99 protein-coding genes and 2 pseudogenes (1 of these 101 cut by a window edge) are annotated in these 114,745 nt (G+C 58.3%); 54 read left to right on the forward strand and 47 right to left on the reverse strand.

The window, feature by feature from the left end; all coding sequences use genetic code 11:
- Positions 1 to 192 precede the first annotated feature (192 nt).
- From AC13Q5_RS31690 to AC13Q5_RS31715, 6 genes are all read right to left on the reverse strand, one after another.
- Positions 193 to 627 (reverse strand): hypothetical protein, encoded by a 435-nt coding sequence (locus AC13Q5_RS31690; protein ID WP_488504349.1) that lies wholly within the window; start codon positions 625 to 627, stop codon positions 193 to 195.
- A 46-nt stretch (positions 628 to 673) separates the two neighbouring features.
- Entirely contained in the window at positions 674 to 1,654 is a 981-nt protein-coding gene (locus AC13Q5_RS31695) for an ABC transporter ATP-binding protein (RefSeq protein ID WP_488504350.1), read from the reverse strand.
- A 3-nt stretch (positions 1,655 to 1,657) separates the two neighbouring features.
- Positions 1,658 to 2,482, reverse strand: a complete 825-nt coding sequence (locus AC13Q5_RS31700) for a carbohydrate ABC transporter permease (protein WP_457882104.1) — start codon at positions 2,480 to 2,482, stop codon at positions 1,658 to 1,660.
- The gene (locus AC13Q5_RS31705; RefSeq protein WP_488504351.1) at positions 2,479 to 3,342 is read right to left on the reverse strand and encodes a carbohydrate ABC transporter permease; all 864 of its coding nucleotides are present in this window, start codon (positions 3,340 to 3,342) and stop codon (positions 2,479 to 2,481) included. Before AC13Q5_RS31705 ends, AC13Q5_RS31700 begins: the two co-directional genes overlap by 4 nt.
- 56 nt (positions 3,343 to 3,398) lie before the next feature.
- Positions 3,399 to 4,670, reverse strand: a complete 1,272-nt coding sequence (locus AC13Q5_RS31710) for an ABC transporter substrate-binding protein (protein WP_488504449.1) — start codon at positions 4,668 to 4,670, stop codon at positions 3,399 to 3,401.
- Between the two features lie 75 nt (positions 4,671 to 4,745).
- Complete coding sequence (locus AC13Q5_RS31715) at positions 4,746 to 7,079, reverse strand: family 78 glycoside hydrolase catalytic domain (RefSeq protein ID WP_488504352.1); 2,334 nt, start codon at positions 7,077 to 7,079, stop codon at positions 4,746 to 4,748.
- 137 nt (positions 7,080 to 7,216) lie between these two features.
- Between AC13Q5_RS31715 and AC13Q5_RS31720 the strand changes: the two genes are divergently transcribed.
- From AC13Q5_RS31720 to AC13Q5_RS31730, 3 genes and pseudogenes are all read left to right on the forward strand, one after another.
- Positions 7,217 to 8,239, forward strand: a complete 1,023-nt coding sequence (locus tag AC13Q5_RS31720) for a LacI family DNA-binding transcriptional regulator (RefSeq protein ID WP_488504353.1) — start codon at positions 7,217 to 7,219, stop codon at positions 8,237 to 8,239.
- Between the two features lie 661 nt (positions 8,240 to 8,900).
- The gene (locus AC13Q5_RS31725; protein ID WP_488504354.1) at positions 8,901 to 9,278 is read left to right on the forward strand and encodes a lysozyme inhibitor LprI family protein; all 378 of its coding nucleotides are present in this window, start codon (positions 8,901 to 8,903) and stop codon (positions 9,276 to 9,278) included.
- Between the two features lie 10 nt (positions 9,279 to 9,288).
- Positions 9,289 to 9,766 (forward strand): annotated as a pseudogene (locus AC13Q5_RS31730) (recombinase family protein); the annotation flags it as partial.
- 67 nt (positions 9,767 to 9,833) lie between these two features.
- Here AC13Q5_RS31730 and AC13Q5_RS31735 read toward each other — a convergent pair.
- From AC13Q5_RS31735 to AC13Q5_RS31745, 3 genes and pseudogenes are all read right to left on the reverse strand, one after another.
- Positions 9,834 to 10,381 (reverse strand): annotated as a pseudogene (locus tag AC13Q5_RS31735) (IS1595 family transposase); the annotation flags it as partial.
- Between the two features lie 96 nt (positions 10,382 to 10,477).
- Positions 10,478 to 11,092 carry an outer membrane protein gene (locus AC13Q5_RS31740; protein ID WP_075854934.1) on the reverse strand — a complete coding sequence of 205 codons (615 nt, stop codon included), beginning with the start codon at positions 11,090 to 11,092 and terminating at the stop codon, positions 10,478 to 10,480.
- Between the two features lie 254 nt (positions 11,093 to 11,346).
- Positions 11,347 to 12,270 carry a LysR family transcriptional regulator gene (locus AC13Q5_RS31745; RefSeq protein ID WP_488504355.1) on the reverse strand — a complete coding sequence of 308 codons (924 nt, stop codon included), beginning with the start codon at positions 12,268 to 12,270 and terminating at the stop codon, positions 11,347 to 11,349.
- Between the two features lie 152 nt (positions 12,271 to 12,422).
- Here AC13Q5_RS31745 and AC13Q5_RS31750 point away from each other — a divergent pair, with 152 nt between their 5' ends.
- The 4 genes from AC13Q5_RS31750 (at position 12,423) to AC13Q5_RS31765 (ending at position 15,141) form a co-directional block, all read left to right on the forward strand.
- Complete coding sequence (locus tag AC13Q5_RS31750; protein WP_488504356.1) at positions 12,423 to 13,271, forward strand: DODA-type extradiol aromatic ring-opening family dioxygenase; 849 nt, start codon at positions 12,423 to 12,425, stop codon at positions 13,269 to 13,271.
- Entirely contained in the window at positions 13,268 to 13,639 is a 372-nt protein-coding gene (locus AC13Q5_RS31755) for a glutathione S-transferase N-terminal domain-containing protein (RefSeq protein ID WP_488504357.1), read from the forward strand. The genes AC13Q5_RS31750 and AC13Q5_RS31755 overlap by 4 nt, the downstream gene beginning before the upstream one ends.
- A gap of 30 nt (positions 13,640 to 13,669) precedes the next feature.
- Positions 13,670 to 14,092, forward strand: a complete 423-nt coding sequence (locus AC13Q5_RS31760; RefSeq protein ID WP_457882112.1) for a DoxX family protein — start codon at positions 13,670 to 13,672, stop codon at positions 14,090 to 14,092.
- A gap of 149 nt (positions 14,093 to 14,241) precedes the next feature.
- The gene (locus tag AC13Q5_RS31765) at positions 14,242 to 15,141 is read left to right on the forward strand and encodes an NADP-dependent oxidoreductase (RefSeq protein ID WP_488504358.1); all 900 of its coding nucleotides are present in this window, start codon (positions 14,242 to 14,244) and stop codon (positions 15,139 to 15,141) included.
- Between the two features lie 43 nt (positions 15,142 to 15,184).
- Here AC13Q5_RS31765 and AC13Q5_RS31770 read toward each other — a convergent pair whose 3' ends face one another.
- From AC13Q5_RS31770 to AC13Q5_RS31800, 7 genes are all read right to left on the reverse strand, one after another.
- The gene (locus AC13Q5_RS31770; protein ID WP_075855113.1) at positions 15,185 to 16,207 is read right to left on the reverse strand and encodes a LacI family DNA-binding transcriptional regulator; all 1,023 of its coding nucleotides are present in this window, start codon (positions 16,205 to 16,207) and stop codon (positions 15,185 to 15,187) included.
- Positions 16,208 to 16,315: 108 nt separating this feature from the next.
- Positions 16,316 to 17,323 (reverse strand): zinc-dependent alcohol dehydrogenase family protein, encoded by a 1,008-nt coding sequence (locus tag AC13Q5_RS31775; protein WP_488504359.1) that lies wholly within the window; start codon positions 17,321 to 17,323, stop codon positions 16,316 to 16,318.
- Positions 17,324 to 17,333: 10 nt separating this feature from the next.
- A complete protein-coding gene (locus AC13Q5_RS31780; RefSeq protein ID WP_457882115.1) occupies positions 17,334 to 18,104 on the reverse strand; it encodes an L-iditol 2-dehydrogenase in 771 nt (256 codons plus the stop codon).
- Between the two features lie 27 nt (positions 18,105 to 18,131).
- Positions 18,132 to 19,244 (reverse strand): ABC transporter ATP-binding protein, encoded by a 1,113-nt coding sequence (locus AC13Q5_RS31785; RefSeq protein WP_488504360.1) that lies wholly within the window; start codon positions 19,242 to 19,244, stop codon positions 18,132 to 18,134.
- Positions 19,245 to 19,253: 9 nt separating this feature from the next.
- On the reverse strand, positions 19,254 to 20,087 hold the full coding sequence (locus AC13Q5_RS31790; RefSeq protein WP_488504361.1) for a carbohydrate ABC transporter permease: 834 nt from the start codon (positions 20,085 to 20,087) through the stop codon (positions 19,254 to 19,256).
- A gap of 12 nt (positions 20,088 to 20,099) precedes the next feature.
- A complete protein-coding gene (locus tag AC13Q5_RS31795; RefSeq protein ID WP_488504362.1) occupies positions 20,100 to 21,008 on the reverse strand; it encodes a carbohydrate ABC transporter permease in 909 nt (302 codons plus the stop codon).
- A gap of 152 nt (positions 21,009 to 21,160) precedes the next feature.
- On the reverse strand, positions 21,161 to 22,474 hold the full coding sequence (locus AC13Q5_RS31800; RefSeq protein ID WP_488504363.1) for an ABC transporter substrate-binding protein: 1,314 nt from the start codon (positions 22,472 to 22,474) through the stop codon (positions 21,161 to 21,163).
- Between the two features lie 284 nt (positions 22,475 to 22,758).
- Between AC13Q5_RS31800 and AC13Q5_RS31805 the strand changes: the two genes are divergently transcribed.
- The gene (locus AC13Q5_RS31805) at positions 22,759 to 23,748 is read left to right on the forward strand and encodes a tagatose kinase (protein WP_488504364.1); all 990 of its coding nucleotides are present in this window, start codon (positions 22,759 to 22,761) and stop codon (positions 23,746 to 23,748) included.
- Positions 23,745 to 25,013, forward strand: a complete 1,269-nt coding sequence (locus tag AC13Q5_RS31810) for a D-tagatose-bisphosphate aldolase, class II, non-catalytic subunit (RefSeq protein ID WP_488504365.1) — start codon at positions 23,745 to 23,747, stop codon at positions 25,011 to 25,013. Before AC13Q5_RS31805 ends, AC13Q5_RS31810 begins: the two co-directional genes overlap by 4 nt.
- Positions 25,014 to 25,216: 203 nt before the next feature.
- Here the strand turns inward: AC13Q5_RS31810 and AC13Q5_RS31815 are convergent, their stop codons facing one another.
- Both AC13Q5_RS31815 and AC13Q5_RS31820 read right to left on the reverse strand, forming a co-directional pair.
- The gene (locus AC13Q5_RS31815) at positions 25,217 to 25,792 is read right to left on the reverse strand and encodes a peroxidase-related enzyme (protein WP_488504366.1); all 576 of its coding nucleotides are present in this window, start codon (positions 25,790 to 25,792) and stop codon (positions 25,217 to 25,219) included.
- On the reverse strand, positions 25,789 to 26,271 hold the full coding sequence (locus AC13Q5_RS31820; RefSeq protein ID WP_075854907.1) for a CMD domain-containing protein: 483 nt from the start codon (positions 26,269 to 26,271) through the stop codon (positions 25,789 to 25,791). Before AC13Q5_RS31820 ends, AC13Q5_RS31815 begins: the two co-directional genes overlap by 4 nt.
- Positions 26,272 to 26,431: 160 nt before the next feature.
- Here AC13Q5_RS31820 and AC13Q5_RS31825 point away from each other — a divergent pair, with 160 nt between their 5' ends.
- The 10 genes from AC13Q5_RS31825 to AC13Q5_RS31870 all read left to right on the forward strand — a co-directional run bounded on the left by AC13Q5_RS31825 (position 26,432) and on the right by AC13Q5_RS31870 (position 36,792).
- Positions 26,432 to 27,430 (forward strand): LysR family transcriptional regulator, encoded by a 999-nt coding sequence (locus tag AC13Q5_RS31825; protein ID WP_075854906.1) that lies wholly within the window; start codon positions 26,432 to 26,434, stop codon positions 27,428 to 27,430.
- Positions 27,427 to 28,902 carry an NAD(P)-binding domain-containing protein gene (locus AC13Q5_RS31830; RefSeq protein WP_488504367.1) on the forward strand — a complete coding sequence of 492 codons (1,476 nt, stop codon included), beginning with the start codon at positions 27,427 to 27,429 and terminating at the stop codon, positions 28,900 to 28,902. Before AC13Q5_RS31825 ends, AC13Q5_RS31830 begins: the two co-directional genes overlap by 4 nt.
- Positions 28,903 to 28,910: 8 nt before the next feature.
- On the forward strand, positions 28,911 to 29,651 hold the full coding sequence (locus AC13Q5_RS31835) for an amino acid ABC transporter ATP-binding protein (RefSeq protein ID WP_488504368.1): 741 nt from the start codon (positions 28,911 to 28,913) through the stop codon (positions 29,649 to 29,651).
- 14 nt (positions 29,652 to 29,665) lie between these two features.
- Positions 29,666 to 30,484, forward strand: coding sequence for an amino acid ABC transporter substrate-binding protein (locus tag AC13Q5_RS31840; protein ID WP_488504369.1), 819 nt, complete (start codon positions 29,666 to 29,668; stop codon positions 30,482 to 30,484).
- 56 nt (positions 30,485 to 30,540) lie between these two features.
- Complete coding sequence (locus AC13Q5_RS31845) at positions 30,541 to 31,248, forward strand: amino acid ABC transporter permease (protein WP_349961838.1); 708 nt, start codon at positions 30,541 to 30,543, stop codon at positions 31,246 to 31,248.
- Positions 31,249 to 31,264: 16 nt separating this feature from the next.
- The gene (locus AC13Q5_RS31850; RefSeq protein ID WP_349961841.1) at positions 31,265 to 31,957 is read left to right on the forward strand and encodes an amino acid ABC transporter permease; all 693 of its coding nucleotides are present in this window, start codon (positions 31,265 to 31,267) and stop codon (positions 31,955 to 31,957) included.
- Between the two features lie 194 nt (positions 31,958 to 32,151).
- On the forward strand, positions 32,152 to 33,165 hold the full coding sequence (locus tag AC13Q5_RS31855; protein ID WP_075854900.1) for a sugar ABC transporter substrate-binding protein: 1,014 nt from the start codon (positions 32,152 to 32,154) through the stop codon (positions 33,163 to 33,165).
- Between the two features lie 63 nt (positions 33,166 to 33,228).
- Positions 33,229 to 34,779: a sugar ABC transporter ATP-binding protein gene (locus tag AC13Q5_RS31860; RefSeq protein ID WP_075854899.1), complete on the forward strand. Its 1,551-nt coding sequence runs from the start codon at positions 33,229 to 33,231 to the stop codon at positions 34,777 to 34,779.
- Complete coding sequence (locus AC13Q5_RS31865) at positions 34,769 to 35,788, forward strand: ABC transporter permease (protein WP_457889585.1); 1,020 nt, start codon at positions 34,769 to 34,771, stop codon at positions 35,786 to 35,788. The genes AC13Q5_RS31860 and AC13Q5_RS31865 overlap by 11 nt, the downstream gene beginning before the upstream one ends.
- Positions 35,789 to 35,790: 2 nt before the next feature.
- On the forward strand, positions 35,791 to 36,792 hold the full coding sequence (locus tag AC13Q5_RS31870) for an ABC transporter permease (protein WP_488504370.1): 1,002 nt from the start codon (positions 35,791 to 35,793) through the stop codon (positions 36,790 to 36,792).
- A gap of 115 nt (positions 36,793 to 36,907) precedes the next feature.
- On the opposite strand, the gene AC13Q5_RS31875 is transcribed toward AC13Q5_RS31870, so the two are convergent.
- The 5 genes from AC13Q5_RS31875 to AC13Q5_RS31895 all read right to left on the reverse strand — a co-directional run bounded on the left by AC13Q5_RS31875 (position 36,908) and on the right by AC13Q5_RS31895 (position 49,826).
- Positions 36,908 to 38,956, reverse strand: coding sequence for an O-linked N-acetylglucosamine transferase, SPINDLY family protein (locus AC13Q5_RS31875; RefSeq protein WP_488504371.1), 2,049 nt, complete (start codon positions 38,954 to 38,956; stop codon positions 36,908 to 36,910).
- Between the two features lie 90 nt (positions 38,957 to 39,046).
- Entirely contained in the window at positions 39,047 to 39,256 is a 210-nt protein-coding gene (locus AC13Q5_RS31880; RefSeq protein WP_488504372.1) for a hypothetical protein, read from the reverse strand.
- A gap of 78 nt (positions 39,257 to 39,334) precedes the next feature.
- Entirely contained in the window at positions 39,335 to 47,227 is a 7,893-nt protein-coding gene (locus tag AC13Q5_RS31885) for a hypothetical protein (protein WP_488504373.1), read from the reverse strand.
- Between the two features lie 291 nt (positions 47,228 to 47,518).
- Positions 47,519 to 48,805, reverse strand: a complete 1,287-nt coding sequence (locus AC13Q5_RS31890) for a flagellar hook protein FlgE (protein WP_075854893.1) — start codon at positions 48,803 to 48,805, stop codon at positions 47,519 to 47,521.
- Between the two features lie 277 nt (positions 48,806 to 49,082).
- A complete protein-coding gene (locus AC13Q5_RS31895) occupies positions 49,083 to 49,826 on the reverse strand; it encodes a GntR family transcriptional regulator (RefSeq protein WP_457878655.1) in 744 nt (247 codons plus the stop codon).
- Positions 49,827 to 49,950: 124 nt separating this feature from the next.
- Between AC13Q5_RS31895 and AC13Q5_RS31900 the strand changes: the two genes are divergently transcribed.
- The 6 genes from AC13Q5_RS31900 (at position 49,951) to AC13Q5_RS31925 (ending at position 57,865) form a co-directional block, all read left to right on the forward strand.
- Positions 49,951 to 51,003 carry an amidohydrolase family protein gene (locus tag AC13Q5_RS31900; RefSeq protein WP_488504374.1) on the forward strand — a complete coding sequence of 351 codons (1,053 nt, stop codon included), beginning with the start codon at positions 49,951 to 49,953 and terminating at the stop codon, positions 51,001 to 51,003.
- 4 nt (positions 51,004 to 51,007) lie between these two features.
- Positions 51,008 to 51,901 (forward strand): VOC family protein, encoded by an 894-nt coding sequence (locus tag AC13Q5_RS31905; RefSeq protein ID WP_488504375.1) that lies wholly within the window; start codon positions 51,008 to 51,010, stop codon positions 51,899 to 51,901.
- A gap of 26 nt (positions 51,902 to 51,927) precedes the next feature.
- Entirely contained in the window at positions 51,928 to 53,511 is a 1,584-nt protein-coding gene (gene mhpA, locus AC13Q5_RS31910) for a bifunctional 3-(3-hydroxy-phenyl)propionate/3-hydroxycinnamic acid hydroxylase MhpA (protein ID WP_488504376.1), read from the forward strand.
- A 47-nt stretch (positions 53,512 to 53,558) separates the two neighbouring features.
- Positions 53,559 to 54,869 (forward strand): MFS transporter, encoded by a 1,311-nt coding sequence (locus tag AC13Q5_RS31915; RefSeq protein WP_488504377.1) that lies wholly within the window; start codon positions 53,559 to 53,561, stop codon positions 54,867 to 54,869.
- A gap of 44 nt (positions 54,870 to 54,913) precedes the next feature.
- Positions 54,914 to 55,762 (forward strand): fumarylacetoacetate hydrolase family protein, encoded by an 849-nt coding sequence (locus AC13Q5_RS31920; protein WP_488504378.1) that lies wholly within the window; start codon positions 54,914 to 54,916, stop codon positions 55,760 to 55,762.
- 135 nt (positions 55,763 to 55,897) lie between these two features.
- The gene (locus AC13Q5_RS31925; RefSeq protein WP_488504379.1) at positions 55,898 to 57,865 is read left to right on the forward strand and encodes a glycoside hydrolase family 3 protein; all 1,968 of its coding nucleotides are present in this window, start codon (positions 55,898 to 55,900) and stop codon (positions 57,863 to 57,865) included.
- A 17-nt stretch (positions 57,866 to 57,882) separates the two neighbouring features.
- Here AC13Q5_RS31925 and AC13Q5_RS31930 read toward each other — a convergent pair whose 3' ends face one another.
- From AC13Q5_RS31930 to AC13Q5_RS31940, 3 genes are all read right to left on the reverse strand, one after another.
- A complete protein-coding gene (locus tag AC13Q5_RS31930; RefSeq protein ID WP_488504380.1) occupies positions 57,883 to 58,431 on the reverse strand; it encodes a phosphatase PAP2 family protein in 549 nt (182 codons plus the stop codon).
- 88 nt (positions 58,432 to 58,519) lie between these two features.
- Complete coding sequence (locus tag AC13Q5_RS31935; protein ID WP_488504381.1) at positions 58,520 to 59,749, reverse strand: MFS transporter; 1,230 nt, start codon at positions 59,747 to 59,749, stop codon at positions 58,520 to 58,522.
- Between the two features lie 5 nt (positions 59,750 to 59,754).
- On the reverse strand, positions 59,755 to 60,297 hold the full coding sequence (locus AC13Q5_RS31940; protein WP_457878664.1) for a Chromate resistance protein ChrB: 543 nt from the start codon (positions 60,295 to 60,297) through the stop codon (positions 59,755 to 59,757).
- 101 nt (positions 60,298 to 60,398) lie between these two features.
- On the opposite strand from AC13Q5_RS31940, the gene AC13Q5_RS31945 reads away from it, so the two are divergent.
- The 3 genes from AC13Q5_RS31945 (at position 60,399) to AC13Q5_RS31955 (ending at position 61,787) form a co-directional block, all read left to right on the forward strand.
- Complete coding sequence (locus AC13Q5_RS31945; protein ID WP_488504382.1) at positions 60,399 to 60,680, forward strand: hypothetical protein; 282 nt, start codon at positions 60,399 to 60,401, stop codon at positions 60,678 to 60,680.
- Positions 60,681 to 61,069: 389 nt separating this feature from the next.
- Entirely contained in the window at positions 61,070 to 61,345 is a 276-nt protein-coding gene (locus AC13Q5_RS31950; RefSeq protein WP_488504383.1) for a metal-sensing transcriptional repressor, read from the forward strand.
- 4 nt (positions 61,346 to 61,349) lie between these two features.
- A complete protein-coding gene (locus AC13Q5_RS31955) occupies positions 61,350 to 61,787 on the forward strand; it encodes a YqaA family protein (protein WP_457879959.1) in 438 nt (145 codons plus the stop codon).
- Between the two features lie 263 nt (positions 61,788 to 62,050).
- On the opposite strand, the gene AC13Q5_RS31960 is transcribed toward AC13Q5_RS31955, so the two are convergent.
- The 5 genes from AC13Q5_RS31960 to AC13Q5_RS31980 form a co-directional block, all read right to left on the reverse strand.
- Positions 62,051 to 62,314 carry a hypothetical protein gene (locus AC13Q5_RS31960; protein WP_488504384.1) on the reverse strand — a complete coding sequence of 88 codons (264 nt, stop codon included), beginning with the start codon at positions 62,312 to 62,314 and terminating at the stop codon, positions 62,051 to 62,053.
- Positions 62,315 to 62,631: 317 nt separating this feature from the next.
- Positions 62,632 to 63,966 (reverse strand): MFS transporter, encoded by a 1,335-nt coding sequence (locus AC13Q5_RS31965; protein WP_488504385.1) that lies wholly within the window; start codon positions 63,964 to 63,966, stop codon positions 62,632 to 62,634.
- A gap of 166 nt (positions 63,967 to 64,132) precedes the next feature.
- Complete coding sequence (locus tag AC13Q5_RS31970; RefSeq protein ID WP_488504386.1) at positions 64,133 to 65,029, reverse strand: dihydrodipicolinate synthase family protein; 897 nt, start codon at positions 65,027 to 65,029, stop codon at positions 64,133 to 64,135.
- Positions 65,030 to 65,169: 140 nt separating this feature from the next.
- Positions 65,170 to 66,864, reverse strand: coding sequence for a dihydroxyacetone kinase family protein (locus tag AC13Q5_RS31975; protein ID WP_488504387.1), 1,695 nt, complete (start codon positions 66,862 to 66,864; stop codon positions 65,170 to 65,172).
- Positions 66,865 to 66,875: 11 nt separating this feature from the next.
- The gene (locus AC13Q5_RS31980) at positions 66,876 to 68,066 is read right to left on the reverse strand and encodes a pyridoxal phosphate-dependent aminotransferase (protein WP_488504388.1); all 1,191 of its coding nucleotides are present in this window, start codon (positions 68,064 to 68,066) and stop codon (positions 66,876 to 66,878) included.
- A 348-nt stretch (positions 68,067 to 68,414) separates the two neighbouring features.
- On the opposite strand from AC13Q5_RS31980, the gene AC13Q5_RS31985 reads away from it, so the two are divergent.
- The 5 genes from AC13Q5_RS31985 to AC13Q5_RS32005 all read left to right on the forward strand — a co-directional run bounded on the left by AC13Q5_RS31985 (position 68,415) and on the right by AC13Q5_RS32005 (position 72,306).
- Complete coding sequence (locus tag AC13Q5_RS31985) at positions 68,415 to 69,323, forward strand: substrate-binding periplasmic protein (protein WP_488504389.1); 909 nt, start codon at positions 68,415 to 68,417, stop codon at positions 69,321 to 69,323.
- 78 nt (positions 69,324 to 69,401) lie between these two features.
- Positions 69,402 to 70,133: an amino acid ABC transporter ATP-binding protein gene (locus AC13Q5_RS31990; protein WP_488504390.1), complete on the forward strand. Its 732-nt coding sequence runs from the start codon at positions 69,402 to 69,404 to the stop codon at positions 70,131 to 70,133.
- Positions 70,134 to 70,144: 11 nt separating this feature from the next.
- On the forward strand, positions 70,145 to 70,816 hold the full coding sequence (locus AC13Q5_RS31995) for an amino acid ABC transporter permease (RefSeq protein ID WP_075854874.1): 672 nt from the start codon (positions 70,145 to 70,147) through the stop codon (positions 70,814 to 70,816).
- Positions 70,817 to 70,819: 3 nt separating this feature from the next.
- Positions 70,820 to 71,485: an amino acid ABC transporter permease gene (locus AC13Q5_RS32000; RefSeq protein ID WP_488504391.1), complete on the forward strand. Its 666-nt coding sequence runs from the start codon at positions 70,820 to 70,822 to the stop codon at positions 71,483 to 71,485.
- 14 nt (positions 71,486 to 71,499) lie between these two features.
- On the forward strand, positions 71,500 to 72,306 hold the full coding sequence (locus AC13Q5_RS32005) for an IclR family transcriptional regulator (RefSeq protein ID WP_488504392.1): 807 nt from the start codon (positions 71,500 to 71,502) through the stop codon (positions 72,304 to 72,306).
- Between the two features lie 106 nt (positions 72,307 to 72,412).
- Here AC13Q5_RS32005 and AC13Q5_RS32010 read toward each other — a convergent pair whose 3' ends face one another.
- The 5 genes from AC13Q5_RS32010 to AC13Q5_RS32030 form a co-directional block, all read right to left on the reverse strand.
- Positions 72,413 to 73,213, reverse strand: a complete 801-nt coding sequence (locus AC13Q5_RS32010) for a bestrophin-like domain (protein ID WP_075854872.1) — start codon at positions 73,211 to 73,213, stop codon at positions 72,413 to 72,415.
- Positions 73,214 to 73,436: 223 nt separating this feature from the next.
- Positions 73,437 to 73,763, reverse strand: a complete 327-nt coding sequence (locus AC13Q5_RS32015; RefSeq protein WP_075854870.1) for a hypothetical protein — start codon at positions 73,761 to 73,763, stop codon at positions 73,437 to 73,439.
- A 226-nt stretch (positions 73,764 to 73,989) separates the two neighbouring features.
- The gene (locus AC13Q5_RS32020) at positions 73,990 to 75,486 is read right to left on the reverse strand and encodes an ArnT family glycosyltransferase (protein WP_488504393.1); all 1,497 of its coding nucleotides are present in this window, start codon (positions 75,484 to 75,486) and stop codon (positions 73,990 to 73,992) included.
- Complete coding sequence (locus AC13Q5_RS32025) at positions 75,477 to 76,559, reverse strand: glycosyltransferase (protein ID WP_488504394.1); 1,083 nt, start codon at positions 76,557 to 76,559, stop codon at positions 75,477 to 75,479. Before AC13Q5_RS32025 ends, AC13Q5_RS32020 begins: the two co-directional genes overlap by 10 nt.
- Positions 76,560 to 77,013: 454 nt before the next feature.
- Entirely contained in the window at positions 77,014 to 77,757 is a 744-nt protein-coding gene (locus AC13Q5_RS32030; protein WP_488504395.1) for an ABC transporter ATP-binding protein, read from the reverse strand.
- 430 nt (positions 77,758 to 78,187) lie between these two features.
- On the opposite strand from AC13Q5_RS32030, the gene AC13Q5_RS32035 reads away from it, so the two are divergent.
- Positions 78,188 to 78,889: a hypothetical protein gene (locus AC13Q5_RS32035; RefSeq protein ID WP_488504396.1), complete on the forward strand. Its 702-nt coding sequence runs from the start codon at positions 78,188 to 78,190 to the stop codon at positions 78,887 to 78,889.
- A 358-nt stretch (positions 78,890 to 79,247) separates the two neighbouring features.
- On the opposite strand, the gene AC13Q5_RS32040 is transcribed toward AC13Q5_RS32035, so the two are convergent.
- The gene (locus AC13Q5_RS32040; RefSeq protein ID WP_488504397.1) at positions 79,248 to 80,282 is read right to left on the reverse strand and encodes a LacI family DNA-binding transcriptional regulator; all 1,035 of its coding nucleotides are present in this window, start codon (positions 80,280 to 80,282) and stop codon (positions 79,248 to 79,250) included.
- Positions 80,283 to 80,446: 164 nt separating this feature from the next.
- Between AC13Q5_RS32040 and AC13Q5_RS32045 the strand changes: the two genes are divergently transcribed.
- From AC13Q5_RS32045 to AC13Q5_RS32070, 6 genes are all read left to right on the forward strand, one after another.
- Positions 80,447 to 82,012: a sugar ABC transporter ATP-binding protein gene (locus AC13Q5_RS32045; protein WP_488504398.1), complete on the forward strand. Its 1,566-nt coding sequence runs from the start codon at positions 80,447 to 80,449 to the stop codon at positions 82,010 to 82,012.
- Positions 82,012 to 83,025, forward strand: coding sequence for an ABC transporter permease (locus AC13Q5_RS32050; protein ID WP_488504399.1), 1,014 nt, complete (start codon positions 82,012 to 82,014; stop codon positions 83,023 to 83,025). The genes AC13Q5_RS32045 and AC13Q5_RS32050 overlap by 1 nt, the downstream gene beginning before the upstream one ends.
- 117 nt (positions 83,026 to 83,142) lie before the next feature.
- Entirely contained in the window at positions 83,143 to 84,066 is a 924-nt protein-coding gene (locus tag AC13Q5_RS32055; protein ID WP_488504400.1) for a sugar ABC transporter substrate-binding protein, read from the forward strand.
- 82 nt (positions 84,067 to 84,148) lie between these two features.
- Positions 84,149 to 85,093, forward strand: a complete 945-nt coding sequence (locus AC13Q5_RS32060; protein WP_488504401.1) for a sugar phosphate isomerase/epimerase family protein — start codon at positions 84,149 to 84,151, stop codon at positions 85,091 to 85,093.
- Between the two features lie 23 nt (positions 85,094 to 85,116).
- On the forward strand, positions 85,117 to 86,148 hold the full coding sequence (gene iolG, locus AC13Q5_RS32065; RefSeq protein ID WP_488504402.1) for a bifunctional inositol 2-dehydrogenase/D-chiro-inositol 1-dehydrogenase: 1,032 nt from the start codon (positions 85,117 to 85,119) through the stop codon (positions 86,146 to 86,148).
- A gap of 23 nt (positions 86,149 to 86,171) precedes the next feature.
- Positions 86,172 to 87,074 (forward strand): sugar phosphate isomerase/epimerase family protein, encoded by a 903-nt coding sequence (locus AC13Q5_RS32070; protein WP_488504403.1) that lies wholly within the window; start codon positions 86,172 to 86,174, stop codon positions 87,072 to 87,074.
- A 560-nt stretch (positions 87,075 to 87,634) separates the two neighbouring features.
- On the opposite strand, the gene AC13Q5_RS32075 is transcribed toward AC13Q5_RS32070, so the two are convergent.
- The gene (locus AC13Q5_RS32075; protein ID WP_488504404.1) at positions 87,635 to 89,272 is read right to left on the reverse strand and encodes a dipeptide ABC transporter ATP-binding protein; all 1,638 of its coding nucleotides are present in this window, start codon (positions 89,270 to 89,272) and stop codon (positions 87,635 to 87,637) included.
- 127 nt (positions 89,273 to 89,399) lie between these two features.
- On the opposite strand from AC13Q5_RS32075, the gene AC13Q5_RS32080 reads away from it, so the two are divergent.
- Genes AC13Q5_RS32080 through AC13Q5_RS32105 form a run of 6 tightly spaced genes read left to right on the forward strand, consistent with a single transcriptional unit; the run spans position 89,400 to position 96,149 of the window.
- Complete coding sequence (locus AC13Q5_RS32080; protein ID WP_488504405.1) at positions 89,400 to 91,037, forward strand: ABC transporter substrate-binding protein; 1,638 nt, start codon at positions 89,400 to 89,402, stop codon at positions 91,035 to 91,037.
- Between the two features lie 51 nt (positions 91,038 to 91,088).
- Positions 91,089 to 92,045: an ABC transporter permease gene (locus tag AC13Q5_RS32085; protein WP_488504406.1), complete on the forward strand. Its 957-nt coding sequence runs from the start codon at positions 91,089 to 91,091 to the stop codon at positions 92,043 to 92,045.
- The gene (locus tag AC13Q5_RS32090) at positions 92,042 to 92,929 is read left to right on the forward strand and encodes an ABC transporter permease (RefSeq protein WP_488504407.1); all 888 of its coding nucleotides are present in this window, start codon (positions 92,042 to 92,044) and stop codon (positions 92,927 to 92,929) included. The genes AC13Q5_RS32085 and AC13Q5_RS32090 overlap by 4 nt, the downstream gene beginning before the upstream one ends.
- A complete protein-coding gene (locus tag AC13Q5_RS32095) occupies positions 92,922 to 93,923 on the forward strand; it encodes a fatty acid desaturase (RefSeq protein WP_488504408.1) in 1,002 nt (333 codons plus the stop codon). Before AC13Q5_RS32090 ends, AC13Q5_RS32095 begins: the two co-directional genes overlap by 8 nt.
- A 10-nt stretch (positions 93,924 to 93,933) precedes the next feature.
- Positions 93,934 to 95,292 carry an LLM class flavin-dependent oxidoreductase gene (locus AC13Q5_RS32100; RefSeq protein WP_488504409.1) on the forward strand — a complete coding sequence of 453 codons (1,359 nt, stop codon included), beginning with the start codon at positions 93,934 to 93,936 and terminating at the stop codon, positions 95,290 to 95,292.
- Positions 95,292 to 96,149: a phosphate/phosphite/phosphonate ABC transporter substrate-binding protein gene (locus AC13Q5_RS32105; RefSeq protein ID WP_488504410.1), complete on the forward strand. Its 858-nt coding sequence runs from the start codon at positions 95,292 to 95,294 to the stop codon at positions 96,147 to 96,149. Before AC13Q5_RS32100 ends, AC13Q5_RS32105 begins: the two co-directional genes overlap by 1 nt.
- Before the next feature lie 281 nt (positions 96,150 to 96,430).
- On the opposite strand, the gene AC13Q5_RS32110 is transcribed toward AC13Q5_RS32105, so the two are convergent.
- Together AC13Q5_RS32110 and AC13Q5_RS32115 are read right to left on the reverse strand one after the other, a co-directional pair.
- Positions 96,431 to 96,862, reverse strand: a complete 432-nt coding sequence (locus AC13Q5_RS32110) for a DMT family transporter (protein ID WP_488504411.1) — start codon at positions 96,860 to 96,862, stop codon at positions 96,431 to 96,433.
- Between the two features lie 3 nt (positions 96,863 to 96,865).
- A complete protein-coding gene (locus AC13Q5_RS32115) occupies positions 96,866 to 97,441 on the reverse strand; it encodes a DMT family transporter (protein ID WP_488504414.1) in 576 nt (191 codons plus the stop codon).
- A gap of 81 nt (positions 97,442 to 97,522) precedes the next feature.
- Between AC13Q5_RS32115 and AC13Q5_RS32120 the strand changes: the two genes are divergently transcribed.
- Positions 97,523 to 98,416, forward strand: a complete 894-nt coding sequence (locus tag AC13Q5_RS32120) for a LysR family transcriptional regulator (RefSeq protein ID WP_488504415.1) — start codon at positions 97,523 to 97,525, stop codon at positions 98,414 to 98,416.
- Positions 98,417 to 98,875: 459 nt separating this feature from the next.
- On the opposite strand, the gene AC13Q5_RS32125 is transcribed toward AC13Q5_RS32120, so the two are convergent.
- Entirely contained in the window at positions 98,876 to 100,216 is a 1,341-nt protein-coding gene (locus AC13Q5_RS32125) for a hypothetical protein (protein ID WP_488504416.1), read from the reverse strand.
- 238 nt (positions 100,217 to 100,454) lie between these two features.
- On the opposite strand from AC13Q5_RS32125, the gene AC13Q5_RS32130 reads away from it, so the two are divergent.
- Complete coding sequence (locus tag AC13Q5_RS32130; protein ID WP_488504450.1) at positions 100,455 to 101,072, forward strand: TetR/AcrR family transcriptional regulator; 618 nt, start codon at positions 100,455 to 100,457, stop codon at positions 101,070 to 101,072.
- A 187-nt stretch (positions 101,073 to 101,259) separates the two neighbouring features.
- On the opposite strand, the gene AC13Q5_RS32135 is transcribed toward AC13Q5_RS32130, so the two are convergent.
- From AC13Q5_RS32135 to AC13Q5_RS32145, 3 genes are read right to left on the reverse strand one after another with little or no spacing between them, the layout of a single operon-like run.
- On the reverse strand, positions 101,260 to 101,997 hold the full coding sequence (locus AC13Q5_RS32135) for an ABC transporter ATP-binding protein (RefSeq protein WP_488504417.1): 738 nt from the start codon (positions 101,995 to 101,997) through the stop codon (positions 101,260 to 101,262).
- A gap of 4 nt (positions 101,998 to 102,001) precedes the next feature.
- Positions 102,002 to 102,844, reverse strand: coding sequence for an ABC transporter permease (locus tag AC13Q5_RS32140; RefSeq protein ID WP_488504419.1), 843 nt, complete (start codon positions 102,842 to 102,844; stop codon positions 102,002 to 102,004).
- A 19-nt stretch (positions 102,845 to 102,863) separates the two neighbouring features.
- Positions 102,864 to 103,832 carry an aliphatic sulfonate ABC transporter substrate-binding protein gene (locus tag AC13Q5_RS32145; RefSeq protein ID WP_488504420.1) on the reverse strand — a complete coding sequence of 323 codons (969 nt, stop codon included), beginning with the start codon at positions 103,830 to 103,832 and terminating at the stop codon, positions 102,864 to 102,866.
- A gap of 581 nt (positions 103,833 to 104,413) precedes the next feature.
- Here AC13Q5_RS32145 and AC13Q5_RS32150 point away from each other — a divergent pair.
- Entirely contained in the window at positions 104,414 to 105,940 is a 1,527-nt protein-coding gene (locus tag AC13Q5_RS32150; protein WP_488504421.1) for an ABC transporter substrate-binding protein, read from the forward strand.
- 74 nt (positions 105,941 to 106,014) lie between these two features.
- Here AC13Q5_RS32150 and AC13Q5_RS32155 read toward each other — a convergent pair whose 3' ends face one another.
- Complete coding sequence (locus AC13Q5_RS32155) at positions 106,015 to 107,109, reverse strand: rhodanese-like domain-containing protein (protein ID WP_488504422.1); 1,095 nt, start codon at positions 107,107 to 107,109, stop codon at positions 106,015 to 106,017.
- Positions 107,110 to 107,356: 247 nt separating this feature from the next.
- Between AC13Q5_RS32155 and AC13Q5_RS32160 the strand changes: the two genes are divergently transcribed.
- From AC13Q5_RS32160 to AC13Q5_RS32175, 4 genes are read left to right on the forward strand one after another with little or no spacing between them, the layout of a single operon-like run.
- Positions 107,357 to 108,370, forward strand: a complete 1,014-nt coding sequence (locus AC13Q5_RS32160) for an ABC transporter substrate-binding protein (protein ID WP_488504423.1) — start codon at positions 107,357 to 107,359, stop codon at positions 108,368 to 108,370.
- Positions 108,370 to 109,254, forward strand: coding sequence for an ABC transporter permease (locus AC13Q5_RS32165; RefSeq protein ID WP_488504424.1), 885 nt, complete (start codon positions 108,370 to 108,372; stop codon positions 109,252 to 109,254). Before AC13Q5_RS32160 ends, AC13Q5_RS32165 begins: the two co-directional genes overlap by 1 nt.
- Positions 109,227 to 110,024, forward strand: coding sequence for an ABC transporter ATP-binding protein (locus AC13Q5_RS32170; RefSeq protein WP_488504425.1), 798 nt, complete (start codon positions 109,227 to 109,229; stop codon positions 110,022 to 110,024). The genes AC13Q5_RS32165 and AC13Q5_RS32170 overlap by 28 nt, the downstream gene beginning before the upstream one ends.
- A gap of 52 nt (positions 110,025 to 110,076) precedes the next feature.
- On the forward strand, positions 110,077 to 111,327 hold the full coding sequence (locus AC13Q5_RS32175; protein ID WP_488504426.1) for an acyl-CoA dehydrogenase family protein: 1,251 nt from the start codon (positions 110,077 to 110,079) through the stop codon (positions 111,325 to 111,327).
- A 363-nt stretch (positions 111,328 to 111,690) separates the two neighbouring features.
- Here AC13Q5_RS32175 and groL read toward each other — a convergent pair whose 3' ends face one another.
- Positions 111,691 to 113,319, reverse strand: coding sequence for a chaperonin GroEL (groL, locus tag AC13Q5_RS32180; RefSeq protein WP_488504428.1), 1,629 nt, complete (start codon positions 113,317 to 113,319; stop codon positions 111,691 to 111,693).
- Between the two features lie 27 nt (positions 113,320 to 113,346).
- Positions 113,347 to 113,634 carry a co-chaperone GroES gene (locus AC13Q5_RS32185; RefSeq protein ID WP_488504429.1) on the reverse strand — a complete coding sequence of 96 codons (288 nt, stop codon included), beginning with the start codon at positions 113,632 to 113,634 and terminating at the stop codon, positions 113,347 to 113,349.
- A 497-nt stretch (positions 113,635 to 114,131) separates the two neighbouring features.
- Between AC13Q5_RS32185 and AC13Q5_RS32190 the strand changes: the two genes are divergently transcribed.
- On the forward strand, positions 114,132 to 114,745 hold the 5' end (the start) of the coding sequence (locus AC13Q5_RS32190; protein WP_488504430.1) for an LLM class flavin-dependent oxidoreductase. The gene runs 808 nt beyond the window's last position; 614 of the gene's 1,422 nt are visible here — the first part of the coding sequence; its start codon is at positions 114,132 to 114,134; its stop codon lies off the right edge, out of view.

Here is a 114,745-nt window from a genome sequence, read left to right on the forward strand (position 1 = left end):
GTTCTGAAGAAATGACATGGCGGCTCATTGATTTTTAGCGAGCTGGCTGCTGCCTACACGACGAAGACCGATATAGGTCGGCGATTGCCTGCTCTGAAGACGGGGAACATTGCAGGCAAGGAGCATTCTGCTCGTCGCATTTGGCGCTGCAATGCTAAAGAAGCCAGACATGTCTAAGAAAATAATTAATGATCACCAGAATTGCATAATTTTAGTTAAATAATTCAAATACTTGGTAAGTAACCAAGAAATTGTATATTTCATGAGTATTTGCAAATCATCAGTAGCCGCTTGGCGGTAATGAAGTGCACCTGCTTGCATTATACCATATAAAACGACAATATTGTCATTGCTATACAATCTGTAATTGTCATAATTGCGTGGAAAGGCCAACAAACTGCAACCGTCGCCTACATTGGCGCGCGTGTCATGGCCGATGAACCAGGCCACCTTGGCGGCGATGACGCACAACAACGCCCACGTGACGGATTTTCCATATCTCAGCCGGCGCGTTTCCTGACCGCCGCGATGAGGTTGCCGTCGCCGCGGATTTACGACCCGGCAGCTGAAAGCCCGAGCATTTTCGTTATCATAGGACGCCCGCCAATCTCTTCCTGCAGCCGTCACGCGAAACCCATAAAGCTCGCCACTTGCAGGATCAAGAGGGTCGCTGCTACGAAAATCTGTGCTCCTTGCCGGTCAGCGGCGTGGCGAACAAAGCCTCGCCAATCTGGATCGGCCGATCGCCGTCGGTGCGTGCAACAAGCGATGTCAGTTCGGCGACGTCCAGATGGACGACCGTGTCCGCGCCGAGCCGTTCGATATGGCGCACACGCCCTTGCCATTTTCCTTCCGTCGCCGAAAGCGTGATATGTTCCGGCCGGATTCCGTAGGTCGTGCATCCTTCCATGGCGGCGACCTCGCCTTCAAACAGGTTCATCTTCGGCGATCCGATGAAGCCCGCGACGAAAGGCGTGGCCGGGTCGTGATAAAGGCTCATCGGCGTTCCGATCTGTTCGATCCGGCCACCGTTGAGCACGACGATCTTGTCTGCCATCGTCATTGCCTCGACCTGATCATGGGTGACATAGATCATCGTGGCTCCAAGTTTGGCATGGAGTTCGGTCAGTTCCATCCGCATCTGCGATCGCAAGGATGCGTCGAGATTGGAGAGAGGTTCGTCAAACAGGAAAACCTTTGGATTGCGAATAATTGCCCGGCCGATCGCGACACGTTGCCGTTGACCGCCGGAGAGCGCCTTCGGCTTCCGATCCAGCAGATGCGAGAGCTGGAGAATATCGGCAGTCTGCCGAACCTTTTCCTGAATCTCAGCCTTCGGGCGCCTGGCGAGCGAAAGGCCGAAGCCGATGTTCTCGCTGACCGTCAGATGCGGATAGAGCGCGTAGGATTGAAAAACCATCGCGATGCCGCGCGCCGAAGGCTCGGCGTCCGTTACGTCCTTGCCGTCGATGGAAATCCTGCCCGAAGTCGAGGTTTCCAATCCCGCGATCATGCGCAGAAGAGTGGACTTTCCACAGCCGGATGGGCCGACGAAGACGCAGAATTCCCCGGCTTCAACGGTCAGATCGACACCATTCATCACAGTCAAACTGCCGAAGTCCTTGCGGATGTTCTGAAGAACGACACTTGCCATGGTTCATCCTTTCACTGCGCCGGCCGTCATGCCCGCCACGATCTGCCTGTTGAAGAACACGAAGACGATGAGCGGCGGGATCGTCACCAATAGAATATTCATGAACAGAAGATTGTACTGCGTCTGAAACTGCCCCTGAAAATTGTAGAGCGTCAGCTGCACCGTTACGTTTTCCCTGCCAGGCAGGTAATAGAGAGGGTTCGTGAAGTCGTTGAAGATGGCGATCGACTGCACAACGATGATGGTCACGGTCACGGGCTTCAGCAATGGCAGCACGACGCGAAAGAAGATCTGCAGCGGTTTTGCTCCATCGATGATTGCTGCTTCGTCAAGATCGCGCGGAATTGTCGCGATGAAGCTACGAAACATGAGGACGGTAAAAGCAAGACCATAGGCAACTTGAATAAGTATCATTCCCGATATGGATTTGAACAGGCCGATCGACTGCAGAACCCAGATGGTCGGTACAACGGCAGGCGGGATCATGAGGCCGGCAAGAACGCAACCATATATAATTCTATTCCAGCCGGATGGGCGGCGTTGCAAAATATAACCGACCATGGCACCAAGCAGAACAAGCAGCGAAACGGCGGCAACAGTGATGATGGTTGAATTGAAATATGCCAACAGAAGCATGTAATTGCGCGTTTGGATAACCTCGATGAAATTCTGCACCAGCTGCCATTCCTGAGGCAGAGTGAAGGTCAATGACGCCGCTTCCTGTTTTGTCTTGGCAGCAGTTATGAAGATGAACAGGAAGGGCAAGACGAATATCAAGCCGCAGGCAGTCAGAGATGCAATGCCGATATAAAGTTGACGGCGGGTCAAAGGTCCACCTCCCTACGGTTAAACCAGGCCGTTATCGGTAGAATGATCGCGCCGATGAGGATGAACAGGATGACATTTCCTGCTGTCGACAGACCGTAGAATCCAGCCTGATACTGCTTGTAGATGACGCTTGCCAGCACATCCGAGGAGAAGCTCGGGCCACCGCGCGTCATCGCCCAGATCAGGTCGAAGCTGCGCAATCCACCGATCAGCGACAGGGTCACGACGGTAATCGTTGCCGGTTTCACCAGCGGAACGGTGACGCGGAAAAACATCTGGCGACGCGTTGCACCATCGATCCTGGCGGCTTCATAATAATCGGGGCTGATCGAGGCGAGACCGGCGATATAGATGACGGTTGCCAGACCGATGCCCTTCCAGAGATCGACAAAGACTATCGAATAGAGCGCCAGTGCCGGGTCTGTCAGCCAGCCGGGTCCGTGGATGCCAATGGCAGCGAGCGTGACGTTGATCAGGCCGCGGGTCGGATGCATGAATACGGAAAACGTGATGCCGACACCGATCGTCGACACCAGAACCGGAAAGAAGATCACGGTGCGCAACAGGCCCTGCGCCCAGATGCCTGAGGTCAAAAGGACTGCCAGCAGCAGACCCAGGATCGTCTTCGTAGCGGAGGTCATCACCGCATAGATGATCGTGTTGACCAGACCCTGGATCAGAAATGGTTCCCGGAAGAACTGGCGATAGTTGTCCAGGCCGATAAACTGGGTGGTCAAGAGATCCCAGCGTGTCAGGCTGAACCAGAAGGAGGCGGCAGTCGGCACCAGAAAGAGAACCGTGAATATCACGGCTGCCGGCAGAACGAACCAATAGGGATAGGGTGATTTGCGTGTGGCCATGGAGCTACCTTGGACCCCCACCCGGACCGATGCCGGGCGGGGGATCGGCTGGGAGGTTACCAGTTGGGCAGCCCAAGTTGCTTGGCCTGCTTTTCGACATCCTGATCATAGAGAGCCGCGGCGTCCTTGGCGGAGCGGATTCCTGTCCCGACCTCGACGGTGATCTGCTCGAGGGCCGGCCCCTTGATCGGCGACAGGAATTCCAATGCCGGAGTTGCGTGCCCTTCCGTCTCGAAATATGGCAGCATGTCGGAGACGACCGGTGGAATGTCCTTCGGCAACTCGCATCCCCTCACGAGATAGGGGCCTGAGGGAACGGCCTTTGCCATCAGCTCGCAGGCCTCCTTGGAGCCGACCCAGTCGACGAATTTCTTGGCCTCTTCGACATGCTCCGATTTCGCGGAGACATAGAGTGCGGCGGGCATCCAGACGGTCAGGCCATTCTTGGCGGCATCTGTTCCAGGAAGCGCAAAGAAACCGAGATCTTTCAGATTGTCGGGAAAGTTCTGCTGTATGTTTCCGATGCCGAAAGTGAGATTTGGATAGTGAGCGGCTTCGCCGGTGGCGACCATGCGCATGCCGTCGTCAAAGCTCGCCGCGCCGAAATCGGCGTTGAAAAATCCGTCCTTGGCGACCTCTTCCAGATGTTCGAACCCTCGCAAGGCAGCGGGTGTATTGGCGTATTTCTGCTTGTTGGCGGTATAGTTGGCGGCAAAATCGGGGATCTCGGCCTGAACGTTGTGAAAATCGGCAAGCACGAAAAGCTGAGATGTCCAGGTCGTGCCGTAGGTCTGGGCGATCGCCACCTTGCCGGCCGCCTTGATCTTCTGATTGTTGGCCATGAATTCTGCCCAGGTCTTGGGTGGCGCAAGGCCGAGCTCGGCATAGATCTTGCGGTTATAGAAGATGCCGCCACCCATGGCCGGGCCGAATGGGATGCCACGAACATGGCCGTCGGGGCTCGTGACGACCTTCTTGAAACTGTCGAGAATTCCAGCTTCCGAAGAAAGATCATTCAGATCAGCCATCGTCTGCTCCGGCTTCAGGGCCTGAAACAGCGATCCGGCATTATATTGAAAAACATCGGCCATTTCGCCTGTCGCAAGACGAGTCTTGATGATGTTGTCGCCTTCCGATCCACCGGCGCGCTGTTCAACATCGAAGCTCACATCCGGATGCTTTTCCATATAGGCCTTGGAGACGGCATCGAATGACGCGATGGATTCGGGGTTGGTGTCAATCAGGACGCTGAGCGTCACGTCGGCATGCGCGACGCCCGTTGCCAGCGACATTGAAATTGCGGCAAGGACGCACTTCATCATTCTCATAGTCATTTCCTCCTCCTGAAGACCGGAATGAATTGAGCTGCCTGCTTGCGGGATAAGGGGCCGCAAGCCTTCGTATCAGATGACAAAGGTGATCGTGTGTTCCCCCTTACCCAGTTTGAGTTCCCTGCCTGGTTCGATCTCGGCGCCATCCACCCTCAGCGACTGTCGATCCTGTCTTGCCTCCAGGCGGGCCGTTATGCCTTCCGGCAGCGACAGACGGCATGCGACGGTTTCTCCCTTCACCGTCCAGCCCGTCTCGATGCGTCCGAACCGTGTGTCATGCCAGGCTGAAACCGGCGACAATGCCGACAGGATGGTCGGATCGAATGAGATTTCTTCGAAGCCCGGAGCTTCCTCCAGCGGCTTGATCCCGGCGACATCCTCGAAAAGCCATTGGCATACGGCGCCATAGGCATAGTGATTGTAGCTGTTCATGTCAGGATCGTAGATCGTGCCGTCTTCAGCAAGCGCATCCCATCGCTCCCATATCGACGTCGCGCCTTGATCAACCTGGTATAGCCAGCCTGGAACCTTGCGATTGAGAAACATCTTTTCGGCAAGGTCATGCATTCCGAGCCGCGTGAGAGCCGGAAGCAGCGCGGGGGTCCCTATGAAACCCGTGCCAATGACGCCGTCGGTTTCTTCGGACACGCGCCGGAAATAGGCGCGGGCGGCCTTCTCATGCTCCGGCGGAACAAGGCCATATAGGAAGGCCAGCGCCCATGATGTCTGATCATTGTGGGCGATGCGGCCGGATGGCGTAAAGAACTCGGTCTTGAAGGCGTCCCGGATCTCCTCTTTCCGGATTTCCAGACGTTCAGCCTCCCGATCTTCGCCGAGAATGCGGGCGATCTTTGCTGCCAGCTGCGTCGAAATGAAATGATAGAGGGTTGCCGCGCAGTCATCAGCCACTGTCGGGCGTGGCTTGCGATTGTCACCAACGGGCTGCAGCCAATCGCCGAAAGTAAAGCCGGGCGCTCCCCAGACGGCTGGCGGGCGGATAATCGGCCCGTTCGAAATGCTCCACAAATAGTCGAGCCAGCGCAGCATGGCCGGGAAGCACTCCTTGAGCACGGCGGCATCGCCATAATGGAGGTAAAGCTGCCAGGGGATGATGACGATGGCATCTCCCCAGCCGGTCGAGCCCGCCCAGTCGCCACGACCGTCGATCGGATGAAGGCGTGTCGGGTCCGGCGAGAAATGCGAGACTGCCCCATCGGCGCGTTGGTCGTGCATGACATCGCGGAGGAATTTCCTGAGGAAGGATTGGCTGTCCGCCAGCCAGCAGGCCGTCCCGGCGAAGACCTGCGCATCACCGGTCCAGCCCAGTCGTTCATCGCGCTGCGGGCAGTCTGTCGGCACCTCGATGAAATTGGAGCGCTGAGACCAGATGGTGTTTTCGACCAGGCGATTGACTGCGGCGACGCCGCAATTGAAACCGCCGGCGCCCACGGGGACGGACGATATCGGAACCATGACGATGCTGACCAGTTCCGCCCGGCCGGTGATGCTCAGACGCGCATATCGGAAGCCCATGAAGGTGAAGAGCGGCGCGTAGACCTCTTCTCCTTCTCCGGCGAGCGTATAGATCAGCTCGGCGCGTGCGCTGCGATAGTTGCGATTGTCGAAAAATCGCCCAGGGCCGAGCACTTCCGAATGTTCGATGCGAAGCTTGGCGCCTTTCTCGCCTTTCACACGGATGCGGATATAGGCGCCGGCATTCTGGCCGAAATCATAGACGTTGCTGCCGCCATCCTCGATCCAGCTGTCGATCGGTGCGTGCTCGGGGAGTTCCATGACGGGGTTCGTCTCGTGCGGAACGAGCAATCCCCTGTTAAAGGCCAAAAGCTCGACGCCATGGCTGTCGCGCGGCGCAATGCAAGCGTCATAATCCTCTCCATAATAAATGCCGTTGCGACTGACCGGCGTGAAACCGCTCTTCCAGCTGTCGTCGGTCTTCAAGAGCAGCCGGTCGTCGCCATTCAGCTCTGCAATCGCCGCCACCCGTTCGCCCCAGCAATTGAAGACCGGGTTAAGCGCCCACATCAGCTGGCTGCGGTACCATCCGTCCCCGAGCCAGATCTCGATGCGGTTCTCGCCAATGCGCAGATGCTCGGTAACGTCATAGGTCTGGTATGCGATCCGATCGTCATAACAGGTCCAGCCCGGCGTGAGCAGATCGTCGCCCACGCGCCTGCCGTTGATGAAGGCACGATAGAGCCCCAGCGCGGAAATGCGCAGCGTCGCTTCGGTTGGCAATTTTTCCAGCGTGAATTGCCGGGAGACGAATGTTCCCGCGGTTCCCTGACCGGCATCGCAAGCGGGCGCGATCATCGATGCAACAAATTGGAACGCGGAATCAACATGGGTCTTGGCCACGGCGGCGCCGTGGTCTGAGCGAATTGTCATTGCATGCCTCCTCAGCCGCCTGTCCTCCGGCGGGATACGATTTTGTGTATCGTTCTATGTATATCATTCTACACAATCGATTGCGGCGCAAGAGTTTTGTGCCTATAATTTGCCTGGATCGGGGATTGAGACAGTTTATGACGAAAAATCAGATCGTTAACGCGACGCAGGAAAGGGTGACCATCCGGCATGTGGCAGAAGATGCCGGCGTGTCTGTAGCGGCGGTGTCGAAGGTCTTGCGCAACGCTTATGGCGTTAGTGACAACCTGAGAGGCAGGGTCGAAGCCTCGATCGAAAAGCTTCACTATCGCCCATCGGTTGCCGCGCGAGCGATGCGTGGACGGACGCAGACCGTTGGTGTTCTGGTGATCGAACTGTCGAACCCGTTCCTTCCGGGCGTTATCGAAGAGGCCAATGCCGCGCTGTCGGAAAATGGCTTCAAGGCATTGATCGGCATTGGCCGCTCGGCAAGCTCGATCGAAGCGTCAATGATCGAATCGATGATCGATAACCGGATGGATGGCGTCGTCATCATTGCCCCGCGCATATCCGGCAAGGTTTTGGAGCGCTATGCTCGGCAGATTCCGATTGTCGTCATCGCGCATCACGAGCCGCATGCCGAGACTTATGACACCGTCAATTCGGACGATCGACGGGGTGGATATCTGGCCGTCGAGGCGGCCCTGCGCGCCGGCTATCAGGATATCGCCATGCTCAGCTACGATCTCTTGGATTCGCCGGCGACTATCGTCGCCGTGCAGCGCGAGGAGGGCTACCTCGACGCCATGAAGCAGGCCGGGCTCAAGGGGCGTATTATCCGGCTACCACCTGTTGCCGTCGACCGCCAGCAGGCGATCCGGAATTTTCTCGATGCGAAGGACCGTCCTCGTGCGGTTTTCGTGTGGTCCGATCTCGATGCCGTACCCTTGATCAATGCAGCGCGGACGAGTGCAATTCGGGTGCCTGAAGATTTTGCGATCATCGGCTATGACAATTCTCCGATGGCCGCCATACCGCTTGTCGGTCTGACGAGCGTCGATCAAAATCAGATGCAGCTCGGGCGGACGGCTGTGGAGGTTCTACTCAGCAGGATTGATGGCCGGCGTGACGCGAGGCATCTGTTGATCGAACCCCACGTGGAATTGCGTGGCAGCACTTGATGCGCGATCCGGACGAATGGGAAGAAGGACGGGCTCTCTCCATGTCCGGCTCTCTTGTTTCAGCGCGGGCACAGCCGGATTTTTGTTCCGACTGGATGGCTAGGTGATGTTTGCAAAGGCAGACCGGCAACATGCCGTACCGGCAATCGAGCCGAAGATTTTCTCTTGAGTCCAATTGCCGGTTTGTCTGACGGTCTTGGCCGGCACCGCTTACTGTTCCTGGCCTTTATCAACCAAAGGCAGCCACGGAGGATTTGATATTGATGCTGCCGTCGTGGCTTCGGCGCATTTGCCGGCCTGACCCCGGAACGATATCGAAGGACGAATGCCGAGTGGACCAATCACGTCCCCGAGCCAAACATGTCAATTTTCTTCTACATCGTTTTTTCGGCTCCTTATTGTCATCCCGTGTTGCCTACACTAATGATTATAGATCGGCAGATATCGGCGATCCCTCCGCTGCATTGCTCTTGGCCGGCAGCTTCTTGCGGACCGCAAACAACAGGAGAAGCTGATATTGGAGCTCTCGTCATTTCAGAGCGATATCTATGCAATGGCACGCCATATCTCGAGACCTCGCAGTCACCCGCACCGTTGGGCACGTCCAGGTCGCCGCACATCACAGGCCCTATACCTATGGGCCCTAATCGTTGCAGCAGGCATGTTGCCTTGTCCCCAAAGCTTTGCCGCCGTCCCTGCTCTTTGCGCCGGGGCGTCGGATCAGACAGCTAAGACCCTCTGCGCCGCCGATAAGCTGAAGACTGCGGAAAGCGCCCTGGATCAGGCCTATGTAGCTCTCGACGCCAGGCTCGAACCACTTGGCAAGCGCAATCTGAAGCTTGCGCAAGAGGCATGGCTCAAATTTCGTGACCTCGAATGCAACCTGGAAACTGGAAGCGATCCGGATCGCCTCGGCCGAGAGGGCACGATCATGTCGATGCTGCTCGGCGAGTGCGCGACCGCACTCACCGAGCAGCGGACCCGCGATCTGACCGAGCAGCTCAAGTGCCCAGGCGGCGATCTGTCCTGTAAACCGTGATCGCGACAGCCGGATCATCACCGAGACGGTTTCGGGCAGCAACGCCTCGGCTTTTCCCGGCTAATGGACAAGCTGGAGTCCGAGGACATTTTGATCGTGACCAAGCTCGGTCGGCTCGGCCGAGACGCCATCGATGTCAGTACAACCGTCAAGGCTCTCGTCGAAACGGGGGTAAGGGTCTACGTCTGGCGCTCGGCGGCGCCGATCTCACCAGCTCGTCCGGCACGATGATCATGCAAGTGCTTAATGCGGTAGCTCAGTTCGAGCGAGATTTGCTGATCGAGCGAAGCCAATCCGGCCTCAGGCGCGCAAAATCAGAAGGTAGGACGCTCGGCCGGCCGTCGAAACTCAGCCAAGAACAGAAACAGGATGTGCGCGATGATCTCGCGAAGGGCATCAACGTTTCTGTGATAGCCAGGAAATTCGCGACCAGTCGACAAACTGTTATGTGGGTCCGAGACGAGAGCTCACGGTCTGCCCCAGCTTAGCGTACGCGGCCTTTATCAACCAAAGACAGCCACGGCGGATTTGATATTGATGCCGCCGTCGTGGCTTCGGCGTCTTTTCCGTATTTGCCTGCCGCTTGCGGCCTCGCCCCCGATGGCGGCCCATCAGGCTGCTTTCTTGGCCTTCCACCAAGATAGAAATGGTCAACTTCCACCGTGCTATCGAGCATGTGCTCGCGCTACCATGAGGCGCAGCGCATGACCGATCCGCCAGGCGGTCGGTTGGCTCACCCCGAGTGTCTCGGCGAGACGGATCGAGGACAAGCCTTTGTCCAATTGCAGCAACAGCCACATCGCCTTAAGCCATGTGCGCAAGGGAAGTTTCGTGGCATGCAGAGGTGTGTGCGTTGTCACCGTGAACTGGAAACGGCAATCACTGCTGGAGCATTGATAGAGACCCGGACGCGCACGGTGCTTGCGTACGTCCCGGCCAGCTATCGCGATCGAGTGTTTGTAACCACAGGCCGGGCAGATCCTACCATTCGGCCACACCATGCCCTCCAGCAAACGACGGCAATGCTCTTCGTCTCGGAATGCAGCAATCATGTCTTCAGCTGTTCGAAGATTGGAAAGCGTTGCCACTATCATTTCAGACATAATCGTCACCTCCGGAGTGGACCGAAGAATCGCACCGAATATCCTATATTAAAAGGAATTTACTGTCTTTGGTTGATAAAGGCCCTGTTCGTTCTTTCAGAACTTATAGCTTGCGCCAACGAGAACCTTGTTCTGAGTGGCGCCGAAGTCCCCGATCGCCGATCCGAAATCCTTGTTTCCGAAATCGGAATAACGGTATTCGCCGCGAACGATCACATTATCCGTGAGGGCGTGCTCGATGCCGCCGCCGGCCGTCCAGCCGATCAGAATATCGTCCTTTTTCCCGACGCCAGAAACGTCAACCTTGCCGCCGGCAGCAGCGACACCGGCTGTCGCGAAGAGCAGCGTCCGGTCCAGGGCGTAACCGACGCGAGCGCGGCCCGACGCGTCCCATTCGAGATCTGCTTCCTTCTTGTCCTTGAAATTGTAGTTGAAGTCGTTTTCGATGCCATAAACGATATTGCCGGATTGGAAATTATATCCGGCATGAACGCCGGCCGTGCCGTTGTCGAGATTGCGGTCGGCGCCCAGAACGGTTCCTTTGTTCCAAACGTAGCCACCCTGCCCACCGAGATAGAAGCCGGACCAGTCATAGGCTGAAGATCCCTGTTCGGCGACCGGCGCGGAATGCTCGTAGGTGAGATCGGCGGCGAGAGCCGGGACGGCCAGGAATGACGCCAGGGCGCCGACGACGAAAAGCTTGATATGCATAATGGCAGTGCCTCATGTGTTTGCACCAACGGAAAGGCGTTCGCGTGTCGCATCGGCCCGGCTCATAGGGTGACTATGCCGTCTGCAAGATTGCTGTGTGTGCTTTCATGTTCAGTTTTGTTGCAGCGGCAAAAAGCACCGCGAGAGTGCCAGGAAGCACAAGATCAGCCGGTTGCGGGATCTGAAAGCGATGCTGTGCGTGGGCCGCGTCCAAAGCCGCAGGATTTCGTAGGAAACGTCCAACCAAAATGGGCTTATGCGGTCCGCGGGTCTTCGGCCGCCTCCAAGCACAGATTTGGCCGCGAAGCGAGGAAGTCGATGAAGGTTCGAACCTTCGCAGAAAGGTATTTCCTGCTGGGATAGACCGCATGCAATGTGGCGTCGAATGTCACGGCTTTCGGCAGCACCATCTCCAATCGGCCGTCGGCGATATCGCTTTGCGTCATCCACATCGGCAGGAAAACCAGCCCCATGCCCTCAAGTGCTGCCAGATGCAGCATGATCTCGTTTTCGCTTTGCATGACGGGACGGAAGTTCACGGTCTGGGTGCCGTCCTGCCCGGCGACGGCTATGCTGCCGTTCGCATTCATGCCGCTATAGGCAAGCAGCGAGTGACCATTGAGATCAGCCAACTCCCTCGGACAGCCTGTGCGTGATAGATAGGCCGGTGATCCGACGAGATGAAAAGCGACGCGCATCAACGGTCGGGCGATGAGATTGGGATCGAGCCGCTCGGGGGAGGTTGCCCGCAGGGCGAGGTCGAAGCCCTCATCAACAAGATTGACGATCCGGCCGCTGAGATCCATGTCGAAGCGCACGTCGGGATAGCGCTGGTGGTATTCGGCAATCACCCGGGCGATGAGCGCATTCGCTGCCCATACCGGAGCACTGAGCCGCAAGGTTCCACGCGGCATGACGGTTACGTTGCTGACGGCCGCCTCCACCTCGTCCAGTCCATCGAGCATCTGCCGGGCCTGATTGAAATAGAGCAGGCCGCTTTCCGTCATGCTGACATGCCGGCTGGTTCGGTTCAGCAGCCTGGTTCCCAGCCGGTTTTCAAGATGCATGACATGTTTGCTTGCCATTGCCGGTGAGAGGCCAAGCCGATCCGCAGCGGCCGTGAAGCTCTTAAATTCCGCCACCGCGCAAAAGACCCGCAAGCTCGTCAACGTATCCATGGATCATCAACTCATAGGAAATGTTTCTTCAATGTAAGCAGCATTGATCAATAAATGAGAAAAGTTAGTTTGGCCAGATCACACGGGCCTAGCTCATCATCCATTCCGGTCTCGAGTTTGATGGTGAGTGCCCCGCTACAAGGATGAAACATGTGAACAAGCATCGTCTTCCGACCTTCTTCATCAGTCACGGCGGCGGCCCCTGGCCTTACATGAGCGGCGAATTCCGCAATAATTTCGACAAGCTCGAACAGTCTCTGATCGAGATGCGTGCGGAACTGGGAAATACGGTCCGCGCGATCCTGGTTGTCTCCGGCCATTGGGAGGAACAGGGTTTTTCCATATCGTCGGGCGCCCATCCCGGAATGGTCTACGACTATCATGGTTTTCCGGAGTATCTCTATCATATCAAATATGGCGCTCCGGGCGAACCCGAGCTTGCCAAGCGGGTACAGGCTCTGCTGCATGCGCGCGGGATCGAGGCGGGGCTCGATCCGACCCGCGGCTTCGACCACGGGACCTTCAGCATTCTGAAGCCGCTTTATCCGGAAGAAAGCATTCCGGTCGTTCAGCTGTCTCTGGATGCCGGCTACGATCCGGCATTGCATCTCGAGGTCGGGCGCGCGCTCGCGCCGCTGCGCGACGAGGGCGTACTGATTATCGGAAGCGGTCTCAGCTACCACAATCTTCCAGCGATGCGCGGGAAGGAGGGCTACGAACCATCCCGCCAGTTCGATGCCTGGCTCCAGCAGACGCTGATCCATTCATCTCCCTACGATCGCGCAAAGCTCTTGCTGGAATGGGAGCAGGCCCCGTCAGCCCGGGCAGCACATCCGCGCGAGGATCATCTCATTCCGCTGATGGTGGCCGTTGGTGCGGCACGAGACGAGCCCGGCGCCGTCACCTACCATCAGACTGACTTCGCCGGTGGGCTCACTGCATCCAGCTTCCGCTTCGGCGACGCACCTGTGCCGGCAGCAGTCGGTGGAGACGCGAAATGAGCGAGCTGACGAAGCCGGCTATCTACGTCAGAAGGAGTTGCCCGTTCTGTCTCAAAGTGAAGCTGTTCTTGCTGGAGGCCGGCTTGATGGACGCGGTTGCAATTCACGAATTCGAGCCGGGATCGCAGCAGGAGGATGACATACGTGCCGAGCTTGCCAAAAAGCTCGACACCGTAAGTTTTCCCGCCGCCCAGCTCGAGCCGGGTCGTTATCTGACCGAATCCGACGCCATCATCGCGCTTCTTGCCGCCAGAGCAGGTCGCGATCCGGCCGACATGCCTGTGCTCGCCAGTTATGTCGAAGGCGCACTCAAGCCAATGATGGCGCTCTGGAAGGAAAATTTCGAACTCAAAGCCACTGCCGCTTGATGATCTCGGCGGCCATTCAGGAGAAATATCATGTTGAATACCACGAAATGGACCCCTCACGTTCTTGCGATCCTGCGGATCGTGACCGCATTGCTTTTCCTCGAACATGCGACCATGAAGTTCTTCCAGTTCCCGGCAGCAATTCCGGGCGTAACCTACCCGCTGCCGGCCATCATGCTTGCCGCCGGCGCAATCGAGATCGTCACCGGATTGTTGATAACCGTTGGCCTCTTCACGCGTATCGCCGCCTTCATCGCCTCCGGCGAAATGGCAGCCGCTTACTGGATGGCGCATGCCCCGCAAGGTTTCTGGCCGGCACTCAACATGGGTGAGGCAGCGATCATGTTCTGCTTCATCTTCCTCTTCATCGCCTTTGCCGGCGCCGGCAGCTGGGCCTTGGATAATGTTCTTCGTCCGTCTTCGAAGCAGATATCGCTGACTGAACGCGCGTAAGGCAAACGCGCTCTCGTCCTGCGACGAGAGCGCGTCGCTTGGGTTGAACCTAACAGCCGGCGCAGCCGTAGCTGCCAACGGGAGTGGGCCTCAGTCCCACAGCAGGGCTGAATCGTGTGACATCAACAGAAAACCTTTGGAGACGACTGATGAAGGCTGCGCTTCTCAAATCCTACGGTGATACGGATCAATTTGAGATCGGGGATATTCCGACGCCGAAGCCGGGTACAGGCGAGGTACTGATCAAGATCGAAGTATCCGCGGTCAATCCATTCGATCTCATCTTGCGTCAGGGTTTCATGGCGCAATACATACCGCTTTCGCTGCCGGCAGTACTGGGTGGAGATGCCGCCGGCACGATATCGGAAATTGGAGAAGGCGTTACAGGTTTTGTGATTGGCGACCGGGTCGTTGCCGATTTCCCGGCAAATGGCAAAGGCGCCCATGCCGAGTTTGGTGTCGTTCCCGCCACTTCGGTTGCCAAGCTGCCGGCCGCACTGAGTTTTGAGGAAGGGGCCGCATTGATAAAGGCCGGTCTGACCGGACGCCAGACAGTGGAGGCCCTCGGGATTGGCGCGGGCGATCGCGTATTGATCTCGGGCGGCTTGGGCTCCGTCGGCCGGGCGGCAATCCAATATATGAAGCAGCTCGGCGCCGAACCGGTGGCGGGTGTTCGGCCGGAGCGACTGGATGAAGCCCGTCAACTTACCGGGGAGACGTTGGATATTACGGTTGCGGCACAGAAGCCCACCTTTCGATACGCCATTAGCGCTGCGGCTCCCGTGGCCGGAAACCTGATCGGACATGTTGTTGACAATGGGCAAGTCGCGAGCATCGTTCCGGTGCCTGATAGCGCCAAGAACAATCGCGTCACCATCCACGAGCTCTACCATCAAACGGATGCTTCCACCCTCGATGCGGTACTCGATGCTGCGGCCCAGGGTTTGCTCGTCATACCCGTATCGCATTCATTCGAGCTGAGGGAGATCGGTGCGGCGCACAGCGTGATCGCTGCCGGTGCCCAAGGCAAAGTCGTATTAAGGCATTGAATGTAATGAACCTCGTCGCTCCGGTTTATCCGGAGCTCGGATACTAGGCCGATTCCCGCAGCATGAGGTCGGCGGATAATAGAAATCGCGCAGTCGAGGTTGCATCGATTTTATCTTCGTTCTCATCGTTGTCGCCGAGCATGCTGAGAAGCATGTCAACAGCCCGCCTGCCGATTTCGCTGACATTCTGCGCGACCGTAGTGATCGGCGGACACGCGTATCTCGACAGGGGATGATCGTCATGTCCGGCAATGCGGATGTCGGACGTCGCGCCATGTCCAACTTTAAGACCCATCTTGTAGGCAGCCGCGATCGCGCCAAACGCAATTCGGTCGTTTGCGCAAAGAATGGTTTTCGTCGGCAATCGTTTCAGGTCGGTGAGCCGCATCATCTCGTCGAAGCCGAATCTTTCGAAATCCCAAGTACGGATTTTTGCCGAAGGCAGGATCCGTGGTGTCAAACCGAACCGCGTCATTGCGTTGACATATGCAGCTTCGCGCGTACGGGCGTTCGTGTTCACGTCGGGCATCCCGAGATAGCTCGGTGGCTCACCCGACCGGCATAGATAATCGACGATCAGCCCAAAGCTTTGCTGGTTATCGGTACCGACAAAAGCGGAAGTGTCATCCAACGGTGAATCCACGTAAACGAGCGGAACGCTTCTGCCATATTCCGCCAGGGTTTGCTGGTGGGATTCCACCCCGAGCGGCGCGATGATCGCGCCGGCCACGTTCAATGATTTGAGGGTGCGGATCGCCCTGTCCTCAAGGTCGGACTGCCCGTCCGTCGACAAGACAAGTGGGAAAAACCCCGCTTCTGTCGCCAGCGCTTCAATCCTTCGGGTGAGCGCCATATAAAACTGGTCGATCGAATTTGGAATGACGATCCCGACGATATTGGTCCGGCGCCGATTGAGGTTGACGGCAAAGAGGTTTGGCCGGAATCCTGATTTCTTGAGCGCAACTTCGATAGTCTCGCGCGTTTTCTTTCGGACTGAACTCGGATCGTTGAAGTATTTGGACACCGTGGGGCGAGAAAGGCCGACGAACTCCGAGAAATCCTCCATTGTCTTGATCGGTTTCGGCACGACTTTGTCTCCAGACTCTATAGAAAAGTCTCTATCCGACTCTTTCTCGAGGGAAAAGAGAGTTCCTCCCCATGGGAGGAACCGAGATTATTCCGCGACAAATTGCACCTTCATCGTGGGCGCGCCGCCTTTTTGGGTGAAGAAGGGCAGTACCTCCTTGAGCGGAAGCCGATGCGAGATCAGGCGGGCCATTGTACCCTTGTCCTTACGAAGCAAATCAAGGGCGGCAGGCAGATTCTGATTCAACGAGTGCGAGCCTGCAATCGTCAACTGACGCCGGAAGATGTCGAAGGGGGATATAGGGACCCGGACGCCAGGAGCGCAGACGCCGAACACCAGGATCGCACCGCCGTCCTGTGCAAATTCCGGCATGCTCTCCACGACTGTCGGAACACCCGTCGCATCGGCAACAAGATCGAAAGATCGTTTACGGCCCTGGAGTTCCGGGGATGCGGGATGCATGGCATCCAATCCCAACTCCCGGGCAAAGCTCAGGCGGCTTTCATCGATATCGGCAACGACGACATCGCTGACGCCCTGCGCCCTGATCGAGAGGGCAAGCAGCAGCCCGATCGGGCCGCCGCCGAATACCAGAGCGTTTTCCGCCCGCCATATCCCGGTCGTCAGGCCGATATTGCCAAGTCCGTTGAGAACACAGGCGAGCGGCTCGGCCAAAGCCGCGACATCGTATGAAAGATCGCCGATATCGTGCAGGTGCGACACCCTGACGATGCTGTATTCGGCAAAGCCACCATCTTGGGTGACGCCATAGGCCTTCAGCTCCTTGCAAAGATTTGTCAGTCCCTTGCGGCACAGATTGCAGGTGCCACAAGGCAGGTTGGGATCGACGGCGACCCTTGCGCCCGGCCGCAAACCGGTCACGTCTTCAGCGACCGCCTCGACCAAACCGGTATATTCATGGCCGGGAACGAGGGGGAAGCGCCCCTCGCCATAGCGGCCATGCAGGACGTCGATATCCGTATGGCAGAGGCCTGCGGCCTTCACGCGGATGAGGGCATGGCCTGGCGCCAGCGCGGGTAACGGCATATCGGCCAGCCCTGAAACGCCCTTTTCAGTGAAACATATCGCTTTCATTTGAGATCACTCAGCTCATCCAGTTGCCGCCATCGACATTGTAGGTCTGCGCGAGAATGTAATCGCTGTCCGAAGACGCCAGGAAGACTGCGAGGCCCTTGATATCGTCAGGCGTTGCGAACCTTCCAATCGGAACGGACTTGGCAACGGCAGCCTTCTTCTCGCCCGGCTTCAAGCCTTCCCATTTGGCGAAGTGGGCATCGACGATATCCCAGTGCTCGCCATCGACCACGCCGGGCGCGATGGCGTTTACGTTGATCCCGTACTTCACCAAGCCCAGAGCCGCCGATTGCGTTGCCGAAATGATGGCTGCCTTGGACGCGCAATAGAGCAGCACGAGTGCTTCCCCACGACGGCCGGCCTGGCTTGCCATGTTGATGATCTTGCCGCCGCGACCGCGGGCAATCATGACGTTGGAAACGGCCTTCATCATGAAGAGGGGACCCTTCAGATTGATCGAAAACACCTTCTCATAGCTGGCTTCGGTGATCTCGTTGATCGGAGCCATGTCGAAGATGGCGGCGTTGTTCACCAGAATATCGATGCCGCCATAGGCCTGGTCGATCTCCTTGACGACAGCGTCGATGGCCGAGAGATCGGTGACATCGAGTTTCATTGCCGTTGCATTCGACCCAAGCTCTCTGGCCGCTTCGGAAGCCCGGTCGATATTGACATCGACGATGATGACTTTCGCGCCTTCCTTGATGAAGGCTTCGGCAAAACCAAGCCCGATGCCGCGCGCGCCGCCGGTGATGAGTGCGATCTTGTCTTTCAGTTTCATGATAGTCCTCGCTGACAGAGGTTGCGCCTAATGCGCAACATTGGTGATGCTACGGTTGGCTTCGAACCTGTGCAGCGCGATGCCGTTTTCATTGAAAAGATGACTGTCTGACGCATTGAATGTCAGAGAGACTGTCTCATGCAGGCGATGGCTGTCGGCTCCATCCGTCTCTACGATGAGCAATCGTCCGGGGGCGATCTGCACATAGACATAGGTATGGCCGCCAAGCCGTTCGACGACCATGATCTCTCCTGAGATAAGCCCCTCGCTAGCGATGCGGAGATGCTCCGGTCTGATGCCGAGCGTCATTGTTGCGCCGGAGCTGATGGCGCCGGAAGTTGGGACCTCCAAATCTGCGCCACCCGGCAATAACACCGAGATGCCGGATGCACTGGCGCCAGATACCGTGACGGGAAGGAAATTCATGGCTGGCGAGCCAATGAAGCTCGCGACGAACTGGTTCACCGGATTATGGTAGAGTTCCATCGGCGCGCCCACCTGCTCGATGCGGCCGTCGCGCAGAACCACGATCTTGTCGGCAAGTGTCATGGCCTCGACCTGATCGTGGGTGACGTAGATCATCGTTGCACCAAGCTGGTCGTGGAGACGTGCCAACTCTATGCGCATCTGCACGCGCAGGGCGGCGTCCAGGTTGGAAAGCGGTTCGTCGAACAGGAAGATGCGCGGCGAACGAACCATCGCGCGCCCGATAGCGACGCGCTGGCGTTGCCCGCCGGAGAGTTGCTTCGGCTTGCGATCCAGCAGATGCCCGAGCTGCAAGAGGCCTGCGACCTCGTTGATCTTGGTATCCCGTTCGCCTTGCGAGACGCCGGCAAGCTTCAGCGCGAACCCCATATTGTCCTTGACTGACATGTGGGGATAAAGCGCATAGGTCTGGAACACCATTGCCAGGCCACGTTGGTCAGGCGGAATGTCGTTGGCATGATCGCCGTCGATGATCAGGTCGCCGCTGCTGATATCCTCGAGCCCGGCGATCATGCGCAGCAGCGTCGATTTCCCGCAGCCCGACGGACCGACAAACACCACGAATTCCCGATCGCTGATATCGAGATCGACGCCTTTGATGACGTTGACCGCGCCAAAGGTCTTTTTCACTTCCTTGAGACTGAGAGTAGCCATATGCGTTTCCTATTTGACGGCGCCGAAGGTCAGACCGCGCACGAGCTGGCGCTGTGTCATCCAGCCGAAGACGAGGATGGGTGTGATGGCGAGCGTCGAAGCCGCCGAGAGCTTCGCCCAGAAAAGTCCCTCGGGCGAAGAAAATGATGCGATGAACGCAGTGAGCGGACCTGCCTTGGAAGCGGTGAGGTTCAGGCTCCAGAAGGCTTCGTTCCAGCACAAAATCGTAGAGAGAAGTGCAGTGGATGCGATCCCTGGAAGCGTCAGGGGAAGGAGCAGGTACCAGATCTGCTCGAAGGTGCTGGCACCATCCATGCGACTGGCTTCGAGGATTTCATGCGGGACATCCTTGAAGAAGGAGTAGAGCATCCAGACCACGATCGGGAGGTTCGACAACGTAAAGACGATAACGATAGCTGTTCGCGTATCCAGAAGTCCGCTGTCGCGACACAATAGATAGATGGGAACCAATACCCCGACGGCGGGAAGCATCTTCGTCGAGAGCATCCACATCAGGAGATCTTTGGTTCTCTTGCCCGGAAAGAAAGCAGCCGCATAGGCAGCAGGAATGCCTATTGCGAGGCATAATATAGTCGAGCCGATACTCTCGACGACACTGTTCAGTGCATATTGGACGTAATTGGCACGGGCATTGACATCGACGAAGTTTTCCAGCGTCGGCGTAAAGAAAATCTTCGGAGGGGTCGCTACCGCATCAATCTCGGTTTTGAATGATGCCATGAGCATCCAGAGGATCGGAAAGAACATCAGCAGCGCTGCAGTCCATCCGCCGATTCCGCACCAGAGCTTCTGAGAATGAATGAGGTTGTTTCGCGTTGCCATTCTCGTCTCTCCTCAATTGTCCAGATTGCGGGCGACGGTGCGGATCAGGAATGCCGCGACGATATTTGCGAGGATGATCGCGAAAACGCCCCCGGCCGATGCAGCTCCGACGTCCCACTGGAGAAGGGCCTTGTTATAGATGAAGTAGGTGAGCGTCGTGGTCGCCGTACCTGGCCCGCCCGTCGTCGTGACCTGGATTTCCGCGAATACTGCGAGCAGAAAGATGGTCTCGATCATGACGACGACGGAGATCGGTCGCAAAAGATGCGGCAGTATGATGTGACGGAACGTCGACCATCCTCTCGAACCGTCAAGCCGGGCGGCTTCCATCTGTTCGCGGTCGAGCGACTGCATGGCGGTCATCAGGATAAGGGTCGCGAACGGTATCCACTGCCAGGCAACGATGATGATGATGGAGGTCATCGGGATCTGCACGAACCAGTCGATCGGAGCCAGGCCGACGAGCTTGGCAAGATAGGCAAAGAGCCCATTGACCGGGTGCATCAGGAGGTTCTTCCAGATCAACGCAGTAACCGTCGGCATGACGAAGAACGGGGCGATGATCAACAGCCGCGCAACCCCGCGACCGGCGAACTCGACATCGAAGAGCAGCGCGAACACCACTCCGAAGCCGATGGATAGGGCAAGGACGGCGAAAAGAATGACGAGGGTCCTGAAGATCGCCGCCATAAGACCGTCGTCGGTCAGCAGATAGGAATAGTTGTCGAGACCGGCGAAACCTGCGCTCAATGGATCAAGCAGATTGTAATACTGCATCGAGAACCAGAGCGTCAGGGCGAGCGGAACGATCATCCAGGCCAGGAGAAGGCTGACTGCAGGCGCAAGAAGCGGGCCAGTCCTGATCGAGCGGCTGGAGTGCTTCTGTGTCCGCCGGATGAATTCACGCGAAATCGTTGTCATCGAAAACCTCTTCGCAGAGCCTCGGCCGCCTGATGGCGGCGATCGGACGGAGCGATTGGGAAGGGAAGCGAACCGGAGTTCCGGCAGCGGGCGCTGCCGGAACCCTCCGGGAGGAAGCCCGCGGTCGCGACACCGCGGGCGAAGCGGTTACCTCACTTGGGGTAGCCGGCTTTCTTCATCTCGCGCTCGACCTGCTTCTGGGCATTGTCGAGGGCTGCATCAACCGTTTGCTGGCCTGCAAGCGCCGACGCGATCTGCTGACCGACGATCGTTCCGATCCCCTGGAATTCCGGGATCGCGACGAACTGGACGCCCGTGTAGGGAACCGGATCCTTGGTCGGATGCGCCGGATCGGCAGAAAGGATGGCCTTCAGCACGGTGCCGGCAAAAGGAGCGGCCTTCTGGTACTCGGGCAGGTCATAGGTTGATTTGCGGGTGCCGGGCGGGACGGCAACCCAGCCCTCCTTCCCGCCGACCATCTTCACATATTGCTTGGAGGTGGCCCACTTGATGAAGGACTTGGCAGCCTCCTCCTTCGTGGAAGAGGTTGGAATTGCGAGGTTCCACGACCACGACCAGCTCGATCCGTTCGGGGTCACATTGACCGGAGCGCGCGTGAAGGCGATCTTGTCGGCCACCTGGCTCTGCTTGGGGTCGTAAACGCGGCCGGCTGCCGAGGTTGCGTCGATCCACATGGCGCAGTGACCGGTCGAGAACAGGGCCTGGTTCTCGTTGAAGCCGTTTGACGTCACGCCGGGAGGGCCGTCCTTCTTCATGAGATCGACGTAGTCGGTGATGGCCTTCTTCCACGGCTGGGAGTTGATCTGCGGTTTCCAGTCCATGTCGAACCAGCGGCCGCCATAGGTGTTGATCATGGTTCCGAGGAAAGCCATGTTCTCGCCCCAACCCGGCTTGCCGCGCAGGCAAAGGCCGTATTGCTCCTTGGACTTGTCGGTGAGCTTGTCCGCAAATTCCTTGATCTGATCGTAGGTCGGCTGGTCGGGCATCTTGAGGCCCGCAGCGTCGAACAGGTCCTTGCGGTAGAGGGTAAACGAGCTTTCGGTGTAGAACGGCACGGCGTAGAGCTTGCCGTCGACGGTCAGGCCGGATTTGATCGGCGCCAGCAGGTCGCCGTAGTCGTAGTCGTCGCCGAGATCGTCGATCGGCTGAAGCCAGCCCTTCTTGCCCCAGATCGGCGCTTCATAGCCGCCGATGGTCATGATGTCGTATTGGCCGCCCTTCGTCGCGATGTCCGTGGTCAGCTTCTGGCGGAGCACGTTTTCTTCGAGAACGACCCAGTTGAGCTTGTTGCCCGTCTCTTTTTCCCATTCGGGGGAAAGCTTTTGCATGATGATCATATCGCCGTTGTTGACGGTGGCGATGGTCAATTCCTCAGCCTGAGCCAAACCTGCAGCCAGTGAGCAGCCGGCGGCCGAAGACAGCATTACAGCAAGAATCCTCTTCATCGTCTCGCTCCTCCTTACGAGCGTTAGCGCACAAAGTTACGTGCGTAAATATTCAATTATTTAGTATGTGATCTATGTCAATCAAAATTTATTGACAAGAGGTGACGCGATCTGGCAGTTATCGGCTATATAATTGAAAATTAACAATATTATTTCTACTCACGTTCGGAGACGTTCATTTGCGATGAAAATATACGCGCCAATCAAAATTTTCATGCGTAAAGTTATTATTGACGCGAGCCTTTGGAAGATCTACCGATCAAGGCAGCAGGGAGGACGAACGCATGATTGCTCATAATGGCCGCATAGCTCCGGAAAGCCTCGGCCCGACGATCACGGTCGGCGAGATACTCGTCGAGATCATGGCGAGCACCACGGGGTTCGGATTCAAGGAGCCTCAGACGCTCATCGGTCCGTTTCCGAGTGGCGCACCCGCGATATTCATCGACCAGGTTGCACGCCTCGGCGGTGCGGCCGGCATCATTGCAACGGTAGGAGCCGACGATTTCGGCGCTGTGAATATAGAGCGTCTCAGGCAGGATGGCGCGGACACGTCGGCCATATCCATCTCGCCTGATCGGCCGACCGGAAGTGCGTTTGTCCGCTATCGTGACGACGGAACGAGAGACTTCATATTCAACATCATGCACTCGGCAGCGGGCGCGATAAGCCTCACACCCCCAGCAGAAACCTTGATTGCGAAGGCCGGACATGTGCATGTGATGGGATCCGCATTTGCAATTCCGGGAGCCGCTGGAGTCATCGATGCCGCCATCCGTTCGGTTCGTTCGCGCGGCGGATCGGTGTCATTCGATCCGAATGTCCGCAAGGAGCTCCTCGGTTCGGGAAATTTCCGGAGCCAGTTCGAAACCATGATCCAGAATGCCGATCTTCTGCTGCCATCCGGCGAAGAGCTCTTCGTGGCCGCGGGAACGGACGGGGAGGCCGAGGCCGTCAAGGCATTAAAGGCTCGCGGTGTCGGCGAAATTGTGTTGAAGCGCGGCAGGCAGGGCGCGACCTTCTTCGGGGCCTCCGGTGCGAGATACGATTTCCATGGGTTCGAAGTTGACGAAGTCGATCCAACCGGTGCAGGAGATGCCTTTGGCGCGACCTATTTGACGTCGCGTCGGCAGGGCCTTGGCCCGGAGGTCTCCCTGGAAAGGGCGGCCGCGGCCGGAGCTTATAACGTGACCCGGCGGGGGCCTATGACCGGTCTGCCCGACACCGTACAACTTGATTTTTTCCTTTCCACAAATCCGCGGAGGGCAGCGTGAACCTTTTCCTCAAAAGCCTTGCAGGCGCTCGCCGCGCGGGCAAGCCGGTCGGAATTACGTCGGTATGCTCGGCGCACCCGCTCGTGCTTGAAGCGACGATGTCGCTGGCTCAACGGGAAGGCGGTCCCGTCCTGATAGAGGCGACCTGTAATCAGGTTAATCAGTTCGGCGGCTATACCGGAAAAACGCCGGCGGACTTTGCCGGAGACGTTCTCGCGCTCGCTGAAGCCAATGGGGTCGGGACTTCCGACATAATCCTCGGTGGTGACCATCTCGGGCCGAATCCCTGGCGACGGGAGACCGCTTCCGAGGCAATGGCCAAAGCCGAGGTCATGGTTGCTGGATATGTGAAAGCGGGCTTTACCAAAATCCATCTCGACGCATCCATGGCATGTGCCGATGACCCATCCGCCCTCGACGATGCGATCGTGGCTCAAAGAGCGGCAAGGCTTGCCAAAGTCGCCGAGCACGCCGCGCGGGAAGCACGCACCAAGCCACTCTATGTGCTGGGGACGGAAGTCCCGGTCCCGGGAGGCGCTGACCATGCGCTCGATGTCGTCGAGCCGACCGGGGCCGAAGCCGCCAGGGCCACCATCGAGATTCATCGCGAGATTTTCGCAAGGGAGGGGCTGTCGGAGGCATTCGAGAGATGCATTGCCTTCGTCGTCCAGCCGGGTGTGGAGTTCGGCAATGAAAACGTGGTCGGCTACAGACCTGAGCTCGCAAGGAAGCTCACCGGTGTGCTCGATGATGAAGTTGGCCTGGTTTTCGAAGCACATTCGACCGACTACCAGTCGGAAGGCGCACTGACCGCACTGGTGCGCGATGGATTTCCAATTCTGAAGGTTGGGCCTGGATTGACGTTCGCGCTGCGAGAAGGCCTCTTCGCGCTCGACCTGATCGCAACGGAACTTGACCCGGACTATGACCGCAACCTCGCCGTCACCATGGAGCGCCTCATGCTGAAACATACCAGCGACTGGGCAGGGCATTACCACGGCAGCGATGAGATTATCCGGCTTCAGCTCCGCTACAGCTATAGTGACAGAATTCGCTACTACTGGGGCTATCCAGAGGCTGTTGCAGCTGTTCAAAAGCTCACCGATACACTTCACGGGCGCGAAATCCCGCCGACGCTGGCAAGCCAGTTCCTCGGGCGGATGGCAGATAGGATCGGCGCGAAGGACAGTGTAAGCAGGATCGTCAAAACGTTCGTCGGCGATGTCCTCGAAACATACGGACGCGCGTGCAGGCAAGTCGGTTGAGCGATCCGGAAACTCGGATCTGCTTCTAACGAAACTGGCAGAGCACCATGCGACAGGCTGGCTTGCCAAGCGGGCTGCAAGAGACGATGGGAGGTCTTGCCGGCAATCTCCGCAGCCGCATGAGCACGGCGCGATGACAGGCGGATCGCCAGAACCGCTGATGCCGCCCTAGGTCCCATAGCCCATGTTTTGGTCCAGCCAACCTAATCGGTCACTGGCTCGCCGAGCGTATGCATCAGGCGGTTCGCCCAGCCGAAGATGGCTGACGACAGGACGAGGTCGAGGGATTCCAATGCAGAGAAGCCGACATCGGCCAATGCCTGCGCATCGGCTTCAGTGGCTTCGGGCGGCGTTGGCGAGAGACGTGCGGAAAAGTCGAAGATTGCCTGCAGGTGCTCGTCTAGTTCCGCATGGAGGCCGTCCGCGAAGATTGCCTCGATCACGTCGGTTCTTTTGGTCTGGCTGATGAACCGGGAGGCGTGAACCGCGGCGCAGTAGACGCAGTGGTTGACGACGGATGCGGCCGTCGCGCCCAGTTCGCGTTCGCTCGAAGCAAGCCCGTCTTTTCCGTACATGATCAGGTTGAACAGGGGGGAGCGGACGGCAAGCGATTCTGGATCGTGCGCAAGTGTCAGAACATAGGGTGAAATGCCCTTGTTGGACGGCGTCACCTGCATGGCTGCGCGCTGCTCCTCGGTCGCAGTCTCCAGGTCGACCGGAACGATATAGGGCTGCCAACGGGGAATTTTGGTGGTGAAGGCGTGGACGACTTCGCTCATTGTCTTGCTCCGATCAGTGTCAATCCCGCGATGACGCGCACCTGATAGTTCACAAAGGCTGCCAGCTCGGAGAGCCGGACGATGTCGGCATCGCTCACGCCCGCCCTGCGCAATGTTTCTATGTGCGCTCGTGTCGCCTCCCTCGGTGCGACGGTCAGCCGGTCGGCGTGACGAACGATCTCGGCGACGCGCACGTCGTCCGCAGTCGTGCCCGGCGCAGAGAGCGAGGCGATTGCGGGTTCGCCCGCCTGTTCCACGAGAGCATCATAGTGGCGCGCGAGCACCTCGTTCTGATTGTGCCGGGCCATGCGGGCGGCAAGCGCTGCCCGAAGTCCATGGGAGAGACCGCCCGGATCACGCGGCAGCAGCACGGCATCATGGGCTGCCTCGCTCAGGCGCAGGATCTCCGCGCGCTTATCCATGGCTTCGGCCAGCGCTGAGCCAGGCTTCACGGAGACTAGGGTTTCGATGAGTGTCAAAACAGGCTCCTCGGTGCGTCTGTGGGGTAGCATCTAGGTAGGCGTGGCGCTTCATTATGTCAAATGATTATGATTGAGCGATATCGATGCGAAATAATTATCTAATTCCGATCGCCAAGTGGGAATTCCTATGCTTTACTCGCATTAAGAGGAGTGTTTCATGTCATTTATGCATTCTAGCTCTTTCGATATTCGGCAACTCGAAGCCTTCGCAGCCGTAATTTCCGCGGGCAGCGTAACCGGGGCGGCGCGCTTGCTGGGCCGATCTCAGCCGGCAGTCACCAGGCTTATCCAGGATCTGGAGGCCGACATCGGCTATGCGCTCCTGCATCGAAGCGGTCCGCGGATCACGCCGACCTCGCGCGGCGTGCTGTTTCATGCCGAGGTCGAGCGCCATCTCGCCAGCCTCACACATATCCGCGAGCGTGCTGAGGCGATTGGTCGTGACGAGCCCCCGACGCTGACGATCGCGGCCACGCCGTCTCTTGCCGCGGGCGTTCTGCCGCAGGCACTTGCGGCTGTTGCCCCGGATCTGATCCCACGTCATCTGCATGTGCAGGCGCTTGCGGCCGAAAACGTCGTTCAGGCAGTGCTCGCCCGTTCGGCGGACTTCGGGATTGCAAGCCTGCCGCTCGAACATCCCGGCCTCGAAATACACTGGATTGCCGAGGCGCCATGTGTCGTCGCCATCGGCGCCAACGATCCGCTTGCCGAGCGTGATGTGGTGCGCCTTGCCGATCTTGCCGACCGCCGCATTATCACCCTGGCCAATCCATATCGCTTGCGGCACCGGGTCGATGAGGCGCTGGAACGGGCGGGGGTCTCGCCGGACCGGATCATCGATGTCAATGCCTCACTGACAGCGCTTTCGCTGGTTCGCGCAGGACTTGGGGTTGGTATCGTCGAGCCGGCGACCGTGGTCGGCGTGCCGCTTGACGGCGTCGCGATGCGCGTCCTCGATCACACCATTCCCTTCCTGTTCGGCGCGATATCGCCAGCCGCGTTGCCGCTTACGTCGACGATCACCGCCGTAATCGAGGCGGCGCGCGCGGTGGCCTTGGCGATGCCAGGCTGCCGCCTGTTCGATTCGAGCGGTGCTGAAGCACTGGCCGACACCGTTTACGGGCAGGCTCCGCGACCCGAGGGAGCGCCGATATGAGCGACCTTTCCAACTTGCCGGACGGCCTTGATGCGCTTGAGGTGCGGCTGCGGCAGGATCTCGCCTGGCTGGAGCTGCCGGCCAAATCCTGGGTGCCTCCGCGCGTGATCGGCGGCCAACCTGTCGTGGATGTTGTCATCATCGGTGCAGGCATGGCTGGGCTCGTGGCCTCCGCAATGCTGAAGAGGCTGGGTGTCGCCAACCACGTCGTCCTCGACAAGGCACCCGCAGGTCGCGAGGGACCCTGGGTCACCTTCGCCCGGATGCGAACGCTGCGCTCTCCGAAGCAACTCACCGGCCCGGCGATGGGATTGCCGGCTCTGACGTTTCGCGCCTACTACGAAGCTCGCTATGGGCGCGAGGCATGGATCGGGCTCGACCGTGCCCCACGCGAAATCTGGATGGAATACCTGGTCTGGTACCGGAAAGTGCTCGAGCTTCCCGTCCGCAACGGTGTGACCGTCGATGCGATCCTGCCGCGCGAGGACGGAATGCTTGATGTCGTCTGCAGTCAGGACGCCCCGGTGGAAACGTTGGTCGCTCGCCATGTGGTGCTCGCGACCGGCCGTGATGGCCTTGGCGGGCCATTCGTGCCCGCAATGGCAGCTGCCATAGACCGGAAATTCTGGGCGCATACCGCTGACGACATCGATTTCGCAGGGCTGCGAGGCAAGCGGATAGGCGTCGTTGGAGCGGGCGCATCGGCGATGGACAATGCAGCAACCGCTCTTGAAGCCGGTGCGGCGCGCCTCGACATGTTCGTGCGCCGCAGAGAACTGCCGCGGATCAACAAGTTCACCGGCATCGGTAGCCAGGGCGTCGTGCACGGATTTGCCGGCCTCCCCGACGAGTGGAAGTGGCGTTTCCTCAACTATGCCATGGGCCAGCAGACACCGCCGCCGCGGCCGAGTGTCCTGCGCGTCAGTTCCTTCCCGCAAGCCCATCTCCATCTTGAGAGCCCGATCAGCGGACTGGAGCAGGAAGGCGATCATGTCGTCATTACGACACCCAAGGGTCGTCACCCAGTCGACTTTCTGATCTTCGGAACGGGTTTCAAGATCGACTTGAGCAATCGGCCGGAACTTGCCGCCTTCGACCCACATATACGCTTGTGGCGCGATCGCTTCCCGGTGCCGGCGGGAATGCCCAACGCCGAACTCGAGGGATCCCCCGATCTCGGAGAAGCGTTCGAGTTCCTCGAAAAGGAGCCTGGCTCGTGCCCGATGCTGGCAAAGGTTCACTGCTTCAATTTTCCGGCGACACTCAGTCACGGCAAGTTAACCGGCGACATCCCCGCAATCAGCGAAGGTGCCGACCGCCTGGCGCGTGGCGTTGTCCGCGCCCTTTTCGTCGCCGACCGCGAGACGCACTTCGAAAACCTTCAGGCTTTCGACACGCCGGAACTCCTCGGTGACGAGTGGGCAGACGACGATACCGAAGAGCCTTCCGAACTATCCTCCGAAAGGACCTGAGACACGAAATGCTTGAGATCAAGAACCTAAAGCTGTCCTACGGAAACACGCAAATTCTGAACGGCGTCGACCTATCGGTGAAACGCGGCGACGTGGTATCAATCATCGGCCCGAGCGGCACCGGCAAGACCACGCTTTTGAAGTGCATCAACCATCTGGCCAAGCCTTCTTCCGGCTCGATCGCGTTCGACGACATCCGCATGGATTACGGCCGCCCCGACAAGGCGGCGGTGCAGGCGATCCGTCTTCGCACCGCGATGGTCTTCCAGCAGTTCAACGTCTTCAAGAACATGACGGTCATCCAGAATGTAATGGACCCGCTGGTGGTCGTTCAGCGCAAGTCGAAGGAAGAAGCCCGCGCGATCGCCCTGCAGGAACTCCAGCGGGTAGGCCTTGCCGACAAGCTCGACAATTATCCCTCCCAGCTCTCCGGCGGTCAGCTCCAGCGGACCGGTATCGCCCGCGCCTTGGCGGTCAAGCCGGACGTGATGCTGTTCGACGAGCCGACATCGTCGCTCGATCCCGAACTGGTGAACGAGGTCCTGAAGGTCATCAAGGACGTGACGTCCTCGGGCATCACCTCTCTTCTCGTCACCCATGAGATGCAGTTTGCGAAGAATGGCTCCAACCGCATCGTCTTCATGGATCGTGGCGTCGTCGCAGCCGACGGAAGCCCTGCCGAAATCTTTGACACACCCTCCAACCCGCGCCTCGCTCAGTTTCTCAATTCCGAACGCGCGATCCAGTAGAAAGGATGCCTGAAATGACTTCCATGAGTTCAATCTCGCGCCGTGGCCTCGGTCTCGCCGTAGCAGGCGTCGCAATCGCCTTCGCAACTGCCTCGTTCGCCGAGGACGTTCGCACGATCAAGATCGCCACCGCGGCGGAATCGAAGCCGCTCTCCTGGGGTGCGATCGGCGTCGAGCCGCAGGGCTACGAACCCGACGTGCTGAAGGCGATCAACGCCAAGCTGCCCCAATACAAGTTCGTCATGGAAGGTGCGGCCGACATCGCGCAGGAAACGGGCCTTGCTACCGGGAAGTACGACATCGCGACGGGCGGCTACTACCGCGCGCCTGTCCGCGAAAAGCAGTTCCTCATTCCTGACGCACCGATCGGCGCGAGCCTGATCAAGATCTACAGCCGCAAGGACAGCGGCATCAACGAGATGAAGGACCTCGTCGGCAAGAAGATCGTACCCGTCACCGCCGGCGGTGGCATCTACAAGTTCGCCACGGCATGGCAGGAGCAGAACCCGACCTACAAGATCGAAATCACTGCCTCGAGCGCCGGCGTTCCCTATCCCGACCGCCTGAAGGAAGTGCAGAACGGCAAGTACGATGCGCTCGTGCTGCCGTCCAACCTTGGCGAGCAGACCGTGATCGACCAGCAGAAGCTCGAAATCAAGACGAGCGAGCCGGTCGCAATCAATCAGACCTTCGTCCTGATCCATCGTTCCGAGGAGAACAAGGCTCTTGCCGAAGGCATCGACAAGGCTCTGAAGGAGCTCAAGGCCGACGGCACGCTCGCCAAACTCTCGCAGAAGTGGTTCGGCGAGGACATCACCACGTACATGAAGTAACGCCGCCCTCCGATCCCGGCGATCAGGCTAACGACTGAAAGAAGGAGTGTTCCGAAGTGGACCTTTCCGTAATGATCCCAGAGCTGCTCTCGGCCCTGCCGCTGACGCTTGCGATCACGTTCACGGCCATGATCGCCGGCTTCGTGCTGGCCTTGATTGCAACGACATTCCGGGTTCGCAGGATCCCGGTGGTCAGCCAACTGGCGGATCTCTACGTCTCCTATGCCCGGAGCGTTCCCGTCGTCCTTCAGTTGTTCGTCGCCTTTTATGGGCTTCCGGTGCTCGTGGGTGTGTTCGGCGTCGCGGACTTCGTGTCTCCGACGATCGCCGCGATGCTGGGCTTAAGCCTCTATCACGGAGGTTATCTGTCCGAAGTCATGCGGCCGGCCTATCTCGCCGTCGAACGTGGCCAGCACGATGCTGCGGACAGTCTTGGTTACACATTCCGCCAGAAGCTCACGCGCGTTCTAGGCCCGCAGGCGGTTCACATCGCACTTCCCGGCTACGGGAACTCGATCATCTACCTGATCCATAATGTTGCGCTCGTCATGTATATCGGGGCGGCTGATGTCATGGCGACGGCACACCTCGTCATGGAGCGCGACTATAATCAGTATCAGTTCGAAACCTACCTCGTACTGGCGGTGCTCTATTCGCTGCTTTGCCTGGTCGCCTGGTCCATCGTTCGTTTCTTCGAGCTTCGTTCTGCAAGGTTCTCTCCCGGCGCGAAACGCGGCGGAACCATGCTGATGGCAAGCGTCTGATCGAGGAAGTTGCTACATGTTCGATATCGACGTTCTTCTTCCCGATCTTTGGGACATCCTCGGCGCAGTACCCCTCACGCTTGCGATGGCACTTGCGATCTTCGTCCTCTCGACGATCATAGGCAGCCTGTTCGCCATGGTCGAATATCGGCGGATCCCTGTCCTCCGCCAGCTTGTCGTCGCTTACAAGGTCGCCTTCAAGGGCGTGCCGATGGTCGTGGTGATCTTCCTCGCCTACTATGGCCTTCCTTCGACCCTGCAATTCCTCGCGTCGCTGTTGGGCGTGGACTACAACGGCCATTCGACACCGAACTGGGTCACGCTCATCGTCGCCCTGACCGCCTGCGTCGCCGCTTTCCAGGCGGAAGTCGTCAAAGGCGCACTGAACTCCTTCGACACTGGCCAGGCCGATGCGGCCTATTCACTCGGCTACAAGAAGAGCCAGCTCTTTCGTCGGGTCATGCTTCCGCAGGTCATCGTCGCAGCGATACCGGATCTTGCCAATTCCTTCATGGTTATCATGAAGGCGCTGTCTCTGGGGTTCGCCATCGAGGTGGTCGACATCTTCGCGCAATCGCAGCTGACTGCCGCGCTGAACTTCTACTATCTCGAGGCCTTCCTGGTCGCGGTCGTGATCTACATGGTGATCGCCTATGCGGTCACCCAGATCGCAGACAGGACGGAGCGGGCACTCAGGGTGCGGACTTAAGCTCGACCCAACGCTTCCGACCCCGAAGCCAAGACGACCTCCATTGGCTGGTTGCTTTTGAAAATCGCAGCCAGGGATGAGCTGCTGTCCTGTCCACTCTTTTCCCTCGAGATCATCTTTTTGGAAATTCATTTCTCCTCATTCTCATTAGTCCACTTAATTTATAGACAAAAGTCAATTTGGAGAGAGTGGCAATGAGCATTGAAAAGTCCGAAAGCGGTCTGGGAAGACGGGATCTGCTGAAACTGTCCGCAGCAGCCGGGGTTGCCGTCGCCGGCGCCTCGCTGATCGGGCAGAAGCCCGTCTTCGCGGCCGATGAAGAACTTTCCCTGAAAGGCAAGCGTATCGCCATCAGCGCGACCGGAACCGACCACTTCTTCGATCTGCAGGCCTACAATGCCCAGATCGAAGAGGTGAAGCGCCTCGGCGGCGAGCCGATCGCCGTCGATGCAGGGCGCAATGACGGCAAACTGGTCTCGCAATTGCAAACGCTGATTGCCCAGAAGCCGGATGCGATCGTTCAGATCCTCGGCACGCTGAGCGTCATCGACCCCTGGCTGAAGAAGGCGCGCGATGCCGGCATTCCGGTTCTGACCGTCGACGTCGGCTCGACCAATTCGATCAACAACACCACCTCCGACAACTGGGGCATCGGCAAGGACCTGGCGCTGCAGCTCGTCTCCGACATCGGCGGTGAAGGCAATATCGTCGTCTTCAACGGCTTCTATGGCGTGACGCCTTGCGCGATCCGCTACGACCAGCTGGTCAATGTCGTCAAATATTTCCCGAAGGTGAAGATCCTCCAGCCGGAATTGCGTGACGTCATCCCGAATACCGTGCAGGACGCTTTCACCCAGATCACTGCAATTTTGAACAAATACCCGGAAAAGGGATCGATCAAGGCGATCTGGTCGGCGTGGGATATTCCGCAGCTTGGTGCGACGCAGGCTCTTGCCGCTGCTGGTCGCACCGAAATCCGCACCTACGGCGTCGATGGCAGCCCTGAAGTGCTGCAGCTCATCGCCGATCCGAAATCGCCGGCCGGCGCCGATGTCGCTCAACAGCCGGCAGAAATCGGCCGCACCGCCATCCGCAACGTTGCCAAGCTCCTTGCCGGCCAGACACTGCCGCGCGAGACCTACGTTCCAGCACTTCTTGCCAACAAGACCAATGTCGGCGAGGTCACCAAGAAACTTGGCATCGGCTGATAATCCGCTTCGGGTGATCCAGCCATGGCAGGATCACCCGGAATATGTCTGCTGGAGACCGACATGACAGCCATTTCCTTCAAACAGCCGGTAACGGCAAAAGACGACATCATCCGCTTCGAAGGTATCGTCAAGCGCTTCGGCGGAGCGCAGGCGCTGGCGGGTGCGTCGCTGAGCGTCAGACGTGGTACCATCCATGGTCTCGTCGGTCAGAACGGTGCCGGCAAATCGACGCTGATCAAGCTGCTTGCCGGTCTCCATCAGCCGGATGACGGGCGGATCGAGATCGAAGGGCAGACTTTCGACAGATTGACACCGCATCTCGTTGAAGATCTCGGTATCCATTTCATTCACCAGGACCGGCTGCTGGTGCCGACCTTTACCGTCGGCGAAGCCCTGTTTCTTGGCCGGGAACCACGCATACCCGGCACGCCATTCCTCGACCGCCGGCTGATGCAGCGCCGCGCGTCCGATATCCTCAACGACTACTTCGGTGTCCGATTGCCGAACACCGCCCTGATCGGCGAATTGTCGACGGCCGAAAAGCAGATCGTCCAGATTACCCGTGCGCTTCTCAACCAGCCCAAGGTGCTTGTCTTCGACGAACCGACGGCCGCATTGGTGCGCCGCGAGGCCGATATCCTCTTCCGACTGATCCGTCGCTTGCGCGACGAAGGCGTGACGATCATTTACATCTCGCATTACTTGAACGAAATCGAAGCACTCTGCGACCACGTCACCGTGTTGCGCAACGGGCTGGACGTCGCTTCGGTGCCGATCGGGGAGACTTCTGCCGCCGCGATTGCGCGGTTGATGGTCGAACGTGACATCAAGGAAATGTTTCCGAAGCCGGAGGTCGCTCCCGGTGACGAAATCCTCAAGGTCGAACAGCTTTCGACACCGGGAAAATATGAGGATGTCAGCTTCACGCTTCGCCGCGGCGAGGTGCTGGGTCTTACCGGCCTGCTCGGCTCCGGCGCGAAGGAACTGGTTCGTGCTCTCTTTGGTCTGGATAGGCCGGCGTCCGGTCGCATCGAAATCAGCGGCAAGGCTGCCCGTTTCGCCAACCCCAGTCGGGCGGCAGGTCAGAAGATTGCATTGGTGCCCGAAGACCGGCGTCGCCACGGCGTCGCGCTCGACCTCAGCGTTGCGGAAAATATAAGCCTTTCCAGCCTCGATCGCTTCACCCGCCTCGGCTTTCTCGACCGCAAAGGCGAACGGCGCGAAATCGATGCTCTGATTGCTCGGCTGCAGGTGAAGACCAGCGGGCGCGATGCCTTGCTGCGCACGCTCTCGGGTGGCAATCAACAAAAGGTGGCGATTGCCAAATGGCTCAGTCGCCATTCCGAGGTCTACCTCCTCGACGAGCCGACGGTCGGCGTCGATATTGGCTCAAAGGTCGAGATCTATACGCTGATCGGTGAACTCGCGGCGCGGGGCGCCGGTGTCATCGTGCTGTCTTCCGACCTGCCCGAACTCCTAGGCATTACCGATCGCGTTCTTGTGCTCTTCCGCGGCCGTGTGGTGCGGGAATTCATATCGTCGGATACCACGGCGGATGCCGTGCTCGCCGAGGCGACCGGATCGTCGGAAGGGCAGCGCCATGTCGGCTGAAGTAGAGTTTGCGCCTTCGGGATTTTCGGCCGCAGAGCGGCCTGACCGACCGACCGGCAATATTGCGGCCGCGGCACTGCGCTTCGGATCGCTCATCGCCTTTGCGGCCATCCTGATCGTCTTTTCGCTGACCGCACCTTATTTCCTCAGCGTCGGCAACATCGGCAATGTGCTCGGCCAATCCGCCATCTCGGGCGTGCTCGCGATCGGACTGACAATCGTTTTGATCGCTGGCGGCTCCAATGTCGTCACCGGCGGCATCGACCTGTCGCTCGCCGCCAATATGGGGCTTAGCGCCGCCGTCTATGCCAGCCTGACGCAACTCGGTTATGGCGACGTCACGGCGATCGCCGCATCGATCCTGACCGGGACCCTGATCGGCGCGGTCAATGCCATCGCGGTCGTCTACGCCGGCATCGTGCCGCTGCTCGCCACGCTTGCCGTCATGAACATCGTTGCCGGCCTGGAACTGGTGCTGACAGGGAACACCGTCCTTCCAGCTTCCACGCCCTTTCTTTCGGCACTTTCGGCCTCCGATCCGTTCGGCATGCCAGTCCTTGCCTATGTGCTTATCGGCTTCACCATAATCGCAACGGCGATCGTCCAATATACGCCGCTTGGCTTGCGCCTCTATGCCGTCGGCGAATTTCCGGATGCTGCGCGTGCTGCCGGCCTGCCGCTTCGCCGCCTGCTTGCCGGTGCATTCGTCGCCAGCGGCCTTTGTGGCGGTATCGCCGGCATACTTTCGGTTTCCTACCTGAGCGGCAGCACGACGGGCTCCGGCGAGATGTTGCTGCCCGTTGTCGTCACCGCTTTGCTGGGCTCGGTCTTTTCGCGCCGGCTGGTTCCGACTGTCACCGGAACGCTGCTCTCAGCCCTGCTGGTTGGCTTCCTCACCAATGGTTTCCAGCTGCTCAACATTTCAAGCACGCTGGTCAGCGGCGTTCAGGGCCTGCTCATTCTCATCGTGGTCTCTGCGACCACGCTACTGCGCCGGCAGGAGGCATGATCATGTCGCTCCACACCTCTTCACCCGCCGCGACTGGCTTGCCGCGCCTCATCATCGGCGGCTTGGTGCGCTACGGGCTGATCCTGGCCCTGATTGCCGTGTTTGCCGTCTTTTCCCTGATCTCGCCGACATTCCTGACGTTCGCCAACCTGCAGAGCATCCTGGTCAACAATTTCACGCTGCTTGCCATCGTCTCCATCGCCATGACCTTTGCCGTCGCCTCGGGCGGCATCGATCTTTCGGTGGGAACGGCAATGGATTTCGCGAGCTTCGCTTTTGTTTCGCTTGTCCTTGCCGGGCAGCCGGTGGCGATTGCAGCATTGGCCGGGTTGGCGGCCGGGATGCTTGTCGGAGCATTCAATGCGCTGTTGATATCAGGGATAGGCGTCTCCCCGTTCCTCGCAACGCTTGGAACATTGTTCATCGGCCGCAGCATCCAGCAACTGCTGACCAATGGCGGCAATCCCGTCTATCTGCCGCCGAACGGCATACCGGAGGCTTTCCGTTTCCTTGGCCACGGCACGATCGAAGGGTTCCCTGTGCCGCTTGCAGCCGCCATCGTCATCATCACAGCCGCTGCGGTTATTTTTGCCCGTACGCGGTTCGGCCGCATCATTCTGTCAATCGGTATCCAGCCGGGCGTCGTACGCTATTCCGGCATTGCGGCTCCCGCCTATATAGCGGCTACCTTCGTACTGGTCGGGTTGATCGCAGCCGTCGCTGGCCTGATTCTGACTGCGACCGTCACCGTCTATATCCCGTCTTCCGGCAATGCATTCCTGCTGAATGCCATCGGTGCAACTTTCATCGGTACGACGCTCAGCCCGCTCGGGCGGCCGAACGTCGCTGGCACCGTCCTGGGCGTGCTCCTGCTCAGTATTGTTGCCAATGGGCTGCTGCTGACCGATTTGAATTTCTATTGGCAGCAAGTCGGTACGGGAACGCTGATCTTCGCCGTGCTCGCCCTGAGTTTCATCAACCGGAAAGCAGCCGGCAGCGCATAGCGCGAGCTGCTGCGAATCATGGAAATCTGGTCTATCCAACCGCTGTATTTGCCAAATTCTTCTCGCTCCGTCCGTTTTCCCAACAAGACATAGGAAAGAAATCCATCAGGAACGACTAGATTGCCGTGCCATTGGGCCAGAGGCGAGCGTCTCGCTGCAATGGAGAATAATCGTGCCATTCGGCCAGCCGCTTTCCGTATTCGCGCCTGTAAGCGCTATCCTCACAATAAGCGATGTTGTCTTGCACCAATCCAACACCAATCTCGTAGTAGACATCGAGGTTGCGCAAGTCTGGCTGAGGAGTTTTTCCTTGCTCCGCTTCCCGTTGCATTTGCCAGAACAGCGTCTCCAGGCGTTGAACGAGAGCCGGAATATCACGCAACACGCTTGTATCCCGTTGTTCCTGCACGGACGCTCTTATTCTTTTCAGGCTTGCGGGATCCTTTGCAAATCCGATCGCCTTTTGAACGTAGTCTTGCGGATTTGAGCAAATCAGCTGCTCGGCGCCAGCGGCTCTAACGATGCTGTGGCAGAAGCGCGCCGCAAAGCTCTTGCCTGGAACGGTGAGGACGGGCAAGCCCATGGTCAGAGCATCGGCTGCCGTCGAATGTGCTCCATAGGGAAATGTGTCGAGGAAGAGATCGGCAAGACCAATCCTGGCGAGGTGTCTGGCGTTTGGTGCCTTGGGTGCAAAGATGAGACGCTCGGGCGCGACGCCTGCATTCGACGCAAGCTGGCGCAGACGCGCGTCGACATCATCACTGCCGCTCAACAGCCACAACACGCTGTCGGACGTTGCCGCGAGAATTTCAATCCACTGCGCAAACGTCTCTTTCGTGATTTTCTGCATGCCATTGAAGCACGCGAAGACGAAGACACCCTCCGGCAGGCCCGCTTCGAGGCGCGTCGGCCTTTCGGCAACCGCTCTTTTGCGATCAATCGGCTGAGTGCAAGGGATCCTCAGTACCCTCTCGGAATAAAAGATCTCATTTTCCGGGGGAATGACGTGTTCGTCCGCGATGATATAGTGATGAAAAGGACTGCCCATCGTGCCCGGATAGCCACAGAAATTGACGATGACGGGGGCCGGTCGATATGCAAAGATTTTTGTTCGTGCATGCTTGGTATAGCCATTGACGTCGATGAGGATATCGATGTCATCGCCGGCGATCTGCCGTGCCGCATCCTGATCGCTGAGCGTAGCGATATCGCGCCAGCAGTCGACGACCGCTTTCATGCGCATTTGCGTGGCGTCCCGCTCCACTGGCTCGCCGCAGTAGTAAGCGTAGATTTCGACGCTTTGCTTGTCGTGCAGCTCCAGCACCTCCCTAAGTGCGAAGCCAACCGCGTGATCCCGCAGATCCGATGATACGTAGCCGACGCGAAGACGCTGCGCGCTTCCGGATTTTTTCTGCGGCACCTTGCGAGGAAATCCGCTTATGTCGGGGCGGCCGACAAAGGACTTGTTGTATTGGTAGGCTCTTGCAAGTTGGAACAGCGGATCGTCGGAATAGCAGGCTAGCGTCAGTGGGGACATGGAATCGAGGAGCTGACGAGTGGAGACATGGTCGGATGTGGCAAGAACAGGCCATTTGCATTGACGCTGGCGCAGGGCGCTCCAATGCTGCCCGGCTTCGCTCTTGTCGGGTCGTAATTCGATAGCCTGCCACAGCGCCGCTTCGGCATCATCCAAAAGCCCCGCATTTTCCATGACACGGCCAATATGCTGAAGTGCCATGAGACGGTGCGCCAGCTTGTCGGGGGTACTTTCAGCCGTTATCTCGACGAAGCTTCGCCATTGCACGATGGCATGCGCCGCAACGCCGCTATCTTCCAATGCCCGTCCGAGATTGATGTGTGCCGGGCCGAATTGCGGATCGTGCTTCAGACAGGCGCGCAGCGCCTGAATGGAGCCGGCTATGTCGCCGAGCTGCCGCAGCGTGACCGAATAGTTGAAATAGACGAGATGCAGGTAAGGATGGCCATCGTTGAATGCGATCCAGACCTTGTAGGCCTCCGCCGCCTCCAGCTTCTGCCCAGCCGCACTTTGCGTTTCGGCAAATTGGAACAGGTCGTTGAAGGAGAGGCGCTGCGAACGTGCCAGGTCCAGGATGCCGGCAAGCGGCAGGACCGGGCTGGTGACTGAAGCATCATTGGTGAGCATGGGCATTCCATTAACTGGCGGCAGGCAACGCAACCATTTCCATAATGGCTGCCGATGCCTCGACTGTGCTTTGTTGCCGTCGGCATGTCATCAGTCCGCCACCGGAATCGGCAATTGCGCGCCGGCAATCAACAGCTTTCGAACGCGCGAAAGCGAATTGCAAACGACCGCGTGGGCCTCAGAGACCATGAGCGCCTGCGATATGCCACGGGCGTTGTCCACAATAGCACGAGCAGTCTCCAAAATCGCCGGTCGCCGGACGCTCCGTTGCGTGATTCGATCCAACAATGCCGCGCGCATGTCGCGATATCCGGGATTTGCGTCCTGCGCCCCAGCCCTCGATCTCGCCTATCGCTGTCGCAAAACCACTGCGCTGTTTCACGTCACATAGCTTGAGATGACCGCTGCGATTTGATCCGAACTCAGATATGCCATCTGCGAACGCATCAATGCGAGCAGCTGCGTGCTGGAAAGGCTTGCAATGTCCTGCGTCGACAGGCCCGCTACGCCATTCGAGCTAAAAGCTGAGATATCCTTGGTCGAGAAGGTCGAGAGCTCCTGTGTCGTCAGGGCCGCGACCTGCGCCGAAGTCAGCTCGCTGACCTGGGATGGCGCAAGAGCCTCGGCCTGCGCTGTCGTCAGCGACGCGATGACCCGTGTGGTCAATCCGGCGACCGCTCCGGAGCTCAATGCGGCAATGTCATCGGTCGTGAAGACGGAAATATCGTCCGTATCCAGTGCCGCGACCTGAAGGGCGTTCAAGGCGCCGATCTGCGATGTCGAAAGAGCAGCGATTTGTGCCGTGCTCAGTGCCGCGATCTGGCCATAGCTCAATGAGGCGATCTGAGAGGTCGTCAGGACGGCGATCTGGTCGCTGGTAAGGGCTGCGACGACAGTGGTGGGCAGTCCCTGGATCGCGTCCGAATTGATCACGGATAGCTCGGCAGTGGAAAGGGTCGTCAGATCCGCCGTGGTCAGTCCCGCCAGGCCGGCTGAACTCAATGCCGCGATCTGGGTGGTCGTAAGTGCTTCGAACTGCTCAATGCTGAGCACCCCGATCTGTGTGCTGCTCAGGCCGGCAATGCTGCCCGTCCCGAGTGCCGCGATCTGGGCGGTGGAGAGGGAGGCGATAAAGTCGGTCGACAGGCCCTGGACCGAGCTGGAACTGATCGCTGCTATATCGGAAGTCGAGAAGGTTGCCAGATCGGCCGAGCTGAGGCCTGCAATGCCGGCGGAACTCAAGGCCGCGATCTGGGCCGTCGAAAATGCTGCGATCTGATCGACGCTCATTGCGGCGACCTGGGTGCTGCTCAAACCTGCCACGCCCGCCGTGCTCAACGCCGCGACCTGGCTTGTCGACAAGGCGGCGATATCGCCGGTGCTAAGGACTGCAATCTGCTTTGAGCCAAGAGCTCCGACTTGCGCCGCCGTCAAAGCCTCGACTTGATCAATGCTGAGAACGGCGATCTGTGCCGTCGTCAATCCGGCAATGCCGCCCGTGCCCAGGGACGTAATCTGGGCCGTCGACAACGCCGCGACAATGGCAGTCGTCAGGCCCGACATGGCGCTCGAGCTGATCGCCGCGATATCCGCGCTTGAGAAGGTCTGAAGATCGTCGGTTCCGAGAGCGGCAATCTGCGCCGAGCTGAGCGCTCCGACCTGGGTAGGCGTTAGAGCCTCGGCCTGCTCCGTGCTGAGCGCCGCCATCTGGCTGGTGGTGAGGCCTGTTATGCCGGCTGTGCTCAACGCGGCAATCTGCGCCGTCGACAAGGCTGCGATTGCGGCGGTTGACAGGGCTGACATCGCAAGCGAGCCGATGGCCGCCATATCCGCAGTTGAGAAGGTCGCGAGATCGTTTGTCCCGAAGGCGGCGATCTGCTTTGAGGTCAAAGTCCCGATCTGGGTCGGCGTCAAAGCCTCGGCCTGGTCGGTGCTGAGCGCTGTAATCTGATCTGTCGTCAGTCCGGCAATCCCGCTTGTGCTCAGCGCCGCGATCTGGTTGGTGGAAAGGGCTTCGATGCCGCTCGTGCCGAGTACCGTGATCTGCTTGGAAGTGAGCGCTGCGACCTGTGCAGTGGTCAAGGCCTCCAATTGCCCGGTATTCAGGGTTGCTATCTGCGATGTTGTCAGGCCTGCAATGCCGGCTGCGCTGAGCGCTGCGACCTGGTCGGTCGAGAATCCGGCGATCGTCGCCGTCGATAGGCCCGATATGGCACTTGAACTGATGGCGGCGATATCGGCGGTGGAAAAGGCGTCCAGATCATCAGTGCTGAGCGCTGCGATCTGGGTCGAGCTCAGCACGCCGATCTGCGCCGTTGTCAGAGCTTCGGCCTGGTCGACGTTGAGAGCCGCCAGCTGTGCCGTTGTCAGGCCGGCGATCCCGGCGGTGCTGAGCGCGGCAATTTGCGCGGTCGACATGGCCGCGATATCGGCTGCCGTCAGCGCCGAAATCTGCTTGGAGCCAAGTGTGCTGATCTGGGCTGTCGTAAGCGCCGCGACCTGGTTGGTGCCGAGAGCCGAAATCTGCAGGGTGGTGAGACCCGCAATGCCGGCGGTACCGATTGCCGCGATCTGGTCCCCAGAAAAGGCAGCGATGGTCGCCGTCGACAGGCCGGCGATGGCGCTCGAACTGATGGCTGCGATATCGGAAGTCGAGAATGTCTGCAGATTGGCAGGGTTCAGCGTCGCAATCTGGCTCGAACTGAGAGCAGCGACTTGAGCCGAGGTCAGGGCCTCGGCCTGGGCAGTATTCAAGACCGCGATCTGGGCACTCGTCAGGCCCGCAATGCCAAGACCGCTCAAAGCAGCAATCTGCGCCGTCGACATTGCGTTTATGTCGGCGGTCGTCAGCGCGGTTACCTGCTTGGAGCCAAGGACGCTGATCTGTGTCGTCGTCAAGGCTTGCACCTGGCCCGTGCTCAAGGCTGCAATCTGCAGGCTCGTCAGTCCGACCGTGCCGGATGAGCTGAGGGCGGCGATCTGCGCCGTCGAAAGCGAGGCTATGTCCGTTGTGCTCAAGGCGGAAACCTGCGCCGAGCTTAGCGCAGCAACCTGCTTGCTGCTCAAGGCATGGACCTGAGCGGTATTCAAGACTGCGATCTGTTTGGTCGACAGACCGCTGATCCCAAGCGTGCTGAGGGCTGCGATCTGATTTGTCGTCAATGCCGCTATCGCGCCCGTGGACAGGCCCGATATGGCGCTCGAGCCGATGGCGGCTATGTCCTGCGTGGAAAATACGGCTATGTCGTCTGTCGTCAGCGCAGAAAGCTGGGTCGAGTTCAGGGCCGCGACCTGTGCTGTCGTCAACGCTTCGGCCTGGCTGGTGCTGAGCGCAGCGATCTGCTTCGTGGTAAGGCCAGCAATGCCTGAGGTACTGAGGGCCGCCACCTGGCTCGTCGACAAAGCGGCGATTGCTGTCGTGGGCACGCCCGATATGGCGGCGGAGGTGAGCGCCGCAATGCTCTTGGTCGATAGGGCAGCTACATCATTTGTCGTCAATACGGAAAGCTGCGCGGAACTCAGTGCAGCGACCTGTGCCGTCGTCAGCGCCTGGAGCTGACCGGTGCTCAAGGCGGCAATCTGCTGGGTGGTCAGCCCGGTAATGCCCGATGTGCTGAGGGCTGCGATCTGGGCCGTCGACAAGGCCGCAATGGCATCCGTCGACAAGCCGGAGATGGCGGCGGAGCCGATCACGGAAATATCTTTGGTCGAGAAGGTTGCGATGTCGGCGGCACCCAGGCTGCCGATCTGCTTGGAACTCAGAGCCGCGACCTGAGCCGATGTCAGGGCCTCCGTCTGGTTGGTGTTGAGAGCCGAGATCTGCGCGGTCGTCAGGCCTGCAATGGCCGAGCTGCCAAGGGCCGCAATCTGCGCCGTTGAAAGGGTCGCGACGATGGCCGGGTCCAAAACCGCTATCTGCGCCGAGCTCAGGGTTGCGATCTGCTTGGTCGACAGCACATCTATCTGGCTGCTGTTTAGGGCACTGATCTGATCGGTAGTTATGCCAAGGATGCCGGTCGGGCTAAGTGCGGCGATCTGCTCGGTCGAGAAGGCCGCCAAGGCTGCCGTGGACAGACCGGAAACGGCACTCGAACCGATGGCGGCGATATCCGCAGTCGAGAGGGCCGCTACGTCGCCCGAGCTAAGGACGCTGAGCTGAGCCGAACTCAAGGCCGCGATCTGCGTCGTTGTCAAGGCGGCAAGCTGCTCACTGCTCAGGACGTTGACCTGATCGGTGCTCAGTCCGGAGATTCCGGCGGTGCTGAGCGCAGCCACCTGGTCGGTCGTGAGCGCAGCGATGCTTCCCGTGCCGAGCGCTGCCACTTGCGACGAGCTCAGCGCGGCAATCCGGGTCGTGGTCAAGACGGCCACCTGTGCCGTGCTCAAAGCAGAGACCTGATCGGTCGTCAGGCCTGCGACGGTGGTCGTGCCGAGCGCTGCGATCTGATCCGTGGACAATGAACCAATGACAGATGTGCTGAGACCCGATACCGCCTTGTTCGAAATCGCTGCGATATCGGCGGTCGAGAAGGTTGCTATGTCATCGGCACTCAGCGCGCCGAGCTGGGTGGAGCTGAGGGCCTTGACCTGCGCGGTGGTCAGTGCCTCGGCCTGTGCCGTGCTCAGTGCGGCCATCTGCCCCGTCGTCAGGCCGGCCACTCCAGAGGTGCTGAGCGCGGCGATTTGAGCGGTGGAGAGAGAGGCGAAGATATCCGCATCTATGGTCGCGATTTGCGATTGGCTGAGGGCCGCGATCTGATTGGTGAGCAGCGCATCGACCTGGCCGGAGCTCAATGCATCGATCTGCGCGGTGCTGAGACCTGCAATGCCTGCGGTGCTCAAGGCGACGATCTGGGCGGTCGTCAGTGCGGCAATCGCATCGGTCGACAGCCCCGACATCGCGGTCGAGCTGATCACGGCGATATCGGCGACGGAAAGGGCGGCAACATCATCAGTCCCGAGTGCGGAGAGCTGAGCGGTCTTCAGAGCCGCGACCTGATTTGTTGTCAGGGCTGAGACTTGCGTGGTGTTCAGCGCATTGACCTGATCGGTCGTCAGGCCGGTAATCCCGGAGGTGCTTATCGCGGCGACCTGTGCGGTGGACAGAGCGGCGATGACATTGGTGTCGAGGGCTGCGATCTGAGTTGCGCTGAGAGCCGTCATCCACGATGCCGGCAGGGCGGCAATCTGCGCCGTATTGAGCGCGGTGATCTGGGTCGTCGTCAAGCCGGCGATCCCGACGGCACTCAAGGAGGCGATTTGCTGCGTTGAGAGCGTCGAGATGACGCCGGTGCTCAACCCTGTTACCGCCTTGCTGGAAAGTGCGGCGATTTCGTCGGTCGTAAAGGTCGCAATGTCGTCCGTTCCGAGAGCGGAGACCTGTGTCGAGCTCAATTTGGCGATCTGGGCCGTCGTCAATGCCTGCGTTTGCGTCGTGCTCAGAGCGGCGATCTGATCCGTCGTAAGACCAGTGATGCCGGATGTGCTGAGGGCGGCAATCTGGCTGGCGGTAAGGGATGTAACGGTGCCCGTGCTGAGGGCTGCAACCTGGTTCGACGTCAGGCTCGCGACCTGTGTCGTGCTCAGCGCCGCGAGCTGCGCAGTGCTCAAGGTTGCGACCTGAGTGGTCGTCAGGCTCGCGAGCGTGCTCGTGGCCAGGGCCGCGATCTGCTCCGTCGAGAGAGCGGCGACGGCACCGGTGCTCAAGCCTGCAATCGCCTTGGTGGCAATCGCGGCCAAGTCGGCCGTCGACAGGGCTGACATGTCGTTTGCCGTCAGCGCCGTCATTTGTGTCGAACTCAATGCCGCAATCTGGCCGGTCGTCAGGCTTGCGAGCTGAGTGGTACCCAGCGTCGATATCTGGGTGGTCGTCAGGCCGGTGATGGCGCTCGTGGTCAAGGCCCCGAGCTGTGTGCTTGAAAGGGACGCAATGACGCTGGTCGAGAGGCCGCCTATCGCCTTGCTGGACAGTGCGGCAATTTCATCTGTCGTGAAAGTTGCCACGTCATCGGAACCCAGCGCAGCAAGTTGAGTGGAACTCAGCACCTTGACCTGGCTCGACGACAGCGCCTCAATCTGGGTCGTGCTGAGCGCGGTGATCTGGCCCGTCGTCAGTCCTGTGACCGCCGTCGTGGTGAGCGCTGCGATCTGCGCAGTTGAAAGGGCGGCAATGTCATTCGTGCTGACAGCCGCAATCTGGGTTGTTTTCAGCACACTGATCTGGGTGGTCGTCAAGGCTGCGACCTGTTGCGAGCTCAGGCTTGAGATCTGGCTTGTTGTCAAGCTCGCGACGGCGCGCGTCGCGAGGCCCGCGATCTGGGTGCTCGAAAGTGCAGCAACCTGGGTGGTCGTCAGACCCGTGACCGCACTCGAACTAAGGGCGGCAACCTGATCGGTCGAAAGGGAGGCGATGACCCCTGTACTTAACCCCGCCACGGCCTTGCTGGTAATGGCCGCAATTTCCGTTGTCGAGAACGTTGCAATCTCGTCCGCGCCGAGGACCGAAAATTGAGTCGAGCTCAGCGCCGCAATTTGAGCACTGGTGAGTGCCGCCACTTGCTGCGTGCTTAGCGCTGCGATCTGACCGGTCGTCAAACCGGTAATGGTGGCCGCTTTCAACGCCGCGATCTGTCCGGTCGAAAGCGCCGCGACGACATCCGTGCCCAACACGGCAATTTGGCTCGAGCCCAGTGCCGCGACCTGCGCCGTTGTCAGGACGCTCGTTTTTTCCGTGCCCAGAACCGCAATTTGAACCGTGCTCAACCCGGCAACCCCAGCCGTGCTGAGCGCCGCAACTTGCGCTGTCGACAAGGCGGCGATGGCAGTCGTGCCAAGACCCGATATGGCTTTGCTGGTGATTGCCGCGACGCTGGCCGTCGAGAGCGCGGCGATATCGTCCGTGCTCAATGCGGATATCTGGGTCGAAGTCAGCGCCGCGACCTGTGCCGTCGTCAGAGCAGCAATCTGCGTTGTGGTCATCACGCTGATCTGGCTCGTTGTCAGCCCGGCGATGCCGCTTACGCTGAAGGCGGCAATTTGCGCGGTCGAGAGCGCTGCGATATCGCTCGTGCTCAAAACTGCAGTTTGCGTCGTCTTCAGCGAATTGATTTGGCTTGTCGTCAATGCGCCGATCTGCACCGTGCTCAGTGCGGCGATCTGGATGGTGGTCAGGCCGGTAACGGCCGATTTGCTGAGGGCCGCGACCTGTGAGGCCGACAGGGCCGTAACATCGCCCGTGCTCATGACGGCGACTTGCGTCGCGGTGAGCGCTGCGACCTGTGCCGTCGTCATTGCGGCGATCTGCGCCGTACCCAAGGCAGCGATCTGAGCCGTTGTCAGGCCGGAAATCGCGGCCGTACTCAGGGCGGCAACCTGGTTCGTCGCGAGAGAGGAAATGGTTGCTGTCGAGAGGCCTGCGACTGCAGCAGCGGTAATCGCCGTCATGTCATCTGTCGAAAATGTGGCGATACCATCCGTAGACAGCACGGAGAGCTGCGTCGAACCCAGGGCCTTAACCTGGCTCGAGGTGAGAGCCTCGGCTTGCTCGGTGCTCAGAGCTGCAACCTGCGCCGTTTTCAGGCTGGCAATCGTGCTGGCCGTCAGGGCCGCAATCTGAGCCGTCGAAAGCGCCGCTATATCGCTCGTGGGCATGGCCGCGACCTGCGTCGTCTTGAGAGCGGCGATCTGCGCTGTCGTCAGGGCCGCAATTTGCTCCGTGCCTAGAGCCGCGATCTGGCTCGTCGTCAGATTGGAAATGCTGCTGGTGCTCAACGCTGCGACTTGGTCCGTCGAGAGCGAGGCCATTGCCGCGGTCGACAGGCCCGATACTGCCTTGCTGCTGATCGCAGCCATATCGTCCGTCGAAAAGGTGGCCAGATCAGCGGCGCTGAGCGCAGAAAGTTGCACGGAGCTCAAGACCCGGACCTGCGATGTTGTCAAGGCTTCCGCCTGTTCGGTCGTCAGGCCCTGGAGCTGCTGCGTCGTGATCGCGGTGATCTGCACGGAACTGAAGCTCTCGATTGCAGACGTTGTCAGGGCGGCCAATTGATCGAGCGTAAGCCCCGGAATGGCGCTTTGCGAAATTGCGCTCAGCTGCTGGGAGGTGAGAACCTCCACGTCCTCGGTATCCAGCGCGGCGATCTGCGCCGATGTGAGGACGCTGATCTGCTTGGTGGACAGCGACGCCACATCCTCTGTGGTCCAGGCTGCCACAGCCGATGTCGAAAGAGACCTGATCTGAGTGAGGCTCAAGGATGAAACGATCGAAGTCATAAACAGGACTCTTTCCGTAGCCGCGTTGCAATGTCGGCATATTCAAAGCCGAACAAGCTTGCCTTGCCGAAGCGCTGGCAGATTAATACTCTCTAAAATTCATGCCCCACTGCCGCAGCGTAGTGCGACTGGCTTGCCCGAAGCTGTGCCTGAACTTCTGGTTGTCGTTGTGTAGGTACCGAATTCCCGGTCTGGTCGAAATTCGTCGTGCTGATTGAGCGACAGACGTCGCCCGCCGGGCCGCACGACAAAAGGGCCCCGGAGGGCCCTTCTGATTAAGCCGGCGGAGAATCAGCGCTGGAGGTTGACCAGCACGTCCAAGAGGTCGGAGCCCGTCTGGAAGACCTTGGAGTTTGCCGTGTAGCTCTTCTGTGCCTGGATCATGTCGGTGAGCTGGCCGGCCAGGTCGACATTCGATGCTTCCAGCGAGTTCGACTGGATATAGCCCAGGCCGTTGCTGTTGGCGAAGCTCGTGACGGTCACGCCGGAATCGGCATTGGCCTGATAGACGTTGCCGCTCAAGAGCGTGAGCTTGTCCGGGCTTGCAACGGTTGCCAGCGGGATCTGATAGATCGCCTTCGGGTCGCCGGTCTTGTAGTTTGCATAGACGACGCCGCTCTTGTCGATCGTGACGCCGGTAACGGGGCTTGCCGCCTGGCCGTTGGTCGAACCCGTCGAGCTGAAGTCGCTGGCCTTCTGGGTCATTCCGCTCAGATCCATCGCGATGGATCCGCTCGTCGTTGGATCGGTGATGGTGAACGTCCCGCCGCTCGTCAGATTTCCGCTTGAATCGAATGTCAACGTCGTCGAACCGACTGCATCGGAGGAATAAGGGAATGACGAGGTGCCGGAGGTGCTCGCATCGGCATTGCGATAGACGCTAACCTCCCACTGATCCGTCGCGCCCGTGGTGGAATCGGCAGATTGGGTCTTGGTGTAGTAAACGTCATACATGACGGAGTTGCCGAGCTTATCATAGGCAACAACCGAGCTCTTCTGGGTATCGGAGGTAACCGAGGTCGGATTGGCGCTTGGCAAGGTCGATGCATCCGTAACGGTCGTTGCATTCGAATTGAGGTTGCCCGTGAAAGTGCCTGTCGTTGAGGGCGTGCTGGCGAGGCCGCTCTGATTGACGTTGATCGGCACCAGGCCGTCGAAGCCGTTGACGACGACGGCAGGCGCGCCCGACGCATAGGAGTAACCCATCAGGGTATAGCCAGCGGAGTTGACGAGGTTGCCATTCGCATCCGGAGTAAAGTCGCCGGCGCGCGTGAGAACCGTCTTGCCGTCGGCGCCCTGCACGACGAAGAAGCCGGAACCCTGGATCGAGAGATCGCTGCTCGACGAGGTGGAGACCGTATCGCCCTGCTGCGAGACCGAATAGCTGACGTTAGTTTCGACGCTGCCGGAGTTATAGCTGCCGCCGCCCGAAGGCAGGATCAACGACGAAAAGCTGGTGCTTGCCGACTTATAGCCCGTTGTATTGACGTTCGCGATGTTGTCCGACACGGTGCTAAGCTTATTTGCCTGCGCGTTCATGCCGGAAACTGCCGTTTTCATGCTACCAAAGATGCTCATTGGTTCCTCGCACGTTGCTGATGCCGGGATGGTAGCGGTAATGACTTGTGTGAAGCTGGCTTTTTCGTGCGCGTCGCCAGTTTGAATCAGTTCAAAACATTCGACGATCCTTGAGCCGATAAGCGTTCCACATCCTCAATTCGTGGATGGCTCAAGGGTGCGATCCGGATGCTCATATCCTGTGGAGAGCTTCACTTTCTGCGGCAGGCCGCAATAGGCCCTGACAGCCAGGGCCTTGGATGGAGAGGCGTCATCAACGGCTTTCGCCTGCCGGAGCTTAGTGCTTTGGCTCAAGTTGGGTATTCGAGCCAGTCACAGCGGCGCCTTCTGTTGCTGTATCAAGGTCGGCGCGGATGATGTCGGCCGTTTTCTCATAATGAAGCTGCAGCAACCGTTCGGCTTCCGCGGTATCCCGATCAAGCACGGCCTTGAGGATGCGCGCATGCTCATCACTGACCTTACGCACGCGAAAGGCCTTGCGGATCGAAAGCGCACGATAGCGGTAGAGCCTATCGGCGAGTTGCTCGCAAAAGCCTATCAACGGCCTCGATCCGCAGCCGCCGATCAGCAGCGCGTGAAAGGCGCGATGAAGCCTTTCCCATTCCGGATTATCCTCGAAATGTTCCGGGTTGAGTGAACGTGGGGTGCGCTCCAGCCGGTGATGGGCGACCAGAAGCGCCTCTTCCCAGTCGGGCGTTGCATTCGCCATTGATTCCCGCAGCGCCAGCGTCTCCACCCAACAGCGCGTTTTCGTCAGCTCGTGCAATTCATCCAGGCTGATGGGTTTGACGAAGAAGCCGCGCTGTTCCTTTCCGATGACGAGATCCTCTGTCGTCAGTCGGTTCAGTGCCTCGCGCAAGGGTGTCTGACCGGCATCGTAATGCTCGATCAGAAAGCGCAATTGCAGCTTGCGACCAGGTTCCAGGCGCGTTGAAAGAATGTCGGCCTTCAGCCGCTCATAGATGCTGGTTGCCAATGTCGCGGGGCTTTCGGCCCCTTTCTTCAGCAAGTTGACGTTCATGGTGCTCTCTGGCTTGCAAATCGCTTTTTATATACACGAGGAAGCGTTGGCACAAAATTTATAAATTTTATCTTTACGACAAAAAGTTTGTACATTATGAGGGATGTTAACGAGGGAGGATTTAATGAGCGGAGCGAAAAGGGGAGCGACAGGCGCCTTTGCGAGTGGCTGCGCCTGCTGCGGCATTGATATCCACTGTCACGTTGTGCCCGCCCATTTTCCGCTTCCGGCAGGGAGTGCCCCGGTCCGCGGCTGGCCTTCGATGGTTGCCGCAGATGCTTGCCACGCAACGGTCGTCATCGACGACAAGCCCTATCGCACGGTCAGCGATGCCTGCTGGGTCGCCGAGCGACGGCTGGAGGAAATGGACCGGACCGGCATCCGCATTCAGGCGCTGTCTCCCATGCCGGAACTGTTCGGTTATTGGATCGAAACGAACGCAGCACGCGACCTCGTTCGATACGTCAACGATGCGATCGCGGCGATCGTCGGGGAGGGTGAGGGGCGTTTCGTCGGGCTCGGCGGTGTTCCGCTTCAGGATATTGATCTTGCAATTCTCGAATTGCATCGCATCGTCGGCGAGCTCGGCTTTCGCGGTGTTGAGATCGGCAGCAATATCAATGGCGTGCCGATCGGCGATCCTCGTTTCCACCCATTCTTTGCGGAAGCCGAGAGGCTTGGCGCTGCGGTCTTCGTACATGCGGTGCGCCCGGCCGGCATGGACAGGCTGCTCGGGCCGGCGCCGCTTCAGCAGGTGCTCGGCTTCCCGACCGATGTCGGATTGGCGGCTGCATCCGTGATTACCGGCGGGCTGCTTCAGAAACTCCCGAAGCTGCGGATCGCCTTCAGTCATGGCGGCGGCACATTTGCCTCGCTGCTGCCGCGGCTGGAGCAGGGCTATTCCGCTTTCCCGGCGCTCAACGAGATCATGACGGAGAGCCCTGCTATGCAGGCGCGACGTCTCTATGTGGACTCGCTGGTCTTTGACGCGAACATGCTGCGCCATCTCGTCGCCGTCTTCGGTAAGGAGCGCGTGCTGCTCGGAACCGACTATCCCTTCAATTTCCGTGAGAACGAGCCTGTCGCTCGCATCGAAGAAGCGTTCGCCGATGCAAATCTGCGCGCGCGCCTGACATTTGCGAATGCACGCGCCTTCCTGGGCTTGGACGAGGTTTGATCCTATGACTGAATTTCCTGTCATCGCTTTGCGCAGCGTGGAACTGGGTACGCTCGATCTTGCGACGTCTGTCGACTTTTATACTCGCATCTGGGGTCTCGACGTCGTTGCCGAAATAGGTGGCAAGGTTTTCCTGGCGGCAACCGGCGATGATTTTCATGTGCTGGAACTGAAGCAAAGCGACCGCGCGGAATTGCGCAAGATCAGCTTTCGTGTGGGCACACCAGAAGAGCTAGGATTGCTCTTTGCAAAGACGGTTACCGCGGGTTGCACTGTGCTGCGCGAAATCGGCCCTGCCGACGGGCCTGCGCACGGCGAGCGCTTCGTTATTCGCGAGCCACAAGGCTCGGTGCTGGAATTTGTGTGCGGTGACCGCCGCAAGCAGGGGCGCGTGGTTGCCAACCGGCCGGGGCGTCTCGCTCATGTCAACATCAACAGCCGTCAGATCGAGGCACTTTCGGACTTCTATCGCGATGTCCTGGGTTTCCGCTTGACGGACCGATCGAGGCTCATGGCCTTCCTGCGCTGCAACGACGACCATCATGCGGTCGTGCTGGCTGAAGCGCCGTCAAACGGGCTGAACCATGTCGCCTTCCTGATGCCCGATCTCGAATCCGTCATGCGAGGCTCTGGCCGCGTCGTTGATCACGGCTATCCGATCGGCTGGGGTGTCGGCCGGCATGGGCCAGGCGACAATGTTTTCGCCTATTTTGTCGATCCGCAGGGTGTGGTGATCGAATACACCGCTGAAGTCCTGCAGGTGGACGACGCCTACCGGGCTCGAGGCCCGGAGGAATGGGTCTGGCCACCCGGTCGGACCGACCATTGGGGCATTGCGCCTCCAAAGAGTGACGCCTGCAAGAAGGCGCAGATTTCCATCGGATTTTCCGGCGCCTGATGCGCCCGGTAGACATTTGCAGAGGCATGCCCGTGAAGAACGACAGTGATATTTCGAACCGCTATGATGTGCTGGTGGTCGGGTTCGGCCCGGCTGGAGCCGTGGCCGCCGGCATGCTCGGTGCGCGCGGCCATTCCACGCTCGTCGTCGATCGGCTGACCGGTATCTACGACAAGCCGCGCGCCATCGCGCTGGACCACGAAATCCTGCGCCATTTCGACAATATGGGCATTGCCGACGAGGTGCTTCCCCATATCGCACCATTCACGGCATCCCAGCACTTTGGCGCCGAGGGCCAACTCATCCGCCGCATCGACATGGTGCCCGAGCCCTATCCGCTCGGCTACACCCCCAGCATGGTGTTTACTCAGCCTCCCGTCGAGGCCGTCTTGAGGCGCCATGCCGAGAGCTTCGACTGCGTGACGATAGAGCTTGGCACGGAAATGGTCGATCTCGATCCACGGGCGGATGAGGTGGTCGCGACGCTTCAGGATTCGTCCGGCAAAAGTCGCAAGGTCGCCGCAAAATATGTAATCGGCTGTGACGGTGCCTGGAGCCGCGTGCGCGAACTGTCCGGAATGAAGCTCGAAGATCTCGTCTTCGACGAGCCGTGGCTCGTGGTCGATGTGCAGGTGCACGAGGCAGCACTTGCCAACCTGCCGCAGACTTCAGCCCAGTTCTGCAATCCAGCGCGCCCCACAAGCTACATCATGGGGCCGAGGAACCACCGCCGATGGGAAATCATGCTTCTGCCAGGCGAAGACCCGCGGGAGATGGAAAAGCCCGACAATGTCTGGCGGTTGCTGTCGCCGTGGCTGGCGCCGGAGGAGGGCGAGCTTTGGCGTGCTGCCGCCTATCGTTTCCATGCGTTGGTCGCCGACGAATGGCGGCGGGGCAGGGTGCTCATCGCCGGCGATGCCGCGCATCAGCAACCCCCCTTTATCGGACAGGGTATGTGCCAGGGCCTGCGCGACGTTTCCAATCTCGTCTGGCGGCTCGATCGCATCCTCAAGGGACGATCTTCCGAAGCGCTGCTGGACACCTACACGGTGGAACGCAAGCGGCATGTGCAGGCGCTGACCGGCAAGATCAAGGCGATCGGCCAGACGATCTGTGAACGTGATCCCGTTGCCGCCGCCGCGCGCGACGCCCGCATTCTTGCAGAGGGCGGCGGTCAGCCGCTGACCATGACCCGCCAGGAAATCGTCCCGCCCATCGAGGACGGCCTGATCGCCGAGGAAGGCACGCCGGCACGCGGATTGCTGTTTCCGCAGCCTGCAATCGTCGAAGGTTCGGATCAACGCCTGATGGACGCCTTCACCGGGCCGGAATGGCGGCTGGTTCTCGATGGCCGCCGGATCGGCGTGGCAGAAGGACAGACACTGGCCGAAGCGATCGACGGGATCGTGGTGAAGGCTGTTGTGCCCAAGGATGCAGATGCAATCGACCCGTCGGCACTCCGGGAGAAGGACGGCGTGCTTTCCGCCTGGTTCGACCGGCATGGTGCGATCTCCGCGCTCGTGCGTCCTGACCACTATGTCTTTGGCGCTGCCCGAAGCGTCGAGGTCCTTCGCCAACAGATCGCCGATCTAAGCACGCGTCTCGCCTGAGGCAGCGTCGGCAATTGCAGTTTTCTTTGAGGTTCTGGGAGGAACATATGTCCGAGTCAACCGCCGATACCACCAGCAAATGGCAACCTTTTGCCGTCCTTATCCTGCTTTTCCTGTTCCAGACGCTGAACTTCTTCGACAAGCTGGTCTTCGGCCTGTCGGCCGTGTCGATCATGAAAGACCTCGGTATTTCGCCGCAGCAGTTCGGCCTGATCGGCAGCAGTTTCTTTCTTTTGTTCTCCATTTCGGGCGTTCTCGTCGGCCTGTTCGTCATCGGTCGCGTCCCCGTCAAATGGATCCTCGTCATTCTCGCGGCGATCTGGTCGATCGCGCAGATCCCGATCTACTTTACCAGCTCGGTGACGGTTCTCGTCGCCTGCCGCATTCTGCTCGGCCTTGGGGAGGGACCGGGATTGCCGACGGCATTGCATGCCTGCCATAACTGGTTCAGTCCGCAAAAGCGCAGCGTGCCGAGCGCCGTCGTGCTGCAGGGCATCAGCGTCGGTTTGCTCGCCGGCGGGCCGATCCTGACTTATGTGATCGTCAATTACGGCTGGCGTTCGGGCTTCCTCTTTTGCGGGCTGATCGGCGTTGCCTGGATCATTGCCTGGCTGCTCATCGGCGGTGAAGGGCCGCATGCGGTCGCGGAGAATGAAAAGGCTCGCGCCGTAACGGGAGAGGCCCCGATCCCCGCTCGCAAGCTCTGGCTCGACCCGACCGTCATCGGCGTCATCATCATGTCCACCATGTCCTACTGGATCGTCGGCATGTCCGCCACGTGGCTGCCGCCTTTCCTGCAGCAGGGACTCGGCTATTCGCAGACCCAAACTGGCTCGATCATTTCGGCTGTTTACATCTTCCAGTCGCCGTTGTTGCTTATCGGTTCGTGGATTGCGCAGCGCATGCTTCAGAAGGGTGTGAGTAAGCGCGCTGCCCTCGGCAGTGCTTCGGGCTATGCTCTTCTCATCAGTGGATTGGCATTGATTGCCTCGGTTCATGTCAGTGGTCCGCTGCAACTGGCGCTGATCGCGATCGCCTTTGCCGCTCCGAGTCTTACGACGATCTACGGCCCGATCACGCTCGGAAGCGTCGCACCCGCTGTCCAGCGCGGACGTTTGATCGTCGTCATCTACTCCGCAAACGCCGTCTCCGCACTCGCATCCAACGCCGTCACCGGCATGATCGTGCAGGCAGCCGGACCCGATCATGTCGCGGCCGGCTATGCAAATGCCATGCTGTTTACAGCCGCAATCCTCATCATCGGCGCAATTTCCGCCTTCGCGCTGATCTTTCCGGATCGCACCATAGAGCGCTTCGGCAAGTTGACGCGCTTCACCGATCAAATGCAGCGGGTGTGAATGCGCCCGCCATCCAGTCTGACCCCCCTACAGGAGCACAAACCATGAGACTGTCCACCGTCAAGATTGCCGGCCGCACGACCTGGGGCGTCGTCGAAGACGATCGCTTCCTCGATGCCGGCGCGGTTCTCGCGTCGCGCTATGCCGATCTCAAATCGGCTGTGGCCGCCGGTCTTGCCGGCGTTGCCGAGGCAGCCGCTTCCGCTGTCGCGACGCCGCTCGGCGACATCGAATGGCTGCCGGTCATTCCCAATCCCGACAAGATCCTCTGCGTCGGCCTGAACTATGAAATGCATCGCCAGGAGACGGGACGTGCGGAGGTGGAAAACCCGACGATCTTCGCTCGCTATGCCAATAGCCAGACAGGCCATCTCGCCCCGATCGTGCGCCCGAAGGTTTCGACTGACCTTGATTTCGAAGGCGAGCTGGCGGTCATCATCGGCAAGTCCGGCCGTTACATCGCACGCGACGAGGCCATGGGTTATGTCGCCGGCTATGCCTGCTACAATGACGGCAGCGTGCGTGATTTCCAGCGTCATACGCATCAGTTCACGCCGGGCAAGAATTTCCCCGACACCGGTTCCTTCGGGCCGTGGATGATGACGCCGGACGAGCTTGGTCCGCTACCCGATCTTCGCATTCAGACGCGTCTCAATGGGACAGTCGTGCAGGACGCGATCTTCGGCCAGATGATTTTCGATATTGCACGGCAGATCGAATATTGCTCCAGCTTCACGCGGCTGGAGCCGGGCGACGTCATTGTCAGCGGCACACCAGGCGGGGTCGGCGCCAAGCGGCAGCCGCCGCTGTGGATGAAGCCGGGAGATGTCGTGGAGGTGGAAGTCGACAGGCTCGGCGTTCTCAGCAATCCGATCGTCGACGAATTGCGTTAGCTTCTGCTTACCAGTTTCGGCTGTAAGCTGATGGGGACCGGCGGGCCGACAGGTTCCGTCGAAGCATGGGAAGTGGCGCAATTTGCGCCCCTTCAATTTGCCGGGATCGATTGAAATTCTTTCGGGAGGGATGTCATGAAACAGTTCATTGCCTTATGCGCGATCGGATCGCTGCTCGCTTCAACAGCTTTGTCGCAGGAGCAGTCCGCGCTTTCGGCCCGCGTCGCCAAGACGCTGACTATTGACGGACTTTCCTTCAAGGATCTCAATCGCAATGGCAAACTTGATCCTTACGAGGACTGGCGCCTGCCGGCTGCCGAGCGGGCTGAAGATCTCATCAGACAGATGATACTGGAGGAGAAGGCCGGCCTCATGATGCATGGCACCGCTCCATCCGTCGGCCCCGGTTCCGGCATGGGGGTCGGGACCGAATATGATCTTGTGCGCGCCAAGGAGATGATCGACGGACGCAAGGTCGTGACCTTCATAACGCGATTGGCGGGTGATCCCGCTCGCTTGGCCGAGGAAAACAACAAGCTTCAGGAGATCGCCGAGGCCGGACGGCTCGGTATTCCGGCGACGATCAGCACTGATCCGCGCAATCACTTCCAGTTCGTACTCGGAGCGAGCGTTTCGGCGGGAGGATTCTCGAAGTGGCCCGAGACCCTCGGGCTGGCGGCCATAGGCGATCCGTCGCTCGTCCGGCGCTTCGGCGATATCGTCCGTCAGGAATATCGCGCCGTCGGCATACAGGAGGCATTGTCTCCGCAAGTGGATCTCGCCAGCGAGCCACGCTGGCCGCGTACCAACGGGACGTTCGGTGAGGACGCGCAACTCGCCAAATCCATGGCGGAAGCCTATGTGGCCGGGTTCCAGAATGGCGAAGACGGCATCAACAAGGACAGTGTCGTTGCCGTGGCCAAACACTGGGTCGGTTATGGCGCGGCAAAGGACGGTTACGACAGCCACAACGTCTATGGACGCTACGCGACCTTTCCGGGCAACAATTTTGCCGAGCATCTCATCCCGTTCGAGGGCGCCTTCAAGGCGAAGGTCGGCGGAGTGATGCCGACATATTCGATCCTGGATGGTGTGACTCTCGACGGCAAGCCGCTGGAGCCGGTGGGTGCGGGATACAGCAAGCAGCTTCTGACCGACCTGCTGCGCGGCCATTATGGCTTCGACGGCGTGGTTCTCAGCGACTGGCTGATCACCAACGACTGCAAGGGAACTTGCCTGGATGGCGAGAAGCCCGGTGTAAAGCCGACCCTAAACGAGGAAACCTTTGGCATGCCTTGGGGCGTGGAGGATTTGAGCCGTGTCGACCGCTTCGCCAAAGCCGTCAATGCCGGCGTCGATCAGTTCGGCGGTGTCACCTCTTCCGATCTTCTGGTGGAGGCGGTGAAGGAAGGAAAGATCAGCGAGCAGCGCCTCGACCAATCTGCAACTCGTATCCTCGTCCAGAAATTCGAGCAGGGTCTCTTCGAAAATCCCTATGTCGACCCGCAAAAGGCGCAGGCAATCGTTGGCAATGCGGCGTTTTCCGTGGAGGCAACGGCTGCCCAAAGCCGAGCCATGGTCTTGCTCGACAACAAGGCTGGCCTGCTGCCGGTGACGTCAGGCAAGAAGGTGTTCCTCTCCGGTGTCGATGCCAAAATCGCGTCGGCGCGGGGCTTTACTGTGGTGGCTGATGCCAAGGATGCCGACTTTGCCGTGGTACGTCTCAACGCGCCATATCAGCAGCCGCATATGAACTACTTCTTCGGTTCCCGTCAGCAGGAAGGCGATCTGGATTTCAAGGACGGTAACGCCGATTTCGAGGCGTTCAAGGAGACGGCAAAGCAGGTTCCGACGATCGTTACCGTCTATCTGGCGCGTCCGGCGATCCTTACCGGCATCCGCGAGCATGCCGCTGCGATCCTTGCCAATTTCGGTGCAAGCGACGCAGCCTTGTTCGATGTGATCGAGGGCAAGCAGAAGGCGGAAGGCAAGCTGCCCTTCGAGCTTCCTTCATCGATGGAGGAGGTCCGGATGCAGAAATCCGATGTGCCGCACGACACGTCCCACCCGCTCTATCCGATCGGCTATCACATGCAGTACTGACATAGGGCTCATCCGGTTCAAAGGATGCCGGTAATGAAGCGATCGACACGCGTCTCCGGTCTGTAGAGCGCTTTGACCAGGATTGCCGCCAAGATGCCTGTCAGTGCGCCGCCCATGACGTCGCTGATATAGTGCGTGCCGATATAGACCCGCGACAAGGACACCAGAATGGCGGCCAGAAGGAAGAAAAGGGCGCGCTTCGGCAGCTTGCGCACAAGGAAGGCTGCCGCAATCGCGAAGCTCGCCGTCGCATGATCGGATGGGAACGAAGGATCGCTGCTGCGTTCAATCAAAAGCCGGGTGATTCCAACGTCATATGGCCGGATGCGGTGATCGAAGAGCAAAATGATCTGATTGATCCCAAGCCCGATTAAGAAAGTCAGTCCGGCCGCGATCAGCACGTGGCGCGTTTTTGCCCGTTCGGAGCTGGCCCACCATTGGGCGGCCACGGCAAGGACGAGCAATGGGACACCTAGGTTGGAGATAGTGATCACGACATGGTCGAGAAGGCGGTTCCCTGCCAAACTGTTGATCCATTCGGTAATGGCAACGTCGAGTTCGTACATTTGGTCTCCTATCGTGTTCCGATGAGATGCACCAGTTCACTGACATCTGCCTGAAGCCACAACGGGAACTATTAAGCAGGCGGGCGGTTCAGGCCCTCTCGAGACGCTCTCTGAAAACAAGCAGGAACAGACCAGCCATGGACGCAAAAGCCGCGCCTGCGACAAAGGTGCTGTCAGGCCCGATCCATTCCCAGAGGCCGCCGGCAAGAGTGCTGGCGCACAGCAGGGCAATGCCGGAAACAAGATTGAAGACTCCGAAAGCTGTTCCCCGCAGATCGCCTGGAGAGGCGTCCGCAACCAGCGTTGCAAAGATTCCTTGCGTGAAACCCATATGCAAGCCCCAGATCAAAACTCCGAGAGCCAGACCGGGAAGCCCAGGAACAAAAGCCAAGATCAGATCAGCTGCGACCAGGAGTCCGACACCGATCAAAAGCAAGGTGACGCGGTCGACCCGGTCGGCAAGAACGCCCGCCGGATATGCGGATAGCGAATAGACGAAATTCATGCCGATCAGCACAAGCGGAATTAACATGACCGGCATGTCGAGGCTCTGGGCATCGAGTAACAGAAAAGCTTCGCTGAAGCGCGCAAGCGTAAAAATCGCCGCCACCCCCGTCACAAGCCAGTATGTGCTTGGCAGACGCAGGAGATCGGATTTTCGTAGCGGAAATCTCACGCCTTTGTCGCTGTGCGCTTTTGCAGGCTCCTTGACGAAGAAAAGGATGAGGCCGACTGCTACGAAGGCAGGGATGACGGCAATCCAGAAAACCGTGCCGAACTGATCCGAAGTCCACCACATGAGAAGCAGCGCGAGCGCCGGGCCGAGGAAGGCGCCGACCGTATCCAAAGACTGACGCAGTCCGAAGCTTGCGCCGCGAACTTCGGGAGGCGAAATATCTGCAATCAGGGCATCCCGTGGCGCACCGCGAATGCCCTTGCCGATACGGTCGATGAAACGTGCTGCCACAAGCCAGCCGATCGACGGCGCAATCGGAAAAATCGGTTTCGTCAGTGCGGCCATCCCATATCCCAACAGGACCAACAGTTTTCGCTTGCCGAGCCAATCGCTTATGGCCCCAGAGAATACTTTCGTGATCGCAGCGGTGGCTTCCGCGATGCCTTCGATGACACCGACGGAAAGCACCGAGGCTCCAAGAACAGCCACCATATAGACGGGAAGCAGGGTGTGGATCATCTCGGAGGAGATGTCCATGAAAAGCGAGACGAAGCCCAGCGCCCAGACGCCGCCGGGTATGGCTGGTGCCGGTCGCCGGCTTTTTGCAGTAAAATCGACTATTGGCGGGGCCTTTCGACGCATCTTGTTCAGCCGCCTTTGTTCTCTTCGTTGGCCTCGAAAACCTGGCGCGCATAATCGTCGAGCAGGGCTTCGCAGGCTTTGAGCTTCTCGGCAGCAGAGTTTGCTAATTGCGCGCCGTAGAAATCGAGCTTCCTGATCCGCTCAAACCATTCCTGGAGCTTTCTCAGATCCGTATCTTCTTCTTCGAGCTCGGCATAGGTGAACTTCTGCTTCGATATTTCCTTCGCGATTTCCGTCTCGAAATCGTCACAGCGTCCGATGAATTCCCGATAGAGCTCATCACGATCTGCATTGAAGCGTTCGATCACTTTGTTGAGTTGAGCGTCGTCGAGAGGCGCCGACTCCAGCAACACGGATTCGCCACCCATCTCGGAGATATCCAGTTCCGACATCTTTAGCCGTCGGAGGTTTTCGTCGGTGCGGGGGAGGAGGCAAACCCCATTCTGGAGATAGATGGCTCCCAAGCCCTTAAGGCGCCGCCACAACGCGACCCTTCGGGCTGCAGGCTCCGAGGGCACCTTGTAGGTAAGCAAAATCCATTGATGCAAGACGTTTCTCTTTATTGTTACGGCCGTTACATTTCACACATACCATGTTAACCATGAAATGGAACCTTCAATTGAACTTCAGGAGAACTGTCCCGTGGAAGATGGACGTCGCTCTTGCGAGCGACCGAAGAGGGTCAGCGAATGTCTCAATTCGCCAGCAGTGCGGGAATGCTGAGAACGGCCTCTTTTCCAGCTCGCGCGCCGACGACAACGATGCGGAACGGTACGCGCTTTACGGCAAGATCGCCCAGAAGCTGCAAAACGATACCGCCGGTCCCGTTCGACTACGAGCGGAGGTTCTGGCGATGATCTCGGAAAAGTTTGCCGTTAGCGACGCTTGGAGTTCCCCTTCGCTAACGGCGTTTTTTCTTCCGCAGCTGTAGCCCACAGTGCTGAAACGATCGATTTCATCCATTGTCCTTTAGGTTTGTACTTGATGGTATCCTGACCGCGAAGGTAGGAAATGCAGGGTTTCGACGGCGTCAATCTGAGGCCGAGCTAATGTGGCAAGGAACCACGGTTGCGACGATAAAAGACTGGCTTGATCGGGATGCTGAAGCTGTTGTCATCCTCGACGACCCCTCGTCCCCCAGTCAAGTTCGCTACGGTCGGTCATGTCTTCATCAGCTTCTTGACGCCGACACTGTGAGAGTTGCGCGACGGCGCAACGGCTGCCGGACGCGCGGCTACCTTGCGTGTTCGTAGGCGCAGGATTTTTCGTGAGATCTGGCTGGTATTGACAGTTATCCTCTCTGGGGGGATACAGGAAATCATGACAGAACACGCACATGACACCCATCCCGAGATCGTCAAGCGGCTTAAGCGCGCCCACGGACATCTGAAAAGCGTTATAACCATGATCGAGGATGGCAAGCCATGTCTCGACATCGCCCAGCAGCTATCTGCCGTCGAGAAAGCGATCGTCAATGCGAAGCGGACACTCATTCAGGATCATCTCGATCATTGCCTCGAGGAAACATTTGGCGCTCTCCCGCGAGACAAGCGCCAATCCATAGACGAGTTCAAGACGATCACGAAGTATCTCTAAGGATATGACCGATTTGTTTGCCTATTTCGGGCTGTTCGTGGCGGCCCTTGGTGCGGCAACGATCCTTCCCATGCAATCCGAGGCGGCGCTTGCAGGGCTTCTTCTGACCGAAAGGTATTCGGCGCTTTGGCTTGTCGTTACTGCCAGCGTCGGCAATATTTTGGGCTCCGTCATCAACTGGATGCTAGGTAGAGGGATCGAACGGCTTCGCGACCGTCGTTGGTTCCCGATCGGTAACGATGCACTCGATCACGCACGAGGATGGTATCGCCGTTACGGGCGATGGTCGCTGCTGGCAAGCTGGGTACCGGTTATCGGCGACCCGATCACCGTTGTTGCGGGCGTCCTGCGGGAACCATTGCCGACCTTCCTACTGTTTGTAACGATCGCGAAGGTTGGGCGCTATGTCGCTCTTGCGCTGGTAACGACTAGCCTGACGTGAGGTGCCTGCACCGAAGCGGATGCCCGTCGGATCATGACCCGAAGTGCCTGCTTTGAGCTGCACGACGATCATGTGCCGCCTCTCGATTGCCCGCGACAAATGATCGCTTGAAAGACTTTCGCAATTTAAGATTGGCTGACCTGGTCCGCGGACAATAAGTACATTCTCATAGATACCACGCCGCTGCGCCAAAGCCGCGAAAATCCGTTGTCAATCACGTCCAGACTTTGGATCGGTTACTTGCGCGCAAACCACCGCAGTTCCTACCGGTTGAAATCTCGATCTACTTCGAACATCCAGTGGCGCATATGATCGAGCAAAAGCGCGACGTCATATCGCCATTCCAGTACCAGAAGTTTCAAGTCCATCCTGCCGCGCTGAAGACGCAAATCAAGCGCGTGTCTGAGGTCCATAAGTTCGTCGGAGGTCGGTGAATGCCGCAGGGCGCTCCTGAGCCTGGCACCACGGGCCAGGCGCCTGGCAAACAGCTCCAAATCCGATGTTGTGTCCTTGGTCGTCTCGATCATGAATAATCCTCCAAGCTGTAAATTATATCGTAATACGATATAATTCAACGGCGCAGCAGATTTTTGTCGACGCAGGGTCCGGATCCTCGAGCATTGGTGCCCCTATGACCGGCAAAATCATTGACTGGGCGCGGAGACTTTCACGACTTCTGCTCGGGGCGAACCTGGGCATGTTCTGGAAAAGGCCCGAACGGGAAAGCCTGCGGGACAGGGTGGATCAATTGGCCCGTCCGTATCGACAGCCTCACCCCGAAAAGGGATTGGCTGCCGTAGTACGCGATATATCGAAACCAACTACGAAGCGGTCTTCTAATTGTCTAATTGTCTGATCTTGCGGAGCGCAATGCGAATGCGCAAGTAGCCGAGAAGATGGCCATCAGTGCCATATAGACGGCAATGGGGGTGGTGTTTCCCGGATACTCGGCCATAAGCGTTGTTGCCAGCAGAGGCGAAAGGCCGCCGCCAAGGATCGGGCCGATCTGCTGGACCAGCGAGAGGCCGCTGTAGCGGATGCGGGCAGGGAACAATTCGGAGAAGAAGGCGCCCTGGGCACCGAAGACTGAACCATGCCCGACCGCCAGGCCCAGCGCGATCGCAAGCCAGATGCTGGTCGTGTTGCCGCTATCCAGCATGGCGAAGAAGACTGCGGCGAGCGCGACCTGGAAAACGAGGCCGGTAATGTAAACCGCGCGCCGCCCGATCCGGTCGGAAAGTGCACCGAACAGGGGAAGCGTCAGGCATTCCAGAGCGCAGCCGACCAGCACGCCATTCAGGATCAATTGGCGTGGCAGACCCAGCGAATTGACGCAATAGGTAATGGCGAAGACGGCATAGATGTTGAAGAGGCCGCTTTCGGCAATCTTGGCGCCGATTCCAAGGACCACGTTGTAGCGATGGTCGCGGACGGCTTCGACGACGGGCAGGGTGGCTGTCTCTCCCTGCTCCTGAATGCGCTTGAAGGCGGGAGTTTCGGAGATCTGGAAGCGGATGAACAGGCCAAGGGCAACCAGCACGATGCTGAAGAGAAACGGCAGTCGCCAGCCCCAGGACAGGAAGGCTGCCTCGCTCATCTGTGTCGACAAAATGCCGAGCAGGGCAATCGGTATCAGGAAGCCGGCAGGGACGCCGACGTGAACCAGGGAACTGTAGAAGCCTCGTTGCTCGGGCGGCGCGTGTTCGACCGTCATCACCATGCCGCCGCCATACTCTCCGCCTATCCCGATCCCCTGAGCGAGACGCAGGAGGAGGAGGCTGATCGGCGCCCATATGCCGATTGTGTCGTAGGAGGGTACGAGCCCGATGAGAAAAGTTCCGGCTCCCATGATGATCATCGTCAACAGCAGGGCTGTCTTGCGGCCGATGCGATCGCCGAAATGGCCGAATACGATGCCGCCGATGGGGCGCGCGCAATATCCGACAAAGAAGGTGGCGAATGCGGCGAGCGTTCCGATCAGGGGATTGTCGTTTGGAAAGAATATCTTGTTGAACACCAGCGCCGTGGCGGTCGCATAGAGCGTGAAATCGTAATATTCGATCGTATTTCCCATGGCGCTGGCCAATGCGACCTTGCGCATGTCCTTGGCCAGAACCGGTCGCGAATTGGCTATGCGGCTCTCTGTTTGAGAGATGTTTTCTGGGGCCGATGTTCTCACTGTTTCCTCCCGTACAGGTCGTTTTGGTGGTTCCGTCTGCTCGTGTCGCCTCCTTTCAGCCATTCAGCCTCATGCAGTGAGGTGAGTTGACTGACGACACCAGCCCGATCCGATGGATCAGGGTTAGCGTCAGGCGCTGCTCATGCAGCGCCTGACGCCGACGGCCTTACTTTTCTTCGTAGCGCAGCACGTTTCTGAGCTCTCGCTGAATGTTTTCGAGCTGCGCGGGTGTCGTTGCCGGCATCGGCATCCGCGGTAGGCCTGCCTCGGTGCCTTGAAGCGCGATCGCCGTCTTGATGTTCGCCGGCAGATTGTCGGCATAGATCGCGTTCCAGAAACGCAAGAGCGCCTCGTGAATCTCCTTGGCGCGGACATGGTCGCCCCGCTGAACTGCATTCCAGAGAGCGACGCAGACGCTGGGAACCGCGGCGGGATTTGCCGCAATGGTGCCATGGCAACCCAGCGCGAACGATGGATAGAGCAAGGCATCGACCGCGGTGTAGACCTTGCAGCCCTTGGGGATGCCAATCATCAGGTCGGCCATGAGCTTGAGATCGCCAGCGCTTTGTTTGACGGCCTGCACGCCCGGCAATTCCGTCATGAGGCGGATCAGCAGCGACGGGCTGAGATAGTTCCAGGGCACGACGTTATAAATGATGACCGGTATGTCTGTGGCCGCCGTCAGCGTCTTGAAATGCTCGAATGTAGCGTTCTCGTCGGGTTTGAAGACATAGTGGACCGGCGTCACCTGCAGGCCATGGATCGGAAGGTGGGAGATGGCCTTGGCGCGACGCACGGCTTCGCGCGTTGAATTGGCGATGATGCCCGCCAGGACCGGAATCTGTCCGTCGACCTCTTCCACCGTGATTTCCATCAGGCGGACGAATTCCTCGAACGTCAGCGTATGGCCCTCGCCGGAACTGCCGCCGACGCAGACGCCATGAACCTTGTTCTTCAGGTTGAATTTGACGATGTTGCGGAAGGCTGTTTCATCGATATCACCGTCCTTGGTGAAGGGGGTGACGATGGGGGGAATGATGCCGGAGACTTTGTCGAGATTCATGTTGCAGTTCCTGTCTTGAGTGAGAGATGGCCGAGGTCGGCCGATGACATCAGGGCGCAGGTCAGGGATCGCTTCCCCTGAGGAAGACGCCATGAAATCTGGGTTGTTTGAATGTCGGCTGTGGCGTTACGCCAGCGAAATCAGAGACTTGTCGCCAGCGCCTCCATCCAGATCGCGACGGCCGCAGCCCCGCCATCCTGCGTTCCAATGGCTCTTTCGCCGAGATAGCTCGCGCGGCCGAGTTTCGGTATCATGTCCGTCGTGCGGCGTGCGCCTTCGGCCGCGGCAGAGGCTGCCTGTTTCCAGGCCTCGGTCGCAGATACTTTGCCGTCGGCTGCCTCGAGCGCTCTTAAGGCCGGATCGAGCGCATCGAGCATGGTTCGATCGCCCGGTTTTGCACCGCCGATTTCGCTGATTGCGGCAATACCGATCGCGAAGGCTGCGCGAAAATCCTCTGGCGAGAAGCGGCCACTATGGCCGAGATGGCGTCCGGCTCGCGTCAATGCGATCGCATAGAAAGGCCCGGAGCTTCCGGCGATCGCCCGGCGCAAGGCGTTGCCCATCGCAACCAAGGCATTGGCGGGGTTGATCCAGGCGCTTTCGGGCAGGGCGCGAATGGCTTCGGCGCCACGAAGCATGCTTGCGCCGAGATCACCGTCGCCTGCCTTGCTGTCGAGTTCGGTCAGATGAGGTTCCGCCGCTTCCAGCGCATCACAGACGGCAAGACCGATACGGCGCAATTCTTGCGGGTCGAAACTTCCGGCATTGCCGAGCGGCGCCTCCGTCTCCGCGGTGCGCATCGCGGGCACGATATTGATGCGACCCGAGACCGCTCCGCCCCTTGGCCAGGCCGTTGCGGATGTCTCCGCATCCAGTAGCGCGACATCGCCCTCACTCAAATCCAGGAGTGAAATCGAGCAACCCGGCATTTCGAGCGCCGTCAGGAAATTGCCGCTCCATGCCCGCTCGATCCTGAGGCCGCGTGAGCGCAGCGCAGTAACAGCGCAGCGGGCGACAACGGCAAGCTCCATGGGCGGCGTCGCGCCAAGACCATTGACGAGCAACGCGACACTGGAGCCTGGCGCAAGCTTCATGTCCCTGACGATCTGTTCGATGATCCTGTCGGCGATGGCGTCGGCGGGCAGTAATTTGGTGCGTTCGACGCCTTTTTCCCCATGAATGCCGAGGCCAAGCTCGATTTCATCCTCGCCGAGGGTGAAACCGGCCTTGCCGGCAGCCGGTACGATGCAGGAGCCGAGCGCGACCCCCATAGTTCCGAGACGGGATGCGGCGGATCGTGCGATGTCGGCAACTTCCTTTAGGTTCTTGCCGCTCGCTGCGGCCGCGCCTGCGATCTTATGAACCAATACCGTTCCGGCGATGCCGCGGCGGCGTTCACGCGGTACAAGACCGGAAAGCGCCACATCGTCCGCCACGACGACGAGTTCGGTTGGGATGCCCTCGATGGCAGCGAGTTCACCGGCGAGGCCGAAATTCAAGCGGTCGCCGGTATAGTTCTTCACGATCAACAGAGCGCCTGCGGGGCCGGCACTGGCGCGGATGGCTGCAAGCACGGCATCGACGCTCGGGGAGGTGAAGACCTCGCCGGTAACAGCCGCGGTCAACATGCCAGGTCCGACATATCCGGCATGGGCCGGTTCATGTCCGGCGCCGCCGCCCGAGATCAGGGCAACAGGCCGGTCCGCGATCGCGGGCAGGTCAGCGCGGAGCGCGACATTCTCCGTGTCGAGCAGCGCAAGGCCGGGCGCGAGAGCGACAATGCCCTCCAGCATTTCCCGCACGACGTCAGCGGGTCGATTGATGAGCTTCTTCATTGTCCTTCATCCTATTGCTGCTTGCACAGAAACGCTTCCAGGCGCCTTGCGCCTTCCTCGATGAGTGCAGGATCAACGGCAAAACATACACGTAGGAATTCTTCACCACCTGGGCCGAAAGCCGAGCCCGGAGCGACCCCCACGCCTGCCTCCTTCAGGATCCTGCGCGCCATATCATAGCCGCTATTCATGCCGTGAACGGAGAAGAAGAAATAAAAAGTTCCGTCAGGCCAGAAGACACGCACGTTCGGCAGCTTATCGAGTGTCGAGCAAATGATTTCGCGTCCACGCGTGGATCGAGCGACGAGGGATTTGATGAATTCATCACCCTGATCGAGCGCTGCGACAGCGGCATGCTGGACGAAGGTGGCGACGCTGGTCGTGTTGTATTGGCTGAGATTGTCGAAGATCTTGGACATCCCCTTCGGATAGATGACCCAGCCAATGCGCCAGCCGGTCATGCACCAGTTCTTCGAAAAGGTATTGGTGACAATCAGCCGATCGGTAGGCTCCGTAATCTCCAGGAAGGAGGGGGCAAGAGCACCGTTATAGGTGAAATGGGAATAGACCTCGTCGGATATGATCCAGATGCCCTTGCTTCTGGCGAAGTCACGTACGGCCAGCATGTGCTCCCTCGGCATCACCCAGCCCGTCGGATTTGATGGGGAGTTGATGGCGATAACGCGCGTCTTGGACGTGACGGCGCCAAACAGATCGTCGAGATCAAGTGCAAAACCGCCGGCGGCAAGGGTGCGATAGGGTACCGGAACCACCTTACCGCCGAGAATGCTGATGATCTCGATCAGGTTCGGCCAGGCCGGCACGGGAACGATGACCTCATCGCCGGGGTTCAGGACGGCTTGGACCGCCTGCATGATGGCCTGAACACCGCCCGCCGTGATGCTGAAGCGATCGGCGCCGATATCGACGTTGAAATGCCGCTTGTGATAGCGCTCCAGGGCTTCGCGCAGAGCAGGCACGCCCAGAGCATAGGTATAGCGGGTCTGTCCTGCGGATAACGCGGAGACTGCGGCCTCGCGTATGAATTGAGGTGTCGGCAGATCGCCTTCACCGATCCAGAGTTTGATCACATCGGGATCTTCGCGCGCCAGATCGGCAATATCGCAGATCTGGTTGAGCTCGATTCCATTGATGCGCGCTGGAGTGCCGGAAACCGGCCACTCGGTCGCCCGATAGTCCATAAAAATCATCTCCTCGCGCGGCCGTCAGGCGGTCCGCAGCGCAGTTGGCATCGATCCGGCGCTGAGCGAACGGACCGATGAAAAATCATCTGGATTGTGCCCGAGCGCCTCCCCAGCGCAGCCGGCAGTTTAACGCGTCATGTCCGCTTGATTTTACCCACCGTCCTCCCGGCATCCTTGTCTCTCATTATTCCGATATACGGAATATGCTTTATAATCATGCTCACTTAAATAAATATAATTGCTGCAGTCAAGATAGACGTTGCGGTTTATTTTATTTTATGCGTTTATTGTCTCGCTTGGAAATGTTATTCCGCAATGCGGAACAAGATAAAAAGGGGAGTAACGATGAATAAGTTTGCAGTGCTCGCAATTGGATTGACGCTGGTGATGGGAGGCGTTGCGTCGGCTGCCGATGATCCCAAGGGGACCCTCGGCGAGATCATGAAAGACAAGAAGATCGTCATCATGAACGATCTTTCGGCGGCCCCCTGGCAGTTCAGGGATGCAAACGGCAATCCGGCCGGCTTTTCCGTGGATCTCGACAGGCTTATTGCCTCAAAACTCGATGTCGACCTCGAAATGCGAAATGTCGAGTGGGCGGGGCTCATTCCCGGCCTTCTCAGCCGCAAGTCCGATATTCTGGCAACGAGCATGTCGACGACGTTCAAGCGTGCGCAGCAGATCCTTTTCACGACGGAGAGCTGGTATTCCACCGGTGTCGTGGCGATCGTCAAGCCGGAGGACGAGGGCAAATCCTGGGAGGAGCTGAATGAGGCCGGCAAACGCATTGCCGTCAAGGCAGGCACCAATGCCGTCGATGCCGCCAAGCAGTTCTTCCCGAAGGCGGAGCTGCAAACCTACCCGAATGACACAGATACCTACCAGGCATTGAAGACGGGCCGCGTCGATGCGGCACTCAACGATCTGGCTGTCTTGGGAGTGGTAAAACAGGAATATGGTTTCGAGGCCTTGAAACAGCCGCGCGAACTGATCACGACCGACACTTGGGGCTTTGCCGTGCGTCCGGGCGACACCTACACCTGGCAATACCTTAATTTCTTCCTGGCCAAGATCGGGGAAAGCGGTGAGCTGGCCGCACTCAAGAAATACTGGGTCGACGGCGATACCTGGAAGAAGGACTTCCTGGAAAAGAACAGCGGCGTTTCCGACGAGCGCAAGAAGCTGGTCGATCTGCTTGGCATCGGCGCCTATGCGCCGGAGAGCGGCAATGCCAGCCGCATGACATTGCAATAGCGACGGATCTAAGAGCGAGCGTCGGCTGCTTGCCGACGCTCGGCATATCGTCTCTCGGCAAGGTCATGGAGGATCGCGATGGCATTCTTCGAAGCGCGCGACGTCAATTTGCATTTCAAGGATTTCCACGCCCTGCGCGGAATATCCATTCAGTTCGAACGGTCGGATGTGCTCGTTGTCTGCGGTCCGTCCGGCTCAGGCAAGAGCACCTTCATCCGCGCCATAAACAGGCTGGCTGGACCCTTGTCCGCCGGCCAGATCCTCCTTGGCGGCCAGGACATCGCCGCCATGCCGCGCCGCCAGCTCTATCGCAGGATCGGCATGGTCTTCCAGCGGTTCAACCTGTTTCAGCATCTCAGCGTGCTCGACAACATAGCCTTGCCGCAAAGGCGCGTTCTCGGACGCAGCCGCAAGGACGCAGCAGCGCGGGCGATGGAGCTTCTGGCGCGCGTCGGGCTGGAGAGCAAGGCCAGCCGTTACCCAGCGCAGTTGTCGGGCGGCCAGCAACAGCGTGTTGCCATCTGCCGCGCCCTGGCGATGGATCCCGAACTGCTGCTGTTCGACGAGCCGACCTCGGCGCTCGATCCGGAAATGGTCGGAGAGGTGCTGCAGGTGATGCGCGAGCTGGCGGCATCTGGCATGACGATGATCGTTGTCACCCATGAAATGGGGTTTGCCCGGGAGCTTGCCACCGAGGTCGCCTTTCTCGATGCCGGTCAATTGGTGGAAAAAGCGCCGCCTTGCGAATTCTTCTCGCAGCCGAAAGAAGCGCGTACACGCGCCTTTCTCAATCAGATCCTTCGTCACTAGGCTGGCCGCACATGATCTCGGATGCTTACGATATCTTCTGGCAGTATCGCGATACCTATCTCACCGGCATGCGCAATGCGCTCGCGGCTGCGGCCGTCGGGCTGTTGCTTGCGCTTTGCGTCGGTATGGTCGCAGGCATTGTGCGGTTTTCCTCGCGCGGCATTTTCAGCAGGGCAATTGCCGTCTATGTCTCGCTGGTTCGCAATACGCCGCTGCTTGTGCAGGTCTATTTCATCTATTTTGGCCTGCCGACGCTTGGTATCACGCTGTCGGCCTTTTCGACCGGCGTGATTGCGCTCACCTTCAATTCGGGCGCCTATATCGCCGAAATGGTGCGTGGAGGGCTGAATGCGATCCCGCGAGGCCAGATCGAAGCGGCGCAGTCGCTTGGTTTGAAATGGCGCATCCTTCTGCGTTACGTTCTTCTGCCTCAAGCGGCACCGACAATTCTGCCGGCGATAACGGGGCAGTTCGTGCAATTGATAAAGGACACTTCGCTCCTCTACACGATTGCCGTTCTCGAAATCACCAAGGCTGCCGACGATGTCGGCAATGAAACATATCAGTTCCTGCCGGCCTATCTCGTAAGCTGCGTGATCTACGTCGTCATCTGCGTCGTGCTCAATCTTCTTGTCGATGTCTATGAAAGCCGCGCCGGCTTTTCCAAGCATAAGCGAGCTTGAGCCATGAGCACTATTGCTGCCGTCGCCGGCGATGCCATTCAGCTTATTCTCACCGGGCTTCCCATCGTCCTCTTCCTGACCGCTGCGGCATTCTTTCCAGCCCTCGGTCTCGGTATTATGGGAGGGCTTCTCTCCTCGTCATCTCTCAGGCCGATCCGCTTCCTGATCGGCGCCTATGTCTACCTTTTTCGCAGCATGCCGTTCCTGATGTTCGTCTTCCTCGTCTATTACGGGCTGCCGCAATATGACATCGATATCGGCCCGGTTTTGACGGCGGTCATCGCCCTTTCGCTATCGCACGGTGCCTACATGACCGAAATCATACGCGGCGGCTTGAAGGGGCTGGACAAGGGCCAGAACGAGGCTGCCATAGCCGTCGGCTTCAGCCTGTTCCAGCGTCTGCGCGATATTACCATCCCACAGACGCTGATGGCGGTCATTCCCTCGCTCGTCGGTCAGGCCATATTGATCATCAAGGATACCTCGCTGATATCGGTGGTCGGCATCAGCGAAATCACAAGGCTGGGGAGAGAGGTTGTCATTCGCACCAACCAACCCTTTATTGTGTTTACACTATTGGCGCTAACCTACTTTGTGGTCTGCTTCTCTTTGGAGTTTATTGCGCGTAAGCTCGAAGCAAGAGCAAAGCGGATTATGGCCGGGCATTGAAATTGGAAAGAGATATGAAAACGCACGCGGTGACCAATGAAGCGGTCGTTGACGATGTTCCGGCGGGAACGGAAAGCAGGGATGCCGGCGCCAAGTCGCTGCGCAAGATGGCGCGCGTGCTGGACACGTTTTCCCGCGCCAAGCCGAGCATGACGATTGCGGAACTCTCGGAAGCCACAGGTCTGCCGAAGACGACGGTCCATCGCATCGTCGCATCTTTGCGGGAGGTTGGCCTGCTCGATCAGGATGGCAAGCGCCAGGGCTATCGGCTTGGCCTGAAGATGTTTCACTACGGCAGCAGCGTCCTGGCAAGCCTCGATACGCCAACCCGCGCGCATCCACATATCGCCAAACTGCAGCAACTGACGGGCGAAATCATTCATTTCCACATGTTCGATGGCAGCCAGATGGTCTGCGTCGAGCGCGAGGAGATGATTGCGTCCAGCCTCACGACGCTGCAGGCGGCGCCGACCTATTGCACCAGCGTCGGCAAGGCCTTCCTGGCGTTTCAGGACGAAGAGCTGATATTGCGGATTGCCCATGAGGGCTTGCATGCCTATACCGCAAATACGATCACGAAGCTCGATGGGCTGCTCGAGGAGCTGGCCGGCATCAGGGCCAAAGGGTTTGCGGTCGATAACGAGGAAATCGAGATCGGGGTGCGCTGTATCGGAGCGCCGGTGCGGGATTCCTCGGGGCGCGTCTTCGCGGCGGTAAGCGTTTCCGGGCCGAGCGAAAGAATGCCGGACGGGCGCCTTGCAGGCCTCGCACCTGTCGTTGTCCAGACTGCAAACGATATTTCCCAAGCTCTGGCCGATTGATGGATGAGTGGCTGAGAAGGATGCTTGCCGGAGCCTGGCTGTCCCAAGGCGACGTTTCGCATTAGCTGCCTCACCGGCAACGACGGGTACACGGCTTTGTTGGCTGCTATTGTGCCAGCATATCGGTGAGCGCATGCCGCATGGATTCGCTCGAAATGCCGAAGAAACCGCCGTAGGGAAGATCAAGATCCAGGATGACAAACATAACGCTCGCCACCGAGATGATGGCGACGGCGACAATGGAGCCCGTAAGCAGGTTTCTGGGGGCCTGAAGACCAAAGCTTAGGAATACCAGCATAAGCCAGAAGATCAGGACGCCAAGAAACGGTGCCGAAAGCGAGCCGTGCGCATCTTCGATCACCGTCCATCGCGCCGCCAACAGATTGCTGAAGAGCTGATTACAACGGGTCACGAGCAGCTGATGCAAAGGATCGGCGGGCTGCTCGCGGGCAATGCCGAGCCCCATGTCGTTGAGAATTGCGCCAAGAACGGGTGCTTCGCCAGTCAAAGGCAATTTTGATATGTCAGGATATGTCGCTCCCGGCGGAACTGGCTCGCCCGGCCATGTGCTGGCGATGACGGCGGTTGTGTAGCTGCGCAAGAGTTGTCGCTCATGATCCAATGCCGGGCCATAATTCCTCAGACAGCGGTCCATCTCCGCCAGGCCAGCGGCGTAACGGTTGCGATCGTGAGACGCAGTTGTGAATGCATTCAGTTCCGATGCCAAAAGCAAGCTCATGACAAGCGCGGCAAAGGTGACAAGAAGGGCCGTGACGACGCGGAGGAAGTCAATTGTCTCACTGCCGCGATGTGGAGCAGGTAATCTCGCGCGCAATATCGAACCGGCTGCGGCGCTAAACACAAGAAGAACAAACAAAGCCAGCGTCCAGACCGCCTCGCGTTGCATCAAAAATGCTCCAGCTGCATATGGCCGTTGATTATGTCATGTATCTCGATGAAGCGGGAGAATAAAAGCTCCGCGACCCTTTCAAGGTGTTTGAATAGCCTGGTAGGCTGGTATTCCTTTGCGACCGGAAAATTTGGAAACCAACCATTGTTTTGGATGACAATCAGGCGCTCTTTGCCGAGAGGGGTGTCTTGTTCTGTCGAATGGAAGTCCGGCAGAGTGATTAGGTGAATACCGCGATGCAAACGGACAGCCAGATCAAGGCGACCCCCAATGCCAATGCGCGTCGGGCACCGACAACTTTTTCTGCCTCTTCTTCCGCTACAGGTGTCGTTACGATCCAGGGTACGGAACCAAGAGCCGCAAATCCGATGATGGCCAAAGCCACCACAAAATAATCGGATATGCGCCAGGGCCCTTGGTCATACACGCCCCAGTAGCCCAGAAAAGCCATTCCCACTGCAAACATCGTCGCGGACGCCGAGCAAAGGCCCGTAACGGAGCCCGCAGGTGCACGCATCTTGCTTTTTTCCGATGTTGATCCGTTCATGACGCCATATCCACGACGGCAAGTCGCCTTTCCGCATATATGTCAGGAATTGAACGCGACGTGAAGCGATGGTTATCGCCGAAGGCCGGATTGCAACGATGGCGATGGCCGGTTCGATCTTCAGCAACAGTCGGCGGAACCTACACACAGCTTCAACTGCAGTCATTGGCCAATGATGAACGGGGCTGGGCAGGAAGCTCGAGCTGGCAGCATGTCCAGGATAAAATCAGCGTTCCCAAAAGCGATACCGCTCCAGCTCGACACCGGTCTCTCGAAACCCTTCGATATTCTCCTGGCAATTCGCGCCCACGACCAGAAACCGGTGTGGGGTATCGACATCATCTTCAAGACTCGCCTTGTGACGACGTTGCAGGTAAGCGTGGAGCGCCCAATCCTGCAGCACGCTTCCACAACCGGAAACGGCGCATCTCCCATCTCCGCTGCATGCCGCGTCGGCAATCTTGGATGCATCGTCGATCGTTGGACGGTCACTTCCGGGTCGACCGAAATTGGCGACCACCGAAATTACGGCGCCAGCGAGAACTACAGCCAGAACTAGTTGCAGCCGAGATCGTCCGTTGGGACCCAATCTTGAGAAAATACCGACGAGCGAGGGGGTCGAAATTACGCTAAGACCAGCCGACAGATAAATGAGCGCCGGGTTGAAGTAAAAGCTCGAAACTCGAGGGCTGAGAAGAAGGGGCAGGGAAGCCGAAAGGCCGACGGATACCAGGAATGCGGCGCGACGCAATCGCAGCTTGTGTTGCCTAATGTTATCCGGTGCTTTTATTCCCAGCCTATGGGCGGCGATAAGCAAGATCGACACGGCAATAATCGGATATGCACTGACGCGCAGGAATGTGCGGACGGCTGCCCAGCCCGCACCGTTGTGGCCCCGCTGCCCATTCAGACTTGGCAGCAATTGAACGGAGAGATAGCGGCGGATTGCGTCTCGTGGCTCCTCGAATTGCCAGAGGATCACAAATGCGGCAGCCACGATAAGGGTCAGCAGCAATGTATCCCAAAAGGCATGCCGCCACGAAATCTGCCGAAGAGACAACCAGTGCAAACCCGGTGCGGCAAGCGGAAACAGACCCACCGGACCTTTTGTCGCCACACAAAGAACCGTGAGAGCGCCGCTGGCAGCAATTAGAGGAAGACGTTTCCGGCTCGGTCCTTCGGGTTGCTCATATGCGATAACGATGGGAAGCAGTGCCGCCAATGAAAAAGCCGCCAGCTGATTTTCAAGCATCCCATTGGCAAATGCCCAACTGACCCGGCCGGAGATGACGGCCATGAGAAGCGCAAAGGGCGCCATCGCAGCCATTCGCACGTCATCGCGATGGAGATGCTTCCATATTTTCGTCAGCAGGAGTCCATTTGCGAGCAAGGTAAGAAATGAAAAGCATTTCTCGACAGCGATCGTGTCGCCAAAGATAAGAAAGCCGATGGCCTCCAGCCACATCATCAGCGGCGGATGTTCAGCGAAAGCAGAAAACAGACCATTGGAGAAGTAAGGCGTCCACGGCGTACCGTGACCCTGCGCCATGTTTCTGGCGATGCTGGCATAGATGGTTCCATCGAAGAACATGGAAAGCTGGACGAGCTTGGCCAGAATTGTCAGGCAGACGAAGGTTGCCAGGATTAGCCAGAGCACGGTCTTCAGCTGCGAAAAGACACGCGAGTCCGGCGTCTGTATATCCGCCTGCGCAATCACTTCCATATGAAGCGGCTCGCAACAACAAACTTCCAGACGCTGTCGATTGCGAGCCCGGCCAGGGTAGCGATCAGGATGACATGGGCAAAATGCTCATAGGTAAGTTTGGCCAGCGAGATATTTGCAACAATGCCTATGGATGAGAAGCCAAGAAATTTCAGATAGCCGAAAATTTGCTGGCGACCACGCAGCCGTCGATCTCGAAATGTCAGGAGATTGTTCAGAAGGAAGTTGTTGGCGGAGGCGATCAGAGTCGCGAGTGTTTGCGCGGCCAGAAACGGCAATGACAGCCACAATGCACCGTAGAGTGTCGCGAAGTGCACGCCAAGTCCGGACCCGCCGACAAAAAGGAAGGATATGAGGCTGACCGGCAGCATGCCGCCTGTCATCTTGCTTAACGTGAAGGTCAGGAACTTCCAGGCGACATAACAGTCCAGCTTCGATTCACCATGATGTCTGCTTGCGAACTCAAAGGGAACCTCGCCATGACGAAGATTCCTATGTGAATACAGGATATCGAGGAGGAGCTTGAAACCGGGATCACCGAGATGAGGTGCGACTTCGAGGAAGGTGCTGCGGCGAATGAGGAAAAAGCCGGTCAACGGATCCAGAAGCTTGCGGCCGAGAATAAGACTGCTGCACCAATTGCCAAACAGCGATATTTTTTGACGCAAGGGCGATAGACCGCTCAGCTCGTCGCGGCCGTCTAGGCGGCGGGCAGCGCTTACCACATCGAGGTTATCGCGTTCGAGACGGGCAACCAGCTCGGACAGTACCATTGGGTCATGCTGGCCATCCGCGTCCATTACGCAAAGCAGGTTTCCCTTGGCGGAGAGCATGCCTTGAATACTTGATCGTGCCAGGCCTCGATCTTCCAGCCGTATTATGGTGCGGATGCGATAATCATCTGCTGCGTAATCATATATCTTCTGAGCGGTCCCATCGGCGGAATTATCGTCGACGAACAAGATCTCCCAGTCAAATGCATTCAACGTTGCTTTCACGCGCTCGATGAAGTGAAGGACGTTATCCGCTTCATTATATGTTGGAGCGATGATCGATAGTTTTCTTTGGAGCATATGTTCCTGGCGTACGATTGGTCAAAGCCGCTGATGCTGAACCGACTCGGGCGAGATTTGCTTCGTCATCACGTCGTTGTCGATGGCTAGATAGTCTGACTTATAGAGGTATGTTTAGTTCCATAAGAGACATGTATAACGGAATAGGTGCAGACATTTTTAAGGGAAGTGCTCTAACAACGAGCGGTAGCAGTAAAGGGCATTTAAAATTGCTCGACGGGTTGATGCTTTCAATTGCTTGGCTCACGGAGCAATCGCCTGCTACATTGTTTAAGTTATGGCTCTTATGTTGCCGGGAGTTTCCGACCGGTAGAAAATCGTGAATGAAAGTTTCCCACTTCACCAGAGTACCTGTTTATTTCATCTATCGCTTCGATAGGGTGCTAGAGGCGAAAGGCCTTGCCGAGTATTTGGCTCGGCGGGTACGGTCATGCGATGCTGGCATAAGCTTTCGTCAAGTACCGAAGTAAGCGTTCAGTACTTCGATTGGATGACCATCCATATGCACTCTACCATGCTCCAGCCATACAATCCGATTGCAGTTCTTAGCCAGAAGTTCTTTTGCGTGACTTGCAATGACCAGGATTTGCGTCTGCTCGACAAGCTCGTTCAAACGCTGATTGGCCTTCGCCTTAAATCCCTCGTCACCCGTTGCCAGCCACTCGTCCATGATGAGTATTTCCGGCTGGAGAATTGTCGAGATGGAAAACGCCAGCCGCAGTTGCATCCCGGTCGAATATGTTCGTACCGGCATCTCCAGAAAGCCACCTAATTCACTGAAGTCTGCAATCTCTTCAAGCCGTCGCTTCATCTCTTCGCGCTGAAACCCAAGCAGAGCTCCCCGAAGATAGATGTTTTGCAGACCTGTGGCCTCCGGATCAATTCCAAGCGAGATGTTGATCAATGACGTGCACTTGCCACGAATATCCGCTTTGCCTGATGTGGGTGCATAAACGCCGGTCAACACGCGCAAAAGTGTCGTCTTGCCGGAGCCGTTGTGACCTATGAGGCCGATACGATCGTGCGCTCTCAGCTCAAGGTTGATTTCATGAAGCCCCCGAACGACGACGACTCCATGACCTTCCGAATTAATCGAACCACCGGTGGCCATGTTCATAATACGGTTTTTCAGCGACCGGCCGCGTGCGTTATAGATCGGGAAGTCGACGGTGACATTCTGCAGAGATATCGAGGTCATGTTTCTGTTTGCCTATCTTTTGAAATCTCATGGCTTCACGTCAGAGCCAATAGGCAATACGCGGTCTATATCTATGCGAGAACAAACCCCGGGATAACGAAGGCTGCGGAGAACCCGATTGGCCTCCAGAATATCATGAGAATTATTGGATATATAACGAGGTTATGCAAAAGTATAACAGAATTTCTATACCAACATCTCAATATGTATGTGAAAAACGGGATATACAGCTGTAATATTACCTCGCTATTCGACGTAAAGCCAGAGCATCCTTCGCTAACGATTTGAGAATAATATCCCCAGAAAATCAGACCGACGCATATGAATGGAAGAAATTCATGCATCGGAGAGTTAAAAATAGTGCCGAAAACCAAGCCAAGGGCTCCAATCAGCACGCCCATGTTAATGGTCAGCCAAAAGGCACCAATTCTTGATCGCCGATAGCGTAAGCCAGGTGGGGCGTGATCCGCTTTGGCAGAGTGGCACGACACAACGCTGGCTTCGCGGCGACCAGCTCTCCTCAAGGACAGTCGACGGGGTGACGATCATGCCGCCCGGAGTATCGGGTCCGGTGATCGCCGTTCCGCACCGGGTCTCGTACGACGCAGCGCGCGGATGCTGGTATTCGGATATTGCCATCGCGCAATTGGCCGCCCTCTCTTACGCTCCTCTCGTACAATTGTGCGTTGCCCGATACCAGCCAGAGAGCTTGGAGGGTCGCGCGATTTCAAAAATCGTGCAGACGAGCTTCGTGCCATTGATGCCAAGCCGAACGCTAAGCTGGACACAGGTCGATGCGCAGAACATTTCGGTTACGCTCGAAGGCATCAGTCAGGCTGGCCCCTCGAGCAATGTCGTCGAAATTGCTTTAGAACAAAGGCCCAAGGGGACAGGCGACTGGAGCGGGCCGACGGTAATGCAAGCGGATTCTGCGATTCCAGGCTGGCGGGGCGAGCCACAAACCACGACGGGGGACTTGGGAGCGCGGCTCATACTCCCGCTGCCGCAAGGCGAGTTCGATCGACGCATTCGGGTGACGGAATATGAATACCCATCCCCAGCAAATCAACCCGGTGCGTTGGCGGAATTGCAAAGGCGGGTGGTTTTCTCTGATTTGATAGAGCTGAAGTGAAGGGGCGGCAGGCTTCGCAAAAGCTGGGCAACTATCCCATCAATTCTCGAAGGGCAGTTTCACTGAGTTCGAACAATTGGAGAACGTCGGGCTTTGGAGGAGTAGGTTATGTCAGAGCGGATTGATTTCGCCGTTTGCGGCGCCCGTCAATCGTAGCCAATGACCAGCTTGATTGTAGCCACGAAATTATATAGTCGCCGTTGCCCCTTCACGCAAAATCAACGAGTTAGGTTCCGAATGGTGCGGGTCGTGGGTTCGGACCCCATCAAGAGCTTGATGTTCTTCTCCGCGATGAGATCGACGCCAAACCTATTAGTCGATAATTTGCTGAAAGTGGTTGCGAGACCCGGTGGCCATCTCAGATATTGGCAGCGGTATAAATCTCAAAAGGAAGTATGTGCTGCGATACGGTTGGGGACCGATGGGTGTCCAGCGCTTCCGCCATCGCTCTCACTAACGTATCCGCCAGCAGCCGCGCAGGGTGTGAAAGAACAACCCTGATCAAGCCTTCTGCCAGACCTGCACGAGTTTCGTTAGTCAACTCATGGGCCACGACAACCAGGCGCTTCGCCGCGGGGCCGCCGTCTTCCCTGAGCGCGCGCATGACGCCGGTTACACCGCCTCCCGCCACATAAAGGCCGACCCAGTTCTCCTCCTTCTTAAACAGGTTGCGGGTAAGCTCATAGGCGATGTTGGGTTCCTCTTGGGTTCCCAGCGTCTCCATCATCTGGAATTCCGAAGCGCTCTCGCGGAAGTAGGAACGGAAGCCCATTTCGCAAAGCTCTTGCGATAGGTAGCGGTGGCTTCCGACGAAAACGGCAACCTTGCCGGGAGTGGGATTGACATTGTCGATGAACCAGGCGGCGGTCCGGCCTTTCTTGACAGAGTCGTTTCCGACGTAGCCGGCCCGACCTGGCGCTGTCAGGTCGGAAATCATCGTAAACACGGGAATTCCTTCAGCCTCCAGGCCGTCAACGGCATGATTGATCTGGGGATGATCCGACGTGATTACGCTGATGACATCGACCTCCCGGCTGAGTGCGAGCATCGCATCGGCGGTATTTTCGGGTGCGAGCTCATCGTCGAACCGCACGATGGCCCTGCCATGCGCGTCGGGATAGGTTTCGACCGCCTTCGTCAGCACCTCTCCCCACATGCGGTAGAGCTTGCGGTGCGACTGTTTCAGCAGGAAGCCGAACTTGACGACCGGCTTTTCCTTCTGGAGTCGGCGCTTGATGGCGGTGACGCCGTGAAAGCCGATGCGCTCGGCTGCCTCAAGCACGCGCTCTGCGGTTTGTTGGCGAACGGGATCGCGACCGTTCACGACCCGGTCCACCGTGGAAACCCCTACATTTGCGGCCTTGGCGAGGTCGGTGATCGTCGGTCTGGACATAAAAGTCTCCCAGGAAATGAAAGCAAATATGGGAGATTTTGGGAGAATCGTCCAGCCCGAAATTGACAGAAATGGGGGAAATGTGGTGCTTTTGACCCCGCTGGAGGAAGCATTCAGTCATCGAAAAGCAACGCCTGCACGGCGGAATTTGGGAGGAGGCAGACATGTCTGCGGCCATTGGATCGGCGCGTCTTGACAACGGCGCCAGCGGACATTGTTCGCAGGACGAAGGCCTGGTTCTCGAGATGCGCAACATCGTCAGGGCGTTTCCCGGCGTGCTCGCTCTCGACGGCATGAACCTCAAGGTTCGGGCTGGAACGGTGCACGTCCTGGTTGGCGAAAACGGCGCCGGCAAGTCGACGCTCATGAAGATCCTGAGCGGCACCTATGCGATCGACGGCGGCGAAATTCTCTTCAAGGGAGAGGCGTTGACCGGACAGGACACGTCTGCCGCACTTGAACGCGGGATCTCCATGATCCACCAGGAGCTCAGCCCGGTTCTTGACATGACGATCGCCGAAAATATCTTCCTCGGTCGTGAACCGGCCCTGTCCGGCAAGGGCTTTCTGTCGCGCTTCGTCGATTTCGCCGGAATGAACGCAGACACCAAGGCGCTACTCGACAGGCTTGGGCTCAAATACAGTCCGGATACGAAGATGCGCGATCTTTCGATCGCCGCCATGCAGTTGATCGAGATCGTCAAGGCGATCTCGCGGCAGGCATCTCTCGTCATCATGGACGAGCCGACGTCGGCGATCAGCGACACCGAGGTCGCCATGCTGTTCCGGCAGATCGCCGACCTCAAGGCAAACGGCGTCGCCATCATCTACATCACCCACAAGATGGATGAAATCTTCCAGATCGCCGACGACATCACCGTCATGCGCGACGGCCAGTTTATAGCGACGGCGCCTGCGAGCGAATATGATCCTTCCAAGCTGATCTCGCAGATGGTCGGCCGCACCATCTCCAGCATCTTTCCGAAGGAGGATGTGCCCATCGGCGACGTCGTCCTATCGGTCGAGAGATTGGGTCGGACAGGCGCCTTCGAGGATGTGAGCTTTACCGTTCGCGCAGGCGAAATCGTCGGTCTCTCCGGTCTGATCGGTGCCGGTCGCACCGAAGTCGCCCGTGTCATCTTTGGCCTCGATCAGGCCGACGGTGGAGTGATCCGGCTGAACGGTGCCGAGCTGAAGCTGAAGTCGCCGAAGGACGCGATCTCCAAAGGCATCGCGATGGTTTCGGAGGACAGAAAGGCGGAAGGGCTGGTCCTGTGCCGGTCGGTCGGCGAAAACATCTCGCTTGCCAATCTGAGGAAATTTGCAGGCGGCCTTTTCATCAGCGAAAGGCACGAGGAAACGGCTGCCCAGCGCATGATCAAGATGCTGCAGATCAAGACGCCGGATACGGCGATGATCGTCGAGAACTTGAGTGGTGGCAATCAGCAGAAAATCGTGCTCGCCAAATGGCTTCTCGGCGATCTTAAGCTTTTGATCCTCGACGAGCCGACGCGCGGTATCGACGTCGGATCGAAATCCGAGATTCACAGGCTGATGACCGAATTCGCCCGGCAGGGCCTGGCGATCATCATGATCTCCTCGGAGCTGCCGGAGGTCCTGGGGATGAGCGACCGCGTCGTCGTGATGAGCGAGGGCCGGGTCGCCGGCGAACTGACAAGAAGCGAGGCCAATCAGGAAAGCATCATGCGCCTCGCAACGGGAGGACATTGATGAGTACCGAACCGATGGCTGCGGTCACAAAGGGCGCGACGTCCAAATCCGAGGGGAAATCTCATGGAATCGACTTCGCCCTGATCTATCGCAAATACGGCACCATCCTGATCTTTGCCGGCATTTGCATCCTCGCCTCGCTGCTGAGCCCGACCTTCCTGACGGAGGCGAATCTCACGAACGTCCTGCGCCAGGTCGTGGTCGTCAGCCTTCTCGCGTGTGGCGTTACCTTCATCATCATTCTCGGCCAGATCGACGTCTCGCTCGGATCGGTGCTGGCGCTGTGCGGCGTGATTGCGACAAGCGTGATGGCAACGACTGGAAGTATTACGCTTGCAGTGCTGGCGGGCGTCGCCATGGGTATGGTCACAGGCATCATCAACGGCTTCGTCATCACCTTCTTCCGCATCCCGTCCTTCATCATGACCCTGGCGATGACGACGGTCGCAAGGGGTGCGGTGCTGCTTTATACCGGCGGTGCGCCTGTTTCAGGCCTCGGCGAGTTCAAGATTATCGGCCAAGGTTCCATCGGACCTGTACCGATCTCGGTGCTGATCCTCGCCGTTTTCGTGGCGATCTCCTGGGTGTTGCTGAACAAGACCAAATTCGGCCGTTATGTCTATGCCGTCGGCGGCAACGGCCGCGCCGCCCGCGCATCCGGCATCAACCCCGACAGCATCGTCGTCAAGGCTTTCATCTACAACGGAATTCTCTGTGCGATCGCCGGCATCGTCCTGATGTCCCGCATCAATTCGGGGCAGCCGGCAGGCGGCGTCGGCTATGAATTCGATGCGATCACCGCTGTCGTCGTCGGCGGCACCAGCCTGATGGGCGGCACGGGAACGATTACCGGCACGATCATCGGTTCGATGATCATCGGCGTCATCAACAATATCCTCAATCTCATGAATGTCAGCTCGTACTGGCAGCAGATCATCAAGGGTCTGATCATCGCGATCGCCGTCATCCTTGATGTTTGGACGAAATCGGCCCGCAGCAAGAAGAAGGCCTGATCGAACAGTTCCCGCAAAGCAGAAAACCGCGCACGCGGAGGACCACCTGTGTGTCGGCGCGAAAGGGCGCGCCGAAAAACCTGAGTTTTGTAACGCCCAATGGGAGGAGAAGAACCAATGAAATTCATGACCAAACTCGCACAGGCGGCAGTCGTCTCGATCGCTGCCCTCTCTGCCACTAGCACGTTCGCCGCCGACAAGTTCGTGGTCGGTTATGCCAACATGGCAGACACCGACGTCTTCGTCATGGCGCGCAAGACGGCCTTCATCGATGCTGCCAAGTCCGACCCGAACGTCGACGTCAAGTTCGCCGACGCCAACAACGATGCGAGCAAGCAACTCGACCAGATCGACAATTTCATCGCTCAGAAAGTCAATGCGATCGTGGTCGTCCCCGTTGACTACCAAGGCATCGTTCCGGGCGTCGAGAAGGCCAATGCGGCCGGAATTCCGGTCGTCGCCCTCGGCATCCAGTCCGCAGGCGGCAAATATACCTTCGTCGGTTCCAAGAACGTCGATGCCGGCAAGATGCAGGCGGAATACATGAAGGCGAACCTGCCGAAGGACGCGCAGATCCTCTATCTGGAAGGCACGCCCGGTCTCTACCATTCGCAGGAGCGAAAGAAGGGCTTCGAAGAGGCCCTCGGACGTCCGGACGTGAAGATCCTCGCGAGTCTGACGGGGAATTACGACCGTGCCGAGGGCATGAAGGTCACGGAAGACTGGATCCAGAGCTTCCCGAAGTTTGACGCCATCGTTGCCGCAAACGACCAGATGGCGTTAGGCGCCCTGGAAGCCTTGAAGGGTTCGGACCGCCTCAAGGGCGTGATGATCGCCGGCGTCGATGGCGTGCCGGATGCGCTGAAGGCGATCAAGTCGGGCGAGATGTCCCAGACGATCTTCCAGAATGCCGGCGGTCAGGCGAAGGCCGCTTTCGAAGTGGTCGAAGGCATCAAGAAGGGCGATCAACCGCCGGCCGAAAAGCTCGTCCCGTTTGAGTCCATCACCAAGGACAATGTCGACCAATACATGAAGAAGTAATTCCTCCCGAGCAGGCGTGCCGGGGCGACAAACATCCCGGCACGCCGATCCAACATGCAATGACGTCAGTGGAGCCAATGAAATGATGCGTCTTAGTCTGGTAACCGACATTCTCGGCTACCTCCCATTCGAGGATATGCTCGACACTGTGTCCAAGCTCGGGTTCGAGGCTGTTGAGCTCGGTTGCGGCAACTGGTCGAAGGCGCCGCATCTGAAGCTCGACGAACTGCTGTCGAGCGAACTGGCGCGCACGGACTTCATGGCCGCGCTTCAGCGCCGCGGCCTGTCGATTGCCGCCCTTAATTGCTCCGGCAACCAGCTTCATCCCGGTCCGAGTGGCGAAGAGCATCGCGCTGTCGTCGACAAGACCTTCCGGCTGGCGGAAAAGCTCGGCGTCAAGACGGTGGTCATGATGTCCGGCTGCCCGGGCGGCACGCCGAAAGACGAGCTGCCCAACTGGATCACGCACGTGATTTTGCCGGAGCATGAAAAGGCGCTGGACTATCAGTGGAACGAGGTCCTCATCCCGTATTTCCAGAGGGCAGGCCATCTTGCCAGGGAGTGCGGCATCAAGGTCGCCATCGAGAACCTCGGCGCGACGATGATCCACAATCCCGCCAACATGCTGCGGCTGCGCGAGCATGTCGACCCCGTGATCGGTATGAATTTCGACCCGAGCCATCACATGTGGATGGGCGGCGATCCGATCGCGGCCGTGCGCCTGCTTGGCGAGGCGATTCACTACATGCATGCAAAGGACGTTCGCCTCGAACGGACGCTTGCCGAGGCCAATGGCCTGATCGACACCTACTGGATCAACGACATCGCAAAGCGGTCCTGGAACTACGTGGCTCTTGGCCACGGACACGATGTGCAGTGGTGGAAGGAGTTCTTCGCGGTTGCTCGTTTCGTTGGTTACGACGGCCCCGTCAGCCTCGAGATGGAGGATGCCGGGATGGAGCCGCTTACCGGTGTCAAAAAGTCTCTGATCACGCTGAAGCTCGCTTTGCCGCGCGACTTCGACTGACCCCATTCAAAGGAATAGGAAACATGCTCAAGATCGGTGTTATCGGAACCGGCGCGATCGGCCAGGAACATATCGAGCGACTGCACAACAAACTTGTCGGTTCGACGGTCGTTGCCGTCAACGACATCAACAAGTCGCAGGCCGAAGAGGTTGCCAGGCGCCTGACACCCGCCGCTCGCGTCTTCGAAAACGGGCACGATCTCGTGGCCGATCCCAACGTCGAGGCTATCGTGGTCACGTCCTGGGGGCCGACGCATGAGGAGTTCGTGCTCGCCTCCATTGCTGCCGGCAAGCCCGTTTTTTGCGAGAAGCCGCTCGCAACGACCGCTGCAGCCTGCCTCAATATCGTCAATGCGGAAGTCGCAAGCGGCCGCCATCTTGTCCAGGTCGGTTTCATGCGCCGCTACGACAAAAGCTATCGCCTGCTGAAGCAGCAGATCGCCAGCGGCAATCTCGGCGAACCATTGATGGTTCATTGCGCCCATCGCAATCCCAATGTTCCGGACGTCTACGGCGGCGACATGGCGATCACCGACAGTTTCCCGCACGAGATCGACGTGCTTCGCTGGCTGCTTGATGACGATTATGTTTCCGCGCAGGTCATCATGCCCAGGAAGACGAAGCACGCCCGTAAGGATCTCGACGACCCCCACATGATTCTTCTTGAAACGAGGAAGGGCATCCGGATCGACGTCGAGGTCTTCGTCAACTGCCCCTATGGCTATGACATTCAGTGCCAGGTCGTTGGCGAGGACGGCATCGGCTATCTGCCCGAACCCATGAGCGTGCTTCTACGCAAAGACGCGAAGCTCAGCCACGAAATCCTCCAGGACTGGAAGCTGCGTTTCATCGACAGCTACGACGTCGAACTCCAGGAGTGGATCGATTCCGTCAAGATGGGTGTGGTGCGTGGCCCGACGGCCTGGGACGGTTACTTCGCAGCCGTTACCGCCGACGCCTGTGTTGAGGCCAAGCACTCCGGTCGGATCGTTCCGATCGAGATCAGCGAGCGGCCGGCATTTTACGCGGCGTGTGCCTTTAAGCCCGCGGCCTAACGACATCGAAAAAGGAGGAAACAATGAAGATCGCACTCGATCCGCACATGCATCGGCACCTGCCGCTTAACGAACTCTGCCGGAAGGCCGCGGAACTCGGCTACGACTATATCGAAGTCTCCCCGCGGGACGACCTCCTTCCATGGTGGGTGCGACCGCGCGCCCACAAGGAGCGTGTCAAGGAGTTCAAGAAAGCGCTCACGGATCACGGCGTGAAAGTCGCGTCGCTATTGCCGATGTATCGCTGGGCAAGCCCGCACGAAGACGAACGGCAGGCTTCGGTTTCCTATTGGAAGGAGGCCATTCAACTCGCTGTCGAACTCGGCGTCGATACGATGAATTCCGAGTTCGGGCGCGGCCCTTCGCCGGATCGCGGCCATCGCTCCAGCTGCTGCGGCGGTCACTATACGCACGAACACAGCGAAGCAGCCTGGTGGCGTTCCATTGAGGAGCTCGTGCCCGTTTTCGAGAAAGAGGGCGTGACCCTCAACATGGAGCCGCACCCGGAGGACTGGTGCGAGACCCTGCATCCGGCGATCGACATGCTGAAGACGATCGGCTCGGATAACGTCAAGTTCCTCTATTGCGCGCCGCATACCTTCTACTTCGGGGATGACATGGCGAAGATGATCCGGGACGCGGGAGCGTTGATCGCTCACGTGCATGTGGCGGACACTTATAATCACAAAGCGTCGTCGGGCCTTCGCTACATCGTCAACCCGCCGGGCGCCAAAGTCACGATCCACCAGCACATGGACATGGGGCAGGGCGAGATCAATTGGGACGTCTTCTTCTCGTCGCTGGCAGAGGTTGGCTTCGATGGGATCGTCACGGCCTGCGTCTTCGGCTGGGAAGACCGAGCCGATGCATCCGGCCGCTTTATGCGAACCGAAATCCAGAAGTACGTCGACAAGTACTGGAAGTAACTGTTCAATTGCGAGAAGGGGATGCAGATGTCACGGATCTTGGACGCTCCCAACGACATTGCCGAGTTGAAGCAGCTGGTAATCTCGAGAAGCAGAGAATTTCCAGAGTCACTGAAACGGGTGTTGGAATTGAGCTTCACACGACCCGAGGCAATTGCATTCAGCAACACCTCATCCTTAGCGGCGATCTGCCAAATTGCCCCATCTTCGGTCTCGCGCTCTGTGAAAGCACTAGGGTACAGGTCTTTCCGCGACTTCAGGCGGATTTATCGGGATCACATTTTGTCCTTATCACGCCGAGCTTATTAGACCGGTACCCCTTATTGCCTGGCTACTTCGAAGCAAGACGTGTGGTGGCAAAATATACGTGGATTGTCGTTTTTATTAGCTACTTTAAATGCAATAAAAGCAAAACGATGAAAGCTCGGCAGTTCGTATCCCTTCAAGAGCAAAGGGCTATTCCGGCGTCTATCGAAAAGGCCGTTAGCTTCATAAGTTGACCGAATCGAAAGTTTAAATCTGCCCAAGGCGAGGAATTGGATAGAGAACCCTTGTCGTCTTCACATTGGCCAGAGTGCCGACAATAGCTGGCGTGTGTAAGGATGTTGCGGATTGGCGAATATCTCTTCCGTGTGGCCGCATTCGACGAGTTGCCCGCGATAGAGGACACCAACGCGCTCGGCAATCTGCCTGACAACCCTAAGATCGTGGCTGATAAAAAGATAAGCCGTGTCGTGGATGAATTGAAGTTCCTTCAATAGGTCGAGGATGCGTGCCTGCACCGAAACATCCAGGGCGGAGGTGGGCTCATCCAGAATGACAAGGCGCGGCATGCCAGCAAAGGCACGGGCGATCGCGACTCGTTGTCGTTGGCCACCTGAAAGTTCACGAGGCAGCCGCGTTGTGAAGTCCTGTGAGAGGCCGACCGCCTCCAGCATTGCGGAGATTCGGTCCGTGCTTTGTCTACCGTCGCGCAAGGCGCGTTTGAGAATACGCGAAAGCCGCAGGCGAGGATTGAGGGTACGATCGGGTGACTGGAAGACCATCGACACATTGCGTCGCTGTTCCGGCGAGCGGCGCTCGACCACGTTGCCGATATCGCTGCCCATCAATGCGATCCGGCCGGACTGGCTCGACTGAAGGCCGGCTACGATCCTTGCGAGGGTGGTCTTGCCGGAGCCGGATTCACCGATCAATGCAAACGTCTCGCCGGCAGAGATCTCAAGGCTGACGCCGTCCAGAACCCTGCGGCCACCCAACGAATGCACGATATTGGCGCACTGCAACACTGGCATCGGCGGAGAGCCGGCTTCAGCCGGCCTCACCTTTTTGAGGTTGGCGGCTTCCATTGAGGGAACATTGGAAAGCAGGTATCGCGTATATGAATGAGCCGGTGCCTGAAGAACCTGTTCGGCTGATCCTGTTTCGACGATCCGCCCATCCTGCAAGATGGCAACACGGTCGGCCAGCTGCCGAACGAGGTGAATGTCATGACTTATCAAAAGAAAAGCGGTTTTATGATCGCGGCGCAGTTCATCGAGAATGGTGATGATCTCACCCTGCACGCTGGCATCGAGCGCCGTCGTCGGCTCGTCGAGGACAACAAGCGAAGGTTTCAAGGCGATTGCCATTGCGATGAGGACGCGTTGCTGCATTCCACCGGAAATCTGGTGAGGATATTGTTTGAGAACGTCCTGCGGATTGCGGATATGCACCGTTTCGAGGAGCCCCACCGCTTGGATAAGTGCCTCCCGCATCGACACTCGTAGATGTGTCTGCAGTATTTCGGTGATCTGTCGGCCGATCGTCAGAGATGGGTTCAGCGCCGCCCCGGGATTTTGATAGACGGCGGAAATCCGTGTTCCTCGCAATTTTCGCAGTGCGGGAGGAGAGTTGCCGCGCAGATCTTCGCCTTCGAAATCGATCCTGTCGGCCGTGACGCTTGCCGCGGCGGGGAGATAGTTGAGAACGGCCATCGCGACCGAGCTTTTTCCGGAACCGGATTCGCCGACAAGTCCGAGGACCTCGCCGCGTCTAATATAAAAAGAAACATCGGAAACCGCCGGCTTCGGTCCCGCTGCTGTTCTGTATGAAATCGAAAGCCCACTGACATCAAGGATTGGCGGCTGTGAGGTCAGTTCTTCGTCATTCGGCACGTTCATTGAGTCCACGCTATGATAGTAATTTACAAAATACATAGACTATATGAAAAATTATGCCTAGCCGGCTTTTTGACTTCCACTTAAGCCAGCAATGCAAGCGCTCGCAGACGCTCGATGAAAGCTCGGTGGCCGCATATCGGACATTTGTTGATTGGGACGAAAAATGAATACTGGCTATATCGATCGACTTCGTGGTTTGGCGGGCGACTTGTGGAATGTTGCCGTCGACGAGCATGAGGCGGGTAAACTCGACCGCCGTGAACTCTTGAAATATGCCGGCCTCATCGGTATCGGCAGCCTTGCAAGTTCTGCGCTCCCTGGGGTTGTTCCAGCGGCGCGTGCGGCTGGTGCGCCGGGTGCGACCATCCGCGTCGGGCTCGATCAGCCGACGGCCGCGATCGATCCGGTTTTGATTACCGATTCCGCCAGCATCAGCATATTGAGCCAGGTTGGCGAATATCTTCTCTTTGACGATGCGGCGACCGGCTTGCAACCTTCTCTCGCCGTGTCCTGGCAGAGCGATGATGACGTTTCAGTTTGGACGGTGAAGCTTCGTGACGGGGTCCGCTTCAATAACGGCCAGGTTCTGACCTCGGCGGATGTCGTTGCGAGCTTCGAGCGCCTGGTCGATCCGGCAAACAGTTCGTCCGCCCTTTCGGCATATAAGGGCCTGCTTTCCAAAGGAAGCATCCGGGCTGTCGATCCGCTGACTGTCACCTTTCATCTCGATGTCCCGAACAGCAACTTCCCGTTCTATATCTCGTCGAGCGTTGTAAATGCCGTGATCCTGCCGGCAAACTATGATGGGAACTTCGAGAAGAGCTTTGTGGGAACAGGTCCCTTCAAGCTGGAATCGTATCGTCCCAAGCAGGGCGCGACATTCGTACGAAATCCGGACTACTGGGGCGAAAAGGCGCTTCCGGAGAAGGTTGAATTCACCTTCTATAATGATGAGCAGGCCCAGGTGCTGGCGCTTAAATCGGGTGCGCTCGATGTCATTCCGTACACGCCGCGATCCGCGCTCGCCGTTGATGGCAATAGCGCTTATCGCGTCATAAGCGTCGATTCCAGCCGGCATGATGAAGTGCACCTGCGTACCGACCAGCCGGAGTTCAAGGATAAGCGCATTCGCCGTGCGCTGGCTCTATCGATCGATCGCGAGGCCGTTGCCAAGGGCCTATTCAGGGGGCGCGCCCGCGTCGGCAATGATAGTCCTTTCGCACCGATCTTTGCGTCCACCGATCCGTCGGTTCCCCAGCGCAAGCAGGATCTCAACGAAGCAAAGCGGCTGCTCGCCGAAGCCGGTGTCGCGAATGGCTTTAAGGTCACGCTGACCACCGAGCGGGCCTACGACATTCCTGACTATGCGGTGCTGATCCAGAATTTTGCGCGCAAGATCGGGATCGACATCTCATTGAATATCCTGCCACAGGACGGTTATTTCGGAAGCGCAAACTTCGGAAGTTCGCCTTGGCTCGACTCCACGTTCGGCATCACCGACTATGGTCATCGCGGTACGCCCGACATTTTCCTCAATGCAACGCTTCGATCCAGCGGCACATGGAATGCGGCTCACTTCAACAACAGCGACTATGACCGTCTGCTGCTCGAGTACGGTCGCGCCAGGGATCTGAAGTCCCAGCGCGTGGCTGCCGGCAAAATCCAGCAGTTGTTGCTCGATGAGACGCCGCTCATCATTTCGTATTTTCTGCAATACAGCCGCATCACCAGTTCCAAGGTCGCAGGCGTCGGCTTTACGGCAATTTCGCATCTGCTGCTGGCACGCGCTCATACGGTTTGATCTACGGCACGCCCGGCAAATTATTGCCGGGCTTTCTTTCGGCCATTTTGCATGTTGCTTTTAAAATATATTAGTTTTCGAATGTTTTTGATGCTGGCGACGCTCGCCCTCGTCAGCATCATCATATTTGCCTGTGTCCATGTTTTGCCGGGTGATGTCGCGCGTGCGATGCTCGGTCCATTGGCCGACGCACAGGCTGTCGCCGAACTCAACGCGAAGCTCGGTACCGACAGGTCCGTCATCTTTCAGTACGGGCAATGGCTCTCTCACGCGGCAATGGGTGATTTCGGTGTTTCGCTGTCGATGCGTCGCCCAGTCGCGCCAGAAGTCTTAAGGGCGCTGGCAAACTCAGCCTCTCTTGCCGCGATGACGATTATCCTTGTCGTTCCGCTTGGAATTGGCTCAGGTGTCGTCGCCGGCTTACATCAGAAATCGATACTTGACCGGCTCATTATCCTGAGTGGTGTGTCGCTGTCCGTCATTCCGGATTTCGTTTCAGCACTTCTTCTGATGATCGTCTTTGCGCTGTGGCTGAACTGGTTTCCGCTTGACGGGCCAGCCGACGGATCGGGATTTTGGAGCAGCAGCTACCATCTGATCCTGCCGGCGCTCCCCCTGGTTTTCAACCTGTTGGGCTATGTCGCGCGCATGACGCGGGCCGGCATCGTCGAAGCCATGAATGCCGATTATACCCGAACAGCGATTCTGAAGGGCCTGCCGCCACGAACAGTCCTTTTCCGTCATGTCCTTAGAAATGCGCTTGCGCCAACGATCGCGGTCCTGGCGACGCAAAGCGGAGCGCTGCTTGGCGGCTTGGTTGTCGTCGAGGCTCTCTTCAATATACAGGGCCTTGGCAATCTCGTGCTGATGGCAGCAAAGGCGCGCGACTTTCCAATGCTCGAGGCCGGCGTTCTGACGATGGCGGCTGCCTATGCCGTCACGTCTCTTGTCGGCGATCTCCTGCAATCGTTGTTCAATCCGCGACTGCGAGCGGGGCAGCCAACATGATCCGCAATCGGCTCGCCGATATCGGCCGCGGCACAACCCGGCAAGGGGCCGAGAATGCGAAGCTCTCCGCAGTCGACGGACGATCATCCGCGCCGTCGCCGACACTTACAGTCGGCGTCGTTATCCTGTCATTCTGGCTGATATGTGCTGTCCTTGGTCCAGCCGTTGTCCCCTTCGACCCTTATGCGGACGATATCCTCAATGCAACGCTGCCGCCGGATGCCGTTCACTGGTTCGGGACGGATGCGCTTGGACGCGATGTATTCTCCCGTGTGATCGCCGGGTCGCGTGCCATCCTGACCGTGGCGCCGATTGCTACTCTTCTCGGCCTTGCCGTCGGTTCTGCGCTCGGATTGATCCTCGGCTATGTCGGCGGGTTGGTCGATGCTCTGGCCAGCCGCGTCCTGGAGGCGTTCATGGCGCTCCCCGTCGTGGTTCTCGCTCTCTTGATGCTGGTCACGCTCGGCCCGTCCGATCTTACGGTCATCCTCATGGTCGGGCTTTTATATGCGCCCTTGATTGCAAGAACGGTCCGGGCGGCGGTCCGGGCGGAGAAGGAACTCGACTATGTCAGTGCCGCCCGGCTGAGTGGAGAGGGGGCGATCTCCATCATGGTGCGCGAGATTTTACCCAACGTCATGCACGTCATCCTGATCGAAGGCATCGTCCGGCTCGGATACGCCTTTTTCACAGTGGCGACGCTTAGCTTCCTTGGCCTCGGAATTCAACCGCCCTCGACGGACTGGGGTCTGGCGATCGCCGAGAACTACGGATTTCTCACCTCCGGCATGTGGTGGATCGTCACTTTCAATGCCGCCGCCATTGTCTCCCTTGTCGTCGCCACCAATCTGATCGCCGAGGGTCTCGGAGCTTTCGATGGATAATTTTGTGACTGCCGCTCCCGAAAACCTTAACGCGCCCGGCTTCGAGCCCGCATATGACGGCATGCGCTCGGCGGCCATTGCAAGAGTGGAATGGCTGACGGTTGCATTAATCCTTGGCTGCCATATCGTCTGGTTTGGAGCGGGGTTGTTTCTCTACCCGGTGTCGCCTGTTCTCGCACTGGTCGTGCTTGGCCTCTGCGTGACGTTTCATTCGTCCCTACAGCACGAAGTGCTACATGGGCACCCGACGCGAAATTCCGTGATTAACGAGGCGCTGGTCTTCCTGCCGATAGGGCTCTTCTATCCTTATCGCAGCTACAAGGAAACGCATCTGCTGCATCATACAGACGAGCGGCTGACCGACCCTTATGACGATCCGGAGAGTTATTATCGAGCCTTTGGCGACTGGCTGCGGCTGCCGAAACTCATGCGGTTTCTGTTGACGGTCAACAACACGCTCGTCGGCAGGGTTCTTCTCGGGCCGCCCTTGAATGTCATCGGCTTTACGATATCGGAATTGCGTGCAATCGGCCACGGCGATCGCGTCAAGGCGAAGGGTTGGCTTCTGCATATCCTGGGCGCCATTCCCGTCGTCTTGGTGGTCCAAATCGTCTTTGGCATTCCGATCCACGTCTATGCCGCGACCGCCGGCTATCTCGGCCTCGCCATTACGGCGATCCGCTCCTATTGCGAGCATCAGTGGTCGGAAAATCCGGATGGTCGCACGATCATTGTCGAGCACTCCCTGTTGGCGCCGATCTTCCTCTATAACAATTTGCACATCGTCCACCACAAGCTGCCATGGGTGCCCTGGTATCGTCTGCCCGAGACCTACCGGGCTCGAAGCGCGCATTGGCAGGATGTGAATGGCGGCTACGTCTTCGGCAATTATCTCGCGATTATTCGCGCCTTCGCGTTTCGAATGAAGGAGCCGGTTGCTCATCCCGTTCTTAGACGCGACACTCTCGCCCAGATCAATGACGACACGAAATAGGATTGCTGACATGTCATCGCGCCAGCACATGATTCTTTCCGCCTTCTTCTATAATCCGCAGGGCGATCATCGTCTGTCATGGCGGCATGACAATGCACCGACACGGGAAATCCTCGATCTCGATTATTACCGCAAGCTCGTGGAGGTTGCCGAAAGGGCGAAGCTGGACACGATTTTCATCGCCGACCATCTCGGCATTTGGGATACCTACGAAAGCGGCGTCGCCCACTATGCCAACGCGCGTCTGGAGCCGCTATCCCTGGTGTCGGCGCTTGCCGCCGTTACGAAGGATATTAGTTTCATCGTAACCGCGTCGACCTCCTATAGCGAGCCCTTCAATATCGCTCGTACTTTTGCGTCTATAGACCATCTCAGCAAAGGCCGCGTCGGTTGGAATGTGGTGACATCGGCGCTGGAGGAGGAAGCCCGCAATTTCGGCCTTGATGGCAATATCCGTCACGCCACCCGCTACCAGCGCGCTGGCGAATTCGTGGATGTGGTCAAGAAGCTATGGGACAGTTGGGAAGATGAAGCACTACTGATCGACAAGAAAAGCGGTTACTTTGCCGATCCTTCGAAAATTCACTACCTCGACCACGCAGGCGAGCACTTCAAGGTGAGGGGGCCGCTGAACGTGGCCCGATCACCGCAGGGCCATCCTCTCCTCGTGCAGGCGGGTTCCTCGGAATCCGGAAAGGAGTTGGCAACCGATCATGCCGATGTCCATTTCGCCGTTTTCAAGACCGAAGAGGAAGGGCGGCGCTATCGTACCGACGTCAACGAGCGTCTCGCGAAGAAAGGACGGGCGCTGGACAGCTTCCTGCTGCTTCCGGGCATTCTGCCGATCGTCGCCGCATCGCGCGATGAGGCGGCGGAAAAGCATGCCGCGCTGGAAGATCTGATGATCGATCGTGTCAGCATCGATCTTCTGTCTAGCTGGTCTGGAGTCGATCTTTCATCCTATCCGCTCGATGGACCACTTCCCGAGCTGCCCGACGAAAGCACCTATGATGGTTGGCGCACCTGGCTCAAGATCGTCAAGAACGAAGCCAACCAAAACCTTTCGATCCGCCAGCTTGCGCGCAAGATCGCCAATACAGGCTCCGTTCCCATCATTTCGGGAAGTCCGATCGATGTTGCCGACCAGTTGGAGGCCTGGTTCGTTGCCGGTATTGCCGACGGTTACAACCTCATGTTTCCGCTGCTGCCGGATGACTGGATCAATTTCACGCAGACCGTCGTTCCGGAACTGCAGAGGCGGGGTCTGTTTCGCACCGAATACGAGCCCGGAACGTTTCGCGAGCGGCTTGGATTGGGTCGCCCGGCGAGCCAATTCGCATCCGATATTGCAAAGGCTGTCGAGACGTGATGAGTCAGTTGCAGCAGTCTTTTGACTCCCTCGATCAGAGATGCAAGATGCCCATCGCAAGCGTTCAGATGTACACCAATTTCGCGCCGCTCCGGCAAGCGACAGAGGATCTCTGGGCGTTTCTGCGGGACAGGCTGCGAGCAGATGGGTTCGATGACGTTCCCGACACGCTGGATCGAAACGCAAGCTATGATCAGGCATGGTTAGACCCGGACCTTATCCTCTCTCAAACATGCGGCTATCCTTATGTGCTGAAGCTGCGAGGACGCGTTCGGCTCGTTGCAACGCCTGAATATGGCTATCCCGGATGCTCGGGGCCTGACATGCGCAGCTTCGTGGTCGTTCGTGAGGATAGTTCTTTTGAAAGCCTGTGGGATTTAAAAGGCCAGCGGGTTGCCATAAACCAGGTCGAAAGCAATTCCGGTTACAATCTACTGCGAGCGTTGATTGCCCCCTATGCAAACGGGACGCAATTCTTCTCAAGAGTGCTTCACACCGGCAGCCACGATGCAAGTCTGTCGGCGGTCAAGGGCGGACAGGCCGATGTGGCTGCGATCGATTGCATCACCTTTGGAAACATTGGCCGGTTTAACCCGGAAAAAGTCGAAGGCATCAAAATCCTGGCGGAGACGCCCTCGGGTCCTGGATTGCCCTTTATCACCAGGCTGCAGGCCTCCGATGAAGAGGTGGACCTGCTGCAGAACGCTCTTTTCGCTGCGATTACGTCTCCATCGCTAAATGAGATCCGAAATGTGCTGTCGCTTAGAAACTTCCACGTCCTGGGAGATGCTGATTACGAGCGGCTGGCGTCGTTGGATGATCACGCAGCGCGGCTTGGCTATTCAGAGATAAGCTAATGTCGTCCTGACAGAGACTCGTCAAAAAATCGCGCAACTTGGAGACCGATACGCGCAAGGTTTCCCAAACGAGGCGCTCATGTTGAACATTCTGCTCGCCGGAAAGACTTCAGGATCATTGGCGCCTACGAGGACCTCGACGCCATGACCTTTCAGTGCCGCCGCATACAGAGCCTAACTCCCTACATGAAGACCGACTGCGCTGACGATATCGTCACTCGTGCAACCGAGATTGAAGATGATGAAGCGCGATGGCGTGCGAAGAGGTGACAAACTGGAGACTATTTTGCTTTTGCAAATGCGGCCATCCAAACACCTGCGATAACAATTGCCGAACCGGCTAAGGCGGCCACCGTCGCTTCCGAGAACGGGCGATTAAGGCTGTCGATGGCGACACTGGCGAGCATTTGGGCGCCTACCACAAAGCTTGTTGTTTTGCCTGCCCCAAGTTTTGGAAGTACATGGCTGTTGAGTGCTACGAAAGCCACGCCCAAAACGCCACCAAACCACGCCACTATCGGTACGGATGAACCCATCTCCACGCTATTTCGGAACATCGTTGCAATAGTGAGCGAAAGGAAAATGAAACCGACTACATGTGCCCATAGGGCAGTGCGGATCGCACCGACCTTCTTGCCGAGGTGACCATTGATCACCCGGCTCGTTCCGATCAGAATGCCGTTCAACAAAGCCAGGCTGATTAGCACCGCCATTCTTCAGCTCCGCGCTAGAATGATGGCGATGCTTCCGATCAGTACCAAAGCAAATCCGGCAACCTCGCGGGGCTGTAATCGTCGGCGTTGTAAGAGGAACAGCCCAAAGTAGTCGGCAAGTACGCCGAAAGCCATTTGCCCGACAAGAAGCAGGGCGAGCGTGCCGGCAAGGCCGAGCGCGCTATTGACCGTGATTGCAGCGAGCAGCACCGTGAATGCACCTGGAACGCCACCGAGATAAGTCCACAGAGGCCAACTCTCATGCGGCTTGCCGCAGCCTTTTGCCTCGCTTTTGAGGGAGAATAGTAGCACGAGAAGTGTACTGGTCCCTGCTCCAACGCCATGCGCTATCCATGACGCGAATAATGGTGAGCTGTGCCGAGCGAGCTGACTGTTCCAATCTGTCATTACAGCTAGTACGATACCGGCGATCAGCGCAAACCAAATCGCCGTATTAATTTGTCTCAAGCGCATTGGCTGGCCTATATTCCTTCCGCACGACGGACGAGACTTCGGTGGCGGCAAGCCGCCTTCGTTTTTATTGTCGCTTTCCGTGATGAATCCCTTTGATCCCAGCATGAATACGGCGCCTTCCTCCGAGACGAAAGGAGCTGGCTTTCCGTTCCATGCGGACTATTCTGTCCGCATGGAGGTTGAACAATGGAGAATTTTGGTGGCTTGAAAATATTCGTGCTGGCGGCGGAAACGCTCAGTTTCGCAGACACCGGCCGGCAGCTTGGCCTTTCTGCCTCGGCGATCGGTAAGGCCATCGCACGCCTTGAGCAGCGATTGGGCGCGCGACTCCTCAATCGTACGACGCACAACATCCGTCTCACAGCGGAAGGCTTGCTGTTCCTCGAGCGAGCTCAACGCATCCTAGCCGAGATTGCCTTGGCGTCAGAGGAGCTATCGGAAGCCCGACGAAGCGTGCGTGGTCCGTTGCGGGTTAGCCTGCCGACCTGGACGACAGGTTTTATGCCAATCTTCCAGCGTTTTATGCAGGTTTATCCTGAGGTGCGTCTGGAACTTGACCTAAATGATCGGCTGGTGGACCTTATGCGAGAAGGTTATGACCTCGCCATTCGTGCTGGAGAGGTTCGAGATTCAAGCCTCATGACGCGCACTGTGGGGCGTTTTCGGCACACGCTTGTTGCCTCACCCGCCTATCTTGCTATGCACGGTGTCCCGGACAATCCGGAGAGTCTTCTTCATCATCGTTGCTTGCACCGCCGACATCCCGCAACAGGCGCCATTGATGTTTGGCCTCTAGCCCGCGATGGCGCACCTCTCGATTTGGACTTGCCGGTCGCGGCGATCGCAAGCAGCGTTGAAGCAAGGATAGAATTGGCAGAGCAGGGTGCAGGCATTGCCTGCGTGCCATCTGTCGCAGTCAATCGGCAGATCGAAGAAGGAAGGCTGCTTTCACTTTTGGAGAGAAATGTCCGGGATGCGGGCGTTCTGAGACTTCTATGGCCGGGCGGCGCCGTACCCTCGCATAGTGTCAGGGCATTGATCGACTTTCTACCACCGGCAAGTCTTTCGCTAGGCCTTTGAGCCCGCTATCAGCAACTCGGCGCATTGATTGAAAGCGCTGGCACCGAGTTGAATAGCGGCAAGTACAAGAAGGATCCGGAGGATGCCAATGCTCTTATCGCGAATGATCGGCTTAATCTCGCCGCAGCGTCGGGCGTTTCGGTTTGGGGCGTGAAGAAAAGCCTGACAATTAATCCGAGATCTGACGGAGACACTCTGACGACAGATATCCGTCCGGTGAGTAAAATATTGAGGGGAAGCCGGTTTAGGTCCAGCTTTCCCTCAATGGGCGTCTCCATCGTGCTCTGGTCCCTCTTTCGGAAAGATAACGCAAGTCTATTTGTCAATGGACAGCCTTGATCAGAAAGTTCTCGATACGACATTGTCAAGATCGCGGCTGAAGCGAACGCTTGGGTATCGCCGGATATCAGCCTATAATATTGCGCGGCATCTTCTTTCTGCTCTTTGCTGCCGAGACGATCATCGGGATTCGAGCGCGCTTCGATGCTGCAGAACAAAGCGGGCGCCATATTTCTTGCCCGATCGTCCCACTTCGTCCCAGGATGCCTCACCCCTTATGATGGTATTTTCCGGATAGATCTTGCCCAGGATGGCAAGGCTGGCAAGCGGATCGTCCGGGAGCTGGATAATATGGATTCCGCTGTCGGCCGTTGCGATCTCGGGAAGCGACAACAGGTCCGAGAGCGGGTGCGTGACCGGCACTTCGTCACTGGGCTCGGCGAAGCGAACGGCATAGGTTTCAACCGCCGGGCGATAAGCGAAGCGGTGGCCGCGCAGGGCCTGCCCGAGATCGATCCGAAACTTCTCGCCCAATGTCACGACGATGTCTATGAGTGCTTCGTTTTCACCGATCGATCGCGCTTCCAGCCTCGCATGAGCGGCGCCCTGGTCGGACGCCGCCGACACAAGGCCGATCTGGCTCTTTGTCTGGGCGAAATAGTCCGATTGGGCATAGCGAAACCGCATCGGACCGGCATCCTCCAGGCCGGAGATACCGTCTTGCCGCCAGCTGAGCAGCCCTTTGGGCGCAGTCCCGATATCGTCTCCCACCACGCAGGGCAGGATGACGATCTCACCCGTGAAAAAACCATAGCTTGCTTCGCCGGACGGCAGGCAGAACAGGGCCTCCGCCATCCGCAGGATGGTGCCATGCTGCACCTGTTTGGTCACGAGGTCGCCGACAAAGCGGCCGCGCGCCTCCTCCAATGCCCGCAGGCCACGTGCAGCTGCCAGTCGATCGAGCGGGATCGGCAGCGTCTCCCAATTGGTGAAGGGGATCAGACTGTCGCGCAATAGCACGATCTGGTGCAGCCATTCGTTGAAGAGCTGCATGACATTAGGCCCGCCATAAGGGCCGGTGAGCTGGGCGGTGACGGCGGGCCGCCAGAGATGGCCATCGCAGTGGCTTCGCAGCGTAAAGCTTTGCAACGCATCCGCGCCGTGTCGCCGCAGGGAACCGCCGCTCTCGTTCACGTGCCGTGTCTTGCCGATGATGTAATCGCTGATCGCGCCGGCTTGAACAATCAACTCCTGGCGCAAACCGTCATCCGCTGGGACATGCGCCAGGGGAAGGCTCGATTCTCGTGCGGTGAGGCTGAGCGTACCCTTGAGCTGATCGAGCAGCCCATCCCGTTCGGCGCCGGTGCCGAGCTGGAGCTGAACGGCCTCCAATAGCGGATCGAGCGCTTCAATTATCTCGCCGATGGTGGCGGAGTGTCGGGGCAGGTCCCAAGCATCGGTGAAGAGCGGCGATGAAGGCGCAGTCGCTGTCTTGGCGGAGCGGGAAATGGCTTGGGTCATGGTTGTCTCCTCGTCAGGTCTCTTATTTGGTTCTGGCTCATCATTTCGCTGGTATGCGTGGTGCGAGGCGAGCGCCGGTGTGACCGCATCCGAATGGTTCTCATATCTGAGGGGCGTTGCCTGTCGCGGTGATCAAAAATTTACGTCGTCAACGATCCATGCTGACATCCGATATTGTTTAGTGGTCACTATCAAACTTACTTGACGACGTCTGTCAAGATGTTGTTTAGTGAACGATATGGAACGGAATGCGAAATCTCGTGGTGGGCGGCCGTGGAGCTTTGACCGGGACAAGGCGATCGAAACGGCGATGCGGTTGTTTTGGCGTCACGGCTACGAAGGCGTTTCGATCGGCGACCTCACTAGGGCGATTGGTATCGCGCCGCCGAGCCTTTACGCCGCCTTCGGCAGCAAGGCCGATCTTTATCGGGAGGTGCTCGACCGCTATGAGGCGGGCATCGGTTCCCTTGATGTAACCGCTATTGGCTCGGTGACTACACTTGCTGAGGCGGTGCAGTTGTTGCTTGAGGCAGCCATTGAAGCTGTCACCCGTCCGGATCGCGAGCGCGGCTGTATGATTTCCAGCGGCATGATCGCCTGCCATCCTGAGCATGCCGCACTCGTCCGGGATTTGGCCGTGCGGCGCGACGCTATACGTGAGAAAATTGCGCATGCGCTCCGGCCGTTTGCCGACACGGAGCGCGTACAACGCCTGGCCCGGCATCTGGCCGCCGTCATGCAGGGCATATCGATCCAGGCGCGGGATGGTGCGACGCCAGCGGAATTACAGGAGATCGTCGAAGACATTGTTGCAGGCATCGCGGCGCAGCGATGGCAAGGCGGACAACGTTCCTGATCGAGCTTACAGCCAATTCGGCCTATTCCACCTGATGGTTCGTTGGGCAGACACGCCGGTCAGCCGAGCTTGAGAAGGAGGGCGCCGGAGCCCGCCTGCAGCGTAGCAACTCCATGATGTGATCGAGGGTCTCCAACATGGCGATGAGTTGTCAGCCTGCAACAGCACTGCTCCCGGCCTTCTTCTGTCAGGATGGCTGCAGTGAGTGATTGAGCGACAATAACAACTGCCGCTTGGCAACTTCGAATGATACGGACGCCCGGTCACGTCTCCTTGGCAGGCCGATCGTGATTTCGTCGAGGATACGACCCGGCCACGGCCGCATGACGACGATCCGGTCTGCCAGCACAAGCGCCTCATCGATATCATGCGTCACCAGTACCAGCGTCGGGCGCGTTTCCGACCAGATATCGAGCAGGTGATCTTGCAGATCGGCGCGCGTGAAGGCATCGAGAGCGGAGAAGGGCTCATCCAGAAGGAGCACCTCCGGCCGGGTGACCAACGCGCGGGCAATCGCCACCCGCTGGGCCTGGCCTCCAGACAGTTCTTTCGGCCAGCGCCCGCCGAGCTTTCCGAGACCGACCTTTTCCAACGCGGCCTCCACTTGCTGTCGGCGATCATTGCCATCGAGTTCGGCCAGGCCGAAGCCGACATTGTTGGCAACGCTCAGCCAGGGAAACAGACGCGGCTCCTGAAAGATTAGGTTGATCAACGGATGCGGCGTGGTAACCGGCTCGCCGTCGAGCTCGACCGTTCCATGCGTGGGTGTTTCCGGGCCGCTGATCAATCGTAGCAGCGTGCTTTTGCCGCAGCCCGATCCGCCGATCACCGCGACGATCTCGCCCGCAGCGAGGCTGAGCGAAAAACCATCCAGCGCGCGCACGCCGTTTGCATAGGTCTTACCCAGGTTTCGCAGCGTCAGCATCGGCTCATCCTTCGCGCCTATAACTGTCCTGCCAGGTCAGGAACGGGGTCGTTGCCGCCAGGAGCAGACTGTCCGTCAATTTGCCGATGACGGCAAAGGTGATGATGGCGGCCATGATCTGGTCCGGCTTGCCCAATTGCTGGCCATCGACAAGGAGATAGCCGAGCCCTTCGGAAGCGCCCATGAATTCCGCCGCCACGACGAACATCCAGCCGAGGCCGAGACCGGACCTGAGCGCGGTCACATAGGCTGGAAACACGGCCGGCAGCATGACCCGCCGCACAAGTGAAAAGCCGGACAGACGGAAGATGCGCCCAACCTCGACGATCTTGCGATCGACCGACAGGATGGCGCCGGACACGCCGAGATAAACGGGAAAGAAGACGCCGACGGCAATCAGTGCCACTTTCGAAGCCTCGAAAATTCCGAACCAGAGAATGAAGAGTGGCACCCAGGCGATCGACGGGATGGAACGAAGCGCCTGCAGCGAAGGATCGACCAGCCGTCGGGCTAGCCCGAAATATCCGGTTACGGCTCCGGCAACCGTGGCGGTGCCGGCACCGATGATAAAGCCGAGGAAAACCCGGAAGCTGGTGATGGCGATATGATTGAGCAATTCACCGGATTTCCAGAGCGCCCATAGCGTCGCGGCGACCCTGGATGGCGGCGGCATGAGACGGCCGGAAAACCACCCAGCCGCAACGGCGATTTCCCAGAACAGCAGTCCGAGTGCGGGCAGCAGGATAGCCACAACCACCTTACCGCCCATCCCATAGAAGGTTGACGCCGCGGCCGAGCGCGGCGTTTCCGCTTCCGTCTTGATGCTGCTCCCGGCCAAGTCTGTCATCGCGACGAGAAGTGCTCTTTCACTGCGTTTTGCCGACCGCGAAACGATCGTCGATCAGCTCGTTAGTGACCTTCCGAATATCGACGTCGGCGGGCAGGACGCCGGCGCTTTGCAGCGCAAGGCCGGCTTTCGAAATCGTGTCGCGCTGCAGGTCGCCGATGGTGGATTGAGAGATGTCGGTGCGCTCCAACTGTTTGGCGATGACATCGTCAGGTAACTTGGCCGCCTCCACCAAGGCCGCCTTCAGCGCGGTGGGATTGGCGATCGCATGCGCGCGGGCCTGCTCGTAGACGGCAATGACGCGCTTGACGATGTCGGGATGCTCTGCGGCGAAGGTCTCAGTGGTGTTGAGCACCCCCCATGTGTTGTTCTCCGGCTTGCGGTAGAAGAGTTTCGCCTTGTCTTCCACCTCGGCAGCCGCCATCAGCGGATCAAGACCGGCCCAGGCATCGACGTCGCCGCGCAGAAGCGCGAGCTTGCCGTCGGCATGCTGCAGCAGCACCAGCTTCACGTCCGACTGTTTCAGTCCGGCATCGGCCAAGGCGCGGACGAGAAAGATATGTGGATCGGTGCCGCGCGTGACCGCGATCGTCTTGCCCTTCAAATCCTGGACGGTGGAAATCGGGCTATCGGCGCGGGTAACCAGAGCCGTCCATTCCGGACGCGAATAAACGTAGATCGACTTGACCGGGTTGCCGTTGACGCGAGCGATCAGCGCCGCGGCACCTGCCGTCGAGCCGAAATCGATCGAGCCGGCATTCAGGAATTCCAGTGCCTTGTTCGAGCCGGCGGACTGGACCCACCTTATGCCGATTTTGTCCTTGGCGAATTCCTTTTCCAGCAGGCCCTCCTTCTTCAGAAGAAGGCCGACCGGATTATAGGTCGCCCAGTCGATCCGGATCTCCGAAAGATCGGCCCCCTGAGCCGATGCCAATCCTACCCCAAAAGCGACAGCGACACCTATCATCGCCGAACGAAACAAGCCCATATCGATCCCCAACTCTTTGGCAGTGCCAATTTGCGTATGAGGGCAACCTACGGATCCCACCGCAGCTCGTGAAACCCATAGCAACTATTTCGATCGAATTTATAGAAATAGTTTTCTCAGTACGCATCAATCCGCGGACAATGGCTGCGAGCGGTTTCAAGTCGCTTCACGAACGTCTCCTTCGAAAGCTTTACTTGCAACGAACTGCCTCTGGCGGCTGAATAATTTAAGGTCCTTAGTTGCAAGACGAATTTTCCCTGGCTGCTCAGTTACTGAGCAAGTTCTTTCTTCCTGTGAATGATAATAATCTACTGGATTTATGGATTATAAGTTTGCGGCGCCAGAGCGACGGGCACGGTTTCGCAAAATGGAGAGCTTTGTGGAGGTGAGGAGCTCTGCGATCGTGGGCGATGCGGCTCTACCCGACGAGGCAATGCTGTTCTGAACCCTATCGAAAGCCGGCCTAAAGCGGCCTGATCTCTCCAATCCATCCATCAATATCGAAGGGGTCGATAGTGCAACTGTCCAGGCGAAATGTTCTTTTACTCGGCACAGCTTTGGGGGCGGGCCTGATCCCAGGTATGCCTTCCCTCGCGCAAGAGGCCACGAACCCGAAGCGGCGTGGAATCCTGACTTCCGTTGCCGTCGGAGAGCCGACAACGCTCGTGCCGCTGCTGGATTCAAACACCCGCACCCGGGTCATCTCGACCAAGATTCTCGAAGGCTTGGTGCGGTTTGATGAGAAGTTCGATCCGCAGCCGGTACTCGCCGTCTCCTGGTCCATCTCGAAAGACGGATTGCGCTACACGTTCAACCTGCGTCGCGGCGTGAAATGGCACGATGGAAAGGACTTTTCCTCTCAGGACGTTCGTTTTTCGCTACTAGCCTTCAAGCGCGTTGGGCCGCGCGGCCGTATCACTTTCGCAAACGTGACTGATGTGGAGACGCCCGATCCGCTGACCGCGGTCATCGTCCTCTCCAAGCCGACACCCTTTCTGCTGCGGGCGCTGACAGGAGGCGAAACCCCGATACTGGCTGCCCACAGCTATCCTACAGAAGATTATGCAGCCAGTAAAAATGGCCTCAACCCCATCGGCACGGGTCCTTTCGTGTTCGAGGAATGGAAGCGCGGCAGCTATGTGAAGCTCCGAAAGAACCCGGACTATTGGCAGGCGGGGCTGCCCTATCTGGATGGCATCGTAGCACGCTTTATCGGCGACGGTGCTGCTGCTTCGATCGCGCTTGAGACCGGCGATGCGCATTTGTCGACGGACATTTCCCTGGTCGACATCGACCGGTTGCGACAGAATCCGCAGATTGCCGTGGATACCTACACGGACTCCTATCTCAACAATGCGCAGATCCTCGAATTCAATCTCGAAAATTCGATCCTCGCCAAACGGGAGGTTCGCCATGCACTCGCCCATGCCATTGATCGAAACTTCATCGTGGAGGCCATCTTTTTCGGCACTGCAAAGCCGGCTGCTTCGACGATCCCGGCTGTGTTTACGACCTATAACGACGAAGCGCCGTTCCAATATCCGTTCGATCTCAATAAGGCATCTCAACTGCTCGATTCCGCCGGTTTTCCGCAAAAGAGCGACGGCCCCCGGTTCAGACTGCGCCTCGCATTCCTTCCAGGCGATACGTTCAGGAAGACTGCTGAATATCTTCGCTCTGCCCTCGGCAAGCTGGGTGTAAAGGTGGAGATCCTGGATGGTGATCTCGGGACCTATATCAAGCGCGTCTACAATGAGCGTGGTTTCGATATCAACTTGAATGGGATCAGCAGGCTATTTGATCCGACGGCAGGTGTCCAAAGGCTCTATTGGTCGGATGGCATCAAGAATGTCGCTCCCTACGTCAATGCCGCGCACTACAACAATCCTCAGGTTGATGAGCTTTTCAGGGCTGCAGCCGTGGAGCAAGATGATGCGAAGCGGGCCGAATACTTTAAGAAGATCCAGACGATTACCGGTGTCGATCTGCCCAACTTTGCGCTCGTCGCCTTGCCAACGGTCGTGGCGCGCTCGAAAGCCGCGCAGGCGTTGGTGACGACGATCGATGTGACGTCAGGCGATTTCGCGACAGCATGGCTGGATGCCTGACTGAAACAAACGTAGTTGGGCGGAGTGACCCGAAAATCACTCCGCCCAAGAATTCGCTTGCCGACCTGATCCCGTCAAGCCACTTCGCTCAGGCTGCCATGCTGAAAATCGACGAGCAGGATGGCGATCTCGTAGCCACGCCGCTGCAGCCAATGAGCCACGGTACGGGCGCGCACGCCAAGGAGATCATCGATCAGTACGACCCGTGATCCGCGCACGGCGATCGTTCGATAAGCCACGCCGAGTAGCTGGCCGCCTTCGGACGACAGCGTGCCGTCGAGATGGCCTTGTTCGAACTCCTCCGGGGTCCTGACGTCCAGCAGATAGGTCGTGCGTTCCGGATCGGCTGACCATGCCCGGGCGGTTGCTAGATCGATTTCGGGGAAGTGGTCGCCGCTACTCAACGACCGGATATGCTTGCCGGCAAAATCGAGTGCAGCATTGCTGGCCTCCCCGTAGGTGTGGGTCTTGCCGGTTTCGAGTGTCAAACCGGCGGCTGTCCAGCCTTTGGTGCCGTCATGAAGGTAGGACACCTGGTTGGGAACTTTCGCGTCGATTAGCGTCTGCGCTCCAAGTATGGCGCGTGGCAGGCCCGCGCAGGAAATGACGACCTTTGTGTTCTCGGAGGGAACGATGTCCTTGAAGCGCAGCACCAATTCGGCGCCCGGTACACTGACTGCGCCCGGCACATGGTCGCGCGCGAATTCGGGAACGGTACGAGTATCGATGACGATGACGTCCTCCCCGGCGTCGCGCAATGCTTTCAATTCGGTAGCCGAGACGACAGGCGTATTCTTCTCCTTCTGCACCGCGATCGAGAAATCGACACCGGGTATATCAAAGGTCGGAAGAGGGGTGTTGCCATCTTGCGCCGTCCATGCCGGAATGCCGCCGCCAAGCGCGTGGACATTTGGCCAGCCGGCATCGGTAAGTTCTTTGGCTAGAAACACGGCCGTGCCGTCACCGGCGTCGGCGAGTACCGTGCGCACACCCTTGCGCGGCACGAAACGATTGATTTCGCTTCGCACCCGCTCGGCCGGCAGATTGGTCGCGAACAAAGGCGACGCATAACCAACCTCGGCCGGGTCGCGAATATCGAGTACTGCCAGTTCCTCCCCATCTCCAAGCCATTGACGGAAGGTATCCCGAGAAATCGTCTTCTGGCTCATAGCCAGCTCCTTTTCGGTTGATATCGACTGAGCAAGCCTAAAGGGGAGGGTCGCGTATGACGAAGTCGGCTGTGTGCGGAGCCACGAGCAAAACGAGAAATCGATTTTATAATATATAAAATCTATAGACTAACTTTTCTTACGATTGTGGCGCCCCTTGCATAGGCTCTGAATATCATGCGGTGTCCGCTTCCCCAGCCGACAAGGACGCGCTGGCTTGGCAATCGTTGAGGGAGATGAAGTGAAAATGAGCCAATTCGGTCGGTTGATCCGGAGCGCGGGCCTCGGCATCGCCTTTGCTGCCTCCATTGCAGTCACGTCATGGGCGCAAGGCGCGACGGACCTTTCCAGCCTGACGATTACAGTCGGTACGCCGAACAAGACCGGCCTTCACCGTGAACTCATCGCCGCCAACGAGCTGGAAAATCTGCCCTACAAGATCAAGTGGGCGGATTTCGATTCCACACCGCCGCTTGTCGAAGCGCTGCGCGCCGGGCACGTTGATATTGCCGCCGGCGGGGATACTGGTGTCCTGGCCGCCATCGCAAATGGCGTCAAAGTCACGATTCTGGCGGGTACATGGGAACGCAAGGAAAGTGGCAGCGCCATCCTGGTGCGCGGCGACTCTCCGTTGAAAGCCGTCGCCGACCTTAAAGGCCGGAAGGTTGCGCTGCCCTATTTTACCAAGCAGCATTATCAGTTCGCCAATGCACTGAAGCAGGCGAGTGTTTCCTGGGATGATAAGCTGATCCTCAATCTCAACACCACGGACGGTCTGTCAGCCTTGCTCAACGGCCAGGTGGACGCTTTTGTCGTCTGGGATCCGAACACTGCGATTGCTCAGCAGCAGCATGGGGCTCGTATCCTGCAATCGCTGAGTAAGGTCATTGATACCGCCGGTGTCCTTTATGCGCCGACTTCGTCGGTAACGGATCCAACGCGCAAGGCCGCACTGGAAGATCTGACACGGCGCATCATCCGCGCGCAGGCATGGGTGAACGCGCATCCGAAGGAATGGGCTGAACAGGTCGCCAAGCTGTCACAGATCTCGCCTGACGCTGCCAATCTGCAGGCTAGCCGGTCGCGAGTGGAATTCGTACCGGCGACGGACGCCGACGTGCTCGCCGGCTGGCAAAAGGAGGTCGGCTATTTCCATCAACGAGGGCAGTTCAAGAGCGAGTTCCGCGTCGAAGATTATGTTGCGAAGGATTTCGGCACCGTGATCGTCGACGAGAACAAGAAGTTGGCAAAGACGGACTGATGGCAACGCTAACGAGCTTCCGCGATGCCGAGCCGCCACCATATCCCACTGTCACGTCTGAGACTGATATGGCTGTCCAGGGCCTCGAACGCATTGTTCCGGCCGAAAGAGCACGACGCAACCCCTTTCCAAGGGGCCTTAGCAAGTGTCTTGGCCCTGCCGCACTGGTCACGATCTGGTGGGTCGTAACGCATTACGGCTGGATATCGGAGGACCTGTTTCCAGGTCCTTTGACGCTCTGGCAGACCCTGGAAGACCTGATCGCCGGCGGCGATCTCTTCGAAGCCTTATCGCTGTCGCTGCAGCGTGTTGTCATTGGTTTCGGATTCGGTTTTATTTTCGGCGTCGGGCTTGCCATCTTTTCGGGTCTCTTGCGGTTGGGGGAGGATCTGGTCGACGCACCGATGCAGATGGCTCGCACCTTGCCCTGGGCCGGGCTTGTCCCGCTGCTGATTATATGGCTTGGTATCGACGAGACGCCGAAGGTTACGCTGGTAGCCTTCGCCGTAACCTTTCCGCTCTATGTCAACACGTTCGCTGGCATCCGCAATGTTGACAAGACGCTGGTCGAGGTCGCCCGGACGTTGTCCTTTGGACGTACTGCCCTGATCTTCCAAGTCATTCTGCCCGGTGCATTGCCGAGCCTGTTGGTGGGATTGCGTTATTCACTGGGCTCGGCATGGCTTGCGCTGGTCTTCGCCGAGACGGTCAATGCACAGGGCGGACTGGGTTATTTGATCACTCACGCGCGGGAAGTCTATCGCGTTGACATCATTATCATCTGTCTCGTCATCTATGCTCTTCTCGGGCTCAGCGCCGATGTGATCGTCCGCGTGCTGGAACGGATACTGCTCAGATGGCGCCAAAGTTTCGATGGAGCCTGACCATGTCATCCACGGGGTCGATCGCAACAGGTCTGGCAGTCAGCGTTCATGGACTTGTCCGCCGCTTCGGGGAACGAAAGGTTATTAATCATCTGAACCTTGAGATCCGCAGCGGCGAGTTCGTCGCTTTGCTCGGGACGAGCGGTTGTGGCAAGAGCACGCTTTTGCGCATATTGGCAAATCTTGATCACGAAATCGAAGGTGATGTGTTCGTCTCGCCGCGCCGTGGCGTGGCGTTTCAATCGCCACGGTTGTTTCCGTGGAAGCGGGTCAGGAGCAACGTTGTCGCCGGCCTACGCGCCGGCGATCGCGAGAGGGCCGATACTGCGTTGGCCGAGGTGGGGCTGTCTGCTCGTAGCGATGCCTGGCCGAAAGACCTGTCCGGAGGCGAGGCGCAGCGCGCATCGCTCGCGCGAGCCCTGGTTCGCAACCCGGACTTGCTATTGCTGGACGAGCCTTTCGGCGCATTGGATGCGTTGACGCGTCTCAAGGCACAGGCGCTGGTCGCCGATCTCTGGCAAAGGCACCGGCAGGCGGTGCTTCTCGTGACCCATGATGTGGAGGAGGCCCTGCTACTTGCCGACAGAGTGATGGTGATGCGCGATGGCATCGTCGCCCACGAGGCGGCTGTTAGGTTGCCGAGGCCGCGGTCAGCCGGGAGCGCTGAATTCGACCAGCTACGGCTACAGCTTCTCGCGTGGTTGGGCGTCACGGAACCGGCAGCCAACGTGGCAGGGCTGTCGGCCGGGTATCAGAGGACCAAGGTCTGATCGGCGCCGAGTTCTCGGCCTGGTGATAGACAGGGATTCAAAGGATATTTTCATGACAGTGATCGAAGAGAGCTGGGGCCGAAAACCATCGGCGCGATATGACGAGATCGCGGAACGTTTTCGCCCCATATTCAGGCGGATCGGGGAGGGTGCGATCGGGCGAGACCAGGAGAGGCGCCTGCCTTTTGAGGAGGTTCGATGGTTGCGGGATGTGGGCTTTGGGGCCTTGCGTATTCCCCAAGCCTATGGCGGCTTTGAAATTACGTTGCCGGAACTGTTCTGCCTGCTGATCGAGCTTTCGTCGGCTGACCCGAATATTACCAACATCTTTCGCAGCCATCAGGGCTTTACGGAAGACTTACTCAACGCGCCGCGGGGCGGCTGGCGAGACGAGTGGCTCGGTCGCCTCGGTCGTGGTGAGATGATCGGTAGCGGATTTTCGGAGCTGACGGGCAATGTCGGTGACTACTCGACGACGATAGTCAGGGATGAACTGGGCTATCGCTTGAATGGCGCGAAGTTTTACACGACCGGCTCGATCTATGCGGACTGGATCAACCTCGGAGCCACTAACGGATCCGGAGACCCGATCGCCGCCCTGGTGCCGACGGTCGCTCCCGGTGTTGAAATTCTCGACGATTGGGACGGCTTTGGCCAGGCCATGAGCGGCAGCGGCACTGCACGGTTCAAGGATGTTGTGCTCGAGCCCTTCCATATCAAGCCGGATGCTGCGCGCTTTCCGTACACACAGGCATTCTTCCAGCTCGTGCATCTTGCAAGCCTTGCCGGCATAGGCCGCGCCGCCTCCGCGGAGTTGGCCCGTCATGTCAGCGAACGTTCACGCATCTATCCGCGCGGCAACGGCAAAACGAGCGCGGAAGATCCGCAGGTGCTCGAAGTCGTCGGACGAGTAAAAGGGCCTGCATATGCAGCAGGTGCTATCGTTCTGAATGTCGCCGAAGCGCTCCAGCGATCCTATGAGGCAAATATTTCGGGCGTCGATCCTGAGGAAACGGATGTTCATCTTCTCGCCGACATCGAAACCAGCCAATCGGTTACGGTTGTCTCGAAGTTGATCCTTGAGGCGACAACGGTGCTTTTCGATGCGCTCGGCGCCTCCGCTGCCAAGCGCTCGACGGCACTTGATCGCCATTGGCGAAACGCCCGCACGATTTCATCCCACAATCCGCGTATTTATCATGATCGTATCGTGGGCGAATTTGCGGTTTCAGGGAAGAAACCGGCCGCGGTCGGTTCTCGGAAAATCATCACGCCTTTCGAACGAAATAGCGAGGTCGCCTGAGCCACCGTGGCGTATTATGCTGCAGGTCGGGGTACGACGCGGAAAGTGCAACGCAGAATTTTCGGAGAGTGCTTGATGGTTAATCAACCGCGTAACAGCGGTTAGCGCATCCATCACGGAAAGAGGCGCCGTCCAGCGCGTGCCGGAAGCGGATGTCCACGGATGTTTTGGTGTTTTCCGGTGCAAAGCGACGAAGATCAACTGCGGGCAGCATTTGTGTGCCGTTCCAATCATCGAGAATTCCAAGGACAACTACTGCATTGCGGCAATAAAATCACGTGCTTCTAATTGTTGTGACGGCCGGCGAAACGATGATAGCAGTTTGCCGGCGAGTTTTCCCGCCAGCAAACTTTTGGATGATGACTAGTAGTCGAAGCCGCCGCCCGGGGCTGCCGGGATGGAGGATTTTTCCTTAGGCACCTCGGCAATCAGCGCCTCGGTCGTGACCAGGAGGCCTGCGACGGAGGCGGCATCCTGTAGCGCGGTTCGAACCACCTTGGCCGGATCTACAATGCCTTCCTCGAGAAGATCGACGTATTTTTCCGATTGCGCGTTGAACCCAAAGGTCGGCGAGCTGTTTTCAAGCACCTTGCCGACGACAATCGAGCCTTCGACGCCTGCATTTTCGACGATCTGCCGGATTGGAGCTTCTAGCGCCTTCAGTAGGATATGGATCCCGGCCTGGATGTCGGGATTATCGCTTTTCAGCTTTTCGACGGCGCTCTTTGCTCGCAGCAGCGCGACACCGCCTCCCGGCACGATACCTTCCTCGATCGCGGCGCGGGTCGCGTTCAATGCATCATCGACGCGATCCTTCTTTTCCTTGACCTCGATTTCGGTGGAACCGCCGACACGAATGACGGCGACGCCGCCGGCAAGCTTGGCGACGCGCTCCTGCAGTTTTTCCCGATCATAGTCGGAGGTCGTTTCCTCGATCTGGGTCTTGATCTGCTGTACGCGGGCGTCGATTTCTGTTTTCGCTCCGGCACCATCGATGATGGTCGTATTCTCCTTGTCGATGCGGATCTTCTTTGCCCTTCCAAGCTGATTGAGCGTAACATTCTCAAGCTTGATGCCGATGTCCTCTGATACGACCTCACCACCTGTGACGATAGCAATATCCTCAAGCAGCGCCTTGCGGCGATCGCCGAAACCGGGCGCCTTCACGGCTGCAATCTTCAAGCCGCCACGCAGCTTGTTGACCACCAGGGTCGCCAGAGCCTCGCCTTCGACATCCTCGGCGATGATCAGGAGAGGCTTGCCGGTTTGAACGACTGCCTCCAAAAGCGGCAGCAGCGGTTGTAGCGTGGACAGCTTTTTTTCGTGAATGAGGATGTAAGGATCGTCGAACTCGACCACCAGTTTGTCGGCATTCGTCACAAAATAGGGCGAGAGATAGCCACGGTCGAATTGCAGTCCTTCGACGACGTCGAGCTCCGTCTCGAAGCTCTTTGCCTCCTCGACGGTGATCACACCTTCATTGCCGACCTTTTGAACGGCTTCGGCGATCAGCTTGCCGATTTCGCCTTCACCGTTTGCAGAGATCGTGCCGACCTGAGCAACTTCGTCCGACGAGGCGACTTTGCGCGAGCGCTCCTTGATGCTGCGGATTGCTTCCGCCGTGGCGAGATCGATACCGCGCTTCAGGTCCTGCGGGTTGAGGCCCGCGGCCACCGCCTTTGCGCCTTCGCGAACGATGGCTTGCGCGAGAACGGTCGCTGTCGTCGTGCCGTCGCCGGCAAGGTCATTCGTCTTGGAGGCGACCTCCCGCAGGAGCTGGGCACCGAGATTCTCGAACTTATCTTCGAGCTCGATCTCCTTAGCGACGGAAACACCGTCCTTGGTGATGCGCGGTGCGCCGAATGACTTTTCGATGACGACGTTTCGTCCTTTTGGACCTAGCGTCACCTTCACCGCGTCGGCGAGAATATCGACGCCGCGCAACAGGCGCTGGCGGGCATCGGTGGAGAATTTGACTTCCTTGGCAGCCATGGATGAGTTCCTTTGTAAAATGCCGTGTTAGGCCACAACGCCGAGGATGTCGGCTTCCTTGAGGATCAGCAGGTCTTCGCCGTCGATCTTGATCTCTGTGCCGGACCACTTTCCAAACAACACCCGGTCATCCGTTTTGACGTCGAGTGGCGTCAGCTTGCCACCATCGTCACGCAGACCGGGACCAACGGCGACGACGATGCCTTCCTGCGGTTTTTCCTTGGCGGTGTCCGGAATGATGATCCCACCTTTCGTCTTTTCTTCGCTGTCCAAGCGTCGGATCACGACGCGATCATGCAACGGGCGAAATGCCATCTTGGGTTTCCTTCCTTATTCAATTGCCGTCTCTTGGCGGTCTGGCAGCGCATCGCTCAGACTGCTACTAATGTCCCAATTGAAATGAGAAGGTTCAAAGACGGCCAATGCAGCAAATTGGCGATTGCTGAAACCGTGTTTTAATTTTCTACAAAAATAGTAGATAATATGCTTGGGGTTTCAGCGTCGGCGCCCGGACGACCTGACGTTCGACCGGCCAAATTGCGAGGTTGTTCGCCTTGTCTTCGTCGCCGATGTATTTGATGGAGAGCGTGGTCGCGGGTGGCGGTTGTCAACGGTGAAATATCCGTTCGAACGCCCTCTTCATGATATTTGAGACCGCATCGATTAGGCAGAAAACTTAATCCAGCTTTCGTGATCGGCACGATCTGCAGAATTTTTTTGTGTTTATTAGTTGATAAAAAACATAGACAAACTGTATTATATATCGTGCTCACCGTATCGTCTGGCACCTTTTGCAAATATGTGAGTGTCAGATGACCAAGACGATCCGCTTCAATGCGTTCGACATGAACTGTGTCGGTCACCAATCGCCGGGTCTATGGGCACATCCCCGGGATAAATCATGGAAATACAAGGATCTCGACTATTGGCAAGATCTGGCCCGCACCCTGGAGCGTGGAGTTTTCGATGGCATCTTCATTGCGGATGTGATCGGCTATTACGACGTCTATAAGGGCAGCAACTTCCATGCGCTGCATCAGGCAGCACAGATCCCGGTCAACGATCCCCTGCAATTGGCGGCGCCAATTGCGCTTGCCACCGAGCATCTCGGCATAGGAATAACCGCCTCCACCTCGTTCGAGCATCCCTATACATTCGCGCGCCGCATTGCCACGGCCGACCACCACAGCAAGGGCCGCATCGGATGGAATATCGTCACCTCCTATCTGGAGAGCGGTGCCAAGAATATCGGTCAGGGCGGTTTGAAGCGGCATGACAATCGCTATGAGGTCGCCGCCGAATACGTGGAGGTTCTCTACAAGCTTCTGGAAGGCTCCTGGGAGGAAGGAGCGGTGTTACGCGACCGTGAGGGACGTATCTTCACCGATCCGGCCAAGGTTCACGAAATCGGCCACAAGGGCAAGTA

Source organism: Martinezella sp. CNPSo 3964, assembly GCF_057784375.1.

Excerpts from the sequence above, each read along its gene's own strand:
- AC13Q5_RS31915 (WP_488504377.1), top strand. The coding sequence starts at position 53,559 with ATGTCCGAGTCAACCGCCGATACCACCAGCAAATGGCAACCTTTTGCC.
- AC13Q5_RS31985 (WP_488504389.1), top strand. The coding sequence starts at position 68,415 with ATGAATAAGTTTGCAGTGCTCGCAATTGGATTGACGCTGGTGATGGGA.
- AC13Q5_RS31900 (WP_488504374.1), top strand. The coding sequence starts at position 49,951 with ATGAGCGGAGCGAAAAGGGGAGCGACAGGCGCCTTTGCGAGTGGCTGC.
- AC13Q5_RS31720 (WP_488504353.1), top strand. The coding sequence starts at position 7,217 with ATGACGAAAAATCAGATCGTTAACGCGACGCAGGAAAGGGTGACCATC.
- AC13Q5_RS32095 (WP_488504408.1), top strand. The coding sequence starts at position 92,922 with ATGGATAATTTTGTGACTGCCGCTCCCGAAAACCTTAACGCGCCCGGC.
- AC13Q5_RS31765 (WP_488504358.1), top strand. The coding sequence starts at position 14,242 with ATGAAGGCTGCGCTTCTCAAATCCTACGGTGATACGGATCAATTTGAG.
- AC13Q5_RS31925 (WP_488504379.1), top strand. The coding sequence starts at position 55,898 with ATGAAACAGTTCATTGCCTTATGCGCGATCGGATCGCTGCTCGCTTCA.
- AC13Q5_RS31755 (WP_488504357.1), top strand. The coding sequence starts at position 13,268 with ATGAGCGAGCTGACGAAGCCGGCTATCTACGTCAGAAGGAGTTGCCCG.
- AC13Q5_RS31800 (WP_488504363.1), bottom strand. The coding sequence starts at position 22,474 with ATGAAGAGGATTCTTGCTGTAATGCTGTCTTCGGCCGCCGGCTGCTCA.
- AC13Q5_RS31955 (WP_457879959.1), top strand. The coding sequence starts at position 61,350 with ATGACCGATTTGTTTGCCTATTTCGGGCTGTTCGTGGCGGCCCTTGGT.
- AC13Q5_RS32030 (WP_488504395.1), bottom strand. The coding sequence starts at position 77,757 with ATGACCTCGATATCTCTGCAGAATGTCACCGTCGACTTCCCGATCTAT.
- AC13Q5_RS31865 (WP_457889585.1), top strand. The coding sequence starts at position 34,769 with ATGTCGGCTGAAGTAGAGTTTGCGCCTTCGGGATTTTCGGCCGCAGAG.
- AC13Q5_RS31770 (WP_075855113.1), bottom strand. The coding sequence starts at position 16,207 with ATGGAGGATTTCTCGGAGTTCGTCGGCCTTTCTCGCCCCACGGTGTCC.
- AC13Q5_RS31840 (WP_488504369.1), top strand. The coding sequence starts at position 29,666 with ATGACTTCCATGAGTTCAATCTCGCGCCGTGGCCTCGGTCTCGCCGTA.
- AC13Q5_RS31825 (WP_075854906.1), top strand. The coding sequence starts at position 26,432 with ATGTCATTTATGCATTCTAGCTCTTTCGATATTCGGCAACTCGAAGCC.
- AC13Q5_RS32150 (WP_488504421.1), top strand. The coding sequence starts at position 104,414 with ATGCCTTCCCTCGCGCAAGAGGCCACGAACCCGAAGCGGCGTGGAATC.
- iolG (WP_488504402.1), top strand. The coding sequence starts at position 85,117 with ATGCTCAAGATCGGTGTTATCGGAACCGGCGCGATCGGCCAGGAACAT.
- AC13Q5_RS31775 (WP_488504359.1), bottom strand. The coding sequence starts at position 17,323 with ATGAAAGCGATATGTTTCACTGAAAAGGGCGTTTCAGGGCTGGCCGAT.
- AC13Q5_RS31890 (WP_075854893.1), bottom strand. The coding sequence starts at position 48,805 with ATGAGCATCTTTGGTAGCATGAAAACGGCAGTTTCCGGCATGAACGCG.
- AC13Q5_RS31745 (WP_488504355.1), bottom strand. The coding sequence starts at position 12,270 with ATGGATACGTTGACGAGCTTGCGGGTCTTTTGCGCGGTGGCGGAATTT.
- AC13Q5_RS32090 (WP_488504407.1), top strand. The coding sequence starts at position 92,042 with ATGATCCGCAATCGGCTCGCCGATATCGGCCGCGGCACAACCCGGCAA.
- AC13Q5_RS32080 (WP_488504405.1), top strand. The coding sequence starts at position 89,400 with ATGAATACTGGCTATATCGATCGACTTCGTGGTTTGGCGGGCGACTTG.
- AC13Q5_RS32170 (WP_488504425.1), top strand. The coding sequence starts at position 109,227 with ATGGCGCCAAAGTTTCGATGGAGCCTGACCATGTCATCCACGGGGTCG.
- AC13Q5_RS31875 (WP_488504371.1), bottom strand. The coding sequence starts at position 38,956 with ATGCTCACCAATGATGCTTCAGTCACCAGCCCGGTCCTGCCGCTTGCC.
- AC13Q5_RS32000 (WP_488504391.1), top strand. The coding sequence starts at position 70,820 with ATGAGCACTATTGCTGCCGTCGCCGGCGATGCCATTCAGCTTATTCTC.
- AC13Q5_RS32070 (WP_488504403.1), top strand. The coding sequence starts at position 86,172 with ATGAAGATCGCACTCGATCCGCACATGCATCGGCACCTGCCGCTTAAC.
- AC13Q5_RS31760 (WP_457882112.1), top strand. The coding sequence starts at position 13,670 with ATGTTGAATACCACGAAATGGACCCCTCACGTTCTTGCGATCCTGCGG.
- AC13Q5_RS32175 (WP_488504426.1), top strand. The coding sequence starts at position 110,077 with ATGACAGTGATCGAAGAGAGCTGGGGCCGAAAACCATCGGCGCGATAT.
- AC13Q5_RS32115 (WP_488504414.1), bottom strand. The coding sequence starts at position 97,441 with ATGCTGGGATCAAAGGGATTCATCACGGAAAGCGACAATAAAAACGAA.
- AC13Q5_RS31785 (WP_488504360.1), bottom strand. The coding sequence starts at position 19,244 with ATGGCTACTCTCAGTCTCAAGGAAGTGAAAAAGACCTTTGGCGCGGTC.
- AC13Q5_RS31980 (WP_488504388.1), bottom strand. The coding sequence starts at position 68,066 with ATGGACTATCGGGCGACCGAGTGGCCGGTTTCCGGCACTCCAGCGCGC.
- groL (WP_488504428.1), bottom strand. The coding sequence starts at position 113,319 with ATGGCTGCCAAGGAAGTCAAATTCTCCACCGATGCCCGCCAGCGCCTG.
- AC13Q5_RS32045 (WP_488504398.1), top strand. The coding sequence starts at position 80,447 with ATGTCTGCGGCCATTGGATCGGCGCGTCTTGACAACGGCGCCAGCGGA.
- AC13Q5_RS32135 (WP_488504417.1), bottom strand. The coding sequence starts at position 101,997 with ATGCTGACGCTGCGAAACCTGGGTAAGACCTATGCAAACGGCGTGCGC.
- AC13Q5_RS32020 (WP_488504393.1), bottom strand. The coding sequence starts at position 75,486 with ATGGAAGTGATTGCGCAGGCGGATATACAGACGCCGGACTCGCGTGTC.
- AC13Q5_RS31880 (WP_488504372.1), bottom strand. The coding sequence starts at position 39,256 with ATGCGCGCGGCATTGTTGGATCGAATCACGCAACGGAGCGTCCGGCGA.
- AC13Q5_RS32025 (WP_488504394.1), bottom strand. The coding sequence starts at position 76,559 with ATGCTCCAAAGAAAACTATCGATCATCGCTCCAACATATAATGAAGCG.
- AC13Q5_RS31740 (WP_075854934.1), bottom strand. The coding sequence starts at position 11,092 with ATGCATATCAAGCTTTTCGTCGTCGGCGCCCTGGCGTCATTCCTGGCC.
- AC13Q5_RS31895 (WP_457878655.1), bottom strand. The coding sequence starts at position 49,826 with ATGAACGTCAACTTGCTGAAGAAAGGGGCCGAAAGCCCCGCGACATTG.
- AC13Q5_RS32005 (WP_488504392.1), top strand. The coding sequence starts at position 71,500 with ATGAAAACGCACGCGGTGACCAATGAAGCGGTCGTTGACGATGTTCCG.
- AC13Q5_RS32010 (WP_075854872.1), bottom strand. The coding sequence starts at position 73,213 with ATGCAACGCGAGGCGGTCTGGACGCTGGCTTTGTTTGTTCTTCTTGTG.
- AC13Q5_RS32165 (WP_488504424.1), top strand. The coding sequence starts at position 108,370 with ATGGCAACGCTAACGAGCTTCCGCGATGCCGAGCCGCCACCATATCCC.
- AC13Q5_RS31835 (WP_488504368.1), top strand. The coding sequence starts at position 28,911 with ATGCTTGAGATCAAGAACCTAAAGCTGTCCTACGGAAACACGCAAATT.
- AC13Q5_RS32185 (WP_488504429.1), bottom strand. The coding sequence starts at position 113,634 with ATGGCATTTCGCCCGTTGCATGATCGCGTCGTGATCCGACGCTTGGAC.
- AC13Q5_RS31935 (WP_488504381.1), bottom strand. The coding sequence starts at position 59,749 with ATGCGTCGAAAGGCCCCGCCAATAGTCGATTTTACTGCAAAAAGCCGG.
- AC13Q5_RS32100 (WP_488504409.1), top strand. The coding sequence starts at position 93,934 with ATGTCATCGCGCCAGCACATGATTCTTTCCGCCTTCTTCTATAATCCG.
- AC13Q5_RS32140 (WP_488504419.1), bottom strand. The coding sequence starts at position 102,844 with ATGACAGACTTGGCCGGGAGCAGCATCAAGACGGAAGCGGAAACGCCG.
- AC13Q5_RS31970 (WP_488504386.1), bottom strand. The coding sequence starts at position 65,029 with ATGAATCTCGACAAAGTCTCCGGCATCATTCCCCCCATCGTCACCCCC.
- AC13Q5_RS31705 (WP_488504351.1), bottom strand. The coding sequence starts at position 3,342 with ATGGCCACACGCAAATCACCCTATCCCTATTGGTTCGTTCTGCCGGCA.
- AC13Q5_RS32040 (WP_488504397.1), bottom strand. The coding sequence starts at position 80,282 with ATGTCCAGACCGACGATCACCGACCTCGCCAAGGCCGCAAATGTAGGG.
- AC13Q5_RS31920 (WP_488504378.1), top strand. The coding sequence starts at position 54,914 with ATGAGACTGTCCACCGTCAAGATTGCCGGCCGCACGACCTGGGGCGTC.
- AC13Q5_RS31870 (WP_488504370.1), top strand. The coding sequence starts at position 35,791 with ATGTCGCTCCACACCTCTTCACCCGCCGCGACTGGCTTGCCGCGCCTC.
- AC13Q5_RS32155 (WP_488504422.1), bottom strand. The coding sequence starts at position 107,109 with ATGAGCCAGAAGACGATTTCTCGGGATACCTTCCGTCAATGGCTTGGA.
- AC13Q5_RS32120 (WP_488504415.1), top strand. The coding sequence starts at position 97,523 with ATGGAGAATTTTGGTGGCTTGAAAATATTCGTGCTGGCGGCGGAAACG.
- AC13Q5_RS31695 (WP_488504350.1), bottom strand. The coding sequence starts at position 1,654 with ATGGCAAGTGTCGTTCTTCAGAACATCCGCAAGGACTTCGGCAGTTTG.
- AC13Q5_RS31950 (WP_488504383.1), top strand. The coding sequence starts at position 61,070 with ATGACAGAACACGCACATGACACCCATCCCGAGATCGTCAAGCGGCTT.
- AC13Q5_RS32015 (WP_075854870.1), bottom strand. The coding sequence starts at position 73,763 with ATGAACGGATCAACATCGGAAAAAAGCAAGATGCGTGCACCTGCGGGC.
- AC13Q5_RS32105 (WP_488504410.1), top strand. The coding sequence starts at position 95,292 with ATGAGTCAGTTGCAGCAGTCTTTTGACTCCCTCGATCAGAGATGCAAG.
- AC13Q5_RS32050 (WP_488504399.1), top strand. The coding sequence starts at position 82,012 with ATGAGTACCGAACCGATGGCTGCGGTCACAAAGGGCGCGACGTCCAAA.
- AC13Q5_RS32145 (WP_488504420.1), bottom strand. The coding sequence starts at position 103,832 with ATGGGCTTGTTTCGTTCGGCGATGATAGGTGTCGCTGTCGCTTTTGGG.
- AC13Q5_RS32110 (WP_488504411.1), bottom strand. The coding sequence starts at position 96,862 with ATGGCGGTGCTAATCAGCCTGGCTTTGTTGAACGGCATTCTGATCGGA.
- AC13Q5_RS32125 (WP_488504416.1), bottom strand. The coding sequence starts at position 100,216 with ATGACCCAAGCCATTTCCCGCTCCGCCAAGACAGCGACTGCGCCTTCA.
- AC13Q5_RS31960 (WP_488504384.1), bottom strand. The coding sequence starts at position 62,314 with ATGATCGAGACGACCAAGGACACAACATCGGATTTGGAGCTGTTTGCC.
- AC13Q5_RS31725 (WP_488504354.1), top strand. The coding sequence starts at position 8,901 with ATGTTGCCTTGTCCCCAAAGCTTTGCCGCCGTCCCTGCTCTTTGCGCC.
- AC13Q5_RS31975 (WP_488504387.1), bottom strand. The coding sequence starts at position 66,864 with ATGAAGAAGCTCATCAATCGACCCGCTGACGTCGTGCGGGAAATGCTG.
- AC13Q5_RS31990 (WP_488504390.1), top strand. The coding sequence starts at position 69,402 with ATGGCATTCTTCGAAGCGCGCGACGTCAATTTGCATTTCAAGGATTTC.
- AC13Q5_RS31780 (WP_457882115.1), bottom strand. The coding sequence starts at position 18,104 with ATGAAACTGAAAGACAAGATCGCACTCATCACCGGCGGCGCGCGCGGC.
- AC13Q5_RS31850 (WP_349961841.1), top strand. The coding sequence starts at position 31,265 with ATGTTCGATATCGACGTTCTTCTTCCCGATCTTTGGGACATCCTCGGC.
- mhpA (WP_488504376.1), top strand. The coding sequence starts at position 51,928 with ATGCCCGTGAAGAACGACAGTGATATTTCGAACCGCTATGATGTGCTG.
- AC13Q5_RS31830 (WP_488504367.1), top strand. The coding sequence starts at position 27,427 with ATGAGCGACCTTTCCAACTTGCCGGACGGCCTTGATGCGCTTGAGGTG.
- AC13Q5_RS31860 (WP_075854899.1), top strand. The coding sequence starts at position 33,229 with ATGACAGCCATTTCCTTCAAACAGCCGGTAACGGCAAAAGACGACATC.
- AC13Q5_RS31855 (WP_075854900.1), top strand. The coding sequence starts at position 32,152 with ATGAGCATTGAAAAGTCCGAAAGCGGTCTGGGAAGACGGGATCTGCTG.
- AC13Q5_RS31710 (WP_488504449.1), bottom strand. The coding sequence starts at position 4,670 with ATGAGAATGATGAAGTGCGTCCTTGCCGCAATTTCAATGTCGCTGGCA.
- AC13Q5_RS31885 (WP_488504373.1), bottom strand. The coding sequence starts at position 47,227 with ATGACTTCGATCGTTTCATCCTTGAGCCTCACTCAGATCAGGTCTCTT.
- AC13Q5_RS31905 (WP_488504375.1), top strand. The coding sequence starts at position 51,008 with ATGACTGAATTTCCTGTCATCGCTTTGCGCAGCGTGGAACTGGGTACG.
- AC13Q5_RS31790 (WP_488504361.1), bottom strand. The coding sequence starts at position 20,087 with ATGGCAACGCGAAACAACCTCATTCATTCTCAGAAGCTCTGGTGCGGA.
- AC13Q5_RS31795 (WP_488504362.1), bottom strand. The coding sequence starts at position 21,008 with ATGACAACGATTTCGCGTGAATTCATCCGGCGGACACAGAAGCACTCC.
- AC13Q5_RS32130 (WP_488504450.1), top strand. The coding sequence starts at position 100,455 with ATGGAACGGAATGCGAAATCTCGTGGTGGGCGGCCGTGGAGCTTTGAC.
- AC13Q5_RS31805 (WP_488504364.1), top strand. The coding sequence starts at position 22,759 with ATGATTGCTCATAATGGCCGCATAGCTCCGGAAAGCCTCGGCCCGACG.
- AC13Q5_RS31715 (WP_488504352.1), bottom strand. The coding sequence starts at position 7,079 with ATGACAATTCGCTCAGACCACGGCGCCGCCGTGGCCAAGACCCATGTT.
- AC13Q5_RS31930 (WP_488504380.1), bottom strand. The coding sequence starts at position 58,431 with ATGTACGAACTCGACGTTGCCATTACCGAATGGATCAACAGTTTGGCA.
- AC13Q5_RS32060 (WP_488504401.1), top strand. The coding sequence starts at position 84,149 with ATGATGCGTCTTAGTCTGGTAACCGACATTCTCGGCTACCTCCCATTC.
- AC13Q5_RS32055 (WP_488504400.1), top strand. The coding sequence starts at position 83,143 with ATGAAATTCATGACCAAACTCGCACAGGCGGCAGTCGTCTCGATCGCT.
- AC13Q5_RS32160 (WP_488504423.1), top strand. The coding sequence starts at position 107,357 with ATGAGCCAATTCGGTCGGTTGATCCGGAGCGCGGGCCTCGGCATCGCC.
- AC13Q5_RS31945 (WP_488504382.1), top strand. The coding sequence starts at position 60,399 with ATGGACGTCGCTCTTGCGAGCGACCGAAGAGGGTCAGCGAATGTCTCA.
- AC13Q5_RS31815 (WP_488504366.1), bottom strand. The coding sequence starts at position 25,792 with ATGAGCGAAGTCGTCCACGCCTTCACCACCAAAATTCCCCGTTGGCAG.
- AC13Q5_RS32075 (WP_488504404.1), bottom strand. The coding sequence starts at position 89,272 with ATGTATTTTGTAAATTACTATCATAGCGTGGACTCAATGAACGTGCCG.
- AC13Q5_RS32085 (WP_488504406.1), top strand. The coding sequence starts at position 91,089 with ATGTTGCTTTTAAAATATATTAGTTTTCGAATGTTTTTGATGCTGGCG.
- AC13Q5_RS31995 (WP_075854874.1), top strand. The coding sequence starts at position 70,145 with ATGATCTCGGATGCTTACGATATCTTCTGGCAGTATCGCGATACCTAT.